The sequence below is a fragment of the Enterococcus sp. S86.2 genome (genome assembly GCF_059834485.2).
The window spans coordinates 1,953,015-2,068,357 of the sequence record NZ_CM206813.1; the positions used below are offsets into that span (position 1 = coordinate 1,953,015).

The following is a 115,343-nucleotide window of genomic DNA, read 5'->3' on the forward strand; positions in this document are numbered from 1 at the left end:
CGAATATGGTACTTTTGATTTAACCCGCATCTTACGGGTCATTCGCCCTTATGAAGGGGGGATTGCCTTTGCTATGAATGGGATGCATGCAGTCGAAGACTATATCGTCAGTCGCTATCAAATGTATGTTCAAGTTTATTTCCACCAAGTTTCCCGGAGTATGGAAGTTTTGTTGGAACACTTATTAAATCGGGCCCACGAATTATATAATGAAAATTCTGATGTATTTCAGCAACATTCCCAGTTGTTGATTCCTTTTTTAAAAGAAGACTTTACACTAGCAGATTATTTAAAATTAGACGATGGCGTTTTAATTACCTATTTTATTCAATGGGTTGACGAAGATGATGCTATTTTAAGTGATTTAGCCAATCGCTGGTTATCTAGAAAACCATTAAAATCAGCAAAATTCAAAGAAGGTCAACAAGACTTAATCACAAAACTATGTAAGCTGGTGGAAGAAGTCGGGTATAATCCGAAATACTATACTGCGATTAATTCCAGCTATGACTTACCTTATGACTTTTATCGACCAAAATCAGGGGTCCACCGCACGCAAATTGAATTGCAACAAAATGACGGTACTCTGGTAGAACTTTCAAAAGTAAGCCAATTAGTCGCAGCACTCGCTGGACAAAAAACTGGCGATCACCGCTATTATTTCCCTAAAGAAATGGTAGATCGCTCCTTGCAAAATAATTACGATCTTTTTAGCGATACGTATGCAGCATTTGCCCGCCATATCAAAAATGGCGAATTAGTCGAATAATAAGACCAAACTTGCCTCCCTTTTCTCTCACCACTAGAAAAGGGAGCTTTCTTTTAGTAGAATAGAAAGCGGATCTTGCCACTTTTTGGCAATTTAAGCAGCGGAAAGAATACAGCTATTTGTTTAGGAGGAATTTTTTTCATGAGTATTAAACTAGTCGCTATCGATATTGACGGCACCTTGTTAAACAGCGCAGGACAATTAACAACCGGTGTGAAAGCCGCTTTACAAAGCGCAAAGAAAAAAGGGGTACGAATCGTTTTATGCACTGGCCGTCCTTTACCAGGGGTAAAAGAATACTTGAATACGTTAGATTTATTAAGTGCTGACGATTATGTCATTACTTATAATGGTTCATTGGTGCAAAATGTTGCCACCCAACATACCGTCTTTTCTGCCAGCCTAACGAAAAACGATTACTTAAAAGTAAATTATATGGCACAAAAACTCGGGCTTCATTTTCACGTATCTGGTGTGGATGCAATTTTTACAGCTAATCGTGATATTAGTCCCTACACCGTTCACGAATCAACATTGGTGCACATGCCAATTAAATACCGCACTTCCGATGAAATGGTAAAAAATGAGTACGACATGATTAAAATGATGATGATTGATGAACCAGAAATTTTAGATCACGCCATTACCCAACTTCCCCTTGATTTTAAAGAACAATACAATATTGTCAAAAGTGCCCCTTTTTACTTGGAAATCTTACACAAAGGCGCCAATAAGGGAATTGCACTTGCGAAACTGGCAGAACATTTAAACATTCAACAAGCAGAAGTTATGGCTATTGGCGACAATGAAAATGATATGGCCATGTTAGAGTATGCTGGTGTCGGTGTGGCGATGCAAAATGCCGTCGATAAAACGAAAGCCGTTGCCGATTACATCACCACGGCTTCAAACGATGAAGATGGCGTCAAAGAAGCAATCGAAAAATTCAGCTAGACAAAAAAACAGTGCCCAAACAAGTCCTGATAACTTGTCTGGCGCTGTTTTTTTATAAAGTAAATATGAATTTCTCCTAAGAAAAAAAGTGATTTGCCCACTTTAGCATATTTAGATCTTATGGCTCAGAGTTGCCCGATTCCTTCAGCTTTTCTAGCTGTCTGGCTTCACGAATCAACCCTTCGGCCCAAAGCCTAAATTTGCGAAAATGAAGGAGCCATTTTAGCATATTTAGATCTTATGGCTCAGAGCTGCCCGATTCCTTCAGCTTTTCTAGCTGTCTGGCTTTTCTTTATCTATTTGCGAAACTGGGCTTCATACAATGCGCGGTAAGCTCCGCCTTTAGCCATTAATTCTTCATGGCTACCTTGTTGTAAGATACCAGCTGGACTGACTACCACAATTCTAGTTGCGTGTTTTATTGACGCTAGGCGATGGGCAATGATTAAAGTTGTCCGCCCTTTTGAAAGTGAGTTTAAAGACTCTTGAATGACTTGTTCGGTTTCTGTATCTAATGCTGATGTTGCTTCATCTAAAATCAAAATGGGTGGATTTTTTAAAAACATCCGGGCAATCGCTACCCGTTGTTTTTGACCACCAGATAATTTGACGCCCCGCTCCCCGATTTGCGTCTCAATTCCTTCAGGCATCTGGGCTAAAACACTATCCAAATGGGCCAATTTCGCTGCTGTCATAATCTCCTTATCGCTTGCGTCCAAACGCCCGTAAGCAATATTTTCTTTAATGCTGCCAGGAAATAAGAAAACATCTTGTTGCACAATGCCAATTTGACTTCGCAATGAACTCAAAGTCATATCCCGAACGTCTATCCCATCAATTTTTACCGCCCCTTCTGTTACATCGTAAAAGCGAGGTAACAAGTTACAAAGGGTCGTTTTGCCTGAACCACTTTGGCCAACAAAAGCAACTGTTTCCCCTGGCTTAATTGTCAAATTAATGTGATCTAAAACCTTGCTTGCTTCTGCGTAAGAAAAAGAAACATCCTGGTATAAAATGTCGCCTTTTAAATCCTTAACGACCCTAGCATTTTTTGAATCCACAATGCTTGGCTTTTTATCCAATTCTTCTGTCAGGCGCTTAAACCCTGCAATTCCTTTGGGGTAACTTTCAATCATCGTATTCACTTTTTCAATGGGTCTGACAAAGACATTTGCCAGTAAAATGAAACCAACAAATTGCCCATTGGTTAGCTGCCCTTGAATCACATAATAGGACCCAAAAATTAAAGTAAATAAATTAATTAAACGGATTAACAAATAATTATAGGCTGAACTAACAGCCATTACCCGATAAAATAAGATTTTTGATTGCCGATAAGCTTCACTTAAACCGCCAAAGCGTGCTGCTTCAAAATCCTCGTTGCCAAAAGATTGCGTAACGCGAATACCACTAACAGAAGCCTCCACCCCAGCGTTAAATTCACCAAGATTTTCGTAAATGCGCGTGTTGACTTTCGTCATTTTTTTATTGAAGAAAACCAAAGCGATTGTAATGAGGGGCAATAAAGCAAAAGTTGCGATTGCTAGTTTTACATGGGTGTGTAGCATCAGTAAAAACGAGCCTGCCAATGTCATAATCGTAATAAAAATATCTTCTGGACCATGATGGGCCACTTCAGAGATTTCAAATAAATCTGTCGTCAGCCGACTTATCAATTTCCCTGTCTTTTGATTGTCATAATACGCGTAAGGCTGACTTTGAAGGTGGGCAAATAATTCACGCCGCATATCTGTTTCAATATTAACCCCTAACTTATGACCAAAAAAGACAACAATATACTGCAAAATCGTATTCAAAATATAAAATAAAAATAAGGTCAAACAAGCCAACAAAATAATTCGAAATTCTTTTTGCGGCATAATTTTATCGATCACTTCATTGACGGCTACCGGAAAAGCCAACTCCAGTAACCCGGCTAAAACTGCACAACTAAAGTCCAAAATAAACAGTTTTTTATACGGACGATAATAACTAAAAAAACGTTTCAACATCTTTTTCTCCTTTTATTCCTAAAAATTCTTGCAACTTAAATTGTTGCTACCCTTTTTCTTGTAACAATTCAGACGGTAAAAATTTACACTGTCAAAAGACAACTCCGTCTATTATACCGAAAATTCCAATAAAAACACAATTCCCCCAGCTAAACAAACATCTATTTGAAAAACACAAGTAAAAAAAGCTTACGAAATCTGTATTTTCCTGCGAGAAAAATTATATTTTTATTATAGATAAAAAAACAGACTTCAGTCAGTCGGAAAAAAACTGCTAAAGCCTGTTTCTTTTTTTAATTAATTAGATTTTTTCATCCACTTTTGGACTGCCCAGCGATGACTGCCGCGCTTTAATAAAAGCATCGCTTCATCTGCTGTTACCCAAGCCAGGTCATTGGTTTTTTCTGTCGGCTCAGCGACTTTCTCCCAACTGTCGACAACGTAAAAATAACCGGGATGATAAAAATATGTATCGCGATGACTGGAATAAAAATATTCTACCGCTTCCCCTAAATACGCTCCAACTGTCACTTCAAAGCCAAGCTCTTCTAACATTTCGCGATTTATCGCTTCCACGTGGTTTTCTGTTCCTTCAATTTCGCCGCCAGGTAAAAAATAGGCGCCATTTGGGGCTTGTACCAAAATTACTTCTTGTCCTTCATTACGACTCACTACCACATAAGCGCCATAACGCGCTTTATAAGGCTTATCTGACTCCTTTTTCCCAAACACTGGTTCCATTTTGTAACCTCCACTTTTCATTTCATTCATTTTACCCAAATGCAGATACTTTCACAAGTTAAAGCGTATTTCTTATCACAGCTAAAGGCCTATGATAAGATATCTTTATCAAGGAGAAAGGACTGATTTTTTATGAAAATGGCCCATACATGTGTACGTGTCAAAGATTTAGAGGCATCTTTAGCCTTTTATAAAGGAGCTTTTGGCTTTGTTGAAAAAAGCCGCCGCGACTTTCCCGAAAATAAATTTACCTTAGTATACTTGAGCTTACCTGGGGATGATTATGAATTAGAATTGACCTATAATTATGATCACGCTGCTTATGATTTAGGTGATGGCTATGGCCACATTGCCATTGCAGTAAGCGACTTAGAAGCATTACATGAAAAACAAAAAAATGATAATTATAATGTAACCGACTTAAAAGGATTACCTGGTACTGCACCTTCTTATTATTTTGTTGTTGACCCTGACGGTTACAAAATCGAAGTTATTCGTGAAAAATAAGGATAAATAAATAAAAAAACTGTGCTAAAAGCGCAAAGGAAATAAAAGAAAAGCTACTACTGCCTTTTTTGTGTTTTACTTTGACATTGCTTTTAGTAACAGTTTTTTTAAATAAAGGACGTGGAAAAATGAAACCTGTTATTGGCATCGCCGCAAATGAACAGACCATGATAGACACTGATAGTCACTGGATTAGCTACACGCCAAAAAACTTTGTCACTGGTGTTCAAAATACTGGCGGCTTACCTTTATTGTTGCCCATCGGCACAATTTATGATGCAAAAAGCTACATACAAAAAATCGATAAATTACTTTTAGCCGGTGGCCAAGACGTATCCCCAGAAAGCTACGGTGCATTACCTCACCAAAAATTAGGTGCGACCAATCACAGACGCGATCTCTTTGAAATGGCGCTGGTAAAAGAAGCAGTCAAGGCCGGCAAACCTGTTATCGGTGTATGTCGTGGGATGCAGTTATTAAATGTCGCCTTTGGTGGGACCTTACTACAAGATTTAAGCTTAGCCAAAGAACCCCTCTTAAAACACGTACAGCTACCAACACCATTTGAACTTCCCACCCATCCTGTTGAAATTAATATGAACAGTCGTTTAGCTGAATTTTTACCGCAAAATTATCAAGTTAATTCCTTTCATCATCAGGTAATCGACGAATTAGCAGCAGAATTTGTCGTAACTGCAACGGCACCTGATGGGGTCATTGAAGGAATTGAAAGTGTCAAATCCCCGGTCATGGGTGTCCAGTGGCATCCAGAGTTGGCTTATTTCACCATCGAAAAAGAACGCGCATTTTTTGAGTATTTTGTTAATAAATTCGCCTAAAAAAAGGGGAATGAAATCCTTTTAAATAAAAAGCAGCTTATCTAATTTGTCCGCTAACTTAAGTGTTAACGAGCTAAATAGTAAGCTGCTTTTTAATTTGCCTCAACTTTAGAAGAAAAAGTAGGGGTGACGCTATTTATTAATTCTCAACTCTATTCACTTATCCGGTATGATAATTGCCTAAATTTCTTACTTCTTTTCTGCTTTCATCATACTTAAAGATTGTTTCAAGGCTGCAATAACGCCGTTTTCGTTGTAAACCAAGACATTTGATTTATACAAACCCGATGAAATCAGCATAAGAAAAACAGTAAAGACGGCTAAAATCACGACAGAAACAATCGCACTGGAAATGCTGGCTGTATCATTAGCCAGACGAACTGGCATTGCAAATGATGAAAAGAAAGGAATATAGGAACAAATTTTCAGCGCGATATTTTGTGGATCAAACATTCCGACAAATAAGGCTAAAAAGTAAGCTCCCATGGATAAATAAGTGACTGGGATAATCGCTTTTGAAGTATCTTCTGCCTTGTTGACCAAAGAACCACACAATGCCGCTAAAACGGCGTACAACAAAATCCCTAAGATTACAAAGATCGCTGAAAAAATCAAAAATGGACCAAAGAGAGATTCCAAAGATGCATCACCTAAAAATTGTTTGACGATGTCCATATCTTTGAATTTTTGATACCCAAAAATAATCATAAGCCCATAAATTAACAACTGTGTTAAAGCAACCAATAAGACCCCGGTTAATTTCCCATAAAAATGAGTTTGGGCTTTGGTACTTGATAAAATCACTTCCATAATTCGCGTTCCTTTTTCAGAAGCGATTTCTTGGGCAATAATACTAGAATACGTCACGACAAAGATAAACAAGATAATGGCCGAAACATTGGTTACAATCATCTGCAAACTGCTATGATCGTCTTCTGAGGTCATTGTACCAGACTTATCAAAGGAAACTTTTTGCGTCGTTAATTGGGCTGTTTGACTCAATGAGCCCACCTCTTGGGCTGATAGTCCCATCTTTTGGGCCCGCACATTTGACTGCATTTGCGTCAATAGCTGTTGAATCATCAGCTGTGTTGTTTGTCCTAAGGAAGATTCGGTAAAGATTTCGCCTGAAAAACTATCTCCTTTATTTGTTAAAACCAAAAAGGCATCCAGCTTTTCTTTTGCCAAGTCTTTTTCCGCTGCTTTTTTTGACGGGACGACTTTAAAATCATAGTCTTTATGATCCAATTGGGTAAAAGCTTGTCCCACAGCGGCATCCTCTGAGTAGACGCCAATGGTATTGACATCGGAACTGCCAGCTAATTGGCCAGTAAAGTAATAAAATGCGCCCATTAAAAATGGTGCCAAAATTAAAATTAAGAAACTAACTGATTTAACATTTTTCTTATAGACATCTTTAGCAATCACCCAAAACTTACTCATGATTGTCACCTGCTTTCCATTTGAAAATCTCCTCTAGGGTTGGCGGTTGTTGATTAAACATTGGAATATAGCCGTTTTGAGTCGCTCGCATAAAGATTTCTTTGCCTGCATCTGGATTGGATAATGTGATGGCTAAACTTTTATCTTCTTGGACTACGACCTCTTTTACGCCTTCAATGGCTTGAACGTCAGCTTGTGACAAGGACGACTCCAAAAACAGTTTACTCCGTCCAAAAGATTCTCTGATTTCCCGCACTTTTCCGTTTAAAACTGTTTCACCATTTTTCAACATAATCAAATGATCACAAATCTTCTCAACGTTATCCATATTATGACTTGAAAAGATGACACACGCACCTTTTTGGCGTAACTCGATGATGCCATTTTTTAATAACTCAGCATTCACTGGATCCAGCCCGCTGAAAGGCTCATCTAAAATAACCAATTTTGGTTCGTGAATTAAGGTTGCAATTAACTGTACTTTTTGTTGATTTCCTTTTGACAAGGATTTGACTTTATCGGTTTTCTTTCCCTTCACTTCAAACTTTTCCATCCATTTGTCAATTTCAGGAACAATATCTTTGCGTTTTTTCCCTCTTAGCTCCGCAAAGTAAATCAATTGCTCTTCAATGGTGACCTTGGGATAAAGTCCCCGTTCTTCTGGCAGATAACCAATAATGTCATAATCTTTACTACTAATTTTTTCACCATTCCATAAAATTTCACCTTCATCAGGAGTTAAAAAATCCAAAATCAAGCGAAAAGTGGTTGTTTTACCAGCCCCATTTTGCCCAATTAACCCCATAATCGTACCGTCTTGTATTTCAAAGGATAAATCTTTTACTGCGGTATAATCCCCGAAACTTTTTTTCAAATTTTTAACCGTTAGCATTTTTTCACTCCTCGTTTTTTTGGTCTAAATAAAGCCAGCTACGGGCAGAATTTATAATAATAAAGCCAGTGATCCCCCAAGAATTGCACCTAAGATCATTAGCACCACTGTATCTCGCACAATATTTTGCTTTTTGGCAAATTTTTCTGGTTTATTGTAGTATTTGGTTCTTTTTTGATAGAGCAGTTTTATCGTTCCCATACTCATCAACAAAACTACTGGAAAAGTGATTGCCACAAGCGTGACGGCAAAATATATTATCGGCCAATTATCAAAGCTGCCCCCAAAGAAAAAGTTGCCTGCTAAGTAAAAAAGAACGCCCAAAAGTGTAAACCACAACGATTGCAAAAACTGCTGACGCCATTCTTGTCTGATACGAGTTTGATAACTTTTTTCATCGGTAAAAATAGCAGCAGGACAATTACTGACAAAATAACAGTAACGTTTCATAAAAGTTGTGACGTGTTGCCAACCACTATGTTCGTATAAGGCAATATATTCTGCGTAATCTTCTTTTGACCCCGTAAAATAATCCACACTATAGGTAAGGTTTTGTGGCATCCCTTTTTGAAAAACCAGTATGCCCAAGCTATTCATTTTGACAAAATGCCAGCCTTGCTTGGCTTGTTTATTCAAACGTAACATCTCTTTTTCAGGATAAAAAGCTACCCCAAGACTTACTAAATACTTTTTGTCCCCAATTTGCATTTTTTACCTCCCAACTTGTCAAACCCGTTGTAAAAATCGGCGCTATAGCACCTTTAAGCTGAATTTATTTAGCTTAGTTCCCGATTTTTTGCCAATAACGCTGCCCCTGCTTCATAAAAAAGACGCCGGCGTTCAATATCTTGTTCCAAAGCTTTTCGACCTTTTGTAGTAATCTGATAAACTTTCTTACGATCAGAATTTTCTTGTAACGTGATGTAATCGGCTTTTTGTAGTTTTTTCAAATTCGTATACATGCTGGCTGGACCAATTTCCATGTAGCCATTAGTTATTTCACTGATTTCTTTCATAATGGCATAGCCATGTTGGGGTTTTAGCAATACGAGCAAAATCGCGTAAACACTATCTGACAAGGCCTCATCCATTCCTGCTCCTCCTCTATATCACAAGTTGATATATCGCTTAGTGATATAGTACGCTAGTCAAGAACCGCTGTCAATTATAAAAAAATTGTATCCCTTCTTTCATCTTTATCCTAAATCTTAACTCGTGTTTTTCTGAAGTTTGAGTAGGCCTAACTTTCTAGCTAGAATTTGTGCTGCCTTGTCATCACTTATCTTAGCGACTTCTTGTATTTGCTGACAGGCAATATATAAAAGAAGAAATTGGCGTTGATAACTGCGGTATGCTTGCAACAAAAAAAGCCACTTTTCATTTTTAAAGAATAAACGTAATTTGTAAAAGTAATAAGCCAGATAATGATTCCACGTCTTTTTTTCATAAATAGCATCAACTTCTTTTTGATAAAGGGTAACATCCAGTGGTGCAATTTTCACAAATAATTTATGGCAAACTTCAATAAAATGCAGATGCCCTAAAAAAACTTTGATATCGCCTTCTTTTTTTAGAAAAGCTTTTAAGCGTCGCGCTGTTGTCGTAGGTTTAAAGTAACCCAATTGGTTAGGACTCACGATTAGATACATTTTTTTACCTCCTTTATTTAACAACGAAAAAAAAACGGTACATGTCAAAAAAAACAGTACACGCTAAAAAAAATCACCGTTTTAAAAGCTTTTATGAAAATTGTGGCTAAATTAACGCAAGTACTTTTTTGTCTTTAAACTGAATTATGCTTGTGAAAATTTATCCGTCCTTTTGAGTTAAATAATTAAAAAATTCGGCATAAAAGTCTCCCCACGACTCTTACCCGAATTTTTTTATTTTTGTTTTATCTCTATCAAATTGCTTCTTCAACTAATTGTTGCCGTTTTTTGTGATTTCCTTTTTTATGGGCATCCCATTTTTCAACTTTTAAAGGTTGATTAAATTCTGCCAATTCTTGCTGTAATTGACGCAATTGATTCATCTTGCCAATTACTTGTTCAATTTGCTCTGGTAGACCATGGCTCCGTGTGGCAAAAGCTGTTAATTTTTCATCAACAAAATCAACAAACTCGTTTTGATCTGTTTGCTGATTAGCAACTTGTTGTGCAATTTGGGTCTGCCAATCACTTAGCTGGCTTAATTCATTTTTCACTAATTCTTCAACACGCTTTACTTCATGCAACATTAATTCAGTATGCTCCTGCAGCTCAAGTTTAAAATGATCGTATATCTCACCACGCGCCTCTTTTTCCCCTGCAAGTAAGCGGCGACTGTCATCAATCGTTTCAATACTCAGCTGATTCATCGAATGATAATGTTGTGCCAATTGTTTTTCTTGTTTATCGGCAAATTCTTCTTGTTCACGTTGCAATTTCGTAATGCGTTTTCTTTGCCCCAGTGTAATCCACAAAACCATAACTAAAACGATAATCCCCAAGCTGGCTATAAATAAAACCACTGTTTGTCCCTCAATTCCCATAATAACCTCCAATATTATTCAAAATATTCACAAAATATAAAATATTATAACTAATGTATTTTAATTTTACCAGTTAATTGTGCATTTTCTCACGAAGTTATTGAAAAAAAGTTACTTTTTCAGATTAACCAGCTAAATATAGCCGCTTTTTGTGTGTGACAGTAAAATGCTACTGCATCTCTAGGCAACAAAAAAATCACCCCTACAAGCAAAACATTAAAAATTTGCTTACTGGTAGGGAGTGATTTCCACTTTTACTTGATTATTCTTTTGGCTTTGTCTCAGCAGCTAAAGCACTTTGAATGGTTTTGGCTACAGCTTCGGGAATACCAATTGCGCGAATTTCATCAATAGAAGCATTTTGAATATTTTTTAGAGATTTGAACTCTTTTAACAATGCTTTTTTGCGCTTTGGTCCCAAGCCAGCAATATCATCTAACTTAGAAGCAAAACTCGTTTTACTTCTAAGTTGGCGGTGAAAAGTAATGGCAAAGCGATGAACTTCGTCTTGTATGCGTTGGAGCAAGAAAAACTCAGGTGAATTGCGAGCTAACGGTACCACTTCTAAGTCCTGACCAAAGAGCATCTCGCTGGTTTTATGTTTGTCATTTTTGGCAAGACCGGCAATCGGAATATCTAAACCTAATTGATTATCCAAAACTTCCCGGGCAGCATCCACTTGCCCTTTACCACCATCAATAATGATTAAATCAGGAAAAGGCAAATTCTCTTTTAAGACACGCGCATAGCGGCGATAAATGACTTCCCGCATGGAAGCATAATCATCTGGACCGGTTACAGTTTTAATCTTGTATTTACGGTATTCATTTTTGGCTGGTTTACCGTCAATGAAAACCACCATGGCAGATACTGGGTTAGTCCCCATAATATTGGAGTTATCAAAAGCTTCAATCCGCACTGGCGTTGGAATTTGCATCGCATTGCCTAAACTTTCGATTGCACCGATTGTCCGCTCTTCTTTCCGCTCAATTAAATCAAATTTTTCTTTTAAAGCAACTCCAGCATTTTTATTTGCCAATGCTACTAGTTTCTTTTTCTCTCCCCGTTTAGGTTGTAAAACTTTCGTCTGTAACAATGCTTCAACCGATGCTAAATCTATATCATCAGGGATTAAAACTTCTTTTGGAATAAAGTGTTCATTTTCTTGATAGAATTGCCCGACATACGTTAAAAAGTCGTCTTGTGCATCATTGTAGAAAGGAAAAATTGAAACATCTCGTTCAATTAGTTTTCCCTGACGGACAAAAAAGACCTGAACACACATCCAGCCTTTATCAATCGCATAACCAAAAACATCACGATCCATAAAATCAGTTTGCGTCATTTTTTGTTTCGTCATCACGGTATCAATGGCTTTAATTTGATCTCGTAATTCTGCGGCCTTTTCAAATTCTAAATTTGCTGCGGCCTCTTCCATTTCCGTTGCGATATTAGCGCGAATTTCTGTATGACCTCCACTTAAAAAGCGTTTAATTTCGGCTACCATTTCTTCATAAACTTTTGTTGGTACATCAAAAACGCAAGGAGCTAAGCATTGTCCCATGTGATAATACAGACACACTTCTTTTGGTAAAACTTTACATTTACGTAATGGAAAAAGTCGATCTAAAAGTTTTTTGGTTTCATTTGCCGCACCAACATCAGGATACGGGCCAAAATACAAAGCTTTATCCTTTAAGACTTTCCGGGTAATGAGTAACCGCGGGTAAGCTTCATTGGTAATTTTGATAAAGGGATACGTTTTATCATCTTTTAGCATGATATTATATTTGGGATCATTTTTTTTAATTAAATTAATCTCCAACAACAATGCTTCAATATTGGATTCGGTGACGATATATTCAAAATCTTCAATTTCAGATACAAGCCGTTCTGTCTTTGTATCATGACTGCCGGTAAAATAAGAGCGGACACGATTTTTTAAAATTTTGGCTTTTCCGACATAAATAATCGTACCATTTTTATCTTTCATCAGATAACAGCCAGGCTGATCGGGTAAGAGTGCTAATTTATTTTTAATCCGTTCATTCACGCGTAATTTCACCCACTTCATTTTTATCAACTTTCTTAAAATACCTACCAATTATAACATGGGCGTCAACGAAAATAAAAACTGGCGCATCTGCCATAGCCCAATAAAAACACCACAATCCTTTTTTTAAATTCTAGTAAAGCTAACTTTATTTTTAGAACCATGCTAAACAAGAATTGCTCATATAAATTGTTCACCTGCAAAAAATAAAAAAGATTTAGGAAAAGACACGATGCCTCTGCCTAAATCTTTTTTCTAATAATAAATTTTAACCGGTGTATTTCCCGGCATATTGTAATAAAACCACTTGGCATCTGCCACAGACATCCGAATACAGCCATGGGAAGCTCTGCGCCCCAATTTCATCCCTTCAATATGATTAAAGGCACTGGTAGTACCAGGATAGGCAATCGGAACCGTATGGAACAAGTAGACGCCGTGTTGATGGTATGAGCGGTAAAAGGCACCACCTGACCCTGCATACCAAAAAGATGAGCCCCGTTCGGCTTGAATTTTAAAATTACCGTAAGGTGTACTTAAATTATTCGGCCATAACCCTAAGCCTGTTGAACAAAGCATGGTATAGATCGTCTTAGAACCCGAACGAATATATACGCGCTGTTTTTTTACCGAAACATGAATATTTAAGTTTTTAACTTTTAAAGAAGGATACTTGCCGCCGGTGGTATACATGTAATAGCGATTATGAACATTGGTCGTCTCACTCGCTTTTAGCCACCCCAAAGCACCCCCAGGAAGTGTCACATAATAATATGTCCCGCCACTTGTTTTCGCTTCTTTTATCGCCTGCACCATATAGCCTTTATACGTTTTCTTTGCTGATTTTTTACTGCTATTAGGATCAGCTTGACTATAAAAATTCCCCGAATTAGCGTTCATGCGCACGTAGCGGTTAATATTTTTAGTACTATAAATCGTATGGGGATTACCGGTAAAGCCCGCATTTAAATAACCAATCCACGTGTTCCCATTGTAAATAGAGTAATACCAGGCCCCGTTAAAATGACGATACTTACATTTTACAGTATAAACTTTACCGTAATATTTAGCGGCACTGTCTTTTTTCTGCCAATTAAAGTTACGCCAAAAAGTTGCAGTTTTGGAAGTAATTTTTACTTTACGATTTTCTTTTTGGGCAATCCCCCCTGCATTATTGGCTTGTTTTGCCGCATTGGCATTCAAATAGCCCGCCCATTTATCCTTATTGTCACTTAAGCTGTAATATGTTGCCCCATTGTAATGACGATACATTCCTTTGGCAAGATACGTTTTTGTTAGCATAGCAGCTGTGGTACTTCTTTTTTTCCAGCCAAAACTACTCCATGTCGTGTAATTTTTATTGGTGATCGTCACATAGCGATTCAAGCTTTGGTACACACCTTGACTACCAGCTGCTAATTTAATATCTTTTGCTTCTATATATCCTACCCAGCTATCTTTGTTGTTCTTATTTTCATAAACTGTATAGTAGGTTTTGCCATTAAAATGCTGATAATAACCTTTAATTTTGACCGTTTTACCATAATAGGAGGTTGTATTGCCGCGAACACTATTAAAGTAAAAATTGTTCCAGCGTATTTTACCTTTTTGCATAAAGGTGCCATAACTGCTTTTGGCATAATATTTTCCTCCAGGGCTAGTATTTAGATCTAGCCCACTGCCTTTTGCAACAAAGCCTAAAAATTGATTTTGATTGTTGTATAAAGCGTAGTACTCTTTTTTGTTAACGGTGTAAATCTCGCGATATTGTAATGTTTTACCGTTAAAATTTTGATTTTTAGCTGCGGTGAAGACGTCTGGTTGGACGCTTAAATTTTTAGTAGTTACAGCAACATAGCCTGTTTTTGTCACATAGCTACCATTGTGCAGCGTTAACGCAGTTTCAGGCACCCAACCAAGTTCAGAATTATTCCCATCTGCTTGGACAATTTGGATCATTTCCCGATTTTCACTGGTTTTTGCGCGATTTGTTACTCGGTATACATTCCCCTGATAAGCAGCCAAGCCTTCCTTTTTTACAAACTGATTTTGAGAATCTAATTGATAGAAAAATTCATCTCCTGCTTTAATTTTGGCATATGTTTTTAAACTTTCTTTCTTGCCTACCAAAGTTTCAAGCACGTCAGCCTGTTTGATTTGAAGCGTATCTGCTGTCGTGGTAGTTTCTGTTGTATTTTCAAAAGTTTCGGTGGTTTGGCTCTGTGTTGCTTGTGTTGTTGAAGTTTGCGTTGTTTGTGTTGCGCTGGAAGTTGTCGCATTCGTCGCTGTTGTTGATTGACTTAACTCACTTTCCCCATTAGCAGAACTCGTATCTGTTTGTGTCTGTGTAGCAGCTGAACTTGACTCACTCGTTTGCGGTGTAGCTGTCTGCCCCCAAGCATTCAGTGGCAATGAAGTCGTTAAAATGCTTGCAACCAACAATACTTTAACCCATTTGTTTTTTTTCATTGTCTACTCCTTTATATTTAATTTTCCTTTTATCTTTACAAATCAATTATAACCGCCAGTTAAGGAAAACAGAAGTGAGAACCTGTCAGAAAAATAAATTTCCACTATTTTTTTGCCAAATGTAGGTACCATAAAGCTACTAAATTTTTCTTTTTAAAATAAAGAACATTTTCTAACTAACCACATCTTTCCATAAATCAGATGATCCTAAAAATATGAGAAAGCATTTTTCAATTCTTCAATTTATGACTGTAAGACCTTTTATTACATACGTAAAACTGCTGTAAAATAGCCACTAATGCTTTTTGTACTTGCTTTACTTTTGTTAATAGACTTCTAAGAGACAGTCTTTTAGCTTCAACTGTTGCACACTTTGCAGGGATTTTTATTATTTTGATGCGACTATGATTTACACAAAGAGGAGGTGTGACAAAAATCTTGTCACACCTCCTTTTGTGTAAATGATGTTTTAGCGTAGCCTCATTTAGAATTTATCTCTTTATTTAGTTACCAAATCAAGTGGTGAGTCGATTTTTTCATCCACTTTTTTACCAGCAAAGTGATCATATGCAGCTTGCAAGGCTAATTTACCCATCTCTTCTGGTTTTTGAGCAATTGTGGCACTCATTTTACCATCTTTAATCGCTTTTAAGCCGTCTTCTGTTCCATCAAAGCCAACAATGATAAAGTCTTTTCCCTTACTACTTGCTGCTTCTGAAGCACCTAATGCCATTTCGTCATTTTGTGCAAAGACACCTTGCAAGTCAGAGTGGGCTTGTAAAATGTTTTCCATCACTGTCAATCCTTTAGCACGGTCAAAGTTAGCAGATTGTTTGTCAGCTACATTTAATTTCCCTTTAGCGTAATCATCAAAACCTTTACCCCGTTCCCGTGTGGCAGAAGCCCCTGGTACGCCTTCTAGTTCTGCTACTTTTGCATTTTCACCTAATTTTTCAATGATAAATTGGGCTGCCATTTTACCGCCTTCTTCGTTATTTGAAGCAACAGTCGTTAATAATTTACCTCCATCACTGCTACGGTCAATCGCAATTACAGGAATGTTGGCACTATTAGCAGATTCCACAGCTGGCACAATTGCTGAAGAGTCGACCGGATTAACTAAAATAACATCAACTTTTTGTTGAATTAAATCATCAATGTCGTTACTTTGTTTTGCTGTATCGTCTTGGGCATCGACTACTTTAATTGTGGTTTTATTTTCATCAGCCAATTTTTGAACTCCGTCACGTAATGAAACAAAGAAGGGATTATTTAACGTGGAAACAGAAACTCCGACAGTTAATTCAGCCGGTTTTTTGTCATCTGTTTTACCTTCAGAACTACTTGAGCCGCCCTCTAGACCAGTTGCGCCACATCCTGCTAACATTAGTACACTTGCTGCGAATACGAAAAATTTTTTCATCATTTCTTCCTCCTCATATGAGTGAATTTCTTTTAAAGGATTAAGCTTTTTGCTCACTCCTAAAAACCATTTTTTCCATTGTGTGTTGCTTTTTTAAGGGCTTACATTTTTTAGTTATCTGGATTTATTTCTTTTTACGATCAAGTAAAACCGCAATCACAATTACGATCCCTTTAACAATCTGTTGATAAAAACTAGAAACACCTAATAGGTTCAACCCGTTGTTCAAAGTACCGATAATCAAAGCCCCGACTAAAGTACCAAAAATACGTCCTTTCCCCCCTGAAAGACTAGTTCCGCCTAAAACTACAGACGCAATTGCATCCATTTCATATGACTGACCAGCTGTCGGTTGGGCAGAATTTAAACGTGAGGTGATAATCATCCCACTAATTGAAGCCATTAAACCGGATAGCGAATAAATCAAAATTTTGATTTTATCGATTTTGACCCCCGCAACAAAAGCCGCTTTTTCATTGCCACCGATAGCATAAGTCTTACGACCAAAAGCCGTTTTGTGCAAAAGAACAAAAAGAACAATAAACATAATAAACAGTAAAACTACTGGAAAAGGAATGCCAAATAAATAGCCCCGACCTAAAAAGCTAAAGAAAAAGCTATCCCCTAAACCGGTAATAGGATTCCCTTTTGTATAAACAAGTGTTGCACCGCGATAAATCGTCATTGTTGCCAAGGTAGCAATAAAAGGTGCCATACTTCCCTTTGAAATTAATAACCCATTAATAGCTCCTAAAATCGCTCCGGTTAAAAGCCCAAGTAAAACGGCTAAAGGTGCACTCATACCATTGGCGATAAAACCGGCTGTTAATGCACTGGATAAAGCGAGTGTTGAGCCCACTGACAAATCAATTCCACCAGTCAAAATAACAAATGTCATTCCAAAAGCAATAAAACCATTGGCAGCAACCTGCCGCAATAAGTTCAACAGATTGTTGGGATTTAAGAATTCACGATTCATAACAGAAACGACAATGACCAAGACAATAAGCGCAAGTAATGGTCCTAATTTTGCAATAATACCTGCTGCATCAAAATTACTTTTTTTAGCGACGTTCTTTTTATTCTCCATTTTTATTTTCCTCCTGTTGCATAAGTCATAATTTTTTCCTGGTCAAAATCTACTTTTTGCAATTCACCATTAATCCTGCCCTCGTGAACGACCAAGATTCTGTCGCTTATTCCCATTACTTCTGGCAAGTCACTGGAAACGACGATAATTGCTACCCCGCGATCTGCTAATTCATTGATCAATTGGTAAATTTCACGTTTAGCACCCACGTCTACTCCACGGGTTGGTTCATCTAAAATCAATACTTTTGGTCCAGCACCGATCCATTTGGCTAAAACAACTTTTTGTTGATTTCCCCCAGACAGATCACCAACGATATCATCCTCAGATTGCACCTTGATTAGAAGTCGTTTAATTAATAGTTCGGCAAATTCTGCTTCTGTTTTTTTATCTATCAAGCCATTTTTTACAAAGCCGTCAATGGAAGGCAGACTAATATTATCTAACACAGAGAAGTCCAAGACTAAGCCTTCTGATTTTCTATCTTCTGTTAAAAAGCCAATACCATTTTGAATAGATTTAGCCGGGGACTCGATTTTTTTTGACTCACCTTCAATCGTGATAGTTCCTTCTTCCAAAGGATCTAAACCGAAAATTCCCCGCATAATTTCTGTACGACCAGCCCCCATTAAACCTGAGAAACCTACAATTTCACCACTTCTAACGTTAAAGGAAACATCTTTGAAAACCCCATTTGCACCGGTTAAGTGCGCTGCTGTAAAGACGACTTCTCCGATGATAGCCGTTTTTTGAGGATAATAATCTGAAATTTCGCGTCCCACCATTTTGCGAACTACTTCATTGACGTCTGTCTCACTGGTTTTTGTCGTATCAATGGAAAGACCATCTCGCATCACGGTGATTTCATCACTGATTTGGAAAATCTCTTCCATTCGGTGGGAAATATAAACGATTGCGACATCTTGTGCTTTTAATTGGTAAATAATTTTGAATAAGGCTTTGATTTCCGTATCAGAAAGGGCGGCGGTAGGTTCATCCATAATCAAAATTTTTGCATCGGTCATTAAAGATTTGGTGATTTCAATCATTTGCTGTTGCCCGACTGATAGCTCATCTAATTCTTTATCTAAATCAAGTGAAATTCCCAGCTGAGCAAAATGGTGCAAGGCGATTTCTCGCATTTTCTTTGTATCCAATAAACCAAAAGGGGTCTTTAGTTCGTTGTTCAAAAATAGGTTTTCCAATACGGTCATTTGTGGCCAAGAATTCATTTCTTGATGAATAAAACTAATCCCAAACTCTTCGGCTTCTTTAGGACTTGAAAATGTCTTTTCTTGTCCATCAATTAAAATCGTTCCAGAATCTTTTTTATGCAAACCGGTCAAGATATTCATTAGCGTTGATTTCCCTGCACCATTTTCACCCATCAAGGCGTGAATTTCACCGCTTTTTATTTCAATACTGACATCCCGTAAAACCTGATTTGTGCCAAAAGACTTTGAAATGTTTTTCATTTCAACGTACATGTTATTCCCTCCTTAAAAGATGACAGCAGACTGTAAAATAATGTTGGAATAAGGCGTTACTTCGCCAGTACGAATAACGGCTTTACTATTTTGCGTTTGCTTTTTAAATTCTGTGTGAGAAACATAGACAATTTCCACCCCTTTAGGTAGCGCTTTCAAAACTGCTTGTAATTGTTGGACATTTTGAGTTTTAATTTCCTCTGCTAAAACGACCTTTTCAATTGCCATATCTGAAAGCACCGCCAACAATACATCGTTAAAACTCGGTAGCCCAAACTTTAAAGCTAAGTCAATTTTTGCTACACCATGGGGTACCGGCAGTCCGGCATCCCCAATAGTAATTTGATCTGTGTGACCTAAATCAGCTAAAACTTTTGTAATCTCGCTATTTAAAATGCCATGTTTTTTCATATTGAGGTTGCTCCTTCATCTTTTCTAGTGTCGGCATACCACCCTGGGCACCAAAGCCTTGGACAGAAATTGCAGCAGCCAAATTGGCAAAACGCAAAGCTTCTGACATCTTCAAGCCATATAGTAAAGCAGTTGCCATCGCAGCGTTAAACGTATCTCCTGCCCCTGTTGTATCAACTGGTTGCACTTCAAAAGCCGGTACAATTTCTTCTTTTTTACCATCGTGATAAATTGCCCCCATCGCCCCGAGGGTAATCACTAACTTATTGGGATATTTTGCTAATACCTGTGAGCGACTTTGATCAGGAAAAATAATTGCCGATTCGTGCTCATTAGGAGTTAAATAAGTTATCTTTTCAAGATAGTCTTTTGCAAGGGGGCGGGCTGGTGCAGGATTTAACAAAGTTTTAATGCTATGTTCCCAACAAAAATCAATAATTGCTTCATTTGTTGCTTGGGGAATTTCATTTTGTAAGATAACTAAGTCACTATTTAACAACTGCGATGCGAATTTCTCAATATTACTAGGCTTTACCTCGTTGTTAGCAGCAGGAATGACAATAATGCTATTATCATGATCGTATAATACGATATGGGCAGAACCGCTTTCAGCATGTGTAACCCGTTCCACACAACTTACATCCACCCCATTTTCTACTAAATTATTTAAAATTGCTGTACCAAAATCATCACTGCCAACTGCACCAACCATCGCCACTTCCACACCCAAACGACTGGCAGCGACTGCTTGATTGGCACCTTTACCGCCAAATGCAGTCGCAAATTTTTCACCAAAAACAGTCTCGCCTTGATCAGGCTTAATGTTTGTAGTAACCACAAAATCTGTCGACATACTTCCTACAACCGTAATTTTCATTGTGCTTCCTTCTTTCGTAAAGTATCCCGTTTGACTAAACGAGTTGGTAAGACTAATTTTTTTTGCATCACTTTTTGTCCGTTCATTAACTGATACAACATCTCAGCACCTTTATATCCCATTTCATAAGCCGGCTGATGAATCGTCGTTAGCGGCGGTACCACCAAATTACTAATTGGAATATCATCGTAGCCGATTACTTGTAGGGCATCGGGCACTTTGATATTCCGGCGGTAAGCCTCTTGAATAAGCGCAATCGCATGAATATCACTAGGAGCAATCACAGTATCAACTTGAGGAAATTGTTCAAACACCGCTTGTGCTGTAATAATTGCATCTTCCAATAAAAAAGAAGCAGAGTTCACGATATAATAATTACTCTTTTGTTGATTTAAAACACTCAAAACTCCTTGTAGTCGTTCTTGGGAGCGATCAATTTCTTTAGGACCAGAGATGACGATAATTTCTTTTGTCTTTCTTTTTAAAACCGTTGTAGCTGCTAAAGCCCCGCCAGCCACGTCATCGGCGTGAATGGAATACTCTGAATCCTTGCCTACACGATCTAAAAACACTAGGGGATGAACACTGTCATAAAAAGCATAGTCGTTATCTACAGCAGATAATACACCAGCCACGTTATTTTGATTAAAGGCGTGTAAATAATCATTAGCGCGTTCAGGATTTTCTTGGACATTGCCTAAAATAACTTGATAACCTTTTGCCTGCAAAAAATCTTCGACACCTTTTGCCAATAATGGGAAAAAAGGATTAGAAATATCCGGTAATAATAATCCCACCAATTTTGATTTTTTTTGATAGAGAGAGCGTGCCACTTCATTGGGACGAAAATCCAAATCTTTTATGGCATTATCAATTTTTTTACGAGACTCTTCACTAACATAACCACTCCCGTTGATTGCTCTTGAAACTGTTGCGACGGATAATCCTGCTAATTTTGCGACATCACGAATCGTTGCCATTTGTTCACCATCTTCCTTGTGTAACCGTTTACACACATAATATAAACGATTTGTATTAAAAATGCAACCAGTTAATCTAATTTTTTTATGGATAAATGAAAAATAGTTAATTGACACCATTATCTGCCAGAAAAAGAACTTCATTACACTTTAAATTTTACGGCCAGTTATCTGATTGGTACAAATTTATTTTTCTACTTCCCGACCAACTAAAAAAAGGCTTCGCAAACTCGCTCAGCTTTTGCGCAATAAGACTAAAATTTTGTTCAGTCGCTCCTCAGACTTAACAAAATTTTCGCTTATTGCCGATAAAGCTAGTTTGTGAAGCCGGACATCGCTAGCGCTTTTAATTTAACGTTTTTAGATGTGAAAATTTTATACTCCCTTAAGAATTAAAAAAAGATTGGGATTAAAGCCAAGCTGGCTTTTGTCCCAATCTTAAATAATAAAACTGAATTTTACAAATGTGATGCGATTAATTGTTCTAATTGGTCTTTTGTATGCACACCAATTACTTTATCCACAACTTCGCCGTCTTTTTTTAGTAACAAAGTTGGAATACTCATTACGCCAAATTGCGCTGGTGTTTCAGGATTTTCATCCACGTCCATTTTAACGATTTTTAACTCGTCTTCATCATGGCTAGCTGCTAATTGATCTAAAATTGGCGCTTGCATGCGACAAGGACCACACCAAGTTGCCCAAAAGTCGATTAAAACTAAACCTTCATCTGTTTCACTTGCAAATGTTGCATCTGTAATTGCTTTTGACATATTATTCCCTCCGATTTTGCGTTGCGCATTTTCTCAACTGAATTTCCCCAAAGGATAACCTTAAATAAGATGTATTATCTCTCTAAAAAAGAGTATAGCACTGAAAAGTTAGGGATGATAATTTTTTGCTTACAATTGGTAAGTGTAAAAAACAGCTTTTGAAAAAGTGCGCTACACTGCATTCTTTCATATTTTTTTGAATTGGATTAATTTAAAAGTTATTTAAACTTTACTACAGTCGCACCATTTCCACCTTGATTTGGCGGTGCAAATTCAAAGCTTTTGACACTGCGATGATTTTTCAAATAATCTGTGATACCTTGCCGCAATGCACCTGTACCTTTACCATGAACAATGGTTACTTGCGGATAGCCCGCTAAAATGGCCGCATCTAAATACTGATCCACTTCATTTAATGCTTCTTCATACCGCTTACCTCTTAAATCAAGTTGGGTTGCGACATGACTACTGTTATCAGAACGGACAGTGCTAACAACACGTTGCACCGGCTCTTTTACAGGTGCGACACTTTGCAGTTCACTTTCAGGTAAGGTCATCTTCAAAATTCCCAACTGAACTTGCCAATTGTGATCGCTCATTTTTTTGATCAAGATTCCCCTTTGACCATATGAAGCAACCAGCACCTCGTCGCCAGCTTTTAATTTTTTGGCTTGCTTGGCTTTTTGTAAGACTTTATTTTTCTTCAAATGATTATCTTCTGTTTGATGCAAATTATCTAGTTTACTGCGGGCATCAATTAACTCATGTTCTTTAACTGCCCCTTGACCTGCAGCCAATTGTTTTTTACGCAAATCAGAAATAATCACTTCTGCTTCTTCTTTAGCCTCATCAACGATTTCGTTGGCTTGTTTTTTTGCTTTGGCTAATTCTTTTTCCCGCTCTTCAAAGAAATAACTATAGGCCTCTTTTAATTCTTGTTGTAATTTAGCAGCTTCATCCACGTAATGCCGTACTTCTAGATATTCTGTTTCTGTCATTTTACGACGATTTTCTAAATCGGCAATCATTTCATTTAAATCTTGACTTTCCCCATCCATAATTTGTTTAGCTGCCGCAATAACTTGCGCATCTAGACCAAGGCGTTTTGATATTTCAAAAGCATTACTACGCCCGGGCACGCCAATTAACAAACGATAGGTGGGACTCAATGTATCAACATCAAATTCCATACTCGCATTAATCGTATTGCTCCGATTGTAGCCATAAACTTTTAATTCTGGATAATGGGTAGTCGCCATGACATAAGCAGATTTTGCACCTAATGCATCTAGAATGGCAATGGCTAGCGCAGCTCCTTCTTGCGGATCTGTCCCTGCTCCTAATTCATCAAATAAAACTAAACTGTCTTTGTCTACTTTGGCTAAAATTGAAACGATATTGGTCATGTGAGAAGAAAAAGTAGACAGACTTTGCTCAATGGATTGTTCATCACCAATATCTGCAAATATCTCATGGAAAATTCCCATTTGACTGTCTTCTGCAGCGGGAATTGGTAATCCCGACTGCCCCATTAATTGCAACAACCCTAACGTTTTTAAGGTAATTGTTTTCCCACCAGTATTCGGACCCGTGATTACAACGGCTTGGAAGTCTTTACCGATCATAATATCGTTGGCAACGACAATATCTTGATTGATTAACGGGTGACGTGCTTGTTTGAAAAAGACATGATTTTCTGAACTAATGGTTGGCACGACTGCTTTTAACTCTTTTGCAAATCGCGCTTTCGCATTCATTAAGTCAAATTTGCCTAGGACAAAAGCATTGTGAAGAATCTCTTTTTGATAAGGAACCAACTCAGCTGAAAGTTCAGCTAAAATACGTTCAATCTCTTGTCGTTCATTGATTTGGTGTTGCCGTAAACGGTTGTTTGATTCAACGATTTGTTTTGGCTCAATAAAAAGCGTTTGACCAGAAGAACTTTGGTCGTGAACAACACCACCAAAAACACCGCGGTATTCTTGTTTAACGGGAATTACATAACGATCATTTCGCATCGTAATAATCGTGTCACTTAAATAGCGGGCATTATTTCCACGTAAAATCCCATCCAACTGTTCTCGAATCGTTCGTTCACTTCGCCGAATGTTATTGCGGATAATTTTTAATTCTGGTGAAGCTTCATCGGTGACATAACCATCTTCGTCAATTGCACTTTGCAAGCGTCGTGTTAGTTCTGGCATCGTTTCTAATTGGTCATTCCAATCATAAAGACGCAAAAACTCAATTTCACTATCGGCTAAATCGGCGATAAATTTTTTGACCTGTCCGGTTGTGGATAAAACCCGCGCAATTTGCGCTAATTCACTACCATTTAAGTCTGCTCCAATTTCAATTCGCTTCATTTGCGGCCGAATATTTTCAATCTTAGGAATGGGTATTCCACCGCGTAAACGCTGGACTTTTAATCCATCTGCCGTTTCATTTAACCAACTATTGATAACCGTTTCATCAGTACTTGGGATTAAATTCCCTAACTCTTCTTCCCCTTGTGCTGTTTGGAGGTATTGTGCCACCATTTGTTTCACAGAAGAAAACTCTAAGGTTTCATAGATACGTTTGTTCATTTCTTTCACCTACCTGTTAAAATGTGAAAAAAACAGGCCAGTTCAGCTGCTGCCAAACACTGCCCTGTTTTTTAAGCAAGAATACTTGTCACCCACAGATTTTTAAAAAGCCAAGACAAGATAACGGAATGTTCCACAATCATGCGGGTGGAAAAGTGATCTCGAAATATATTTTGAATTGTTGCTAAAGGAATCATCGCTAACACAAAAAGTACAAAGAAAATCACAACATAAGCTGTTAGGACATTCAACAAGCCGCCTAATACCCAATCGTAATTTTCCAATAGACGCTTAAAACGCAAATTGTTTAAAAAGACAGCAATTAAACTTGTAACTAGCCAACCAATAAACATGACTACCAAAAATGCAACTGCTGCATAATACGCCTTATCCAAATCCAAAGACTGCGTTTGGCTATAAAAAACCATTTTGGAATCTGGGGTAACAGAAGGATATGGAATGTATAGTTCCAATTTTTTTGCTAGGCCTTGGTAACTAAAACACGCCACAGCAAAAGATAAAAAATATCCTAGCGTGTATACTAATTGTAATGGCGTTCCACGGCGACCTCCAATATAAAACGCAATCACAAGTATCAGGATAATCAATAATCCAACCATCTGTTAGTCCTTTCTGTCTAGTGACGTCTTTTGTTTAATTTGTTCTTTTCTAGCTTCGTTTAAAATTTGTTGGGCGTGAACATGGTTTTTGATTTTAACATCTGTTTGCCCTTGTTCCGCCAAATATTTTCGCGCTTCGCTTTCAATTGTCTCAATTCGTTTGACGCGATTTTCCAATTCGACAATTCGAACTGTCTTCTCCCGTAGCTCTTGCACCTCTTTTTGTAGCCGCAATACTTCTGCTTGTTTGTCTACTTGGTCTGAGACTGCATTGACTGCTAATAAAATCGCAGCTTGTTCATCATTAATCTGGGGTGAAATCATCTTTATCTCACTTAGCTGTTCGTTCACAAGCTTTGTGACCAGATTCATATGCTGTGAACTCTTATTTCCAATAATCGTATAACTACGATTAGCGATCACAGCTTTATAGCGTTTGCGTTCCGCTACCATGCTCTGTCTTCCCTTCTTCATAACTTTCAGAAAACCAACTGCATTATTATAGCACTTTTACCACTAAAAGTTTTAGCGGCAAACTCCTGTATATTATAGGGTAAAAACGGTAAAATTTCCACGATTAGTTAAAATTCTCCTGTTTACCCTCTGCTTTTTTATATCTATGTTAAAATCTAATAGCAAATACAACATAAAAAAGGACGTTTTGATGAATACAATTGTTTTAAAATTAAGTAAAATTCAACTTGATCAGTTAAAAGCGCATTATGCGCCCTTTACTGTTCCCACTAAAACTCCCTATACCTTATTTGTTGCCAAAAAAAGTGGTGTCACAATCACCGGCTATACATCTGGTAAAGTAATGTTTCAAGGTACTAACGCTCAAAGTGAGGCTAGTAAATGGGATAACAAAAATGCGACAGTCGCAAGTAATACAAGTAAAAAAAATACCAGCACCTCTAATGGAAAAAATAATTTACCTACTGGTGGACTGCCAAAAGATTTTGCCAAAAAAAGTATCATCGGTAGTGATGAAGTAGGCAATGGCAGTTATTTTGGTCCTTTAGTAGTCTGTGCCGTTTATGCAGCAAGTGAAAATCTAGCATACTTAAAAGAAATTGGCGTCAAAGACTCCAAAATGTTAACTGATAAAGAAATTCGGCAACTAGCGCCTAAAATTGAAGCAGTCGTTCCTTTTCAAAAATTAATTGTCACACCAGAAAAGTATAACGAAATCCAACCAAAGTATAACGCTGTACGCATGAAAGTCGCGTTACACAATCAAGCAATTTACTTACTCCAGCAAAAAATTGCGCCTGTTAAAGAAGAAGGAATCTTAATTGATCAATTCACCTCAGAAACAAATTATCGCAAATATTTGCAGCAGGAAAAAAATCAAGTTACTAAAAATCTCTATTTTGTAACAAAAGGAGAACAATATCATCTGGCTGTCGCCGCTGCTTCTATTTTATGCCGGGCTAGTTTTTTAGCAGAGCTAGATGCGGCTTCAATGAAATTAGGTTTTGTTGTACCCTCAGGGGCTGGTAGTAAGTCTGATCAAGTGGCAGCAAAAATATTACAGCAAGGCGGCATCACGCTGTTAGCACAATACGCTAAACTGCATTTTGCCAATACGCAAAAAGCGCAAAAATTAGCACGCTATTAATACGCGAAAATAATACCCGAAAAATTCACTTCCCTTGCCACCTCAATAAAAACAACCGGGCGCACTTAGGAGTAGAAATTTTTCGGGTAGTTTAGTTACAACGTATAAAACTAGGATTTCGGACCTTTGAAAAGTTTGGAAAAATCACCTTTTTGGGTTTGAAACTTATAAAAAATATGGAACAGACCACAGGCAACCATTAACATGCCATAGTAAAAATTTCCCTGCCAAACAGCAAACGTATTTAACGTTGCAATCAGCGCCAAAATAATAACATAGCAAACAAGGACACGAAGCATAACTCCTTTAGGTTGAATTTTATTGAAATAGGCTTCCCAAGCGCTCTGATCCATGTTGCTGACTTTACTTTTGATTTGCAAATACAACAACCAAACGCCAGTACTTAAGAACAACGCACTGTAAATTCCAACCAAAATCATGACAAATAAACTTAAAATATCACTGACCATTTTAAACTTCCAATCTATAAAATATCCATTTCCAACAGCTAAAAATGTCTGCTACGATTTTAACACAGGGATTTAGAATGTCAAAAATTGTCCATTATGCTGATAATTGGGCCGCTTGCATCTGGTACATTTGATAATAAATTCCCTCTTGTTTCACTAACGTATCATGGCTGCCGCGCTCCACAATTCTCCCTTGATCTAAAACTAAAATCTCATCTGCTTCTTTAATAGTAGAAAGTCGATGGGCAATAATAAACGTCGTCCGTCCTTTTTGCAGTACTTCCATTGCTTTTTGAATAATTGCTTCTGTCTGGGTATCGACATGACTTGTCGCTTCATCTAAGATTAAAATTTTCGGATTAAATACCAAAGCCCTAGCAAAACTGATCAACTGTCTTTCACCACTGGAAAAGGCCTGCCCTTTTTCTACTACCAAATGGTGAATGCCATCTGGATATCGGGCAATTAAGTCCTGGGCTCCAACTTGTTTTAAAGCCGCTAAAACCATTTCATCACTAATACTTTTATCCCCCATATGAATATTACTGGCAATCGTGCCACTAAATAAATAGGGGTCTTGCATGACTATCGCCATAAAACGCCGCAACGATTGGCGACTATAGTCAGCAATTTTTTTGCCATCAATCAAAATACCACCACTATCTGGTTCATAAAAGCGAAAAAGTAAATTTAAAATACTAGATTTGCCCGAACCAGTATGACCAACTAATGCGACAGTTTCCCCGGGTGCTGCTGTAAAATCAATATGATGCAATACCCGTTGTGTTTTCGTATACCCAAAAGATACGTCTTTAAATGCCACTGCACCTTTTTTGATTTGAATCTCATTTTCTTCTTGGCTTTCTATTTTTTCATCGGCCAATTCAAAAATTCTTGTACCGGCCGCAAGAGATTGCTGTACACCTGCTATGGTTTGTACCATACCTTCAATGGGATCAAATAAGCGATTAATATAATCGATAAAAGCATATAAAAGCCCCGCGGAAATTGCCAACTGCCCATTTAAAAAGAAACTAGCCAGCGTTGTGATCACGAGTAAAATCGTTATATTTCGTAAAAAAGTACCCAATCCCCAAGCCGCACCTGCATCGAGTAGGAGCGCTTTTTTACCGACGTTAAACCATTTTGTAACTGTTTGACGAAACTCTTTTAACAGCTGCTTTTCTTTTTGAAAAGCTTGAATCACAGCCACGCCTTGAACAAATTCATTTAATTGACCACTGATTTGGGAAATATATTCTCGCATCGCCAAATTATATTTCGCTGCTTTTTTTGTGTAAAAGTGCTGCCACAATACTAAAACTGGCAATAAAGTTAAAAGTGCTGCCCCCAAACAGCTGTCCAATAAGAAAATCGCAATGTAGACGCCAATAATTTGAATAACATTACTTAAAAGATTACTAATAACACTCACATAAAAACTTGAACGCAAAACTTCGGTATCGTTAGTAATACGGGCCACGATCTTTCCTGCTGGTAATGTATCAAAATAGGCAACCGGCAGTTGGTGTAGCTGAGAAAACAGTTGATCCCGCATTTTCTTGACAATTTGATTGGCCATTTTTCGCAACTGTAAAATACTTACATAACGAAAAAGCGAACCTACAATATTTAACAATAAATAAAAAGCTAATAATTGAATTAATAACATGACCGGCAAATTCCCAGTGTCAAAGGCCGGTGTCATAACATTATCGATCATTCTTTTGGCAATTAAAGGCGAGATTAACTCCAAGCCTGAAGCTAGAATTAATAATAATACGCTAACGCCAAAGATTAATTTGTGGGCTTTTAAATAGCTTAAAAGCCGCTTAATTGTTTTAAACATCTTTTTACTCCTTAACAAACAACTTGAGACAAAATCCCCCCTGAGGGTTTTTTATTTTTCTTGCAACTGTTGATGATAGTATTGTTCTTGGTACCAGCCAGCTGTTTTAATCAGTTCCTGGTGCGTCCCTTTTTGAATGATGTTGCCATCTTCTAAGACAATAATTTGATCAGCAGACGTAATAGCTGACAAACGATGGGTGACAATAATGGAAGTGCGATTTTTTTGGAGCAGTTTAAGCTGGTTAATAATCGCCTGCTCCGTTTTGGCATCCACGGCTGAAAGCGCATCATCTAACAACAAAACCTCGCTGTGGCGCAAGAAGGCCCGGGCCAAAGCTAACCGCTGCTTTTGCCCGCCAGATAATGAAACACCTTTTTCTCCAATCAGTGTCTCCAATTGTAACGGCATTTTTTCAACATCTTGGGCCAATGATGCACTAGCTAAAGCTTGCCATAATTCCTCTTGTGTCGCATCTTCTTTACCAAAAAGTAAATTTTCTTTGATCGTCCGGGAAAACAACGTATGCTCTTGAGGAACTTCGGCAAATTGCTTTCTAACAGCTGCTGTATCAAAAGCTGTTAAAGGCACATTGTTTAATTGCGGAACTTGATCTGAATATGGGTAGCGATGGAGCAACTGTCGCAGCAAGGTAGTTTTGCCACTACCAGTTTTTCCCACAATCCCAACAATTTGACCTTTTTTTATCGTGAGATCAATGTGCTGTAAAACTTTATTAGAACTAGAGGGATAAGAAAAATCATAATTTTCAAAAGTGATTTTTGCAACTGCTGGCAGCATTTTGGGCCCGGCTTGTTCCAAATCATCTTGTGTTTGCAAAACTTCATTGATTCGTCGCCAAGATGCTGCCCCTTGTTGCATCACATTTACCAGATCTCCAGCAGAAATCATGGGCCAAACAATCATGGTTAAATACACTTGAAAAGAAACCATGGCACCAACTGTGATTTGCTGTTTTTGAACCATGAAGGCCCCAACACCAAAACTTGTGACAAAACTAATGGCTAAGATAATCGTAATCAAAGGACCAAAGCGAGAATCTAGTTCTGAAACGCGATTGTTTTTTTCTTTAACGACTGTCGTTTTCGCTTCAAAAGCCTGGCGCGTTTCTTCTTCTAAGCCAAAAGCCCGCACCACGCGAATGCCATCGATGATTTCTAACACTTCACTATTCAAATCAGAAACCGCATTTTGAGCTTCCGTAAAAAGACGATCGACCTTTGAACCCCATTTAAAAATATAATAGGCTAAAGTCGGCATCGGCAATAACGCAATTATGGTTAAAACTGCTGAGACTGTCGTTGCCATCATCAATAAAATAAAGCCCAAAAATAAACTCGTATTCATAAATACCATTAACCCATAACCAACAGTCATCCCCATCACTTGAACATCATCACTAGAACGAGTCATTAAATCGCCCGTGCGAAAACGTTCATAAAACGGTGCCCCCATTTTTAGAAAATGCGCCATCAATTGCTCCCGCAAACTTTTTTGCAAATCATAAGACCCGATAAACAAGTGATAGGTCCAAGTAAAGTCCGCCAAATAGCACATGATAATCGTTAACGCAAAGAGTCCACCGTATTGCAGCAATAACGCAAATGTCAGTGCCTTTTGGATAATGGCATCAATAAACAAGCGAATAATATAAGTTGGTACAACAGCTAACGCGCTGTTAATAATCATAAAGAACAAAACGACAGCGTAACGCTTTTTATGTTCTTTAATATATGCGAATAAATGCTTTAAAACGTATTTCATAATAACCTCCAAAATAAAAGCGATACGAACGTGCTCTGCTCACTCGCAATAAGACGGAAGATTGCGAAATTGTTTTTTAATTTCACAAGATTTTGGCTTATTGTCGCTGTGAGTTAGTTCGTTTAGCTAGATAAAATAAAAGAAATCCTTGCCTGTTTTTATTATAAAAGCTAGATAAAATCTTCTGGCAAGATATAGCTTTTATCATTTTTGCGCGCAAAAAAGACTCTACCCGAGTATAAAACCCAAGGCAGAGTCTGACTGTTAATTCAGCATACTATTGCATTAATTGGAAATATCATACGGGAGTAAGGAAATATTTGCGATGAATGAATGGAATTTTAGTTCGTTTAATGTAATCATCATGCTTTCTCCTTCCCAATTTTTTTGTAAACGTTACCCAAAGGATAACAGGTTACAAAAAAATGCACAAGTATTTTTTTCATAATTATTTAAATATATGCATTTTTCTGTACATTTAATCATCCTTTTACAGTAATCTTGAATAGCCAAAAAAACTATCCCCTCACTACCTTTTGGCTTAGGCTATCGTGCCAAAACGTTTTTCCAAATATTTTTCCAAATGATGTTGGCAAAAGCCAATCAAAATACATAATCCCCAATAAATTAAAGCGACTAAAATATACATCGACATATAATCAAATGTCCGACCGCCAACAATTTTGGCCTTTTGAAAAATATCAGGAATCGTAATCATAGCTGCCAGTGAAGTTCCTTTAACTAAATCCATTGCCACATTTCCTAAAGCCGGCACGGATAAGCGAAAAGCTTGCGGCAAAATAATAAGTCGGATCGTCTGCCAAAAATTCAAACCAGTAGCGTAAGCTGCATCCCATTGTCCATGCTCTACTCCTGTAATAGCGCCGCGATAAATTTCGCCGATAAAAGCACTGCTGGTTAAGCTAAAGCAGATAATCGCAGCCGTTAGCGCCGGCAGTTGATATGGCAACCCAAAATAAAGTAAGAATAGCAAAACCAGAGCTGGGACTCCCCGTAAAAAGGAGATATAAAAACGAATTGGGTTGCGTAATATCTTACTAGGTAAAAAAGACAAGACTGTAAGAATTACCCCAATTATATTTCCCAATAAAAAAGTAATCAAACTAATCCCTAACGTATAACTTAAGCCTTGCAACACAAAAGGTAATGATGCAAGCATCAAGCCAAAATCAAGCTTTGGAATATACATTAGTCTGGTGACACCGTTTCTTTAATTTCTTGTTTTGGTTTAACTGAAACGTCAGTTTGGAAATAAGTTTCAGAGATTTTTTTCAACGAGCCGTCTTTTTGCATAGCTTTTAGCGTTTCATCAACTTTTTCTTTTAAAGCCTTGTGCTCTTTAACAAACAAAAAGCCTGTATGGTTAGCGTTAAAATACACGTCCTCTAAAATTTTAACAGGAATAGCCGGTAATGCTGCAACGGACATTTTTTGTAAATAATAATCATTTAAGATAACATCAGTGCGTCCATTGGCAACGTCGGTTAGATATTGATCATTTGTCGCATTATCATAAGTTACAGGTGTTGCCCCATATTTTTCCGCAATTTTCATATAGCTCGTATTCGGTTCACCGGCGGCTTTTTTTCCTTTTAAATCAGCTAGTGAATGGATACCAGAATCATCACTTTTTCGGACAATCATGCTATCAAAAGAATATTTAATAGGCACTGATAAGGAAAATTTCTTAGCCCGCTCTTTTGATAAACCAAAGTCATTAGCCGCAAAATCTGCCTCACCGCGATTAATTGAAGAAATTTGACCGTCCACATTGTATTCCTTAAAAGTAACTTTGACGCCCAAACGTTTGGCGACTTCTTTGGCCACGTCCACATCATAACCATTTAATTCATTTTTATCGTTATAGTATGAAGAAGGAAACAACGTACCCGAAGTTGCAACGGTTAAGTTTTTTTCCTTTTCTACTTTAGCCCAACTATCATCTTTTGTTGCTGCTTTTGTATTACTATTTCCATTACCACAGGCGGCTAAAACCATCCCGCTTACTGCAATAACTGCTAATGTTGCCCATTTTTTCATCGTCTTCCCCCTGTAATGCTTATTATTTATTAATCCTAGTTTTTATTCACTAGGTTAAATACAAAGATTTACCTGCGAATGCTTTTTATTCCCCAAAGCTAGCAGCAACTATATGTTTGGTCTTGTCCAATTTAATCTTGATACGCTTTTGGTAAATGAAATTTTTTATTTACTTCAAAAATAGTGCCAATTTGAAAAAGTAAATCTTCCCGACCCTTAGCCGCCATAAATTGAATTCCTAAAGGTAGCCCTTCAGCAGTAAGATAAGTCGGCAAACTAATTGCCGGTTCCCCAGTTAAGTTAGCCAATTGGGTAAAGGGCGAAAGAGCCAAGCTTTTTTCAAACATTTCATACACAAGTGCGTCTGCTTGTGCCTCAGACAAATTTTCAGCTTGCGCTAATTTAGCAAAAATTGCTTCACTTTGTAGGCTTGCATCAATTTTCGGTGCTGGGTATGCAGTTGTCGGTGTTAAAAATAAATCGTATTGTGTAAATAATTCCTCCATGACAAAGGCTGCACGATCCCAATTTTGTAAAGTTGCCACATATTTTGCCGCCGAGGTCTTCAATCCTGCTTGGTAAATTCCCCAAGTCATTAACTCCATGTCCTCTTTTGTGACATTACGCCCAATTCCTTGTTGTATTTCAGCAAACATTGCCGCTGTTTCAGCACCATTCATTTTGTAATAATCTAAAATCAGTTGTTTGCCATCAAGTGGATAAGTGATTTCTGTGACTTCATGTCCAGCTTGCTGTAAAAATTCAACCGCATCCTTTACGGCTTTTTTTGCTTCTTTTGAAACATCACTTTTAACTGGTGAGGTTGTGGTATAGGCAACCTTCAATTTATTTTTAGATGGTTTATCTTCCCACTCTAGTTTTGGTGCTTGATAAGGGGCTGCCGGATGTTGCCCTCGCATAGCGTAGAAGAGTTTTTCTGTATCCCGCATGGAAACTGTTAATGCAAAATTAATTGCTGCTCCTTGCCAGTCACGCCATGAATCTGGGCCGGTCGGAATCGTGCCACGGGTTGGCTTTAAGCCAATCAGGCCGCTAAAAGAAGCCGGAATGCGAATCGAACCACCGCCATCACTTGCCGCTGCCAAAGGAAAAATCCCTGCGGCAACAGCCGCCGCTGCCCCACCGCTTGAACCACCAGGAGAATAGGCTAAATTCCACGGGTTACGTGTTGGACCGTAAAGTGTCGGATCGGTAATATTTTTAAACCCAAATTCTGGTGCGTTCGTTTGACCAAAAGGTGTCAGACCACTTGCAGCTAAAGATTTCACAAAATTATTTGTGTGGCTAGCTTTGGCATCTTTAAAAATTCGTGAAGCCGAGGTTTGTGCCCAGCCCGCCTTATTTTGTCCTAAAATTTTTAGTGGTACAGGCAAACCACCAAATACACCATCTTTATTGTGTTCATATTCTTTTTTGGCTGCGATAACATCAAAATCACTAACAAAAGCGTTTAATTTACCTTCTGCTGCTGCTTTTTTGGTTATCTCGGTTAAAAGCGTCTCAATCGAAATATTCCCAGCTTTTAATGCCTCCGCGTAATACGTTGCATCCTTCACGTTTATCCCTCCTGAACTTTTGCTGTTTTATTATGCCTACTTAGCTAAAGCAAGCGCTATCCTTCTTTTGTATTATTACCATACCTACTAAAATAGTACAAATAATATATATTGTAACATTCAAAATAAGTCTGTTATTTACTGACTAATCTCAACTGATACTTTTTTATTCTCCAAATCAATAGAACAGTAAATAATCCTGTTACAAAATTATCCAGCAATTTTTTACTTATGACCAAAAGGATGATTTTGGAAGCTGTCCATTAAAAAAGCTTGCAAACTTCTTCAACGCGTCAGTAATAAACGTTTTTCAAATCTCTTGAAATCTTACCTTTGCTTAAATAAGCTCTTATGAAAGCCAGACAACACGAAGGCAATCAAATCAATATTTTCTCTTTAAAAAATTTACATCGTATTCACAAAAAACACTCATTATCTGTAATTTTTTTACACCATTGTAATCAAAATAAAGGTAGATTTTTATAAGCTATGGTACGCTAGTGTTGAAAAGGACAATTATAATGAGGTGAATACAATGAACAAACTCCGCTTTCGGATTCATTTAGAATTCGGCGTCATTTTGTTGATGGCATTAGACTTACTCCAAAATTTAATTCTATACAATTACGTGGATCGCCAGACTTTTTATTACGCAAATATTCTGGTCTTCTTAGGTATTGTTTTTGGCATGATGGGGACTTCCCTTTTTGTCGTGATTGTTTCGCTGATGATGATCGCTATTGGTAGCTTTACTCTCTACTTTTTTCCAATTGTCATGAGTAATTGGCTGAAAAATTATTTTATTTTTATCGTTCCTGCCTTCACTGTTTTGGGTTATTTCATTAAGACGGATATTTTCTTACGCAAACAAGTAATAAGCAGTAGAAAAGACATGGCGACGTATTTAAAAAATACCGATGCCTTAACCCAACTTGGAACCCTCACAAAGTTCAATGAATCCTACCAACGTTTTGTAGAAACTATTGAACTACGGCCAAAACTAGATCGCTGTTTGGCAGTTTCTCTTTTTTATATTGATTATTTAGACCAATACCGCTATCAAAGTGAAACCAAGACCAATGAGTTAATTAAAATACTGGCGGACGATTTAGAAACCATTCGTTTACCAGAAGAACAACTTTTTTATGTTGGGGATGGAGCATTTGTCGTTTTAACACCTTTAGTTGGTACAGAAAATATCGATCAGTTAAGAGAATTGACGCAAATTACCAAAACGCAGCTGTCTTTAATTCCTTTTGACGGCAACCAAGATATTACCTTGCGTTCTGGTTTAATTGTCTTAGAACGTGATAGTCAGCTAACTGCTGAACAAGTTTTAAGTCGCCTAAATCGTCAAGCCGAGACCGATTTATCTGAAGAATACATTGTTTAAGGAGGATCAATATGCTGACAATTTTTTATTGGCTGGCAATTGTCGTCACCATTTTATTTTTCATTGCAACAATCTTGCTATTTATCAGTGCATTAATTATCCAATCGCGGGTTTGGAAATATTTCAAAAGGAGGAACTTGCGTGGCTAGAGGTTTAATGATTTTTACAATTGTTTCCATCTGGGTTTCAGTCTTCTTCTCACTTTTAACGATTTATGGCGCAGTAACTTTTTTACTAAAAAATTTGAAACCACCTAAACGTAAATTAGATCCACTTGTAGAGTATCCCCTTATTACGATAGTCGTTCCAGCCCACAATGAAGAAATCGTCATCAAAGATACTGTGCGGGCAATATTGAATTTGAACTATCCAAAAGAACAAATGGAAATCTTAGTCTTTGCGGATAATTGTACAGATAATACCTATGAAGAGGCCCTTAGCGTAACGAGATTACCCCAGTATGCAGACTTTAATATTGAAATTATCCAACGCAGGGGTAAAGGTGGCAAAGCAGGTGTATTAAATGACGCCTTAGCAAGAGCCAAAGGCGACTGGCTGTGCGTCTATGACGCAGATGCAATGCCAGAACGCAACGCCCTTTATTTTCTCGTAAAAAAAGGGATTGAAGATCCCAAAAATTACGCTGCCGTTTTTGGTCGCAATAAAACACGAAATTATAAACAAAATTTTTTAACCCGCTGTATCAATTTAGAAGTTGTGACATCCCAGCGCATTCAACATACAGGATTGTGGCAACTTTTTAAAATCGGGCATATCCCTGGCACCAATTTTATTATCCAAAAAAATTACGCCAGAGAAATTGGCGGCTGGGATAACGGGGCCTTGACAGAAGATACCGCATTATCATTTCGAATTATGGAACAGGGAAAATTAATTGCCTTAGCACCCCAAGCAGAAGCTTTTCAGCAAGAACCTGAGACAATCGGCGTTTACTATCGCCAAAGAAAACGTTGGGCCAAGGGAAATTATGAGGTCATCACGGGCAACTTGAAGCATCTTTTTGACAAAAGCAACTGGCGCATCAAATGGGAGGTCTTTTATTACATCAATACTTTCTTTTGGTTTAACTGTGCCATTGTTATCTCTTCTGGGATTTTCCTTGTTAATCTGGTGACGATGTTATTGAATTTTATTGGTTTTACCTTGCAAATGCCCTTTACTTTCGGGGGTGGCAATCGCCAAATAGCTGCTATTTTATTAGTAAATTGGGCAATGATGTTTGCCATTTATTTATTACAAATCAATATTGCTTTAGTTAGTCAGTACGGCCAAGCAACTACAGAAAACTTTTTGTACTCGGTTGCTTCTTATTTTACTTATTCCCAATTGTTCTTAGGCGTTTCAATTGTGGCTTTCTTTTCCTTAGTATTAGACCGCATTTTTAAACGTGATGGTACAAAATGGTATAAAACACAGCGTTTCAACGATTAATCTTTGTTAAATATTTGAAGGTGGAGGTTTGCGATGAAGAAAAAACCCTTAGTATTGTGGGGCATAGCAGCAATTTTGCTGGTATCTTATGTCGCAATTTTATTTATGGCGATTAAAGACAACCGTGCCCATATCCAACAAAAAATGTATGATGATTGGCGCGAACACTATCTAGTATCTTCCAAACAAGGAGATATAGTGAATACAGCTGCTAAAGGTAAAACGGCCCTGTCAGAAGCGCAAGGCTATGGCATGGTGATTGTAACCTTAGCCGCAGAAAAAGGTTTTGCCAAAGAAGCAGATTTTGAAAAATTATATCGCTATTACACTCATTACCAAATCAGCGAAAAAAAGCCCCTGATGCAGTGGCGGCAAGCGGAAACAAAAAAAGGTTGGGTTTCAGATAGTAAACACAATGCAACCGATGGTGATTTAGACATTGCCTATAGTCTGCTTATGGCCAGCAAGTTATGGCCCAATAGTAAACATGACTATAAAACAGCTGCCCAAAACTTATTACAGGCGATTAAAGCATACAATTATAATCCCCATACCGGCTTTCTAACTGTCGGAGATTGGGCAACTGTCGATGAAAAAGCCAGCCAAATTTTACGTCCTTCTGACATTATGCCAGGGTATTTTGATGCCTTTTATAAATTTACTGGCGATCGTTTTTGGCAACAGTTAAATGACCGCGGGATTGAATTATTGCAACAATTATCGGCGCAACACAAAACCGGTCTTATGCCAGACTTTGCCTGGATCAAAGATAACCGTGTGATCGCTGCTAAAGCAAACGAAGTTAATAACAAATATGACGGCGATTATTCCGCTAACGCTTGTCGCATTCCTTTGCGTTTAGCGCAATCTAATGATAAACGCCTGGCGCCTATCTTAAGTAAAATGTTACGCTTTTTTGAAAAAGAGAATATGGTCTTTGCTGGCTACAATTTAAAGGGCAAAGCATTAGTAGATTACCAAAATCAAAGCTTTTCTGCCCCCGTTTTAGTCGGCGCTTATCACGAAGATCCTTACAGTGGTTTAGTTACCTCACAAAAATGGGTCATCCAAGAGCCAATTCACGGTCAAAATTATTACGACGAAACGCTGAAAGTCCTTTCCGTTTTAGAAATGTATAAAAATCTCGACGTAAAATAAAAGCTGTATAAACGCGATCAGCTGAGCTGACTAACAGTAAAAGTAAAGATAATGAATTCCCTTGCGCCACTGATAGCCAGCTAGGATTTAACGAAATTACGCGCAAATAAAAAAATCCCGTACCTACAAACAAAGACGAAATTTCGTCATAACTGTTGTAGCGACGGGATTTTTAGTCATTTCTTATTAGCAGATTGCAAAGCTTTAAACAAAGTATTGAACTGCCCCTTAAAGGACATCACTTGTTCAAAAATATCTTCACCATCATTCAACATTTTTACCGTTACCCAGCCCAAAGACTCAGTGATGGCCATTGCGACTACGGCGTTGACTGCACCGCCACCGATTGTACCGACAACGGGAACAAATTTCAAAATATTTCCGACTGCACTGCGGCCAAAACTAACGACCACCAGCTCCTTTGTCATGCTTTTTCCTATTCCTTCTGACCAAGATTGGCCAAAAATTTTATGAAGTCGCGCCATCATGACTAACTGCACTGGCACTAATAAAAAAGCATCCGAAAATGGAATTGGCGACAAACCAATAATCGCCGCACTCAATGAAGCCATATGAATGATTCCATGGGATTTTTTTTGGGTTGTTTCATCCACACCCTTTAAAAACGGATCAAAAACACTGTCAAAGCGACTGCGGGTGGTCGCTAACAAGGATTCTGCCTTTACTTTAGTGCTATCAAATGTCTTCATGATAATCGCCGCAGCAGAATTTGGTAATTTTTTTACGACATCACCAAAAAAAGATTGAAATGCAGCATCATCAACTTCAGTGTCAGCTAGAACAATTTTTTCTTCCAAATCTTCCTTCTTTTTTACTTCAGCGCCATTTTGACGGCGGCGTGGAAATTTCACCATAATCGTCCCCTTCTCATTCTTTATTTCCGGCATTTCTTACCAAAAGGTAAATTACATTAGCTACTACTTTCAAAATATACTTTTTGACTGTTTTAAACAACTATTACGTTTTTAACGTAATTAAGCTTACTTTTTAATTACGCAGCTCTAACTGTTGTGCGATATTTGCCGGAAAAGAACTCTGCAAAATTTGGACAATTTCGTGGGGATTTTTCTTTGGATATTGTAGCAGCCACGTTTTGATACAACCCAATGCACCACTGACAAAATAAGAAAAGTAAAGCTCCAAATCCGCTTCGTTCTTCGTACCAAAGACAGCTGCAAAACGGGCAATAGAAGAAGGTTTGATCTCTTCTAGTAACAAATTGAAATTTTGTTCTTTGGTTTGATTTAATAAAATAATTGTCGCCAACTGTCTGTTTTCCACAAAAATGGCCAAGAGATTTTCCAACCATGTATTAAAGTCTGGCTGTTTGGCATTTAAACGCTGCAAAACATCGCTAAAAAATTCTGTTTCAATCTGGTGCATCAAATCACTGGGATCTGTGTAATATTTATAAAAGGTCCCACGATTTATATCAGCGGCTTTTGCGATTTCGGTAATCGTAATAACACTTAATTCCTTATTTTGTAAGAGTTGTAAAAATTCCTGTTGAATGATTTTTTTCGTCATTTGGCTACGGCGATTATTCTTGGTACCAACCATAATTTCCTCCTTTTTCTAAACAAATAAATGGCAGTTTGTCTATTTAATAACAAGCAAAAAAAGATTGCTGATTGTTTTGTTTCCAAACTCCTCGTATACTGACATAGTATCATTAATTAAACAAGTTGTTCAATTAAAGGAGAAAACAGCCATGAGCTTTTTAGAAGTAAAAAATGAATCGAAGCGCTACAAAATGGGAGATTCAACCATTACCGCCAATGATTCCCTCAGTTTTTCCGTTGAAAAAGGCGAGCTTGCCATTATTCTTGGTCCTAGTGGTGCAGGAAAATCTACTGTGCTAAATATTTTAGGCGGCATGGATACTCCAGATGAAGGCGAAATTTTCGTCGCTGGTAATGACATTGCCAAATATAACGACAAACAGCTTACAGCCTATCGCCGGACAGATGTGGGCTTTGTTTTCCAATTTTATAATTTAGTTCCTAATTTAACAGCCAAAGAAAATGTCGAGCTTGCAACAGAAGTTTCTAAAAAAGCACTTGATCCTATTCAAACTTTGGAAAATGTCGGCTTGCAAAACCGCCTCAATAACTTTCCGTCACAATTATCCGGCGGTGAACAGCAGCGGGTCTCCATCGCCCGTGCCCTTGCAAAAAATCCTAAATTGCTCCTCTGTGATGAACCGACAGGCGCTTTGGATTTTGAAACAGGAAAACAAGTCTTAAAACTTTTACAAAACGCGAGTCGCAAAAATGGCAATACCGTTTTAATCATCACCCACAACTCTGCGTTAGCACCAATTGGCGACCGCGTGATTCGCATTAATGACGCGAAGGTACGCTCAGTTGAAATAAACGAAAATCCAATTTCAATTGACGAAATAGTTTGGTAGGTGGCTGGTAAAATGAAAAATAAAACCTATTTAAAGGCTACATTTCGTGAAATAACAAAATCTAAAGGGCGTTTTATCGCCATTATTTTGATTATCTTTTTAGGTACGCTACTTTACGTGGGCATTAAAACGACACAACCAGTTTTAGATCACTCCGCTGACGTTTATTTAAAAGAACGCAAACTTTCGGATCTGCAAGTCGTCTCAACAGGCGGCATTACAAACGCTGATAAGGATGTCTTAGACGATATCACCGGACTTTCAATCGAGAGTGGCTATCAATTCTTTTATGCGGATGCAAAGAAAAATGAAGTCATCCAGGTCTTTTCTTACGATCAAGAAAATGACCAAAATCACTTAGAGCTCACAAGCGGCGCTCTGCCTAAAAAAGATAATGAAATTCTCTTAGATCACTTGGCAAAAAAAGAAGGTTATAAAATTGGCGATACATACACGATCAACGACCATGAGCAACTAAAAAGCACACAATTTAAAATCGTTGGTTTTGTGACCTCGCCTCTTTTTATCAGTGAAGTAGAACGGGGCTATGCCAATGTTGGCAATGGCAGTGTTTCTTATTTTGCCTATTTGCCAAAAAAACTTTTTAAAGCAGAAGTAGAAGCGGTCATGTATCTTAGCTTTGCCAATGTAAAAAAATACGAAACCTACAGTAATGCTTACAAAGAACAAATGGCAAAAAATACCGCGCTCATTGAAGACAAACTTTCTCAGCGTCCAAATGCACGCTTAAAAGAAATTCAAGCAGACGCAACAGAAAAACTTCGTCTCCAAAAAGAAAAAATTGCCACTGGTAAAAAAGAATTAGAAAACGCGCAAGAGCAACTACAACAAGCAAAAGATAAACTCGCCTTACAAGCAGCGCAAATCAGCTTGTTACCCGAACCACAAAAAACAGCCGCACAGCAAGAATTAACAACAGCACTAAAACAGCTAGCAACCAATGAAGCAACTTTGAAAAAAAATCAGTCAGAGTTAGCAACTGGAACAGCAGAAATAAAAAAAACAGAAGCTACAATCAAAAATATGAAGGAAATTGTTTATCGCTATAATGATCGCTTTGACAATGTTGGTTTCCAAGAATTTGGTAGCCTTTCTGACCGTATCGCCGCAATCGCAGACGTCTTCCCAGTCTTTTTCTTTTTCATTGCAGCCTTAATTACCTTTACCACCATGACGCGGATGGTCGAAGAAAATCGCCGTGAAATCGGGACATTAAAAGCACTAGGCTATACAAAGGCAGAAATAGCGAAAAAATATGTCATCTACTCCTTACTCGCTGCCAGTATTGGGCTAGTTTTAGGCGTTGTCAGCGGTACGAATTTCTTGCCCCGGATTATCTTTTATTTAATGAGCGACCGCTATTCCTTCAATAAAGCTTATGTCTTTTACGACTGGGACCCTATTTTAAAAGCGATTATCGCCTTTTTACTCGCTACTTTAGGTTCAGCTCTCATCGTTTTAACCAAAGAATTACGAGAAAAACCAGCTCAACTCTTACAGCCAAAAGCACCAAAGCCCGGCAAACGGATTTTTTTAGAATACATTACACCCCTTTGGTCACGTTTAAGCTTTAATCAAAAAGTTAGCTATCGCAATTTATTTCGCTATAAAGCCCGTATGCTAATGGCAATTATCGGCATTGCCGGTTGCACCGGCTTAATGCTAGCCGGCTTTGGTTTAAAAGACTCCTTGTCTTCAGTTGCTGCAAAACAATTTGGTCCAATCATTGCTTACCAAGGAATTGTCAGCCTAGAAGATGATTTACCCGCAGCAGATACTACAGCGATCACCAATGCACTAAAAAACGATGAACAAGTCACAAGTTTTATGGCTAGTCACAATGAGACCGTCGAAATACGCAAAAATAATCAGGCAACACAAAGTCTCACATTAATGGTGCCAACCGCAGCAAAAGAATTTGAAGATTATTTACACCTTCATAATAAAGACAATAAAGTAATTTCGCTGACAAATACTGGTGCTGTCATCACCAAAAAAATGGCAGAGTTTTATGACATCAAAAAAGGCGATACCCTTTACATTTACGATAGCAAGCAACAGAAACAGCAAATCAAAATCGCCGGCATCGTCCAAAACTATCTTGGTAGCTTTTTGTACATGACACGCCCTTACTATGAGAAAGTCAGCAACCAAAAATTTTCAGCCAATAGTTTATTGCTTAAAACCAACAAGATGACGACAAAAGAAGAAGATAATCTTGCCCAAGTATTATTAGATACTAAAAAAGTCGTCAACACGACTTTTATTTCCAAACAAATTGAAACGCAAAATCAGTCCATCTCCAATTTGAATGCAATCGTCTGGATTTTAGTGACACTTTCGGGATTACTGGCATTTGTCGTCTTGTATAATCTGACCAATATCAATATTTCCGAACGGGTACGAGAACTTTCCACCATTAAAGTATTAGGCTTTTTTGACAAGGAAGTAACTATGTATATCATCCGAGAGAATATCATCTTCACTATTTTGGGAATTATTGCAGGCTTTGGTGTCGGCAGGGTTTTAACCCACTTTATCTTAGATAAAGCCTCGATGGAAAATATGGTCTTTCCTTTGGTTATCAAACCCGCAGCCTATCTTTATTCTGGTGGTCTAACCATTATCTTTACCTTAATCGTCATGTTTGTAACTCACTTCAAACTAAAACATATCAATATGATTGATGCCTTGAAGTCAAATGAATAGAAAAAACTAACTTAAACCAAATTATTTTTTTAACTCAAAAACCCTTATTTTACAAACAGGAAGCTTGCTAAACGTAATATGCAAGCACCTGCTTTGCCAAAATAAGGGTTTTATTTTAAACACTATTTCAATTTTATGAATCATTGTTATTCATTCTTTACCATAGAGAGGTTTTTTAATTTCCAAATTATAAGCACTATCAAACAAATTATAATTCCCAAACTAACAATTTGATATGAGGCAACCTCATTTGTTTGCGGGTAACTACCTGAAGACACTTTAGAAACCAAAGCCCCTTCTTTTCCCTTAAAGGTCGCATCAACTTGATAAATTGCTTCTTCTGAAGAATCAGAAGTCCTCCCTAGCCAGCCATTTACTTCAATTTGATTATCCATAGGCTTTCTCCAGTATGGCTAGTTCCAATTAGTGACAGTAGTAAATTTGAGGGTCATGGTGTATTTTGGTTGTACTTGGGTAGTAGCAGTTGCAGTACCAGTATATCTGAATGTCGCCACATTCGAACTTGTATCTTTTTCGTCAGCCAACTTCATGCGTCCATCTTTATTTGCTAAATCAATCAGATGTGTAGCAGTTGTAAAATCAGTGGAAGTATCAGAGGTCGCAATGCTTGGTATAACTCCATCTCCCCCCTCGACTAGTAAATTTAAAGAATAGCTACTTGGTAATGGCAGGCTAATATTAGTAGCGTCATTTTCAAATTTTTCTAGTGATACTGACACGGGTCGTCCCGAATTATTTGTGATTTTGTAATCTGGTGACTTAATCACTGGGTCCGCAGCAGTATTATAAAAAATCGTTTTTGTCGGTACTGTCACGTTAATCCAGTTATCATCACCTTCAGGAATAGTGGCATTAGGATCTTTATTATCAGCTCCGAGTGTTCCATTTACTTCGATTTCAACTGAGTTTTGACCACTATAATTCTTCTGTAGGTCAGCTTCCGTCCCGTCCTGTGCAAACGCCGGCATTGCTGCTCCTAATACACAGCTACTTAACAGCAGTCCTGCAATCACTTTCTTTTTCATATACTCGTGCTCCTTTTTCATTTTTTATTAGTTCACCATTAAGGTTAATCCCGATGCGACTTGTCCTTGCTTTTCTTTTGTTTCTGGATCATATAAGCTAAATGTTGCGGTTGCTTTATGAACGCCTTTTGTCAATTTTTTTTCTAGTTTAGCTTGCTTAATCTCCTCTCCGGGCTTGATAGCGCCAGAAGTATAGATTAAGTCCTTACCATCATCCAAGCGTACTTCCACGTTAACAGGATAAGCATTCTTAGGCGGATTTTGAATAAACAACTCACTCATAGCAGTTTTTTCATTGACCGTAGCCTCAGATGCAATTACCATATTAAAATTACTAGCATCTACTGCAGCCTGAGCGTATTTCGCCATCTCTTCTTCTGAAATTTTCTGCGCATCCTTACCATCGGGAAGAAAATCACCACTGACAATAGAAACAGGGACTTCATCTTTGTGCGTAAAATAGCGATAGGTAATTATTCCACCAATAGCTACAAGCAATAAAAGTAAAAGCCATAAGATACGTTTCTTTGATTTATTTTCTTGTTTCGTTTCCATTTTTTATCTCCTCCTATTGCGCTGAAATCGTAAAGGTAAAGTTGTAGGCGACTTTTTTAACTTCTGAAACCGGGCCAGAATAATTTCCGGTGAGATAAACTTCCGCTTGATTCTTATCTGTCTCCCAGAATGGTTCTAGTAGTATGGCTTTGCTATCTTCAGAAATTGGCCCCTCAGTGAGTGGTCCCCAAACTAACGGATTATTTGTTTCATCTGTATAATTTGTCGCTAGGTTTAGCAATAATTTGTAAGTATCTATTTGCGCCAAAGATGTTGCTAGCTTAACGGTTGAATCTGACTCATCGGTGCGAGCAACTTTCGTCAAGTCTACTGCGATTGGAATGTTACTATTATTGATAAACTCATATTCCTCTGCATTTTCAGCTTTGCCAAATACTGTAGTAGGACTTTTGAATATCATATTTATAGGGATGTCTGTGTTGATTACTTTTGCAAGAGATAGTGGTTCAGAAGCAGTAGTCACCCATAAAGTAGTGGATGGGAATCCCGCAGTAATTTCCCCTGTGGCTCGTGCATATAGATAATAATCACCACCTGCTAGATTTTCAAAAATAGTCCTTGTATCTGTGTTTTCGGTAGTGAGAGTAACTGTTTTTCTTAGGTAGGAACTGTCAGTGGAATTAAATGCGTCTAATATTGCCTGTTGTACATCAGTAGAATTGATGTCACCATCTCCGTGAAGTGATTTTTTAGATAGCAGGTAATCAACGCTTGTTAATGTACGATCATTAGGGACAAAGCCGCCTATGTCAGCTTCAATTTGACTTTTATTTTCAGAAACCGACGCGTTCGGAGTTCCAGTAACGCCGGTAAGGGAGAGGTCTTGTTCATAAATCAAGCCTTGATTAGTTCCACTTGGATTTGAAGTCGTTATTCTCTCTGTGTGATTCAGTAAAAATGGTGATACAAGTGGGTTAACAATTCCATTATTAAGATAGTTAAGCTGGTAGTTTGTGGGTGTTTCAATTTGTGGTCTAGTTAAATTGATAGTTCCAGCCATGAAATTTTTATTTTCTATGGGGAAATCAAAAAGAATAAAGTTTGGCTCATTTGCCGTTATGTTAGTAGTTTGCATGTTAATGGGCCAATAAGCTGAAGAAAAGATGGTAGTAGTATTTTGACCAACATTTATATTTACGTCTCCACCATTAGAAATCTCATTATTACCCGTAGCGCCGGATTCTTTATTATTTGTTGGTTCAATTTTTTCAAAAGAAAAAGCAGCATTTGTTGCAATATCAATTGAGAAGTTACCACCAAAGAATAATCTTCGTTTACTTGATTTAATTGATACTACTGAATTTTCAAGTAATGAAATACTCATCGGATCATCCCAAAATAGTGCTGTACCTCCATTGGAATCATGAAAAATGGTAGTTTTACTGCCAGACTCAAACACTATATTTTGATAGCCTTCAGAAAATTCGCCACCATGTGTTTGACCATCACATATGAATGTATTCACTCCTTTAAAAATGATACTATTCCCACTTCCGCCAGCATAAAAAGGTTGCGCACCGTTTCGAACATTATAGTAAATATTTTCAATTTCAAAAGTATTGTTTCCGCTATTAAGCTGAACAAATCCGTAATAGGTATTATCAGGGTACTCGCTATTACCAATATTAATGTTTTTATAAGTCAATTTTATTTGACCCGAGGCCGTGATTTTAGAATTATTGGTGGTATCTCCTGTATACAAAATTGCATAGTGGTTGCCTGGGTCTGTTGCATCAAGACTCGGATCTTTCAGACCATTCACTACAGTATTTTTATTGTATGCTAGTGATTCACTGTTATATTTGAGGTCCGCTGTTAGCTGAATATAAAGTGCATCTGAACCTGAAGGTATCGCTTTTTTTACTGCTTCTTCTAACTCAGCAAATGTCGCAACTAAATAAGGATTTCCTTCACTTCCATCTGCCACAGCGTCAGTTGTCGCAGCAAAAGTTGTAACTTTTTTAGTTTTCTCTAAAGATGTATCAGGGGTGGTACTGTCTGATTTTGTTGTCGTCTCTGTTGTGGATTCAATTGTCGTTGTTGCATTTGTCCCATTTGTGTTTGAGAAATTTGTTTCCTTCAGAATATTGGCTGAATTAAAAGTACTTTCTTGACTGGCTGTACTCTCTAAAAGTTCTGAAGTTGCGTTGGTTGGCTCAGAAACAGCAACATTTACTGGACCATTCATGAATACAAATGTACTAATCAAAGAAGCCGACAACAGTACAATAAAAGTATTTTTCATAATTCACCAACTTCCCATTAAATTTTCTTGTTTTTTTTCAATAATTTTAAAGCCGATTACTTTTTATTAATTACACTTATTATTTTATCTAGATTCGCAAAAAAAATAAAATATTTTGAATAAAGCGCTTTTATATTTTAGCACGATTTCTGAAAAATATTCACAAAACAAAAATTTACCTTCCCTTAAGTTTTAATATAAAATAAAATTTATGAAAAAAACTTTATTCACAAATTTTTTGATGATTCAAAAAATAGTCAGTCAACTATCAAGGAAAAATTTCTTAAATTTAACGCAAAATAAATTTCGTTTTATAATCAGTGATAAGTATTTTTAAAATCGTTATTTAAAGATAAAAATAATAAAATGATTAGTTTGATAGGAAACTCTCCCACTAGCTTATTGTTGCTACGTCTTACGCTAAAATTGCGGTTTAGCTTCAAAAAAGCTATTATGCAGATGTAATATAACCTTCCCTGTTGGACAAAAAATTAAATCTATTCACACAAAAAAAGCAGTGCAAGAAATCTTGCACTGCCTGTATCGTTTTTTCTATTCAGAGGAAAAGTTAATTAAGCCCTTTGATAGCTTCAAAAGCTGAGCTATCGCCAGAAACAATTTCAAATTCTTTTCCGATAGTTACGTCATTTTCCAGTGTTGCCAGAATCACGGTTGCCACGTCTTCTCTTGGAATCGTATTTTTTTCAAGTTCTCCTGTTAGATTGTCTGCTAATTTAATTTTGCCTGTTCCAACTTCATTGGTTAAAGAACCTGGATGAATAATCGTCCAGTCTAGATTGGTACGATGTTTCAACCATTCATCGGCATAATTTTTGGCAATTGTGTAAACGGTCAAAGAAGAGTTTTCCTTAATTTCTCGGCTAATTTCTTTGCGCCCCGTTTTAAAGGTACTAACCATGACAAATCGTTTAACGCCAGCAATTTCAGCTGCTGTCATAATTTTTATTGCGCCGTCCAAATCGATCATAATCGTTTTATCTAAGCCCTTGCCACCTGCTCCAGCACTGAAAACAACAGCATCCACATCTTTCATGGCAGCTGCAAACTCTTCGATAGAATTATTGACGATATCCAATAGTACTGTTTCAATTTTCCGTTCCCTAAAAAATGGAATTTGTTCTTCATTGCGAATGACTGCTTTTTCTTGTAGAAAAGGATGTTCTTTGATCTGATTGGCAAAATGTCTTGCCACTTTCCCATTTGCACCTACTACTAAAATTTTCATCTTACTTCCTTCTTTCTTGCGTTTACAAACAGTTTGATAACAGCTTTAGCTAGAATTCAAAAATTACTGTTACCTCTTTCTACCTTCTTTTTTATTATAGCAATTTAACCTATAAATTCCTTTTCATTAGACTTTAAGCAAATTAAACGAAAGATTTTTACTAGAAAGATACGATTTTATTCGCACTTCCAGATAAAAACACAGCTTAGCCAAAGCGTTTACGAAACTGAAATGGCGTCAGCGTATATTTCGCTTTAAAACGCGTTATAAAGTAACTAACATTGTTAAAGCCTGTTGCAAAACAAATTTCGACTACATCCTGTTGGGTCTCTAACAGCATTTTTTCGCCTGATTTAGGCGATAGTCGATTACGTAATTGATTGGTGAAAGATGGGTATAGTTGTTAAACAAGTTGGTACACTTTTTCTTACTTATTGGAATTGTCTGTGCAATAGCTTGCACTGTAATTGGTTCTTGAAAATTTTTATGAACATAATCCAGTAATTGATAAATAATCGTCTCTTCCTCCTGATTCGTCAGATACTGATTTTTATCGATATTATTTAAACTACTAATTAACAACTCATAGACATCCAGATAATTAATATCATTTACATTCTTTTTAAGGCTATTCAGAATTTCTAAATTTCGCGTAGTTATAGCTAAGAATCGATAGGAAAAAGAAGATTTCTTGCTATATTCCGCAATACTTTTCTGGTAAATTTCTTTATTGATAAAATATGGAGAAAAATCAATGCAGCTATATTCTACTTTTGATGTAGCTGGGATTGCCCCATGTATTTTAGAAGTATTAATGAGAATGCCTTCGTTTTGGTGAAGTAAAAATTCTTTTCCATCGACGCTATACAGCAATGTTCCTGAATAGACCCAAACCAATTGAAATTCCTCATGCCAGTGTAAAGTTATCGCATCGTGTCTTTCCTTTATCAAGGTCCGCTGATAAATGGCAAGTGGAAGATTTTTGGTTACATGCTGTGTCGCTTATTTTTTATTATCATCAACTTGAAAATACATACTAGCTCCTTTATACCCAATACTGTTATTATCGTCCTCAAAACTGTTAGAAAACAAAGTAAATAAACATTATACTGATATACTAACAGATATTAAAAAAGGAGTGACGGACCATTTTAAAAAATCAAAAAACGATTGGGATTCTTTATGCCAGTATTGCGGCCGCATTATGGGCTATCTCAGGAATATCTGGTCAAATTCTATTTAACCAGTTTCATTTTTCCGCAACTTGGCTTGTCTCAACACGAATGTTACTTGCAGGTTTTCTTTTACTTATGATCGCCCGGATTAAAAATAAAGATGCACTGACTTGGCCTTTTAAACATCGGACTGATTTTATTTCAATACTCTCATTTTCACTTTTAGGAATGTATCTGGTGCAATTCACTTATTTCAAAACTATCGAGCTCAGTAGCGCTTCTTTTGCGACAATTGTTCAATATATCGGTCCGGTTTTCGTCATTTTCTATACAGCATTGCAGACGAAAATGCTACCGGCGAAAAAAACAATTTATCTCATCTTACTTGCTTTGTTGGGCGTCACACTAATTGCCGCCAAAGGAAAGCTAGCAAATTTAATCGCCTCACCAGCGGCCTTCCTTTGGGGAATTGGCTCGGCTATTTCATTAGCCTTTTATTCCATTCAACCGCGCCGGCTACTTGCAGAACACGGAAGCATCGCAGTTGTTGGTTGGGGAATGCTTTTAGGCGGTATCGCCGCCAACATCATCCACCCGATTTGGAACGTTGACGGAATGGTCACGTTGGCTTCTGTCCTTCAAATTTTTATTGTCATTATTTTTGGTACTGCCTGTTCATTTTTAATCTATCTATCCAGTTTGCGCTACATCTCTTCAGCTTTAGCAAGTGTTTTGACCGCTTTTGAACCTATACTTGCCACAGTCTTCTCAATTTTTATCTTTCAGCTACGATTTTCTTTACCTGAATTTATTGGATTTCTACTTGTGTTAGGCGCGATTTTATTTTTACAAAAAACACTATAATTTTTTTATAACTAAAAGAACCTTTCAATCACTAGTCAAACGTATTCAATCTCGTATTCAATTCAAAACACAAAAAAGCTGAACCCTTATCTATCAAGGGTTCAGCTAGTATTTAAAGCTTATTCTTCTTCTTCGGACATGAAGTTAAGTTCATTGATGATAATTGAAGATAGTTGATATTTCAATGATTTTTGAATAGAGCTAATCACTTTATTGATGATAAATCACCTTGATTGGTTTTCTAATCGTATTCAAAAACGTATTCAAGTTGCGTGGCGTGTTTTTAACAGGAAATAAAAGTCTATTGCATGTATCAAAATACTATGCAGACTATAAAATAAACGAACCATAAAATTTATTCCTATACAAAAATCAAATTTTATACTTTTCTTTTTCAATATATTTATCAACTTCGTCCATCACATATTCTAGTAACGTAAAAGTATCTTGAGCAATTCGTTGAATATCCCTCTCTGAAAAATCTTTTGCTGAATCAATGAAGGATTCACTTCCATGAGCTAGACTATTTCGCTTGTCTTTTACGGTTCTCATAGAACTTGCGTGCGGATTAGTCTTATCCGAATTAACAATCATTCCGTGTTCTGACATCGCTTTTTTTATAACACGCCAATCTGCATTTCCAGACAATTTGAATTGTTCAAAATCAAGAAAAATATCCTTTTCAGATATAATTTCATCAATCAGCACTTGTGAGACTGTTTTCAATTTATCCACGCTTGATACATTATCTTTAAAATGATAATTAAACCAAATTCTTTTTATCTCATCTCTAGCGTCCAAATATCGAATATTATGTTTGTTTATCTCGTCATACATATAGATTACTGAGTTTTTAATCGTAGACTCAACAAGATTGTATATCATTATGAATGAATTAGATTTCAAAATAACTAAAAAATCTTCAAAAATGTAGTTTTGTCGTTTTTTGATATTCTCTGCTAAAAAAAAAGTGTATGGACTAGTCTGATTATCGTTCATTTCATACAAAGTAGTTAAGGAATGGATAAAAAATTTTAGTTCTTTTTTTTTCTCAAAATACAGGTTTCTATCTTGCACCATAATTGCCCCTTAGCAAAGCATCTCTTATAAATTCTATACGTGCTCTTACTCTAGATTTGCTATTGCTCCCATCACTTGTCACAAGCTGATTAAATTCATCTGAGGAAAGAATGTCTTCAATTAATTCTTTAGATGGTGATAAATTAGGGTTTTTTCGTAAAGCCAAAGCTGTTCCAACCGCAAGAGATTCAAATCTCACGCGTGGAGTATCCTTTCTATTATTTCCCATAACTTTAGAAAATCCATTAGGGTAGTACTTTTTAGCAAATTTCATTACACGCTTAAATTCGTCCTCAAACGCTTTTGATGTTTTTTTATCAAAGTTATTGCCTGTTTCAACAATGTATTCATTGATAAACGTAGTTACACTGTGCACGAAATTTTGGTAGTTATTCAAATATGCAAAAAATCTGGAAACTAATTCTGTATCTTCACGCCTTTTCAATTTGTTATCAGATAAATAAACTACATCAGAAAATTCTTTACTTTGTGCTAGCTTATTGATTAACTGCATTAAAGCGTTAGTTTTATACGCTCCTCTTCTAACCTCAGCATTCTTCGCAGAATATGCTGAAGTATTCAACCTATCAAATAAATCTGTTCTTGTTTCTAATTCTGTATCTTTTCTTAATACTATTACACGTAATGATTTAGACTTTAATCTTCTTTGTTCTGATATAGGTAAATCACTAAATTTAAACCCATTCAAGGATCTTAATTTTGTCAGTTTTTTTAGGATAATAGTATCGTCTAAAAAATCTGAAAGAGTAGATATCCTCTGCACTCCATCTACAATTTCCAGTCTACCCTCAGCGGTATCAGCTAAGAAAAGCAATGGAATCGGATAACCCAATATCAAAGATTCTATAAACCTCGCTTTATATTCTTCTGGCCAGACAAATTCCCTTTGATAGTCAGGAATATAATAATCTTCATTTAAGAATTGCTCTACTATAAAGGAAATTGGAAAATCTCTTGTATCGTAATCAATCCGTTTCTGTAGTTTGTTTATTTCTTTTAAAGCGGCCTCTCTCCTTATTTCATCAAGTGCCAAAATAATTCCTCCTTTATAAACACGCAAGACTTTTTTGAATTGACACTCCAATTGCTTTTGCCAAATTTACCGGAACGGCATTCCCGATGAATACACCTAAATCCTTTATATTGATAGATTTTTTCTCATCGAAAAATTTATACTCTCTTGGGAAGGTTTGAAGTAAAGCCCCTTCTCGCAAACTGATTGCCCTATTTTGAACAGGATGACCAAAGCGACCGTTTCCATAACCATAAAATTTAGTCGTGATAGTAGGAGCTGGTTTATCCCATTCCATTCTCCCATACACAGACGTATAGGATTTTCCACTACTTTTTTTGTGGCAATTTAGTACTAGGTCTTCATCCCAATCTTTCCATGTTCCTCCCGGTTTTGACTGCTTAATTCTTTTTAGATTTACTTCTGATAATTTTACAGCCCTATGCATAGAATCCAGTCTAGAAACATCTCCAGAATCAATTTTGGGAAGACCTTCAATAAATTTTCTGACTGTTGGCATATTATCTCTATCATGAGTAGGAGGAATTAATTTAATTTCGCCTAAAGTTGAAGCTAATAATACCAATCTTTTTCTGCTTTGCGGAACACCATAATCAGTTGCATTCACAATATACCAATTTGTTTTGTATTTTAAACTCTTTAATAACTGAAGAAATTCTTCAAAAATAGGCTCTTTAGACATCTGTGGAACATTTTCCATTGTAACAATTTCTGGCTTAATATCTTTAACTAACCGTCCATAGTGAGACAACAAATCTAACTTATTTTCTGAAGCATCTATACCCTTATACCTGTAACTATAACTAGAGAATGGTTGGCAAGGTGCGCATCCTGCAAGCATTTTTATATCAGTATTTTTGGGATACAGACTCATTACCTCATCAGAATTTACTTTCTTAATATCAGCATGGATAAATTTTGCTCCATTGTTACTTTCATAAGGATACTTACATTTTTCTTCAACATCAATTCCTGCAATAACATTTATGCCTGAATCAAGCAATCCACGAGTTAGCCCACCAACACCACAAAATAAATCTACAGTAGAAATCTTCAAACAATCACCCCCCTATTTATCATTTTCTGATAAAGACTTATTTTTCATAAAATCATCACATCTCAATTTTTTTATTTTTCAGAGTCATTATATCAATAATAGCTAAAGAACAATAGATAGACGATTTAAAAATATAATTCAAAAATTTTATATGTGTTAAACGTTATCTAAAAACTAAAATACACTTGTAATACTTGAGTATACCCTAACGTTACACACCCTATTTACTATCATACCAGTATTCATTCGTGATACATAAGAGTGTAACATTAAGAATTCTATTCAAAAGACTACAAGTAGTCACCTTTAATTGCGAGTAATTTTCTTTATCCAATCCTTGTGCAACCTTGTCGTTACCCCTTGTATATCCCCCCGTACCCCGGATGTTTCGGAATATCAAAAATATGCTCAAATTCCTGATCTTCATCAGTCTCCCACTCATGATTCAACGGTTCATGCCACTCTATAAACCTTGACCATAAAATGTTTTTTCTATAAAACTCAATAGGAATTTCAAAACAGTAAAAATTGTATTTGCTAAAATCTGTAAAATTATCTTTACGAGCATACTTTAAATGGCAGGTATCTCGCCACAACCAAATTAAGTCTCGATCCAATGGTAACTGAATTCGTTTCGTATACTCTTCTTCAAGCCAATGAAGTGCACCAACTGCATTCGGATTATCAAAAAAGACAGATAATTCAGTATAGCATTTCTTTGGATAAATAAATCCTTCTGAATCAACAGATTGTAAAAAATCTACTGGTTGAACCGTGTACACTTTCATTTATTCACCACCTTTTTTTGACTACTTATAGTCATTTACCAATTTGAAATTGGCATACTTTTTCATTCAATTGAACTCAACTTTAATTGTACATGGGTTTTCTTCACTAACGGATAATATCAGGATATACTAATACTATCCTGAACAGCGAAATGAGGTAGCCAAAATGAGCAAAGTCGATGAATATATCAAAAAGAAATCCAAAAAAAGTAAAAGAATGGCAAAAAACATTTGAGTTAGAGTATAAGAAACTCTCAGATAACCTCAAAAAGGACACTTATAATCCAAATGAATCAAGTAAAGCAGATAACCAATAAAGATTACTCTCCCATGTTTAACATTGCTTCACGAATCAGTAATCGTTGACTACAAGTAGTCATTGAAGCAAATCTTCATAAGATACCTGTAGAATATCCCTAACAGCCCTCAATTGATCCAGCTTAATATGTTGCCGACCACCTTCAATCTTAACCAATGTTTCTCTTGTCATAGCGATTTTACTGAGCTGTAGTTCTCGCACCAGTTCAGTCTGTCCCATTCCCTTTTCTAATCGGATTCGTCTGATATTGCTACCGATTACATCTTATTTATCAATTAATCAATTAACTTTTCTTCCTTCAAGAATAGCACACCTTTTGGACTAAAATTAGTCCTTTTTCTTATAATCGTCTAACTAAATAAACCAAAGAAAAACCATAGAGAAGCTAGTAGAACTTCTAAATTTCTAACAGAACGTATTCAATTCAAAACACAAAAAAGCTGAACCCTTATCTACCAAGGGTTCAGCTAGCATTTAAAGCTTATTCTTCTTCTTCAGCCATGAAAGTATTGAAGACTTCTTCAATCATATCCCATTCAGCTTCAGTTTCGATTTGTTCCAATTCGCCTTCTGTGCCATCTTCATTTTCGATGTAGGCATAAGCTTGTAATTCAACGTCATCGTCTTCTGATGCACCTGCTGGGTACAATAAAACGTAATTGCGTTTGAATTCTTCTTGTCCATCAATTGTTAATAAAATTTCGTAAAGCGTTTCGTTACCTTGATCGTCTACTAACGTAATGTGTTCGTGTCCTTCGTGATCATGGTTGTGGTCGTGGTTATGTTCAGTCATCTGCTTTCCTCTTTCCTATAAAGGCGACTTTGTGTCGCTGCGATCTAAATAATTTTGCAAAATCATCACGGCGGCTAACTTATCGATAACCTTTTTCCGTTTTGCCCGTGATGTATTGGCTTGTTCTACAAGCATCCGCTCAGCTTGAACGGTGGTTAGGCGTTCATCTTGATAAAAAACTGGCAAGTGAAATAACTCTTCTAATTTTTTACCATAAGCTTGTGATGCTTCGGCTCGCGGACCAATCGTATTGTTCATGTTTTTTGGTAAGCCCACAACAAATTGCGTTACTTCGTATTGGGATACCAACTCTTTGATGCGATCAAATCCAAATTCACCATTGGCTTCATCGATGCGGATAATTTCTACCCCTTGTGCAGTCCAACCAAGTAAATCACTGACTGCAACACCAACAGTTTTTGAACCGACATCTAATCCCATTATCCGCATTACAGGCTAATCCCATGATTGCCAAGGTAATAACGAATTAAGACCTCTAAAATCTCGTCTCTTTCATGACGGCGGATTAAATTACGGGCATCACGATAACGAGGTATATAGGCCGGGTCGCCGGAAAGTAAATAACCTACGATTTGGTTGATTGGGTTGTAGCCCTTTTCTTCCAAAGCGCGATAAACAATGGCCAACGTTTCACTTACTTCTTTTTTGCGACTATCGTCAAAATCAAAACGTACTGTTTCATCTGTAAAACCCACAGTTAACACCTCTTTCTTCTAACTATTGCTACATTTCATTTTACTAAAACTTGTCTGAAACTACAAACAAAGCGTCTACATTTCCTACTCTAACAAAGGAATATGTTTTTTTTATGAAATCTGTTTCTTATTTTAACATTTTTTTCGCTAAAAAAGTGGTTAAAATGAGCGATACACGTATTGATTTTTAGGGGCTGTGATTGTACTTGTTTTCATCGTCTGTACCACTGGTAATTCCCGTTTTAAAGGTTGATAAAAATTACTCTGAATAACCCCTTCGATATGCACCCATTGGTCGTTTTTAAAAGACGATCCCGCTGGTAAATGAATACGTAGACCAAAAACCCCTGAATCGGCAACGCAGTGAATAATCCCAAAACGAAAAACAAAATCGTCTTCTTTTTGATCTTGTTTGGCATGATAAATAAAACCGTCAAAACTAATTTTGCGCCCAATAAACTCACTTGGGTAATTATAAATCAGTTCCATTATTTCTAGGTAGTTTTCTTCTGTAACGGCTAATATACCAGATTTATCATACTTTTTCATTAATTTATCCATTTGTTTTTGGTATTCAGTTTTATTGTAATACATGCTTGTATTAGGCTGTAGATATTGGGTCTGCATTTGTGGATCTCCCACAGACTCTTTACTAATCGGAAATTGGAATCCTTTAGCCTGAACAATCGTGGTATCTAAACTGACCACTGGAAAAAAAGTCCCGACAATCACCGGTAGTGCTAATAAAATATAGGCGATTACGCGTTGGTGTCTTTTTTTCAGACCGTGCTCGTGTTCTATCCCCTCTTCATGACTATGTTCTACGGAGTCTTCTTTTTTACCGTCAGCTTTCACCCACAAAACCAATTGCACCATCGCCAAGACAAAAGACAAAATCATGGACAAAATAGCCAAATAACTGTAGTGAACATTAATAAACTGATTGAGTTTACCAGAAACTTGTAAATACATCATCAACTCAAAATAACCAGCTAAAATTAAAAAGCGAATCATAAGGACACCACCAATGCATAGCCTGTTACACAGACAACAATAATTGCGACTAAACTCGCGATAAAGCGACCGCTAAAATAGCGTTTCATCATTAAAAGATTTTTAATATCCACCATCGGACCAAAGACCAAAAAGCCGACAACTGGCCCTGTACCAAACAAGCTTAATAAAGAAGAACCAATAAAAGCATCCGCTTCTGAACAAAGAGACATCGCTAAAGCTAAAAACAGCATCACAACGACTGCTAAAATTTTATTTGAACCTAAGGTCAACATAACCCCAGTTGGTAAATACGTTTGCATCGCAGCGGCAATTAGACCACCAATCATTAAGTAACGGCCAGTATCAAAAAATTCATCTACGCTATGTTCTAATACATGACCTACCTGCTGGGTAAATGTTTTCTTCGTTTGATTATGAGCACTTTTTTCATGATGATGGCTATGACTGACATTTGCCACAGCTTGTTGCAAGTTTGCGTCTTTAATAATGCTTTGTTGGTTAAAATAAGCCAACCAAACGCCAATCACCATAGCAACAATTAAACTGCCGATCACGCGTAAAAATGCATACCGCATCGAATTTCCAAAGGCAATAAAAGTAGAAAAAATGACAATTGGATTAATAATCGGTGCTGTTAGCATAAAAGCAAAGGCTGTATGATTGGGCACTCCTTTTTTAACAAACTGATTGACTATCGGCACAATCCCGCATTCACAAGAAGGAAAGAAAAAGCCCAAACCACACCCTACTGCAATTGCGGCCAATTTATTTTGTGGCAATAGGCGCTGTACCCTTTCAGGTGTTAAAAAAACGTAAAGTGCACCGGAAATAATACAGCCTAATAAAACAAAAGGTAAAGCTTCAATCACAATTGATAAAAAAATCATACTCATTTGTAAGATTGAATCAGGTAAATGACTAAACATTAAAAGACTCCTTTAGCTATTTCAATATGTAAATTTGTTGTTTCAGCAAAAAGAAAAACCCTTCATATAGGGGTCAATGCAGAAAATAATTTTTTTAGCTTGTTTTTTCGTCGCTTTAATATACGCTTTTTCGTAAAATCTCACAAGTCTGTCGCAAAAAAATTAAGCTTTCATTTACCTTTTCAAATGAAAAACAGCTGATTTGACTTTTATTGACCAAAATCTTACATTAAAGATGAAAACAACGAAAAGTAGGTGAGTGAATGATCCAAATTACAGATTTTAACAGCGGATTACAAAAATTAAACCAAGAAAAATTAGCGATTGCCTATATCTCTCAGCCTGGCTGTAGCGTTTGCGTGGCGGTAAAACCGCAACTAGAAGCTCGTTTTGCCAAAGATGTCCCAATTTACCATTTTGATGGGAGTAAATTTCCTGAAGTTGCCGGTCATTTTCAAGCTCTGACAGCACCTCTAGTCGTTTTATTAAGTCATGGCAAAGAATTAACCCGTTCAGCTCGTTTCATCGATTACCCTGCCTTGACAAAAATCATCGCAGAATTTTCTGATGAAAAACCTGATTATGCTGAACTTTTTCGCTAATAACTTTATAAACTCCCTTAGTTTCTGCGTAATCAGAGGCTATTTAAAATTTTTAGCCTTTCCTGCTAATCAAAAAAAGAAAGACCTAAGCAGATATAGCGTCACTAAAAAGTTTAACTTTTTAATGATGCTATACCTACTTGGTCTTTCTTTTTTATTTTTCGTCTTGTGAATGTAAGAAATAAATCAATGTTTGTAATTCATTAGTTAAGTCAACGTTTTGAATTAAGACGCTCTTAGGTGCGCTAAGACGAGCTGGAGTAAAGTTCAAAATACCTTTGATTCCAGCCGCAACAAGTTCATCTACGATTCCTTGTGCAAATTCTGCTGGTACCGTCAAAATGGCGATATCAATTTCTTGAATTTTAATTTGCTCGACCATGTCCCGCATTGCATAAACAGGAACCCCGTCAATGATGCGACCAGTAATTTCTTCATCTGCGTCAAAAGCTGCGCTAACGCGGATACTATTACTTTGGTGGAATTTATATTTTAATAGGGCTGTCCCTAAATTACCAACACCGACTAAAGCAACGTTAGTCATATGATCTTCGTTTAATGTTTTAGCAAAGAAATTCATCAATGCCTCCACATCATAACCATAACCTCTTTTGCCAAGCTCACCAAAATACGAAAAGTCGCGACGGATAGTGGCACTATCGACTTGTACGGCTTCGCTAAGTTCAGTTGAAGAAACCTTTTGTTTTCCAGCATTATTTAAAATCCGCAAATAGCGGTAGTATAAGGGCAAACGCTTTGCTGTTGCCTTAGGGATATGATGATCTTTCAACGTGTACGCCTCCATTTGTGAATTTTTCACGTAATTTACTGACAAATCATAACAGGACGTACCAGCAAATGCAATTTCTCTGCTCACAAATTTGTGAATTTTTATTTTTGCTTTCTCCTGTAATATACACTAGTAGGAAAATTATGATAGACTACAACTGATACGCTGAATTTTTTTGCTAATTTTTTTAGCTTTATTTTAAAATTTGTGAAAAAACAGTCAGATGACATATTTCATTCAAAGGAAGATTATCCATGATATTATTACAAGCAAATCAAATTGCCCGCCTTTTTGGCGCAGAAGTCTTATTTCGCAATATTCATTTAGAGATTGCTACAAAAGCACGCATTGGACTGGTGGGGCGTAATGGGGCCGGCAAATCCACTTTATTAAAAATCATCGCCGGCATTGAAGCCCCCGATGAAGGAACAATCGCTAAAAATAAAACTGCAACCTTAGGATATCTAGCCCAAGATACCGGCTTAACTTCTGAGGCAACAATTTGGGATGAAATGCTGACCGCTTTTGAAAAGGTCCGACAAATGGAACAGCGGATGCGAACTTTAGAAGTCAAAATTTCAGAAAGCAATCCTAGTGGTAGTGATTATGAAAGTACCTTAAAAGAGTACGATAAATTACAACACGATTTTGCTGATAGTAACGGCTACGGTTATGAAAATGAAATCCGCTCTGTTTTACACGGTTTTCAATTTGATGAAAGCTTTTATCAGCAAAAAATTAACAACCTTTCTGGTGGCCAAAAAACGCGACTGGCTTTAGCCCGCATGCTTTTGCAAAAACCAGATATTTTAATATTAGATGAACCTACTAACCACTTAGATATAGAAACGTTAAGCTGGCTAGAAAACTATTTACAAAACTATAGCGGTGCCTTACTGATTGTTTCTCACGACCGTTACTTTTTAGATAAAGTAACCAATGAAATTTACGAGTTGAGTCGTCATAAAATGACTCACTACAAAGGCAATTACAGTCGCTATTTGGATTTAAAAGCCGCACAATTAGCCAGTGAATGGAAAGCCTATGAAAAGCAACAACAAGAAATTAATAAGCTAGAAGATTTTGTTGCGCGAAATTTAGTCCGCGCCTCGACAACCAAAAGAGCCCAAAGTCGCCGCAAACAACTGGAAAAAATGGAACGGCTAGATCGACCTCAAGGTGCAGAAAAATCAGCACATTTTCTTTTCCATATTGATAAAGTGTCTGGTAATGTCGTTTTACAATTAAACGATGGGGCAATTGGCTACAGCCCCACTGATATTTTAGCCCAACCTGTGGACTTAGATATTCGCCGACAAGACGCCATTGCTTTAGTCGGACCAAACGGCATCGGCAAGTCTACGTTATTAAAATCCTTAATCGGACAGCTTCCGTTTATCCGCGGTGAAGCCCAATTAGGGGCGAATGTTTCCATTGGCTATTACGATCAAGGCCAAGCAGACTTAAATAGCAATAAAACGATTCTACAAGAATTATGGGATGAACATCCTACTACCCCAGAATTAGAAATTCGCAATGTCTTAGGGAGCTTCTTGTTTTCTGGTGAAGATGTGGATAAGCCAATTAATTTATTAAGTGGTGGTGAAAAGGCACGTGTCGCATTAGCAAAACTGGCAATGGATGAAGAAAACTTTTTAATCTTAGATGAACCTACTAACCACTTGGATATTGATAACAAAGAGGTCTTAGAAAATGCCTTGATCGACTACGAAGGAACTTTGCTTTTTGTTTCCCATGACCGTTACTTCATCAACCGAATCGCCACCAAAGTCATCGAACTGTCCCCAGAAGGCAGTCGGTTATTTTTAGGTGATTACGATTATTATCTTGAAAAGAAAAAAGAAGAAGAAGAAATTGCCGCCCTACTCGCTGCGGAAAACAATGACACACCCGTTGTTATCTCCGCTGGTAAAGAAAACTTCCAAAAAAGTAAAGAACAACAAAAACTTCTCCGCAGCCTACAACGTAAAGTAGGCGATGTGGAACAAAAGATGAGTGAGACAGACGAAATAATCGACCAACTAGAAGCCGAAATGGTAAAACCAGAAATTTTAGCTGATCATCTGCAACTACAAGAATTAAATGAAAAATTAGAGGTTGCCCGTAGTAAACAAAACGAGCTGTTAGAAAAATGGGAAGAATTAAGCCTGGAATTAGAAGAATACGAATAAAAGGTTGCCACTAAACGTGATCAGCTTTTTACAAATAAGAGCAGAATTGTTGGAAATCCTTCTTCATATTTTTGAAAACTTGTCTTAAAGTAATTTATTCATGTGAAAATTTTATACTTTCTGCCCATAAAAAATGTCTAGCACAAAAGTCAATCTGACAATTGCGCTAGACATTTTTAATTTACGGCATAATAGGCTCTAATTTTATCGCGTTTGTATTCTTTGATTATTTTTAGCGCCCGTTTACGGGTTTTAATATTGGGGCTTTTCAGCCTGCGATAGGCACTCGCCAAATCTGTTTTTTCCATCATCTTCCTCCTTATTTTTTTAAGCTTAAAAAAACTTAATTTGCTGTCTATTTCACTTCTGTAAATATCACTTTTTGACGTAACTGAGGTGAATATTTTTTTAGCGTTAAGCGTTCGGGGCTGTTACGTTTATTTTTACTCGTTAGATATAAACGTTCTTTTGTTATCGGCGACTCTAAGATAATATTTTGACGCATTTTTTAACCTCCTAGCGCTCTTCTAGATACATTTGTAGCTGCAAAGTTTCATCATAGTCAAAAACGTTGGCAGCTAATGCTTGTAACAATTCATTTTTAAAATCCAAAGTTATTTCCCAAAAACCATCAATTTGTTGGAATAAGTCTGCATCATAGTTTATAAAAATAGGATACAAAGCTAAGAAATCCTCAAAACTCAAATCTTTTTCTTCGTAAAAATCTTTAATCATGCCATTTTCCAACGCACTTTCAGTTGGCATGCCAGTTTGGGTAATCAAGCCAGCAGCCACCATATCTTTATAAATTTGACTTTTTTCAAGTAGAATCCCGTTTTTTTCCTGTTGATAATTAAAGCAGTCTTCCACTAAAGGCGGATAAATAATTTGCAAACTTCTCCCTCCTTTATTTTTCCTCTGCCACATTGCGCCCTTTGTAATATCCTTTTAAAGAAACGCGATGAGAACGTCTGTAATCTCCCGTAGCAGCATCAAAAGAAATTTCTGGTCGTTTCAAATTTTGATGGGTTCGTCTAAGCCGTTTTTTCATTTTTGATGTTTTTCGTGCAGGTACTGCCATTTTTCATTCCTCCAAATCACGTGTTTATTTCTTACCAGCTAGCCTTTTTCACGCCCGGAATTAACCCTTTGTGGGCTAATTGGCGGAAATTGATACGGGACATCCCAAATTTACGCATATACGCCCGGGGACGACCATCGATTTGATCGCGGAATTTCAAGCGATTGGGATTGGAGTCTTTTGGTAGTTTGGCTAAAGCAACGCTAAAGCAACATAGTCTTTTGCTGCTTTTAATTTCCCACGTTGCACGGCGTATTTTTCGATTAAAGCTTCTTGTCTTTTTGCTTTTGCAATTTTTGATTTTTTTGCCATTTGTCTTACCTCTTTTCGTTTTTCATTATATAAATCGTAATCGTTTCGTTTTGAACTCCATTACATTACCAACTTAAAAAAAATTTGTCAACACTTAAATAACATGAGTTTCAATTCAGATGAATCACCTATCATCTTTTGTACTGACTAAGTCGCTCATTTTATTTGAAAGTATCTTTTTTTAATGACGCTTTCAAACGACTGATAAAATTTAAGGTTTGGTAAATCAGACCCATGACCGATATCTTTTTTTAAAATTTTGCTTTAGAGTAAACCCAGTATGAATCAAAAGCGAGGTGTTTTCATGGCAAAAAAGAAATCCCGCCAACCCCAAATAATTTTTATCGGTTTTTGCATGCTTATTTTAGGTGTAATTTGGCTTTTTTTTATAAACCCTACGCAGGATACTCCATTACAAAGTGCAAGCATTAGTCAAGAGGAGTATAGTCAACAAGCCAATCATACTTTAAAAGGAAATCAGATCCCCACACCTTTGATTTTACAGACAGACGAACGTTGGGCTAATGATACCTATGGTAGTGGCGATAACAATACACTAGCCCAAAACGGCTGTGCAATTTTATCTTTGACAATGGTGCTTTCTTATTTTGAAGGAAAAGAAGCCGTCCCCCAAGATATTTTAAATTGGGCCCAAAATAATTATTTTGTTGCCGGACAAGGAACTGCTTGGCAAATTTTTAGTGATTTTGCTCATCACTACCAACTGCAATATCATGATTTAGGTACTGATTTTCAAAGTGTGCAACACTACTTGCGGCAAAAAATCCCCGTTGTCGTCTCTGTCAAACCGGGTCGTTTTACCGATGTGGGACATATTATGGTACTTGGAGCAGAAGCTGACAATCAAATTTTAGTTTTAGACCCTAATGATACGCCCGCAAAAGCAACTTACAAAGAATTATTTCATCCCCAAGATTTAACAAGTGAGGCTGTCCATTATTGGACTTTCACCAAAAGCTAGGCTTTTCTTACTGTCTTAATGAGTATAAAAAATAGCCGCTAGCAGTTTAATTGACTTGCTAGCGGCTATTATTTTAGAGCTTTTATTTTTTTAACATTTTTTCAATCCGATCTAATTGATTCTGTAATAAAATAATTTCCTTTTTCAACTCAGCCAATTCACTATCCTCTTCCACTTGTCGCATGGCTTCGTTTTTATGGCTGAAATAAGAGGTGATTGTTGAGGTCAAGATCCCGATAAAACCAATCCCTAATAGCATCAGAACTGCGGCAATCAATTTACCAGCATCAGTCGTAGGGGCAATGTCTCCATACCCAACTGTGGTAACTGTAACAATTGCATACCACAAAGCGTCTGCAAAAGAGCGATTTTCTGCAATAGAGAATAGTCCGGCTCCAATCACAATAATCCCTAAACTAATATAAAGGACATAAATAAAACCATTGGTATATAAAATACTGCGCTTATTGCGCGACAGCTTCCCAAATAGTCCGATAATTCGGGCAATACGATTAATACGGGCAATTTTGCCAAAATGCGCAAGTCCTAGTACTCCAAAAATGAAATTAAGGGGCAAAATCGCAATCAAATCAAAAATATTCTTTTTGAAAAAAGTTTTTTTAGCTGGATCAACAAGCAAACGCCCACAATAATCAATGGTAAATAAAATCCAAATCAAATAATCAACAACACGAAACGGATTTTCATTAATATTAATGACAGATGCAAAATCTAACAGCATCAAAATAATCCAAATAATGGATAAGGTTAAATTTAAAACGTGATATTCATGATTATACTCGTTCAATTTCTTTTGTAACTTTTTGAGCATTTCATCACCTCTTGTCTTTTCTATTCTAGCCATCGTTTTACTTTCTCACAAGAATTTTGTCGCTTTTTTCCATAATTTTGAAAAGTTTCTTTGTAATCGTTTCCCATTCCTCTATACTAGAAAGTAAGAAAAGGCCGTTTTATTTCGTATTTTGGTTATAAAATTTTGCTACACAGGATTCGTTTTGCTTTTTCGTAAGCCAAAAGTTCAAAAAATAAAGGAGTGATGTAGATGCGAATCGGAATTGCCAAAGAAATTAAAAATCATGAAAATCGGGTGGCACTACCCCCAAGTGGTGTCTTAGAGCTCGTGAAAGCTGGCCACACTGTCTTAGTAGAAAGGAAAGCTGGCTTGGGTTCTGGTATTGCTGATGTGGCGTATCAAAAAGTTGGTGCACTTTTGACTGATGCTGCTGAGGTTTGGAACTGCGACATGGTGATGAAAGTAAAAGAACCACAGCCAAGTGAGTATCAGTATTTTAGAGCAGGGCTAGTTTTATTTACTTATCTCCATTTAGCTGCCAATAAAGAATTAACACTTGAATTGATGAAAAGCGGTGTTACTGCGATTGCTTATGAGAATGTTCAATTAGCAGATGGTAGTCTACCACTACTTTCTCCGATGAGTGAAATTGCAGGTAGGATGGCCGCACAAATTGGGGCACAATATTTACAACGAACATTTGGTGGTAAGGGAATTTTACTTGCGGGTGTTCCAGGTGTCCGCCAAGGTAATGTCGTCATTATCGGTGGTGGCGTTTCAGGATATAACGCGGCACGTTTAGCACTTGGTTTGGGAGCACGAGTGACGATTTTAGATGTAAATATCAATCGTTTAAAAGAATTAGATGATATTTTTAACGGACAAGTTCAAACTCTAATTTCCAATGAACTGAATATTCGTAATTCGTTAAAAACAGCTGATTTAGTCATCGGTGCTGTCTTACTTCCTGGTCACAAAGCTCCAGTTTTGGTGACAGAAGAAATGGTAGCCGCAATGCCCAATGAATCTGTTATCGTTGACATTGCCATTGATCAAGGCGGAATTTTTGCTACTGGTAGTAAAGTAACCACTCACAAAGATCCGACTTATATTGCGTCAGGCGTTATTCATTACGCTGTTGCCAACATGCCTGGAGCTGTACCTCAAACTTCAACTCATGCCCTAAGCAATGCTACATTGCCTTACGCAAAATTATTAGCAACAACTAATTTAGAAGATTTATTACAATATAACGATGCCTTGTATCATGGGGTCAATACGTATAAAGGGCAATTAACCCTGCAGGCTGTTGCAGAAGATTTGGATTTACCCCATACAGAATTGTCCGCGCTAATTTAAAAAGGAAAAATTTGTTCTTTAGTTAATACGATTATTTATTAAAAAATGTTCTGTCAAAAAATAGCTAAGGAAAATAAAATGAGAAAAAGTAGGAATATTAGTCTTGCTGTTTCTTAACAAAATGATTGAACCCGCTGTTTTAGGCGAAACAGATTCTAGTGAGTACTATATAAAGATGATCATAAATGGTGCTCGCTATATCGTGTTAGCTTGTATATTTGCATCAATTGGTATCAAGTTCCTTTTTGATAAAGACTAGTTTAAAAGTAAAAAGCAAGTCTAGAAAGAAAAAAAGCGGAGGTAAAAGAGATGGCGATAGCAGGGATTTTATGTCTGATGCTGTTTGCGGTGTTGGCAGTTGGAATACGGCAGCCGGCAGTAGAACGTTTGGATGCCCAAGTGACAGAAAAAGTAGTCAGCCTGCGGCGTCCAGCTATAAATAAAGTGATGTTCTTTTTTACCCAGTTGGGGCGCTTTTCCGGCGTCGTGGTGGTGATGATTGCACTGGCGCTGATCCCTGGATTCTGGTGGAAAGTAGTCCGGCCGGCGGGAATTGCCTTAACGATTAGCTGGTGGCTAGCATTTGCCATGAAGCGGGGAATGAAACGACCACGACCAGAGGGAAAGCGACTAACCGAGGAGACAGACCATAGCTTTCCCAGTTTCCACGCTACCTGTTCGGCGGCGCTATACCTCAGCTTAGCATTGGGCAGCTGGGCTCTTTATCCGCAACTAGCCTTCTTATTGGTTGCAGCAGCCGTGACAATCGCCGGGCTGATTGGATTTTCCCGTATCTATTTGGGCGTCCATTTTCTGACAGATGTTCTAGGAGGCTGGCTCTTTGGTAGCGGAGTTACCCTATTAGTGTGGGCAGTACTGGCACATGTGTAGAAGATGCGCCAAAAAAATCACAACAGCTTTTTTATAAGCTATTTTTTTTCGATGTTTGATAGTGCTTTAGATCTATTTAAGCTATAGCGCTATTACCTTTTCAAAAATCCTTGTGCATTTTATTTGCGTTTTTAGTATAGTTTTTAGAAATACCGATAATGAGTTTTATCCCAGTAAATTTTAAAGCACCATAAAAAACGACCTTTGTAAGGTTAGTCTAAGAGCTAAACTTTACAAAGGTCGTTTTCTTACTTTTATTTTCCTTATCCACCAATTTGACTCATGTGTCGCCAAGTAGGTTGCCGCTCTTTTACTTTTTCTTGTTCATCTAATGCCATTTGATGATTTTCTGGCTTATCGTTTAAAGCCGTAACCACAGCTGCTTCAAAAGCTGCCGCGTCATCTAGTTTGTTACGCAAATTAATTTCATCTGCCCAATAAAGGCAAGATTTTAAACAACCATCTGCTGTAACTCGCAGGCGATTGCAACTTTCACAAAATTGACAACTTACAGGGTGGATTAAACCAAAAGATCCCTTTGCGCCTTTAATTTGATAATTCTCTGAAGGGCCATTACCGGACAATGTCATTTTTTCATATGCCCAACCTTCAGTCTGACAAATTGTAAAGACTTCTTTTACCCCGGCATAGCCTTGCGTCCAATTCTTTTTTTGACTGGCAATTGGCATAAATTCAATAAAGCGTACATTAACCGGCTGAGTTATCGTATAACGCAAAAAATCCCTTAATTCCGTTTGATTCTGTCCATTTATGACAACTGTATTTAGTTTAATAGCTTTAAAGCCTTGCTGACTAGCAGCAGCAATTCCTGCAAGCACTTTTTCTAATTTGCCACCCCGCGTCATCTGGTGATACTTTTTAGCATCAAAAGTATCTAAACTGATATTTAACCGATCAACCCCTGCTTTTTTTAAATCAGCAGCCATTCTTGGTAAAGCCAGCCCATTTGTCGTCACTGATAAATCTTCAATCTCGTCAATTGCCTTAATTCCTGCCGCAATTTCCAGTATATCTTTGCGTAATAAAGGCTCGCCACCCGTTAAACGCACTTTTTTGATGCCCATTTTAGCGAAGTGTTTTACTAAAGTAATAATTTCAGTAGCGCTTAAAACTTTTTCGTGGGGAAAAAATGGTAGCCCTTCTTCTGGCATACAGTATACACAACGTAAATTGCAGCGGTCCGTAATCGAAAGACGTAAATAATCATGCTGGCGGCCAAAACGATCCTGTAAAGTTTTTTCTTGTTTTTTTATAAGCATTGCATTTGTCATGTTAACCTCCACTTACAGGTGGAATTAACGCTACTTCATCTGTCTTAGTCAAAGAGATTGTTTCATCTTGCACAAAATTTTGGTTTACTGCCACGCTACAAGTTTCAATTTCAGCAGCATAATTCGGGTAAGTCTTGGCTACAATTGCCAATAAATCTTCTTTTTTTATTTCTGTTGGTAGTGCTACGCTAATTTCCGGCGCAATCGCTTCAGCCAAATAAGCAAATAATTTAATGGGTATCATTGGCTTAAACCTCCCCAGCGGACTTTATCTGTATCGTATTCTTTTTTCCAAATTGGAACATTTCTTTTCAAATGATCAATTAAGTATTCACAGCCTACAAAAGCATCTTTACGGTGGGGACAAGCCACCCCGATAAATACCGCTTCTTCGCCAATTTTCAATTCTCCTAAACGGTGAACCAAAACGACTTTTGCGCCTTTTGCTTCGACTTTAGTCGCTAAATTTAAAAGCTCTTTTTCTGCCATTTCTTCATAGGCTGTATAGCCGATCCCTTTTGTTTGGATTGCACCGGTCCACTCGCGAATGACACCCGCAAAAGTAACGATGCCACCATATCGGGGATCTTTTAATTGATTATAATAAAAGGCAACATCAATTGGTTCTGTCTGTAATTTAACAAGCGCCATAACGTTTCCTCGCTTTCTAATTTGTGAGATACTGAACGTATTGTAATGCTTTCTGATAAAAAAAGAAATAAGTGCACTCCCCAATTCCCTTTTTTTTATTCTTATGTTATGTTAACGTGAGAATTTTTGTCTTTTTAGCTACTACTATCGCTATTTTTTAAGGAGGTTGTCATGGAACGATACGATCGTCAAATCCGAGTCAAAAAAATTGGCCCCTGCGGCCAAGAAAAAATTGCCCTAGTCCACGTTTTAATCGTTGGCTGCGGAGCACTTGGCAGTTATACAGCAGAACAGCTGCTGCGCATGGGGATTAAAAAAATGACTTTACTGGATTTTGACTATGTGGAGTTAAGTAATTTACAACGGCAAACCCTTTTTACCGAAGCTGATGCCACAAATAACGTTGCCAAAGTCGAAGCTGCAAAAAATGCTTTAAGTAAAATTGATAGCAGTGCGAAGATTTTTGCTTATAAAGAAAGTTTCAGCGATTACATTTTGCAAGAAGAAAGTTGCCCTGATTTAATCTTAGATTGCTCTGATAACTATCAGGTTCGTGAAGAAATCAATAACTATTGTCACTACTATAAAATTCCTTTTGTTTTTGCTGCGCTGGCGGCCACAAGTGGTCAGGTGATGGCTATAAATCCTGTCGATGCCCCTTGTTTAGGTTGTGCATTGCCACAATTAGACGCTCTTATTCAAAAAGATTGTGATTTATTAGGCGTCATAACACCTTTAGTGCCAATGATTAGTAGTTACCAGGTCAGTCTGGCTTTAAAAATCATCACAAATCCAAAAGAAGTTATCTGGGATGAAATGCTTTATATCGATGCTTGGTCTTACCAGTTACAAAATTTTAAAGTAAAAAAACAAGCTCATTGTAAATACTGCCAAAAAACAGAATTAAAAAACGCTCCACAAAATTTTACGATAAAAAAAATGTGCGGTCAAAATGTCTTTTCCACTCAAATACCCGCAGCTACTTTCTTTCTAATTGATCACTTTTGTCAAAAACAGCAGTTGCCATTAAAGAAAAATCCATTAGCTGCTCGCTTTACTTGGGATGCCTATGAGTTCACCTTATTTCCCAACGGCCGTCTTTATTTTTATGGCTTTACCACTAGCAAGTCGATTCAACCGTATTTAGACAATCTTGTAAAAGGAGCTTTAATTGTCCATGAAAGTTAATGTAAGTATCCTTACCGTTAGCGATACCCGTAGTCTTGCAGATGATTTTTCCGGCCAGCTGATTTTTGAATTGTTAACAAAAAAGAATTTCAATCCATCCCGACATATTATCGTTAAAGATGATTGCGCTGCAATTACCCATGGGGTCGGCTCACTGGTGACTAATAGCGACGCAATTATTTTAAATGGCGGTACCGGTATCGCCAAACGTGATGTCACCTTTGAAGCCATCACACCACTTCTAGTGCAGGAAATACCGGGCTTTGGGGAATTATTTCGTTATCTTAGCTTTAAAGAAATTGGCAGCCACGCCCTTGCTTCTCGCGCTTTAGCGGGTTTTACCCAAGATGATACTTTGCTTTTTTGTTTACCTGGTTCCACGAAGGCTTGTCAGTTAGGCATGGAAAAACTCATCTTACCAGAATTAGTCCATCTATTAAAAGAGCGCCGAAAATAAGCGCTACTCATTTTTTATGATGAATAAAAAACACCCCAAATGAACCGCAACTTGTACTTTTTACGTTGCATTGTCCATTTGGGATTATTTATTTCTTCTTTAAAAAACTAAGTGTTGCTTATTGCTTGGTGTAATGCCCACTTTTACCACCAATTTTTTCTACCAAGTGACAGTCAGTAATCACCATGCTCTTATCCATTGCTTTACACATGTCGTAAACTGTTAATGCTGTAATTTGACACGCCGTTAATGCTTCCATCTCTACACCTGTCTGCCCATTTACTTTGACTGTTGCCTGAATAGTCAACGTATCAACTTCATTATCGGTAAATAATATATCCACGCCACTTAGAAGTAGCAAATGACACATCGGAATTAATTCACTCGTTTTTTTAGCTGCCATAATACCTGCTACTTGGGCAACAGCTAACACATCCCCTTTTTTTACTTGGCCTGCTTTAATCCGTTGTAACGTCTCTTGGGTCATTTTTACTGTCGCTTGTGCCGTTGCCATCCGGTAATTTACCTTTTTGTCGGTGACATCTACCATTTTTGCCCGCTCTTGTTCATTGAAATGCGTTAATTCATTGTTCATTTGTCTTTGCTCCTGTTCTTTGACCCAGTTTTCAAACCAAGTCTGGCTTTTCTCCTTAGAGGTTAAATCTATTAATTTTGCACCTCTATTTTCAGGAAAAATCGTCCCCACATAATCAAAGGGACCAAATTTTGAAAAATCAGCAACTTCATCTTGTGGACGCAACAACAATAATTTGGGATATTTTTCCCATTTGAAGCCCTCTATTAAAACCAAATCTGTTTGTGGTCGAACAAAATCATTGATTTCAGTCGCTAACAAAACTTTTTTTTCAGGCTGACGTACTTCATGCAAAAAAAAACCACCGTCTTGCTGCATTCCTACTTGATCTGCTCCCGCCTCACTAAAGCGCGCCGTATCTGTACCTGCTACATCCATTGCCACACTATGATGGGTATGTTTAAACGCGGCTGTTTTTAAGCCTAACTGTTGACTTGCTTGAATGAAATTTATCATGGTTGTGGTCTTGCCACTTTTTTTCTTGCCAATTATTTGTAAGGTAAGCACCAAACTTCTACCTCCGTTCCTGCAGTCACAACTGTATCATGGGGAATTTTAAAAAAGCAGGTTGTCAAATGCAAGTTTCCTAAGGCGCTGGATTGATCGCTGCCGACTAATGAGACCACTTTGCCGGTCGCAGTTTCTTCCCACGTTCCCCGTAAATAACGATCAAAACTATTTGGCTTTTGATAATCATGCGCCAATTTCATCTTCGTAATTTTAATTTCAGTGGAATTTCCTTGCATATTTTGCAATAAACTCTCAAATAATAAATAAAAGCCAGTAAAACAAGCTCCTGGATTACCTGAAAGTGCCATGACTAGCGTTTTTTCATAGACAAACGCCGTAGTGGGACTACCTGGTCGCATGGCAAGTTTATTAAACAATAGTTGCCCACTTTCTTTGGCCGCAACTGCTAGGAAATCAAAATCCCCCACGGAAACACCACCGGTAGTCAAAATTAGATCGGCTTTTTTAGCTAAGTCGTCTAGCTTTTCTTCAAGACTTTTTATATCATCAGCAATTTGCCCACAATAGACGACTTTTCCACCATTTTCTTTTACTAAGGCTTCCAATAAAGGCCCATTCGAATTGTAAATTTTTCCAGCAACAGGAGCATCTTTTGGCTGTAACAATTCTGTCCCGGTCGCTAGAATTGCTACTTTTGGCCGCTTATAAACCAAGCAAGTCGCAAAACCAAAGGCTGACATCAAACTAATTGCCCCCGCATTAATGAGCGTTCCTTTTGTCAGTAAAACTGTCCCTTTTTCAAATTCTTCTCCAATTGGGGTTATATTATCATTACGGCTACCTGCTTTGATCACAACTTTTCCGTCAGCTAACATATGGGTGTTTTCCAGCATAATAACTTTTGCAACTTCATCAGGAACTTTTGCTCCGGTCATAATTCGGATCGTTTCTTTTGGCTGTAATTTTTTTTTCAGTTCAGATCCGGCTGGCACTTCAGCAGCAAGTGTTAAGGTAATCGGATAATCGTGATCATCTTCAGCTAAAATACCATAGCCATCATAACCCGAACGGCGAAAAGCCGGTTGTGGAAAAGGGGCTATTATATCTTGGGCTAAAATATATCCCAACGTTTCTTCAACTTGTTTTTCTTGTGTTATTTTTTTGGGTACCACTGCTGCTAATCTTTCTTTTGCTTGTGCCAATGTAATAACATCTCGATTTAAATACATATCTTCACCTTCACTTGCGTATTTTTTCACATATAGGGAACTCCCTAGCTGTTCTGACTTCTGCCCTATGATAAACTAACGAAGAGTTTTTGGCAAAGGGGGATTTTATGACAATTGGAATTATTTTAGCCGGTGGTCACTCCAGTCGTTTTGGTAGCGATAAGGCGTTATATTTTGATGCACTTTATAAAGAGTACTGGGTTTGTTTGGCCTATCAAAAACTTGCAGCACTGACAGATACTGTTTTTATTTGCGGCAATGCTAATAATCAGCAAGCGCTAAAAAACATATTGCCAAAATCTGCGATCGTGCTGACAGACTGTCTTCCATTTATTGACTGCGGCCCCTTAAGCGCACTTTATGCGGCGGCATGTCAAAATCAGTGTGGGACTACCAGACAAGACTATTTGATCCTCGCCGTAGATTATCCTGATATTAGCCAAGATAGTTTGTCTGCGCTTCTTTCAAAACGTAATTGCTACTTACAAGATGCTAACCAGAAGAATCACTACACGGTAGCCCATTTGTCTTTTTGTAAAGATGACCTGACGTACTTTTTAACAAAAAACAAACGAATGAAAAATTTTTTAACTTATCTTTTAGCCATCCAAATTTTTGCCGATCAAAACGTGGTAAATCAAAATACATTATAGAAATGAGCGCTTAACTTGAAAAAAATCGTCTTACTTGTTCCATTATTTCTGCTAACGTTAGGTACTGCCGGCTGCACTAAAAAAGATGCTGCACAAACACCTTCTCCGCAACCAGAAGTGACCCTTCACTATTCAGCAGCAGCGAGCTTAAAAGATGCCTTAGGTGAAATTGAAAAAAATTACGAAAAGGCCAATCCCTCCATTCATTTAGATATTGATTATGGTGGTTCTGGTGCAATTCGTGAAAAAGTTGTCGCTGGCGCCCCCATTGATGGTGTTTTATTAGCAAGTAAAGCCGATACAGATAAATTAATTGAAGCTGGCAAATTGGAAGCTGAAAATAAGTTGTTAGAAAATACTTTGGTAATCGTCAAAAACAAACAAGATGATCGCAAGAAAGCCGATCTGGCAACTATTGTAGCTGATGCCAAAAAAATCGCCATCGGTAACCCAGAAACCGTTCCAGCTGGACAATATGCAAAACAAAGCTTGGAAAAAGCTGTCTTATATAATGCCGTCAAAGAGCACCTTGTTATGGCCAGTGATGTACGCCAAGTATTAGCCTATGTTGAAGCAGGCAATGCAGAGGTTGGTTTTGTCTACAAGACAGATGCCCTTACCAGTGATAAAGTTGCCGTTTTGGCAGATGTGGAAAATGATTTGCACGAAGATATTTTATACTATACTGGCGTTGTAAAAGACAGCAAAAATAAAGCGGCAGTCACAAAATTCAATACCTACTTAGGCAAATCAGAAAGTCAAACAGTTTTAGAAAAATATGGCTTTACTATGGCGCAATAAGAATAATATACCCTTACAATTGCGCGTAACTACGAGAAAAGGAGTTGAACTATTTGCTAAGCCCACTCCTGCATTCCCTGATTGTGGCGACAGTTGCGACAATTATCGCCTTTTTAATTGCATTGCCCTTTGCCTATTGGGATGTTTATTATCCTTATCGCGGCAAAAAAATTGTCGAAATTATTTTTTTACTTCCCTTGGTCTTACCCCCAACGATTGTTGGATTTTATTTATTACAGTTATTTGGCCGTTATGGCGTTTTAGGTCAGTTATTGGAACAAGTCAATTTCTCATTAATTTTCACTTTACAAGGTGCCACTTTGGCTACTGTCATCGTGATTTTACCGTTAATATTTCAAGGATTAAAAGGAGCCTTTGCGGCCGTTCCTAAAAACTTGATTGCCGTTGCCAAAACGCTGTCAGCAAATCGGCGTGAAGTCTTGTGGCGCGTTATTTTGCCCAACTGTTGGCACAGCCTGGTTGCAAGTATTATCCTAGCTTTTTGCCGGGGCTTAGGAGAATTTGGCGCTAGTTTAATGGTCGCAGGTTTCATCGAAGGTAAAACAGATACCCTTGCTACCGCCATTTATTTTGCTGTCCAACAAGGAAATCAAAACTTAGCCTATACGTTAAGTTTTATTAACGTGGTTATCGGGATTATTTTACTGCTTTTCATTCAACTACTTACCTATTATCAAAAAAGGAGCTTTTAGATGAGTTTAAAACTGCAAATTAAAACCCAACTAACTCCTAAAAATCTGACTTTTCATTATGATTTTTTTGCTCCGGTAACGGGACTTAGCGGTCCTTCCGGCGTGGGCAAAACAACTATTTTAAACGCCATTGCCGGCCTTATTACAGCCGATGATTGCAAACTTACGTTTAACGACGTAACGTGGGAAGATACCCGTAAAAACTTTTCATTACCCACCAATCAACGAAATTTAGCCTACGTGATGCAAGATGTAGCTTTATTTCCTAATTTAAATGTCACAGAGAATATTCTATTTAGTCAAAAAACAGCTGTGAAGAAAAAACAAACACCCCCTGCTAGTGACTACTTAAGCTTTTTATCTACCCGTTTGAATATCACAAGTCTTTTAAAACAGCCCATCTACAAACTTTCCGGCGGACAAAAACAGCGAGTTGCTTTGGCACGTGCCTTGTATAGTCGCCCCCAATTATTACTGTTGGATGAACCCTTTAATGGCTTAGATGATGAAATGAGGCAAGAGGCTATCACATTAACCAAAGAGCTTTTAGCAACTGAAAAAATCCCAGCCATTATCGTTAGCCACCATCGTGATGAATTAGAAGCCATGGCTGATGAAATTGTCCGGGTAAAATAAAACTTATCCTTGTATCCTATAAAAAAACTGTTATAGTAAAATTACCTTGGCAGGGGCGTTTATGCTCACAGACACAAAGAATCTTTCTTTGTGTCTTTTTTTGCACTAATTGCCAGCAAGCGAATTTGTAAAGCCAGACATTGTTAAAACTACTACTATTCTAATTTTTTTGTAAATACTCACATTTTCTTTTGCGATAAAAAAAGAGCTGGAGATTTATCACAGCTCTTATCATCTTTATTCTATTTATTCGACAACTTCAACTTCTTCAATACTTGCTTTTGTAACAGGCTTTTTAACAGTTGCCAATACAAAGTTGTGGGTAAAGTGATACACCACATACCCAATAACTAACGTGATCAAAAATAATTTTGCACCAAAAACTTGATTGAAAAAATTCCCTGGCGCTGTATGTCCCACATTGATTAAAAAACGTGCCGTATTCAATGTCGCGATTAAGCTGATGGCCATCGGGAAAGTTAGAGCAGCAAAGGTGCCATCAAATGGTCGATTCACAAAATTTGGCAGACTTTTTAAGATATATAAGAAAATCAAACAAATTAACGCATATAAAAACGTTACAAGCATCATGTTTGGTTGTGCCGTTAAGTTAAAATAGCTAACCAAACACAGGCTAGGTGGTGCTAAAAAGATAGTTTTCATTAATTCTGTTTGGCTTGCCATGCCCAATTTCAAAATACGGATAAACATGGCCGGCACCAAAATAGCAGAAATTACAAAACCATAGCCCAATAAAGCTTTTAAAATAATCGGATTTCCATAAGCTGTTCCCACCACCACTGGGACTAAAATTCCCACGTAGGTAACAAACCAAGAAGGTAAAAATGTATTAAGATTAAATTCTCTGATTACATTGCGCCAGGTGAAAAACAAAATATGAGCTGCGTGTACTACCACTGCCACATACCACATACCAATACCCAACGTTGGCAAGTAAGGATAGATATAACTGGATAAAATTGCCGTTAACATCATTACCGCAGCGTATAAACTGCCGGGGACAACTTGTGTATATTCTTTTTTAAAGGTATCAAAATGCAATACAATTTTGCTGATTGTTAAAACCCACACGATTAGTGCAAACCACATAACAAGATGGCGGATACCACTAAAACCAATGGCATTAAAAGCATTGGCTAATGTACATAAACCTACTGTGGTAGCCACCGCGCCTACCGGTAGTTTATCAGATCCTTGAATCATTTTTTTCATAACTTCACGCTCCTATCGGCTTAATAAAAAACTATTTTCACGGAAAAATCCGCTGTGTTATTTGTTAAAAAGTGAGCAAGTAATGCTAGTAGCTTAAAGGTATGCATACTACTTTTGAATGAAGCTGAAATCATGTGACGTTTCCACATTCAAATTTCCATGATCTCAGCTTCATACTCTGATAGCATCAAACTAGAAGTATTCCGCTATTTAAAAATAACCTTATTTCTACCTAATCAGATGCTAGCTCTACACTTGTCACAGCCTTAAAGTACAATGCCCACTTAAATTTTTAATCTGTACAAAAACCAAATTCAAAGTTTTCCGTCATATTAAAGAAATCCGAATAATTAATGTCAAACACAGACTTTTCCAATTTATCAATCCGAATTTGCTCTTTGACCAATTGCGTCAAAATACCGCTGTAAGATAGATCTCCTTGAATAACTGCTCCTGTAATAATTCCATCTTTATGAATAATTTTTTTATATTGACCAGGGCTTTCCCTTATTTCAACTTGGTAAGTATCATCCGCAGGAATTGGCGAGCCTAGGGACATGGTCTGGATTTTTAAGAAAGTCATAGTTGACTTACTGGCAAAAAAGTCTGTTAATACACGTTTTTGTCCCACCATATTACTTGCGGCAATAATTCCTTCTTTAACTGCTGCGGGCCAGATTGGATTTTTTCCGGATACATCACCGGCACCATAAACATTAACAACATTTGTTTCTCCTAATGGATTAAACAACATGCCAAAACGATCCGTTTCAACGGGTGTACCTTCTAAAAATTGTACATTGGAACGAACACCTGTAGCGACAATCAATAGATCACAGGGAATTGTTGTCCCATCTGATAGGGCTAATTCTTTGACCTTGCCTGTTTCATCCATTAAAACTTCTTGAACGGCGGTATTATACCGTTGTTTCACGCCATATGCTGCAAAGGCATCCTGATATCTTTGCGAAGCTTTATGGTCCAATTGAATTGGTAATAAGCGATCACCGAACTCGACTAAAGTTAAATCCTTGCCGTAATGAAGCAGACCTTCGACTGCATCAATCCCAACAAGTCCCGCCCCCATGACAACAATGTTCTCTACTTGTGGCAATTTTTCTTTAATAAAAATGGCGTCGTCTAAATTCCGCAACCCAATTACATTAGCGGCGTCTTTAATATTTTTAACCGGTGGAAAAAATGTCGAAGCACCTGTTGCAAGTAAAACTTTATCGTACACAACTTTTTTACCATCAGATAAAGTTAATACTTGTGTACTTGTATCAATTGCAGTTAAGGAAACGCCTTTTAGCCAACGAATATTATTCTTTTCAATAAAATTGGCGTCAGTAAAATTCAATTGCGAAACATCTCGTGAACCTTCCAAATAGTGATGCAATATACAACGGGAGTGAATGGCTTCGTCTTTTGAAATCAAAGTTAAATTATCATTTGGCGCTAGCTTAGCCAATGTTTTTAAAGCATTGATCCCAGCAGCAGAAGCACCAACTACAACGTATTCCATTATTTAACCTCCTCTAGTGTAATTGCCTGCATTGGACACTTTTCTACACATTGTGGTGTCTTGCTTGGATGATCCAAACACATATCACATTTCATAATAACCTTGTGCTGCAGTCGATCGGCTTTTAATACCCCATAAGGGCAAGCCATGACACACATATAACAACTCGCACATTTGTCTTTATCATATAAAACATATCCCGTTTCGTAATCTTTATACATTGCACCTGTCATGCAAGTATACACACATTCAGGTAAATCACAGTGGCGACAAAAAATGGGAGAATTCACCCCTTCATCACTGACGACAACGCGATTACGAGGATCTTCCCCGTTGTGAGCCACAGAACAAGCGGTGACACAAGTTAAACAGCTGATACATTTATTACGATCAATCTTGATTCGTTTCATTTTTTAAACAGACTCCTTTTCAACCTTGTCGATACGCACTGGCGTGGATTTATAGGACGGTTCTTTTGAATACGCGTCATAAACCGATGGCGTCAACCGATTGACTTCAATATAATGCATCGGGGCATACAATTCATTTTCATTTACAAATTGCGAAACAATAACTTCAAATTTTTCGCTGTGGCCATTCATAGAAGATACATAAACGATATCTTTATTTTTTACATTTAGATCGCTAGCTTTTTGCGGATGCATTAAAACATAAGCCATTCTTTCCACGGCATCTTGCACTTCTAAAATCTCACGGGTTCTCGTTTGTGTGTGCCACTGTCCAACCGTTCCACGCCCGGTATTTAAAAGTAATGGAAATTCATCACATAAAGCAACAGGGTTTTCAACTGGTGCTTCAAAGACAAAATTGGCCTTTTTCGTTGGCGTATAATATTGACCATCTTCATATAAACGGCGTTCATCTGGGGTATTACTTTTTTTATGTGCTGGTGTGTAGGGCCATTGCACTCCTTTAGAATTTTCTAATTCTGCGTAGGTCACACCGGTAAAATCACAGGGCATATTAGCTGAACATTTTGCCATTAAATTGAAAGCTTTCGCCGGCGTTTCCCAACCATGCAATAGATTTTCTGCCTCCATCCCCAAAGCTTGACCCATTTGATAAAAGACTTGATAATCTGTTTTTTCATTTTCACCTAAAGTTAAAGCCGGGCGCATTGGAGATAGTCTGCGCTCTGTATTAATTAGCGTACCTTCTTTTTTTGTTCCAGGTACGACTGGGAAATAAACATCCGCACTAGCTGAAGTTTTAGTGTCATCATAAATATCTTGAACGATTAATAATTCTAATTTAGACATGGCTTCTTTAAAAGTATCGCTATTGGTCCAAGAATGAATTGGATTTGTTGCGGCAACCCACAAGGCTTTGATTTCCCCGGCATTAATTTTTTCAATAATTACGTTATAAGGCAACGTCGGTTTTTCCGGTAGCCAACTTGGCTCAATTCCTAAAGCAGTTCCAACAATTTCTCTTCTTGTTTGATTATCATATTCACCACCACCATATAGGCCGGTCGTATTACTAAACAAGCGAGAACCCATGGCATTACATTGCCCTGTTAATGAATTCGCTCCGGTACCTGGACGGCCCATATTTCCTGTCATTAGTGCTAAATTGATAATTGCCTGTGCAGTCCGCACCGCTTCATACCCTTGATTAACTCCCATCGTCCACCAGAAGGAAACATTTTTACCAGCGTGAATCAATTGCGCCAATTCTTCAATTTCACTTTCAGTCAATCCGGTTTCATTTGCACGACTTAGTGGATAATCTTTTAAAAATGCTTGGTATTCCGCAAATTTTTGCGTGTGTGCTTCGATATACTTTTCATCAAGCCAGCCTTTTTCAATCAGTAAATTCGCCAAAATATACATGAGCTTTAAGTCAGCTTTTGCTTTTAGTTTATAGTGGATATCGGCTTTTTTCGCTGTTTCAGACATGCGCGGATCAATGGCGATTACTTTTTTACCGGCAATTTTATTCGCGCGAATTCTTCCCCAAAAAACTGGATGTGCAACAACTGGATTTGCACCAATTAAAATAATGGTGTCGGATAATTCCACATCCTTTAAGGTATAAGGAGGTGCGTCAAAACCAAAAGCTTGCTTGTGGGCAACCACACTTGTTGCCATACAAAGCCGCGTATTGCCATCCACATTTCCTTTTAGATACGTTCGCATTACATGACCAAATAATGCCATCTCTTCCATTGTCAATTGACCTGTACTAATTCCTGCGATACTTTCCGGACCATATTTTGCGCGGATTTCTTTTAATCTAGCGGCTGTATCTTTTAGACCATCTTCCCAAGTGACATAAGTAAAACTACCATCTTCTTGTTTTATCCTTGGTCTTGGATCTGGTTTGAATTCTTGGTGTTGGCGGTTTAACCGCAAACCTTTAATACAAGAAAAGCCATCGTTAACCGGATATCCCGGCGTAGGAATAATTTTTACTATTTCTTCATTTTCTGTGTAGAAATCTAAATTACAGGCTAGTGCACAATAATTACAGGTGGATTGTGTTTTTTTCATACTTCGTCCCCTTAATTTTTATTCGTGATATTTTTCACTTGTTAATCAAAAAAAATAATGCAGCGCGGCATATTTTCTAATTCTCTTTTATTTTATAGCAAAAAAAAACAAACTATCATTAGGGAACTCCCTAGTTAACAGACTAAAAATCCATTTATAAGGCAAATTAAATAACACCAGTTGAGAATGATTATCACTTGGAGTAAATAGATTTTTCTGCTGTTAATCTATTTTGTTGTAATAACAGTAAGGCAAGAAAAGTTGAAGGATTGGTGTATGAAACTGGCAATTTGAAAGGATCGGTAGTGTTAATACAGCCAAACCGAAGTTCTTCTTGTGAAAAATTCACACTTTCTTTATCGGAATAAAAAAAGACCGCAACAAAAGATATTACACAAATACATCCAGTCTTTGTCTAAAAAGACAATCAACAAGTGAGTATTTATGTTCTTTTGTTTCGGCCTTACTTTTTAATTTGTTTGCATTTTTTGCAGGATAGCGCGTTTGTAATCAAGAAAAGCAGGGGTTAAAGAAAAGTCGACTTCCTTATTTTCCGGACGAGAAACTGTAATAGTTTCTCGTATCACTCCTGGAGAGCCAGCCAGCAGATAAATCTCGTCAGATAAAAGAATCGCCTCGTCAATATCATGGGTAATCAGCAAGGTCGTCAATGAAAATTCTTTTTGCATCTGCAAAAACCACTGATGTAAATCGCGTTTTGTTATCGCGTCCAATGCACTAAAAGGCTCATCTAATAAAATTAACTCTCCTGAAAATAAATACGTGCGCAACAACGCAGCCCGTTGTCGCATACCACCAGATAAAGCATTGGGATAGACTTTTTCAACCCCTGACAGCCCAAATTCAGGTAAGTATGCTGCCACTTTTTTTAAGGCTGCCTTTTTCTTTACACCTTTTAAAATCAAGGGCAATGCCAGATTTTCTTCCATTGTTTTATAGGGAAGCAATAAATCTTTTTGCAACATATAAGATACTTTTCCCCTTTTACCTGTTATTTCTTCATTATTTAACTGAATACTACCTCTATCTGGCAACTCCAAGCCAGCAATCAGATTAAATAGTGTCGTTTTTCCAACACCGCTGGGTCCAAGCAAACTGACGATTTTGCCAGCAGGAACATGCAAGGAAATATCTGCAAGCACATCTTTATTCCCGTAACTTTTATTTATCCGCTCAACTGTTAGTCCCACTGTCATCACTCACTTAAATACGCATTGGTAAAACCAGTATTTTCCGGTATTTTTTTAGCAACTAATTTATTTTCTGATAACCAATCATAAAAGGCATTCCACCGTTTAGGCTCGATATAGCCCCATGATTTGGCCTCTGCCTTATATTGCTGACTGATCCAAGCTTGACTTTTTTGAACTAAATTCTTATCTAACTCTGGAACTTCTTTACATAAAATAGCGGCGGCTGCCTGCGGGTCTTTGATAGCATCTTCGTAACCTTTGCTAGCGGCGGCTAAGAATTTTTTAGCTGTTTTGGGGTTTTCTTTTAAAAACGTGTCGTTCGCAAAAATAACTGGTGTATAGTAATCAAATACAGGATTTATATCTTTGAAGTTAAAATAATCAATTGCTACATTATCAACCCCCGCTTTAATGCCTCCCCAACCATAAAAAATCCAAATGGCGTCGGCTTGTTTTTCTTTCAAAGCGAGAGGCTCATCAACAATTGTATTCGGAATTAATTTCACTTTATTAAAATCGCCGCCATTATCTTTTGCCATGACATCTTTGATCATGGCTTTTTCAATTGGTGAATCCCACGTTGCGTAGGTTTTTTTCTCCAAACCTTTAGGATGATTTATTCCTTCACCTTTTCGCGAAACGATACCTGATGTATTGTGCTGCAAAATTGTAGCCACTGTTGTGATTGGTAAAGGTTTCGCGGAAACATAATTTGCGGCCAAAGAATCTTGAGCAGAGATACCAAATTGTGCTTTGTTACTAGCGACAATCATACTAGCGTCTCCATCAGAAGGTTGGACGATGGAAACATCTAAGCCAGCCTCTTTAAAATAGCCTTTTTCTTTGGCGACATATAAGCCGGTATGATTGGTGTTTGGGGTCCAGTCTAAAACAAACGTCACTTTTTCTAGTTTTGTTTCTTTTTTACTTGCTTGTCCACTGTGACAAGCACCTAATGTTATTAACGTTGTAACCAATAAAATACCACTGATTAATTTTTTCATTTTTGCTCCTTCTTCCATGGCATCGAAATTTTTTCTAACACTAAAACAGCTCCTAAAAGTAGTAGACTTAAAGCTGAAATGAGAAAAATCACGGCAAACATTTTGTCAAAACTATAAGATTTTCTCACGCGGGTCATGTACACCCCTAGACCTTCAAAACCGCCTAGCCATTCTGATACCACAGCTCCGATTAAGGCATACGTGACTGCAATTTTTAATGCGGCAAAAAATGAACCTAAACTAGCGGGCAACTTAATATGCCAAAAAATCTGGTAAGATTTCGCCCCCATCGATTGCAATAATAAAATTTCATCCGGATCAATGGCCGCAAAGCCATTTAACAAGCTTAACGCTACCGGAAAAAAGATCGTCAAAATAATCAACACAACTTTTGGCAACATCCCAAATCCCAACCAAATAATCAATAAGGGAGCTAAAGCAACCGTTGGAATTGTTTGACTTAAAACTAGTAAAGGATAAATCGCTTGTTTCAACCAATGGATGTGATCCATAATAACTGCCAAAACAAAACCGAGTAAAACACCTGCTAAAAGTCCTAAGATGGCTTCTAACAACGTAACCTTCGCATTTGCCGCTAGCTGAGGCCAGTCTGTTAGTAAAGCTTGCAGTACCGCTTTAGGACTGGGTAACATAAATGCTGGAACAATATTTTTTACTGTGACAAACTGCCACACTGCTAAAATCATTAGTATAGTGGCAACGGGAATTAAATTAATGTTGGTGTTTATCCGTTTTTTCGGCAATGGTCAGCCCATCTCCTTTTGGCGTATACGCAATTTTTACGTAGGCAGAAACACTTGGCGCTCCCGCTTTAACAGCAATTAATTGACATTGTTTCACTAGCTCCATCAAGCCTTCATAATCTCCTTCAACGCTTGTTTCAAAAGCGCCTACTTGATAGGTATACCCTGTACTTTTGATGTAGTCGATGACTTCATCTACAATAGCGATGACTTCTTTTTTACTTTCTACTTTTGGTAAAACTTGAATTGCGATACTTGCGTCCATTTTTTTCACACTCCATTATTTTTTACCGATACGTGAACTGCATGAGCTAAATGAATTTCTTTTAAAGATTTGATTCAATAAAACAGCCACTAGCAAACTTTTTGCACTTTATTCAAACTCTAGTCTTTGAGAACAAAAAAATCTCAGTATCATAAGACGATACTGAGACAAAAGTTATATTATTCAACTGTACAAAAGTCCGTGATGACCTACTTTGCACACCAAAATAAACTCCTTACCTACGTCAGCATTATCTGAATCAGGTTAACGGGTCGAAGTCGAACTTCCTCTCAGCCATTACAGCTCCCCACATATTCGGTTGCACTTAAATTAACAAAGAAAAATAGATTGGTCAAGTTTTTTGGTAGAAAGTACTTAAATGCGATTTTATTCCCCTCCAAACAGTGAACCAAAAAAATTTTTACACGGCACATTTCCATCCTGCTAATTTCAGGTGTTACGTAAGCCAGCGAACAATATTGGGTAAAACGATGATAGTGTACAAGGTGCGACAAATTTGAATACCCGCAATTTTAGGCATGTCGCCACCTAATTCCCCCGCAATTAAGGAAATATCTGTCGCCCCAGCAGGAGAAGAAGCAAATAATGCTGACTTTAAATCTAAAATTCCTTTTTTAGATACAAGGTAACCAAACAATACATTTATCATTAAGTAGCTTCCTAATAATAAAAGTGCCGGAATAAATAAGCGACTCATTTCTTTTAAACTATCTTGTGTAAAGGTACTGCCGATGATTGTCCCAGCAAAAATTTGGGCAATGTAGCGAATATTCGTGTTTAGTTGCGCAGTATTTTTTATTATTTTCAAAATACTGGAAAAAATTAACGAAAACATTAACGCCCCCGCCGGTATATGAAGGGATAAACCAATCAATCCTCCAATACTTGCGATAATCAAAATAAGACCGTCATTGACAATAAAATCACTTGTACCAAAAGGCAGCTGTGTAACAATTTTTTTAGCCTCCGATGATTTTAAAGTATCTTCTTTTCTTTGAAAGCGATCAAGCAGCAGCTTAATCCAGTATGGAAGAATAAGCAGCATCCCGACTAAACGCACCAGTTGCATCGTTGCGACTATCTCAGCTTGTGCGCCCATATCGATACTAATCAAAGACACATCCATAATTCCTCCGGGCATACAGGAAAGCAAGGCCGTAATTAAATCAATTGAGAAAAAAGTATGAATTAAAAAACCCACAATAAACATATTCAGCGTAAATAAGGTCATCAAAAACACGATCGATTTTGCCAATTTAGGAAAATTAAGTAAGTCATTTTTCGTTACCTGTTGCCCGATATATGCACCACTAATTATTTGGGCAAAAGTTTTTAGATTATTTGGCATATACATTTGCTCAGAAAAGATTGCAAATAAAGCGACCGCCAACATGCTGCCGGTCATAAAAGGAGCGGGTAATTTTATCTTCCTTGCTATTAAACCTCCTACCATGCCGACAATCAAAGTTTCTATTATTTTTACAATCATTTATAAACCTGCTTTCTAAAAATATGTCACAATTAAAACTGTGCTTACCATTACGTTTACTTGCCAAATAAGAATAATTTCTTTTTCTCTTAGTAGCTACTTAGACAGCTTGCCTTAGATAATTTTATGGCTGCAAAAAAGGCGACTTCAAATATGGGATTTTCACTTTATAAAAAATCTTTAATCCAATTGTGTAACAGTGAGCAAAAATATATCACTTTGAATTTTACTCTTTCTTTTTTACTTTGTGGTTGGCAAATTTAAAAAGAACACGAAAAAAACAAAATAAAAAAAGGAAATATGACTTTCATTTATTTGTCATTTTATTTTCAAGCAAAACAAAAAGCTGAGCAAAAAGTCAGGTGGACGTTTTACTCAGCTTTTACTTATGCCTTAACTAAGTTTTTAACTAGCGCTTGTTTTAACAGTGGCATAAACATGGCCCCCACCACTGTTCTATTTTTAAAGTTCATGACCTTGGCATTTTTCGTATCATACCAATCAGAAAATGGAACGCGATTTGGCGTATTTTCTAAATAGTGGCGCACAGGTTGAATGATTTTTTCCATTTCTTCTTCGTTTTGGGCAAAAATTGAAATCCACATAATCCAGTCTGCCTTAGTATAATCCGCCCGTTCATCCAATGGGATACCAAATTCATTTGCTTCTGCTAAATATTTCTTAATCTCTTTTTCCATTAGTTGTGCTGGAAATAAGCCAAGCTCAAATAAGTTGTCCCAAACAATATTGTATTTCATACTCCAACTGTCTGGTCTGTCAAAAGAAAGCGGTGTATGTTCCCCATTTGCTATTGCCGTATTTTGCCAAATAGTGGCCATTTCTTTTGCACGTTTTGAATAAAGTGCCCCTTCTTTTTCATACCCTGCTGCTAGCAGTGCTTTGCCAAACATTGCAAGTGCAGTAATCGCTTTTAATGATAACTTACAATTATGTGCCAAATGTCCGGCAAAATCATCCGTGCATAGTTGATTTTCTGGATCCTGACCAAAAGTTGCTAAATAATCGGCCCAACGTAAATTCGTTTTTAAATGCTGATTAAAAAATTGATCGTCTCCATCTCGCAAATAAATTGCAGCTGCCATGGCCAACATATTGCCGCTTTCTTCTATCGGCATTTGCTGCTCATAATGGTACACATTTTGACCTACTGGTAATTGATAATAATCATAAACTGTGCCATAAGCGCCGCGATCTGGCCAACCTTCATCGCCTTGGTTGGTTATCTCTCCATATACTTGTCCTGTTGCATATGGATAACGCCCTACATCATGTGGGGCAAAATCGAACTCCCAAACTGGCAAAGCAGCAAATTTATAAACAGGACGTAGCATTCCTTTGGCTAATTCTGTTTGATAAAGTAAATAAAGCGGTAGTGAAGGATAGCTGATATCTACTGTCCCAATGCATCCATTTGAACTACATTCTTTGGACAAAAAGACAATTTCCCCTTGTTCATCACGAATTAATTTGTGGGCACAAATTGACTGTCGATAACTAAATGCGGTAATAAAGTCCAATGTTTTCCCACCAGAAGTTATGGAGGCTTGTTGAATTTTGTCATCGATTTTTTGGCAGTTTGCTAACCGTACGGGTAAATTTATTAAGTAATTTTGCAACAAGTCATACATACCGCTGTAATTTTCTTTCCATAAAGCATTACAAGCTGTGCCAAAATAATTGATCGCATGAATATCATCATAGGCCGCTAAAATGGTAGTTGCTTGGCCGGATTGAATCGGAAAATGAGCTAGTAGCATTTCACGCTGTTTTTGATACGTAATTGCAAGACTACTAGGAGCTGCTAGATACAGATAACCCCAATCAATATCAATCAGATCGCCAGTTGAATCTAATGGTGTTTGACGTCTTTTCCCCATCCAAACCATTTTCTCATCATCAGTCGTAATTTTATGCCAGTGAAGTGGCTCTTGTGTTTTATCGCGACAGATTTCTTCTGAAAATGCAAAAGTAATTGCGGCTTTTTCACCATTTTTCACGTCCGCTTTAACTGTGATCATCGTTACCGGTTCACTGATTTTTTGTAAATCCTGTAAGTCCAAATCGACCGAAAAAGTCAGCTCTAAATGAACTACTTCATTTGCAAACGTGTATTTTGTTTGGGTTGCTGTCACTTCGAGGTCTTGTTGGGCAATAGCAGGAATAAGATCATCTGCTCCCATAAAACGATACGTAGCATCCCCTATTTGAATATAGCCCCGCACAGGTTGTTCTTTACCGGTCCAACTTTGCGTGTCACAATCAGTTAAACGATCGGCTGGAGACCAAATTGAAAAATAAGGGTCGCTTAAAATCAGAGGAATTGAAGCTCCTCGGTTTACTTTTGTCATCTTCTACTAACTCCATTTCTACATCTAAAATCATTCTTTTAAACTTTTTTCATTTATTCTTAGCTTGTTGTTTGCACCATTCTTTTGCGGATGCTAGCTGGCACAGTCTCATCAAAACATTTTGAATTCGGCACCATTCCTAATTCAAAGTTAAAATCTTTTCCTTTGATTAATTCATCATGAGCAATCACACACGTTTTAAAATCCGCTTTATTTTCTGTAATACGATGGATAAATTGCTGTTGCGGATAGTTTAATGTCGTTGTAATTTTGACCTTATTTCCATTAGCCAAATGAATAATGGCTTCATCAAAGTTTGGCATCCCGATTAGATATTCACCGCTTCCTGGACAAAATGGATAAAAGCCTAATGCATTGAAAATATACCAAGAGGCCATGCTACCATTGTCTTCATCCCCAGGGTAGCCTTTAAAATCTGCAGAGAATAACCGATTGATAGCTTGTTTTAAAAGTGGCTGTGCAAAATACGGTTTGTTTATGAAGTGGAACAAGTAAGGCAAGTGGAAACTTGGTTGATTGCCCACATTAATCTGGCCAAAACCATTAACTTCCATCTCTGCCATTTCATGAATCACATGACCATAGCCTTCCACTGTATACTCTGGCGGTGTATTGGCAAGCGTTACTAAAATTTCTTCAAAAGCCGCTTTTCCACCATACAATGCGATTAAACCCGCAATATCATGATTAACAGCAAATGTTGATTGCCACGCTGAACCTTCTGTATAGTCGCCACCCCAAGAAAAAGGGCTGAAATTTTCTTTAAACTGTCCTTGGCGATCTTTTGCTACCATGAACTTATCTTCAACTGAAAATAAGTTTTGATAGCGTGTAGATTGTGTCATGAAAATTTCGGCTGTTTCATTTTCACCTAATTTTTCGGCAACTTTAGCAATACAGTAGTCACTATAGCTGTAATCCAAAGTATGGTTGACAGATTCGTGTAAATCTGACGGTACATAACCATACGTATTGTACTCGTCGGCATAAGAACGTCCTTGCCTACGATTTTTTTCTTGTTGATTTGCAGAATGCAGCATTCCATTTAAAAATTCTGGCATTAATTCGGCCGCAATATCTTTTACAGCCGCATCTGCAATAACCGCGTCAATATAATTTCCTGGCATGCCCCCAGAATCTTCAGGTGCCAACCATTTTGGCAGATAGCCACTTTCACGATAACTATTTAAGAAGCCCGCCAATATTTTTTCATATTCGTCTAATTCAATTAAAGAAAATAAGGGGTAAACACTTCTGGCTGTATCCCAAAAACCATTATTCATGTATAAATAACCTGGCTTTACTTCATCAGCATAAGCATCTCGATGAAGTGGTTGATTATTTTCATCAAACTCGTATAAGCGTTGTGGGTATAAAAAAGTACGATACAAGTTATGGTAGAAGGTTTTCACCTTTTCTTTATCTTGATCAGATACCTTAATTTTAGCCAGTTTCTCGTTCCAAAGGCTCGTTACTTGTTGCAACTGTACTGATTTTTCTGTTTGAGGCAGATTTTTTTTGGCAAATTCAGCAGAAATAAATGAAGTCCCGACACGTAATTCAATTTCTTTTGCATCGGCAAAGCAGATTTCATAAACGCCGTCTTTTTCACTAAAATGGGTGATTTCCTCACTCACTTCAATACGGAAATAAAATTTCAACGGCGTAGTACGATGAACGTGTAACTGCATAGAATAACCTTCGATTAAATGCCCTTGTGCTTTTGTAATTTTCCCATCAGTTGGAAAACTAATCATAACACCTTTGTTATTTTGCGGTGAGTCCATGGTTAGAATGGCACCATAATCAGATGGGATCAAAGTTGTATCTAATTGATTGTTAGGTTGCTTGATTTTTAAATAATTAGGATGAAAATCAGATTGCTGTGGTGCATAAGGTACTACAACCAAGCCTTTTGTATTTTTAGTAAACGGTAAAATTCGTAAAGAGCAAAAATCACCTTTTGTTCCTGCCCACATCGTAGGTTGATGTGATAGACGAAATCCGCGATAATGCATTGCTTCAGGATGAAACCACCAGTTGTCTTCATGGGTTTCAATGGCAAAATAATTCATGCCAAATGGCACACCGGTGAAGGGAAAACAGTTTCCACGGGATAACTCAAAAGAATTGCTAGTCCCATGGCGGGTGTCGATTTGATTAATATCCATCTAGAGACTCCTTTAAATTTACGTTCGTTTTTAGCGATTGGCTTGTGCAAAATCACTTAAATTAATATTTTTTTCTAACCGTTCAAATTTTTTCAACATAATAAGACTCATTCCGTAAGCAGGTAATGCAACACCGATAAAAAGAATCAAAAGCGGACTAATGGCAAATAACAAACTAACGATTATAAAAATCACCGCCATATAGATGACTTCCAAAGGACAAATCAGTAAAAACAGCATCGGCTGCAAAATCGTTTTTACGCCTCTTACATCAAAGTGAACAAAGATTGGGAAAAACATCGCGACGCCTAAAATCAAAAGCAAGCGGGTCGCTTTAATCGCAATTTCTAATAACAGATTTCCTGCGCCTGCATTAGCTAAGACGATCGTTTCACCTAAGAAGAATAATGCAATAGCGGTAAATACGGCACTAAATAGTAGACTACGGCGGAAATTCTCGCCATAATATTTTTTAAACATTTGAAACAAATGATTTTCTGATTCATAACGAATTTGTTGTCGCATACAAGCATACAGTGCAATCGTTGCTGGAATAATCCCCAGCACGACGCCACCTAAAAGCGTAAATAACAGCCACAATCCATTTAATTTCATTAAATAGTAAATTCGATTAAAAACTTCATAAATTTTATTAACCACTTTTCTTACCCCTTTATAGCTCCGACTAAAATACCTTTTTCAAAATACTTGGCAACAATTGGATAAAACAGTAACACTGGTAACGTAGAGACAATAACCACACTGTATTTCAATGTTAGTTTCAACATCATTAATTCCGCCTGAGCACTTCCTACCAATGTTTGGTTCACGTCATCACCAAATTGTCCTTGTATCAAAATTTCTCGCAAAATCAATTGTAATGGGAAGCGCGCCCGATCGCGTAAATAGATCATGGCATCAAAGTAAGAATTCCAGCGTCCTACTCCATTAAACATTGCGATGACCACAATGATTGGTGTTGAAAGTGGCAGTACGATTTTATATAAAAGCTGCAAATCATTAGCGCCATCCATATAAGCACTTTCCACTAATTCAGAAGGAATATTTTGTTGGAAATAAGTTCGCATTAAAATCATGTTGTAAACGCCCACAGCCCCCGGCAAAATCATTACCCACAACGTATTGATGATACCTAATCGTTGGTTGACCAAATACGTTGGAATTAAGCCACCGCCAAAGAACATTGTAATTGTGAAAAATAAAGTCAGCATTGAACGTCCGCGTAAATCTTTCCGGGAAAGTGGATACGCACCTAATGTTGTAACTACAACACTTACCAATGTTCCTAACCCTGTATAAATAACAGCATTTTTAAAACCGACTAAGATGTCTTTATTTTTTAAAATTTCAGTGTAGCCTTTAACATTAAATCCACGGGGCCAAAGTAATAACGGCACTTCGTAAATTTTATTAGGATTACTAAAAGAAGCATTTACTACAAAAACAATCGGGTATAACAAAATTAAAGTCAGCAATGTAATGATTACAATATTGACGATATCAAAAACTTTATCTGATTTTGTTGAGATGTATCGCATTTTTTCCATTTTGCTCGTTCCGCCTTCCTACCACAAACTATTTTCGCCAGTTTTTTGTGCGATCTTGTTGACGACAAAAAGCATGATGAAATTGACGATATTATTAAACAACCCAACTGCAGCAGAAAAACTATACTCACCGTTAATCAAACCGACTTTATATGTATAAGTCGACAATACTTCTGAAGTAGCCAGATTCGATGCATTTTGCAATAAATACGCTTTTTCAAAACCAACTGACATCACGCTACCTGTTGCTAAAATTGCAGAAATCACAATAGTTGGCATAATTGCCGGAATTGTGATATTGCGAATACATTGCATCCGTGTTGCCCCTTCAAGATACGCCGCTTCGTATTGATCTTGGGGTACACCAGACATTGCCGCTGTATAAATCAACGTTCCCCAGCCGACACCTTGCCAAATCCCAGACCAAACATAAACATGCGGAAACCACTTCGCATCACCTAAAAAATCAATTGGCTTCATGTGTAGAGAAGTTAAAATTTGATTGATGGAACCTTGTTCAGAAAAAAAGAAGGTAACCATTCCGATAACAACTACGACTGAAATAAAGTTGGGAATATATGAAACTGTTTGAACAGTCGATTTGAACCATTTCCACTTAATCTCGTTAAACATTAACGCCAAAATGATTGGCAACGGAATACCTACTAATAAACTATAAAAACTAACGCGAATTGTATTAACAATAATTTCTAAGAAGAAATAAGAATCAAAGAACCGCTGGAAATGTTTTAACCCCACCCAAGGGCTTCCCCAAATACCAAAAGCCGGTGAATAATCTTTAAAAGCAATCACAACACCATACATCGGCCAATAATTCCAAATTAGAACGAATAACACAGGAATGACCAGCATAATATATAACCACTTGTGCTTTTTCATATCGAATAACAATTTATTTAAAGCCTCCATCGGTACAACGAATAACGCATTAAGCCATTTATGCTTTTTCATATCGAATAATAATTTTTCTACCATCTATTATTCTTCCTTTCTCCTTGTTTTATTAAACTGTTCAGCGCAGCATCTTAATCCTAAGCTGATTGGTTCAATAAAACATTTTGTCATAAAGAACCAGGCTTAAAGCTTCTTGTAGTATTTTGCTTTAAGCCTGGACAAAAGTTTTATCTATTCTTTGTCATAACGTTCATATTGCGTACGGCGAATTTCAAGTAATTTATCTGAGCCGATTTTTTTCAGCTGTTTCACATATTTATCCCAATCATTTGTAAAGTTCCATTCACCTGTCACAAACTTCACCCGAGATTGTTCAACATAGTTGTTCATATCTGTCATGATTGTTGATAGCTGACCAGACTCTTCTGGTGTTGGCATTACTGGTGATAACATTTTTTCTGGCATAACTTCTTCATTAAAATCGTCGTATTGAATTGGTTCCAACCCTTGTGCAATATCGCGGTTGGCTTGATCTGGATTTAAATATGGGTAGCCACCACCGTAAACATTATCTAGATATTGGTATGCGCCTAATTGTGCCCCTTTATCGTAATTCAAAATCTTATCCACATAGACGTTTTTATCCCCAACTTTATGGTAAGTAACGTCCTCTTCGCCTAAATAGCCAAAGTCAGATCCTTCTTGACTGTACCAGTAATCTGTCCATTCTAATAATTTGCCTGGATCTTTACAGTCTTTGGTAATAACTAAACCTGAAGTTCCCACTGGTCCGTTAATAACGAGACTTTTATCTCCTTCAGGCCCTGCGATAATATTAATTGGTGTATATTTATCTTGAACGGAACCTCCGATAAATTCTGGGCTCACCCAAGTCCAAAGACCAACTGTATTATTGGCTGCATCTGCACGCCATTTATCACCATCAGCACCCGCAAAAGAATTCTTAGACATTAAACCATTTTGGTAAAGGTCTGCTTCATATTTCCAAACATCTTTCATCCGATCGCTGTTTAATGTTAATTGCATTGAACCATCTTTTTCATAATAAACTGAAGACTCGATCCCTGTTCTTCCGCCTGTTCCCATACCGTAAGCGGCCATCAATAGTTTTTCAAAACTATTTGGTAGTTCACCGCTATTCATGTACCAACCTTGTTCGTCAGCTTTGCCATTACCATTTGGATCTTTTGTAACAAATTGTGTTAACACTTCTTTTAATTCTTCTGTTGTACGTGGTTTTTCAAGGCCTAATTTATCCAACCATTCTTGGTTAATATAGTATCTAAATGTTAAGCCCATGATTTGTGGATCAATCGACAATTCTGGTAGGAAATAAATATGACCGTCTGGTGCAGTAATACTTTTACGAATTTCAGGGTGTTCTTCCATTAATTTATTAAAGTTTGGTGCATGCTTTTCAATTAAATCTTCAATTGGCTGAAACATTCCTTGCCCGCCATATTTTACTAACTCATCAGATGTCCAATAAACTTGGTAAAAGGCATCAGGTAATTTTGATTCTGATAAAAGTAAATTTTTCTTTTCATTAATATCTTTTGTTTCCTGCCAAGTAATTGGCACACCAGTCTTTTTCTCATACTCTTTCCACATCCAAAGATCCTTATTTTTTGGATGATCAGCACTGTGATCTGGACTTAATAACGTGAACCCTTTACTATCACCTGCTTTATCCTCTGAGCTTGCATTTCCAGAACCGCAAGCGCTAAGTGATAATAATGCAACCGCTGACAATGTTAATCCCAATAAAGATGTCTTCCATTTCTTCATATCTATTCCTCCAAAAATAAATAAAATTGCTAGCTTCTCTTACAAGAAACTGCGAATTAATGCCCTGTTTAAAAATTATTCTCTATTTTCATCTCGCTAAAATTAATGCGACGCTCATTGATTTCTTTAACTTTTGTCAAATCCACTTTGTCTTTACGATCTGCTGTTAACAACCCATTTACTTCCTGTTCAACATCTGTTAGCTGGGTGTAACAAAAACCTGTAATATACGGAATACTTTGGATTGCTGCATGAATTTTTTCAAAGCGTTCCATGAATTCGGTTTCATTTTTGACTTGATTACCATAACCCCACTGATCTTCACTATCGGCAGTAAATGCAATACCGCCAAATTCGCTAATCATGATAGGTTGTCCCTTATATGAAAAGCCCTTAGCAAAGGCGAACCAGCCGTCATTAAATTGGATTTCATTATTAATAATTTTTTCTTTATTTGAATAACCATGGGTCGCAAAATCTTGTTGATCGGAATAACGTTTAGCAAATGCTAAGCCAGTTTCTTCATAATCGTGTAAGGTTAAAATATCTGAAATCGTATGTTCCCATCCATCATTTGTAATAACAGGACGATTGGGATCAATTGCTTTTGTCAAATGGTAAATTCCTTCGGTGAAATGTTGTGGACGCGCATGTTCATTAACACCTTTTATTCCCCAACTTTCATTAAAAGGTACCCAAGTAATAACTGCTGGGTGATTGTAGTGTTGCTTCACAATTTCTAACCATTCTTTTGTAAACTGTGCAATCGCAATATCATTAAAGACATAAGTCGATGGCATCTCTGCCCAGACAAGAATTCCTTTTTCATCACACAGATATAAAAAGCGCTCATCTTCAATTTTTTGATGTTTGCGTAATCCGTTATAGCCCATTGCACTTATTTTTTCTAAATCTTTTTCCAACGCTGCAACTGATGGTGGCGTAATACCTGATTCAGGCCAATAGCCCTGATCTAGAATCAAGCGTTGGTATAATTGACGATTATTCAGTAAAATTTGTCCATTTTCGATGCTAAGTTTTCGCATACCGAAATAGCTGTATACTTCATCTAATAACTCGCCAGTTTGCGTGTATAAACGCACAGTTAAATCATATAAGTTAGGTGTATGTGGGCTCCAACGCTGTGTACCTGAGTCTGCATTTTCTTTGACTCGGGTATCTAAGGTAAAGTTGCTCCCATTGTGATGAAATAATCCCTTATGATAACTTATTAATTCACCTTTAAAACTTGCCTCGGCTTCGATGTAGTAACTTTTACTTTCTGGCAAAACAGTGGCGTCTTTTAATTCCACTTCTACTTTTAATAAATCTAAATCCAATTCTGGTGTGAGTTTTAAATAATTTATCCGCTGCTCACCGGCTTCTTCTAACCAAACTGATTTCCAAATGCCAGTTGTTTGAACGTACCAGCATCCGAAATTATCTTTTAGCCAGCGCTGCTTTCCTCTTGGCTGTTCACAAGAAAGTGAATCTTCAACGCGTAATGTAATCGTATTTGTCCCTTTGGTTAAATAAGGTTGCAAATCAAAAGAAAATCGCTCGTAACCACCCTTATGTGTTCCAAGTAAATGTCCATTTAGCCAAACCTGCGTTTGAAAATCCACACCTTCGAAATAAAGGACCTGATTTTCATCATTATCATTTTCAAACGTGCGTTGGTACCAAACAATCTTGTGGTGAGACGTATCGTGTATACCACTCAATTCCGTCTCATATGTAAACGGAACCAAAATTTTATATGCTGCAGGTAATACTTTGAACCAATTTTCTATTAGGCCGATATTGTTATCATCAAAGGCAAAATCCCATTTTCCATCTAAACTTTGCCATTTCTTTCTTATCAGCTGTGGTCGCGGATGTTCTTTCCTGTTTAACATGCTTACCTCCAAAAATTCTTTGGTCTATTTTCAAAAAACATTATTGACCTTTTGGTTAACAAAGACTTATAATAACATTACTATTTAACTTATCGGTCAACACACAAAATAATAACAGCGTTTTCATAGAGCGTCAATGCCGTTCTATCAACCTTAACTATTTTAACCAATTAGTAAAACAACTTATAAAATTACAATTATTACTAGAGTTATACTTAACGAAAAAGTAAAGGAGCCTTTCTATGATTATTGATACATCGACAAAATCACTCCCCGTTTTACAAGCCTTAGCAAACGAAACGCGACTGGGAATTGTAAATCAACTAGCGACTGGCGAAATGAATATTGGTGAAATTGCCAAAGCCCTCGCCATTTCAAATGCCATCACAACGCGGCACGTCCAACAATTAGAAGATGCTGGCGTTGTAAAGACGCGTCGTTGTCCAGGTAAATTTGGTTTGCAAAAAATCGTTGCCTTAGCGATTGATCAAATTGGCATTGAGTTTCCGGAAAAAATTTTTCCAGAATATCGACACTACCATGCTGACGTAAAAGTGGGACATTTTACCGACTACCACGCGGAGCCAACTTGTGGTCTAGCCTCAGAAGAAGGGCATATCGGTATGGCCGATCAGCCTCGTTCTTTTCTTGATAGTCAACGCGTCAACGCACAATTAGTTTGGACCGGAAAAGGTTTTTTAGAATATAAAATTCCTAACCTCGTTCAAGTTGATGATCACCTTGAATTATTAGATATTAGTTTTGAAATCGCATCTGAATTTCCGATTTCTAATAATACTTGGCCAAGTGACATTACGTATTATATCAACGGAAAGAAATTGGGCAGCGACACTGTCCGAGGCAATTATGCCGATGTTCGTGGGCGCCTAACTCCAACTTGGTGGCCCGATACTTGTAGTCAATATGGTGAATTAAAACATATCCGGATTAATCAATATGACACAAGTATTGATGGCGTTCCTACGACAGATTTAAATATTAATGACTTAGCACTTAAAGGAACCGATTATTTTACATTGCGCATTGCTTCAGAAGAAAATATGGAGCATGTAGGCGGTTTAACCCTCTTTGGTGAAAAGTGGGGCAACCACGAACAAAGTATAAAAGTTTTAACCTATGTAAGTTAACCTGAAGCATATGCCGGCTGATAATAACAAAGAAACGTTATTTTTAGATAATGCAAATACGGATATTATCTTTCGTAAAATCGTTTTATGATAACATAAAAAAATTTTTTCACTGAAATTTTAAAGGAAAAAGCTTTTCTTAATCAAACTCTCCACTATTTTAAAATGATATATACCATTTAACAAATTATTTTTTTCTTTCTATTTTGTTATTTAAAATTCACTAAAGAAGCGACCAGTTAAAAGCTAGCCTAATGATCTAGCTTTTAACTGGTCGCTTCTAAGGTTACTTATTATTTTCGATACATCTTAAGTTCCAAGAATAAGTCGTTATAAATTCCCAAATATTCTTTGCCTAAATCTTGATAGACTTCTAAATGGTCTAACATTTGATCGGTAGGATAAAATTGTTTGTCTCTGGTAATAGATTTAGGTAAAAGCTTCATAGCTTCTTTATTGGGAGTGGCATAGCCAATGTATTCGGCATTTTGTGCAGCATTTTCTGGGCGTAACATAAAGTTAATAAAATCATAAGCGCCTGCTTTATTTTTGGCAGTTTTAGGAATTACGATATTGTCAAACCATAAGTTAGAACCTTCTGCTGGAATAACATAATGAAGATGTGGATTTTCCGCCATCATATCAGCAGCTTCACCAGAAAAGGTCACTGCTACCATACTTTCTTCATTGGCCATATAAATTTTAATTTCATCGGCCACAATGGCTTTGATATTAGGCGTTAAGCCTTTTAATTTTTCAACTGCTTCATTAAGCTGTTGATTGTTTTTACTGTTTAAAGAATACCCTAAGCTATTCAAACCTAAGCCGATGACTTCTCTAGCACCATCAATCATCATAATGTTATCACGAAATTTATCATTCCATAAATCCCGCCAATATTTTAAATCATCTGCCTTAACAAACTTATCATTATAAACAATTCCCAAAGTGCCCCAAAAATAAGGAATGGAATATTTATTATTGGGATCAAAACTTTGATTTAAAAAATCTTCATGAATATTATTCAAGCCTTTTATTTTACTATGATCTAGCGGTAAAACAAGGTTCTCTTGAATCATTTTTTGGATCATGTATTCACTTGGAATCGTGATGTCATAAGCTGTTCCCCCTTGTTGAATCTTGGTGAACATGGCTTCATTTGAATCAAAAGTTTCATAATTTACTTTATAACCAGTTTCTTTTTCAAATTTTTTCAACAAATCCGGATCAATATAATCGCCCCAGTTGTAAATATTTAATACTTTGGCTCCAGCCATGCCACTGGCGTGTTCCAAACGATTAACGGCAAAAAGTAAAACTAAAATGACAGCGATAATTCCAATAAAAAGTGACTGTAGTTTTTTCATCGTAGTTCTGGCACCTCCACTTTCTTGCGGCGGTTTTTGCCTTTTTTGGAATGATTGTCTTTGCTGATAAAGTAATACCCGATAACTAAGACCATTGAAAAAATAAAGACTAAAGTGCTTAAAGCGTTGATTTCAAGGCTAATCCCCTGTCTTGCCCGTGAATAAATCTCCACAGAAAGCGTGGTAAAGCCATTACCTGTGACAAAGAAAGTTACTGCAAAATCATCTAATGAATAGGTAAAGGCCATAAAATATCCGGCGATAATTCCTGGGGATAAATAAGGTAGAATAATATTTTGCATGACTTGGATATTATTAGCTCCCAAATCCCTTGCAGCATCTACCATCGAATCATTCATCTCTTTGAGTTTTGGTAACACCATCAACACGACAATTGGGATAGAAAACGCAATATGAGATAGCAACACGCTGAAAAAGCCTAAACTAAAACTTTTAAAAATATTGCCTAGTAACGTAAACAAAATCAAAAAACTGGCACCAATAATAACATCTGGTGAAACTAATAAAATATTATTTGCGCTTAAAAAGGCATTGCGCCAACGTCTTTTTTTGGTGTAATAGATGCCTAATGCACCAAAAGTACCGATTAAAGTTGCCAGTAGCGCTGATAAAAACGCCAACATAAACGTGTTGAGAACAATAATAATCAAGCGTGTATCTGCAAACACAGCCTGATAGTGCTGCAAACTAAAACCGGTAAAACTATTCATGGTTTCCCCAGCATTAAAGGAGTAAAAAATCAGATAAAAGATGGGAATGTACAAAATGATAAAAACGAGAATCAAATAAAGATTCGACCAACGGAATTTTTTCATTTTTTCACGCCTCCTTTACGCTTTTCTCCGGTTAAGCTCATGACGATAAACATCGCAATAATCAAAATCACGCCAATAGTTGAACCCATCCCCCAGTTTTGTGTAACAAGGAAATGTTGTTCAATGGCAGTCCCTAGCGTGATTACACGATTGCCACCAATCAAACGCGTTAACATGAATAATGAAAGTGACGGAATAAAGACAGCTTGCACGCCACTTTTTACCCCGTTCATGGAAAGGGGCAAAATAACACGGCGGAAGGTCTCAAAACTATTAGCTCCTAAGTCGCGACTAGCAAAAACCAACGATGGATTGATTTCTTCTAAAGCGTTAAAAATCGGTAAAATCATAAATGGCAATTCAATATACGTTGCAACCACTAAAAAACTAAAATCTGTAAATAAAATTTGTTCAGGTCCAATACCAAACAACCCGAGGAAATTGTTAATACCACCGTGGACACCAAAAATCCCGATAAAAGCATAGGCTTTTAATAATAAATTAATCCAAGTGGGTAGAATAATTAACAACAACCAGAGATCTTTATGTTGCAACTTGGTCAGAAAATATGCAGTCGGATAACTAATTAATAAGGTGAAAAGCGTGATTAAAAAGGCATACCATACTGAATTTAAGGTCATGGTTAAATACTTACCAGAACCGAGGTAGGTCTCATAATTAACTAAAGAAAAATTGCCGTTCATATCAAAAAAAGACTGATAAATAATTAATAAAACGGGTGCAATGACAAAAAGCAACAGCCAGATATAATACGGTACGGAGTAAAAACGTCGTAATTTAGTCATTGTCTTTCCTCCTATTCATCGTAACTTTCTAAACGGGCATCAAAATCAGCTTCTGATTCATTAAAGCGCATAACGTGGATATCTTCTGGTTCAAAATACAGTCCAATTTGACTACCTTCGACAGCTTTTTTCGTAGAATGAACCATCCACTCATTTTCTTGTTCATCGTAACAGATGATCTCATAATGCACGCCCCGGAATAATTGCGTATCGACTTTAACAATCAACTTGCCTTTTTCCACGGAAGTTAATGACAAATCTTCTGGACGTAAAACGACTTCTACTGGTTCATTAGGTCGCATCCCACTATCGACACATTCAAATTTTTTGCCGACAAATTCCACCAGATTATCCTCAATCATCGTTCCTGACACAATATTACTTTCACCGACAAAATCGGCAACAAAATGGTTAATCGGTTCATCGTAAATATCAACTGGGGTTCCACTTTGCACGATTTTACCGCGATTCATAACAAAAATTTCATCACTCATGGCTAACGCTTCTTCTTGATCATGGGTGACAAAGATAAAAGTGATTCCTAAGCGTTGCTGCAATTCCCGCAATTCATACTGCATATCTGTCCGCAACTTCAAATCCAAAGCAGACAATGGTTCATCTAATAATAAAACTTTTGGTTCATTGACAATCGCTCTTGCGATGGCTACCCGTTGCCTTTGACCGCCAGACATTTCACGAATTTCTCGTTTTTCATATCCTTTTAGTTGTACCAGACGCAAAGCTTCCATGACCCGTTTTTCAATTTGATCTTTGGAAACCTTTTTTATTTTTAGTCCAAAAGCCACATTATCAAAAACATTCATATGTGGAAATAAAGCATAATCTTGAAAAACTGTATTCACTTGGCGTTGATTCGCCGGAACATCATTAATTTTTTGGCCGTCAAAGAAAATATCTCCTTCAGTGGCATCTAAAAAGCCGGCAATAATCCGTAAAATTGTTGTTTTACCACAACCAGAAGGCCCTAAAAGGGTATAAAACTTGCCCTCCTCGATCTCAAAACTGACATTTTTTAATACCGTATCTTCATCGTCGTAACGTTTCGTCACATTTTTAAATGAGATGATGGATTTAGCCACTTTTTCTCCCCCTTTTACACTACAAAATTTTTGGTCATACTCATTAAGAATACTGATAAATTGACAAAAAACAAGACCTAATTAAATCATAGCAAAAACTTGCCAAAATGTATTATAATAACTATCCGCTAACAAGTGCTATTTCGGATTTTATGGGTCGAAAAAGTTTGATTTTTTTCATTACGATAAGTATTTTTTCATCGCTGAAAATTCCTTTAATCTAACCGAGAAAAACTAAAACTAGAAATCAGCTTACTTATGGTATGATAATAAAAATGACGAAGCCCAATTCCGTAACGATTCTTTATATGTATATGTATTTTTTTTATTCGTTATAGTACATCTTTTTACTAGAATACGGCTCGTTTAGCTACGCTAGAAAAAAACCGGAGGCAAATTATGACAGAAAAATTTCAAGCATTTGTCGTTAACGAAAAAGACGGACAAGTTGACGCTACTTTAGTCCAACAAGATTTCACTACCCTCAACACTGAGGGTGTCATTGTTAAAGTTGCATACTCTTCCTTAAATTTTAAAGATGCTTTAGCAACACAAGCTAAAACTGGCGTTGTCCGAAGTTATCCCTTAACTTTAGGAATTGATTTAGCCGGAACTGTAGTTACAAGCAATGATAGTCGCTTTGTAAAAGGAGATGAAGTTCTTGCAACTGGTTATGGCTTAGGTGTATCTGCTCCTGGTGGTTTAAGCCACTATCAAAGTATCCCTGGCGACTGGTTGGTTCCTCTACCAGCGGGTTTATCTTTAAAAGAAAGTATGGTATACGGCACAGCGGGTTTTACCGCTGCACTCGCAGTAGAAAAAATCAGGCAAAATATCGCTAAAAATAAGCAAGTACTTGTGACGGGAGCTTCTGGTGGTGTCGGTAGTATTGCAATTGCACTATTACACAAGTTAGGCTACGAAAAAATTGTCGCTGTCAGCAGAAAAGATGCTGCAACAGATTGGTTGAAAACTATCGGTGCAACCGAAATTATCACGCCTGATGCCTTAATCCCAGAAAAAATACGTCCTTTAGCCAAACAACAATTTTCCGGTATCATCGATACAGTCGGTGGTGACCTTTTGGCTGCCCTTTTGCCACAACTTGACTATGAAGGTGTAGCAGCTTTGTGCGGCAACGCTTCAGGTATTAAACTGAACACGACGGTTCTACCTTTTATTTTACGTGGCATTAAAGTCTTTGGTATCGATTCAGTCAACCAACCCATGCCTATGCGACAAAAAATTTGGAACTTATTGGCTACCGATTGGAAAATTACTTCACAGTTGAAAGTTCAAGAAGCACCTCTTTACGATGTGGGAGCTATTACACAATCCTTGTTAGCTGGCAAGCACGAAGGCCGCAGTATTATTTCGATGTAAAAGGAGTTTATTATGCGCATTTTGATTACCGCTGGTGGTACATCTGAAAAAATTGACGATGTCCGCTCGATTTCAAACCATTCAAGTGGTCGTTTGGGTGTTGCAATTGCCAACGCGTTTAACGCTGAGGTGACCACCATCGACTACGTCACAACGAAAAATGCACAAAAGCCTGAAGGTGACCTAATTACGCTGCATTTTATTAATGACACAAAAGAGTTAGCAGACACGCTAACAAATTTATTAACAACACATTCCTATGATGCGGTTATTCACAGCATGGCCGTTAGTGATTTCACCCCTGCGACAAGTTTGTCTGAAGAGCAACTACAAACTGCTTTAACTGGATTACTCGCAAAAAATAATGGGGAAAATATCTCGGCTGCGGTTTTAAAAAAATGGTTGGCAGAACTTGAATCCGATGCACACCAGGATAAGAAAATTTCTTCGGATACGGATCATTTGTTCTTAATTTTAAAGAAAAATCCTAAAGTAATTCACTTAATTAAAAAATTGCAGCCAGAAACACTATTAGTTGGCTTTAAGTTGCTGGTTGACGTTAGCTTTAATGCCTTATTTGATGTAGCGATGAAAAGTATCCAAAAAAATAGTGCCGACTTTATCTTAGCTAACGATTTAACAGAAGTTGGTCCAAATGAACATCATGGTTATTTAATCGCCAAAGATGGCAGCTACACAGAAGCTGCTACAAAAAAAGAAATTGCACAGTTAATAAAACAAGCGATTACTACTGCAAGGAAAAATAAATAAAAGGAGCAAACTATTATGCGTCAAAAACATATCTTACTGGGCGTCTCTGCCAGCATATCTGCATACAAAGCTGCCGATTTAACCAATGAATTAACCAAACGCGGTTATGCCGTCGATGTTTTGATGACTCAAAACAGCACTAAATTTATTACGCCCCTCACGTTACAAACCTTATCAAAACGCCCGGTTCACACTGACGTTATGGTGGAACAGCGCGCGGATTTAGTCAATCATATTGCGCTTGCTAAGCGGGCGGATTTATTATTAATTGCACCAGCTACAGCAAATATTATTGGTAAACTTGCCAGCGGAATCGCAGATGACATGGTGACGACTGTAGCCATGGCCCTTGAAGTTAAAGTACCTAAATTAATTGCACCGGCAATGAATACTTACATGTATCAAAATCCAGTAACACAAAAAAATCTTGTCACATTAAAAGAGTTCGGGTATAAAGAAATAGAGCCCCGGGAAGCTTTACTAGCCTGTGGCGATTTTGGTCGCGGAGCTTTGGCAACCAATGAAACTATTGTCAAAGCTGTAGAAGCAACACTAAGCCAAAGGAGTTTATAATGAAAAACAGCAAAACTTTTGATCTTGTTTTAACTGCACTTTTTTTAGGCATCATGATTTTAATGAGCCTAGTACCCTTTTTAGGTTTTATTCCCATTGGTCCTTTAAATGCCACAATTTTACATGTGCCGGTTATTATCGGTTCCATTATTTTAGGACCGCGTTTGGGAGCTTTCCTTGGTTTTTCAATGGGCCTTATGAGTATCTATAATGCCACGACCAGACCTAATCCACTATCTTTTGTTTTCTCCCCTTTTATTAACGTGATTGGAACCAATCATGGGGATTGGAAAGCTTTGATTGTCGCTATTGTTCCTAGAATTTTAATCGGGGTTGTCCCATTTTTTGTTTATAAATATGGACGTCGCCTTTTAAAAAATAAAGCCGATAGCGTTGCTTTATTTATAGCTGGTGTTAGTGGCGGACTGACCAATACTTTGTTGGTAATGAACTTCATTTATTTTCTCTTCCAAGAAAGCTATGGGACGTATGTTGGACAAAGCGGGCAAAGTCCTAACTTTTTATATGGTGCCATTTTAACTGTCATTTTCACACAGGGAATTCCAGAGTCAATTGTAGCCGGTGTCGTGACCGCAGCAGTTTGTGCCATTTTGTTACGCTTAACGAAGAAAAACCGTACCGAAATGTATTAACGAACTGATTTTTTTAGCACGTCCTTACTCATGAGAACTACTTAGCAAATTTTTACTTATTACGACAAAAAAACTGGGCAAAAAGTTAGTTAACTTTTTGCCCAGTTTTTTTGCTATTTTTCTTCACCAATAATGCGGACTTCTGTTTCCAAAGTCACGTCAAATTTTTCTTTGATTGTTTTTTGTATATATGCAATTAATTCCACATAGTCTGTTGCAGTGGCATTATCAATATTCACGATAAAGCCAGCGTGCTTTTCAGAAATTTGGGCCCCGCCCCATTTCAATCCTTGCAGACCAGCATCTTGAATTAATTTACCGGTAAAATGTCCGGCAGGTCGTTTAAAGACGCTTCCACAAGATGGATATTCCAACGGTTGCTTTGCCTGACGTAAAGCGGTCAATTCATCCATTCTTGCTTTAATTTCATCGTGATTTCCTTTTTTTAATTGGAAACGAGCATTCAAAATGATTGCACCTAAATCTTGTACGGCACTGTGACGATAGGAAAAATTCATCTCATTATGATCCAACGTCTTGATGATACCATCAGCAAACAAAACATCACAGCTTAAAAAGACATCCTTGATTTCTCCGTCGTAGGCACCGGCATTCATGAATACCGCCCCACCAATACTCCCAGGAATTCCACTAGCAAATTCAAAACCAGCCAAATCTTCTTTTAGAGCAGCATAAGTCGTATCGATTAACTTTGCACCAGCTTGTGCTTCTACCACAGTATCTGTGACAGAAACTTTTGTCATCTGACTCAGCATTATGACTAAACCGCGAATGCCCCCGTCTCTAACAATTAAATTACTGGCATTGCCTAATACTAGCCAAGGAATATCCTCATTACGGCAATAATCTACCAAAGCTTTCGTTTCTTCCGTGCTTTTAGGAAACGCTAAAACATCAGCCGGTCCACCAGTTTTGGTAAACGTATAATTCATTAAAGGTTCATCTAGTAAAATACTAATTTCAGGAAAAGCTTGTTTAAATGCGTCTTTCATGAAAAATTTTCCTCTCTTTTAAAAACATCCCACTCATTTTAGCACGCAAAGGCATTTCTTGCCACCTAAGCTTCCTAATTAATTGCCATAGGTTGCTAAAAGTTCTGCACATAATTGGTGGCTCAAGAGAATCTTTTCTTGCGATAGGGGCTGTTTTTCTTTAACAGCAGTTAAAAATTGGGTTACGAGTGCTTCAAAGCCACGCTTAAATAACGTTGTTTGCCAATCATCACCACTTAACTGCAGCGTTCCTTGTTGTTTTAACTCGGTTAAGTTTGTTAAGTTTTCTAAAATCAATGTTTTACTTGGGCTCGTAACCTCATAACGTTCATAGTTTGCGCCACTTTTTAAATCCATGGTTAGCGTTGCACTCGTTGTTTCACTGGCTAGCAACATGGTAACATATTCTAAATTATTCTGACTCACTTGTAAATTACCATAAACCAACCGCGGTGTTCCTGGCATTAAATAAACGGCTGTATCTACCAAATGTAAAAATAAATCATAAACTAAAAATTCCGGCGTGCCACTTCCGGCCAAACGATTTTTTTGCAAGTGGAGCTGTCGTTTTTCAGGTAAATCTTTTAGCAGGTTTACAAGTGGTGCATAGCGCCGATTAAATCCTAACATTAAAATCAAATTTTTAGCTGCTGCTAGCCGATAGAGTTCTTCTGTTTGTCGATAGTTTTCTGTTAATGGTTTATCGACAAAGACATGAATCCCGTTTTCTAAACACGTTTTCACTAAGTCGTAATGACTTTTAGTGGCACTATGAATCAAACAAGCTGTTATATTTTGAGCTAGTAATTGCTCCAAACTTTGATAAACATGCTGAAAACCAAAACGCGCTTGTAACTCTTCTCTAACCTTTTTATTGCGGGTTGCAAAATAAAATGTCGCTTCGTCTTGTTTTTTTAAATAAGTTGGCAAATAAGCTTTCTGGGCAATATTGCCAATTCCAATGACACCAATTTTCATTAAAACACTTCCTTTAGTGGCCTTTCCTTTCATCTTACACCATTTTTCGCTAAAATAAATAAGAATGTTTATTTGATAAGGAGGAAAAATTTTGAAATTAGTCTCTTGGAATGTTAACGGCTTACGAGCTGTGATGAAAAAGAATTTTATGGATGTTATCGCAGAATTAGATGCAGATTTTTTCTGTTTACAAGAAACCAAGTTACAAGCAGGACAAATTGAAATGGACTTAACCAATTATTATGAATATTGGAATTATGCTGAGAAAAAAGGGTATTCTGGTACAGCTATTTTTGCAAAAAAAGAAGCGTTAAATGTCAGTTATGGAATCGGCATTGATCACCATGATTTAGAAGGACGGGTTATTACGTTAGAATATCCCGAGTTTTACTTGGTAGATTGTTATACCCCCAACTCACAAAACGAATTAAAACGGCTTGATTATCGCATGACGTGGGAAGATGATTTTCGTAACTATTTAGTAAAATTGAATAAAACAAAACCTGTCATTTTATGTGGTGATTTAAACGTCGCCCATGAAAATATCGATTTAAAAAATTGGAAAACCAATCATAAAAATGCTGGCTTTACCAATGAAGAACGTGGCAAATTCACAGAGCTTTTAAACGCTGGTTTTATTGACAGCTTCCGCTACTTTTATCCTGAGCTTGAGGGTGTTTATTCTTGGTGGAGCTATCGTTTTAACGCCCGTAAAAATAATGCAGGTTGGCGTATCGACTATTTTGTAGTCTCCAAAGATCTAAAAGACAAAATGACTGATGCCAAAATTCATACTGAAATTTTTGGTAGTGACCACTGTCCAGTTGAATTGGATTTAAATTTTTAATTTGTTTTAAAAAGGCGACCAGGCGTTTGCTATTTTCGCCTTTTTTGTGCTACATTACACGAAGAAAGGGCGGGTAATATGAACTTTATTGCAATGGATTTTGAAACAGCCAATCACGAAAAACACAGTGCTTGTTCTTTGGCATTAGTCATGGTGCGCAACAGTAAAATCGTAGGGGAATACTATTCCTTAATTAAACCAGAAACACCTTTTTTCTGGCGCAATATTCAAATTCACGGGATTCATCCTGAAGATGTTGCAAATGCCCCCAAATTTCCCACCGTTTGGGAAGAAATTTCCCAATATTACAATCAAAACAGCCTGATTGTGGCCCACAACGCGCCTTTTGACAATGGCGTATTAGCCGGATGCTTAGATTATTACGGCTTAGAAAAACAACCTTATTTATCTTTATGCACAGCACGTTCTAGTCGTAAATTGTATCCGGAATTTCCCAATCATCGTTTAAATACCATGTGTGAAATGTTGGACATTACCTTAGAAAATCATCACGACGCTTTAGAAGACAGTCGCGCTTGTGCTGAGATTTTATTACGACAAGAAGCACAATTTGGCACCGATCCTTTAAAAAAAATGGTTACAATCAAATAGACGTGACGTTTTCTTTGCAGCAACAAGCTGCCTGAAAACGTCACGCCTTTTTATTACTTTCAGCATCTGATTTACAAAATATCAATCAATCAAGCGTGCCATCAAATAAGCAGAAACAAATTCATTTTGTGGTGTTAAAAAGCTTCTTTGCAACTTTCCTTCAACTACAAAACCGTATTTTTGATAAAGATGATAGGCTCTTTGGTTACGAGTTTGAACAGTTAACTCTAAACGGCGAATGATACCAGAATCTTCAGCCCACCATATAATTTCTTCCATCATCGCAGCACCTAAGCCCATGCCCCAAAATTCTTTTAAAATTGAAATTCCTACCTCACCAATATGGGCGATTCGGGGGTTTTCTTCTGCCATAACAGAAGCAGCGCCAATAATTTTTTCTCCTGCCAATGCCACGAGGGATAAATTATTTGGACTCTCTAAAAAAGCTGCTAATTGTCTGGCTAGTTGCTCTTTGGTTAAGGAAAGTCCCTTTTCGTCCATAATCAAAAAATCTGTTTGACTGCCAATTTCCTTCATCACCTGTAAAAGCTGGGCTGCATCGTTTGGTTGTGTAGGGCGAATAATTACATCTACATCTGTCATTATTTTGTCTCCCAGTTTTGTAAAATTCGGTTTAAAAATGCTTCGCTCTGATTCCCTACTGCTTTAAATTCTACTTGACGCGCAAACTGATCGGCGTCAATTTTCGTTAATATTATTTCCAAATAATCTACCGGTAAAGCATCCCCTAGTAATTGGCCCCATTCGACAATCGATAAGCCACTTCCTTCAAAATATTCTTCCAAGCCCAGTTCATCGGCTTCTTGGCCTACACGATAAACATCCATGTGATAAAGAGGTAACCGTCCATCTTCATATTCTCGAATAATCGTATAAGTCGGACTTTTTACCATTCGATTTATTCCCATGCCTTGTGCAATTCCTTTGGTAATCGTGGTTTTTCCTGCTCCTAATTCTCCTGTCAAAATAATGACATCCCCAGCAATTGCACTAGCACCAATAACCTTACCTAATTTTTCTGTTGCTAAAAGATCTGTTAAAGCAATCATGATTGCTCCTCCTAACCAATAAATATCTTAATTTTAAAATATAAGCTTTGCTTAGTATAACTGGCTAAAAGTTAGATTGCAAAAGCAATGCAAAAAATTGCTAACCATAACAAAAGGACAATATAAGTAAAATTACCTCAATACCAACTATCAAAAATATATTTTAAAGGTTACGCTCCATATTTAAGTTCTCTTTCTTATTGTCCCACAAACTGCTTTTTTCGCAGGTGTTAAAAAAAGAAGTTAGAAAAGTCAATTTAACTTTTCTAACCTCTTTTATGAATCAATTTTTATTTTGCAGTATTTAATGTTTGGGCAGCAGTGATAATTGATAATTTATAAACATCTTCTTCATTGGCGCCACGAGATAAGTCTGACACAGGTTTATTTAAACCTTGCAAAATTGGTCCAATCGCTTCAAAGTTACCGAAACGTTGCGCAATTTTGTAGCCAATGTTGCCAGATTGTAATTCAGGGAAAACAAAGACTGTAGCTTTACCTGCAACATCTGAATCTGGTGCTTTTAATTGACCAACTGCAGAAACATAAGCCGCATCAAATTGTAATTCACCATCTAAAATGATATCTGGTGCCATTTCTTTTGCGATTTTTGTTGCTTCCACCACTTTATCTACTTCTGGAGCTTTAGCTGAACCTTTTGTTGAAAAGCTTAATAATGCAACTTTTGGATCGATATCAAATAATTCTGCAGTTTCAGCGGATGCTACTGCAATTTCAGCTAATTCTTGTGAAGATGGGTTAACATTGATGGCACAATCTGAGAATAAATATTTTTCTTGGTCGCGACCACGAACCATTAAGAAAGCTCCACTTGTCCGGCTGACACCTGGTTTCGTTTTAATGATTTGCAATGCTGGACGCACAGTATCCCCGGTTGAATGAATCGCACCAGAAACCATACCGTCAGTTACGCCCATGTAAGTTAACATTGTTCCAAAGTAGTTCACATCTTTTAAAATTTCTTCAGCTTGTTCTTTGGTTGCTTTACCTTTACGACGTTCAACAAAGGCTGCTACCATTTTGTCCCAATCAGGATAATCGTCAGGATCTAGGATTTCAAATTGATCAATTGTGATACCACGAGCAGCGGCAGCTTTTGCCACTTCTTCTTTGTTACCAATTAAAACAGGCGTAATTAATTCTTCTGCTTTCAAACGTGCTGCTGCGCCTAAAATACGTGAATCAGTTGCTTCTGGAAAAGCAATTTTAATGCCACGACGTACAATTTTAAATTTTAAACTATCAAATAATTCCACCGGAATTACCTCCTGTATTTTTTGTCCTTCTCATCATACACTATTCACAAAAAAAAGAACAGTTCTTTTTGCTGTTACAGTAAAAAGGCACCGTTCTTTGTTCTTAATTTCACATAGTTGCTCTTTTATTATATAACAGCAACCGCTTTATTATTACACTGTATTATACAGCATTGGGATCTTTTGGCAACTGCCAATTAATCGGTGCTTCGCCAAACTTGACTAAAGCATCATTGGCCTTTGAGAAAGGTCGAGAGCCAAAAAAACCACGATGAGCTGATAAAGGACTTGGATGGGGGGACGCAATAACAACGTGACGTGTTTGATCGATCATTTTAATTTTTTCTTGCGCACCTTTTCCCCACAAAATAAAAACGACTGGTTTTTGCCGCTCGTTTAATTTTTCGATAATTTTATCCGTCAGTTGTTCCCACCCTTTGCCGCGATGGGAATAAGCTTGGCCTGCTCGTACCGTTAAAACTGTGTTTAATAGTAAAACGCCTTGTTTGGCCCAGCTGGTTAAATACCCATGATTTACTGGCGTCACATTTAAATCACTCTGCAATTCTTTATAAATATTTTGCAAAGACGGTGGTATTTTAACCCCTGGCTGCACGGAAAATGATAACCCGTGGGCCTGGTTTTCTCCGTGATATGGATCTTGTCCCAAAATCACCACCTTGACATCTTCATAAGGTGTTAGCTCTAATGCTTCAAAAATATGATACATATTTGGATAAATTTTCTGAGTTTGATATTCTTGTTTCAAAAATTTTCGCAACTGCAGGTAATAAGGTTGCGAAAATTCCGGTGCTAGAATCTCTTGCCAACTATTATGAATAATTGCTTTCATTACTGCCTCCTAAATTCATTGATAAAGCTGCAACAACTTAGAGTAAATACTGCCACTGCCTTTATTATTAGACTTTAAACCACTCAAAGTTATTGTAGCGCAATTGTTAGGGATTGTCTTTGAAACCGCCACATTTCCCTGTAAATCTGTGTTAAACTAAAGACAAGTAATTTATAAGTAAAAAATTCTAACGCAATCTTTGCGTCAGATTTTTTAAAGGATGGTGCCGATTTTTTTATGATTAAATTAATTGCCTCTGACATGGACGGAACTTTATTAAATTCCCGTATGCAGATTTCAGTTGAAAATATTGCGGCGATTAAATATGCCAACGAACACGGAATTGAATTTATGGTGGCAACTGGCCGCAACCGCGAAGAAGCTCTGCCCGCACTAGAACAAGCCGGTATTAAGTGTGCCATGATTAACTTAAATGGTGCGCAAGTTTTTGATGCCAAGGGCAACTCTTTATTTACGGTTCCGATTGCTCTACAAACGGTGGCAGAAACACTAGATCTTTTGCGAGCAGCAGATATTTATTACGAAGTAGCTACAAATGAAGGTCTATATTCTGAAAGCCAAGCGCGGCGGATTGAGAATTTCTCTGAACACATGGCCGAAATGATGCCCCATTTAACTCACAAAATGGCAATTGCTATGACTTCTGCTCAACTAGAATTTTTACCTGTACAATATGTTACAGATATTAAAGACTTATTAGGAAAACCAGATTTTGAAGTTTTAAAAATTATTTGTTTCCATAAAGACGGTCCCGCAGTCTTAGGTCCAGTTGCAAAAAAATTAGATGAAAATGAACAACTCCACGTTACCTCTTCTGGTCAAAATAATATTGAAATTAATCATCGCGATGCGCAAAAAGGGATTGCCGTGGCCCATGTTGCAAAAGAGCGGAATATCCCTTTAGACCAAGTGATGACAATTGGCGATAATATGAACGACCTAAGTATGATTCAAATGGCTGGCGTGAGTTTTGCTATGGGAAATGCTAAGATCGAATTAAAAGAAGCTGCCAAATACTTAACCGAAACCAATATCGATTCTGGGGTTGGCAAAGCCATTATGCGAGCAATCGACGAGGATTTGGCGTAAACTTAATTTGATACGATAAATTTTTAGCTACTTTTTGAAGGAGGCGCTAGAATGTCTGAATTTTTCATTCAAGACAAACAGTTGAGTTCCATCACCCGAACCATTGTCAAAGACGAAAAAGGAAAATCTTTGTTTTTATTAGTGGGTCGTTGGGGAACAAAAGGTGATGCCCTCTCTCTTTATAAAATGAATGGTGAACTTGTGGCCAGCATCAAACAAATTAGTTTTACCTTTGGTACCCGTTTTGAAATTTATAAAAATTTTGAAAAAGTGGGGACCTTACAAAAGATTTTTCGTTGGCCGGGGGATTTTTATTACATTCAACAACTCCATTGGACAGTACAAGGTAATATTTATCAACATCAATATAGCATTCGTCATTTTAATCATCTGATAATGCGAATGGATAAAGCCACGTTGTTTTCTGGTGATTATTATGTCCTTGATGTGAGAAACGATGAAGATGCGCCTGTTTGCATTTGTATTGCGGCCATTATGGATTACTGGCTGTATAATCGGAGTAAAACCCAAAAGTTTGATTATCGCCTAACACCAAATTGTTAAAAAAGGAATGTACAACAGCTACGCTGTTAGACATTCCTTTTTTAACTCTTTTCATTTTCTTTGTGATACTTATCTTTTGAAAAATTAGGACAGTTGTCTATTTTTGAAGTAAAAGATACAACACCTTAGCATTTAATCAACATCTGCTAGTTGCTTTACCACCTGACAAGGAGAACCATAGGCCAAAACATTAGCCGGAATATCTTTTGTTACAAGGCTACCTGCTCCGATGACACTGTTTTGGCCAATAGTCACACCCGGTAAAACAATTGTGCCGGCTCCAAGCCAAACATTTTTTTTAATAATAACGGGTAAATTAAACTGCGCTTTTTGTAAACGGAGTTCCGGTCTTAAAGGATGCGTTCCCGTACACAATGTAACATTTGGCCCAATCATTACATCATCTTGAATTTCAATTTTTGTATCATCCACTAAAGATAAGCCAAAATTAGCATAGACATTTTCACCAATAGAGGTATTTTTTCCCCAATTTGCAGCTAATGGTGGTTCAATATATGATCCTTTACCAAAATTGGCCAGCAGTTGGTGTAAAATAGCTGTCCTCTCTTGTTGCTTACTAGGTAAAGTATGGTTAAATTGAAATAACAAATCACGATATAAAGCCTGCTCTTTTTGTAATTCTGGTGTTTCAAAATAAATCTCACCTGTCTGCATTTTCCTGCTTAAAATGGAATCCATCACGATTTTCCACCTCCACTTAACGCCTTACGCAAGAAAGGCTTTTTCTTATATAAAAAGATTCCCGCCAAAATTGCCAACAATAAAATGCTTAGTAATTGAAATGGAGCAAATAAATTTTTTGTTCCCGAAATAAACTGTAATGCACTCAAACCAAAGGGTGCAATAAAATTGCCTAAGTTACAACCAATTAAAATAATTGATGTCGCTGCTGTCATTTTTGTAGGTGTAGCATATAGATTTAAGGAATTGTAGATAAACGGAAAAATTAGACTACCGGGAATTCCGCTGATAAAGTAGCC

The 115,343-nt window shown here is 37.3% G+C and carries 118 protein-coding genes, 1 pseudogene and 1 riboswitch (2 of these 120 cut by a window edge); of the genes and pseudogenes, 33 read left to right on the top strand and 86 right to left on the bottom strand.

Features of this window, described 5'->3' with window-relative positions; genetic code table 11:
• Positions 1–769: the 3' portion of an HD domain-containing protein gene (locus tag AC6R0T_RS09215; protein WP_277988653.1), read on the top strand. 590 nt of this gene lie to the left of the window's left edge; 769 of the gene's 1,359 nt are visible here — the last part of the coding sequence; the start codon falls outside the window, past its left edge; the stop codon is at positions 767–769.
• Positions 770–910: 141 nt separating this feature from the next.
• On the top strand, positions 911–1,723 hold the full coding sequence (gene yidA, locus AC6R0T_RS09220) for a sugar-phosphatase (protein ID WP_206905089.1): 813 nt from the start codon (positions 911–913) through the stop codon (positions 1,721–1,723).
• Positions 1,724–2,019: 296 nt separating this feature from the next.
• Here the strand turns inward: yidA and AC6R0T_RS09225 are convergent, their stop codons facing one another.
• Positions 2,020–3,735 (bottom strand): ABC transporter ATP-binding protein, encoded by a 1,716-nt coding sequence (locus tag AC6R0T_RS09225; protein ID WP_206905091.1) that lies wholly within the window; start codon positions 3,733–3,735, stop codon positions 2,020–2,022.
• Positions 3,736–4,032: 297 nt separating this feature from the next.
• Positions 4,033–4,476 (bottom strand): NUDIX hydrolase, encoded by a 444-nt coding sequence (locus tag AC6R0T_RS09230; RefSeq protein WP_303754659.1) that lies wholly within the window; start codon positions 4,474–4,476, stop codon positions 4,033–4,035.
• A gap of 132 nt (positions 4,477–4,608) precedes the next feature.
• Between AC6R0T_RS09230 and gloA the strand changes: the two genes are divergently transcribed.
• Both gloA and AC6R0T_RS09240 read left to right on the top strand, forming a co-directional pair.
• Complete coding sequence (gloA, locus tag AC6R0T_RS09235; protein ID WP_206905105.1) at positions 4,609–4,983, top strand: lactoylglutathione lyase; 375 nt, start codon at positions 4,609–4,611, stop codon at positions 4,981–4,983.
• A gap of 128 nt (positions 4,984–5,111) precedes the next feature.
• On the top strand, positions 5,112–5,822 hold the full coding sequence (locus AC6R0T_RS09240; RefSeq protein WP_303754658.1) for a gamma-glutamyl-gamma-aminobutyrate hydrolase family protein: 711 nt from the start codon (positions 5,112–5,114) through the stop codon (positions 5,820–5,822).
• Between the two features lie 189 nt (positions 5,823–6,011).
• Here the strand turns inward: AC6R0T_RS09240 and AC6R0T_RS09245 are convergent, their stop codons facing one another.
• The 18 genes from AC6R0T_RS09245 to AC6R0T_RS09330 form a co-directional block, all read right to left on the bottom strand.
• The gene (locus tag AC6R0T_RS09245; RefSeq protein WP_303754657.1) at positions 6,012–7,265 is read right to left on the bottom strand and encodes an ABC transporter permease; all 1,254 of its coding nucleotides are present in this window, start codon (positions 7,263–7,265) and stop codon (positions 6,012–6,014) included.
• On the bottom strand, positions 7,258–8,157 hold the full coding sequence (locus AC6R0T_RS09250) for an ABC transporter ATP-binding protein (protein WP_206905114.1): 900 nt from the start codon (positions 8,155–8,157) through the stop codon (positions 7,258–7,260). The genes AC6R0T_RS09245 and AC6R0T_RS09250 overlap by 8 nt, the downstream gene beginning before the upstream one ends.
• A 51-nt stretch (positions 8,158–8,208) precedes the next feature.
• Entirely contained in the window at positions 8,209–8,865 is a 657-nt protein-coding gene (locus AC6R0T_RS09255; protein WP_303754656.1) for a DUF2812 domain-containing protein, read from the bottom strand.
• A 68-nt stretch (positions 8,866–8,933) separates the two neighbouring features.
• A complete protein-coding gene (locus AC6R0T_RS09260) occupies positions 8,934–9,248 on the bottom strand; it encodes a PadR family transcriptional regulator (RefSeq protein WP_282462274.1) in 315 nt (104 codons plus the stop codon).
• Between the two features lie 117 nt (positions 9,249–9,365).
• Complete coding sequence (locus tag AC6R0T_RS09265) at positions 9,366–9,806, bottom strand: hypothetical protein (protein ID WP_303754655.1); 441 nt, start codon at positions 9,804–9,806, stop codon at positions 9,366–9,368.
• A gap of 254 nt (positions 9,807–10,060) precedes the next feature.
• Positions 10,061–10,687, bottom strand: coding sequence for a hypothetical protein (locus AC6R0T_RS09270; protein WP_303754654.1), 627 nt, complete (start codon positions 10,685–10,687; stop codon positions 10,061–10,063).
• A 262-nt stretch (positions 10,688–10,949) separates the two neighbouring features.
• Positions 10,950–12,740: an excinuclease ABC subunit UvrC gene (uvrC, locus tag AC6R0T_RS09275; protein ID WP_282462562.1), complete on the bottom strand. Its 1,791-nt coding sequence runs from the start codon at positions 12,738–12,740 to the stop codon at positions 10,950–10,952.
• 255 nt (positions 12,741–12,995) lie between these two features.
• Positions 12,996–15,209: a L,D-transpeptidase family protein gene (locus AC6R0T_RS09280; protein ID WP_303754653.1), complete on the bottom strand. Its 2,214-nt coding sequence runs from the start codon at positions 15,207–15,209 to the stop codon at positions 12,996–12,998.
• Positions 15,210–15,708: 499 nt separating this feature from the next.
• Positions 15,709–16,635 (bottom strand): D-ribose ABC transporter substrate-binding protein, encoded by a 927-nt coding sequence (locus tag AC6R0T_RS09285; RefSeq protein ID WP_282462270.1) that lies wholly within the window; start codon positions 16,633–16,635, stop codon positions 15,709–15,711.
• A gap of 121 nt (positions 16,636–16,756) precedes the next feature.
• Positions 16,757–17,722, bottom strand: coding sequence for an ABC transporter permease (locus AC6R0T_RS09290; RefSeq protein ID WP_206905147.1), 966 nt, complete (start codon positions 17,720–17,722; stop codon positions 16,757–16,759).
• A 2-nt stretch (positions 17,723–17,724) separates the two neighbouring features.
• Positions 17,725–19,209 carry a sugar ABC transporter ATP-binding protein gene (locus AC6R0T_RS09295; RefSeq protein ID WP_206905150.1) on the bottom strand — a complete coding sequence of 495 codons (1,485 nt, stop codon included), beginning with the start codon at positions 19,207–19,209 and terminating at the stop codon, positions 17,725–17,727.
• 12 nt (positions 19,210–19,221) lie between these two features.
• Complete coding sequence (gene rbsD, locus AC6R0T_RS09300; RefSeq protein WP_303754652.1) at positions 19,222–19,620, bottom strand: D-ribose pyranase; 399 nt, start codon at positions 19,618–19,620, stop codon at positions 19,222–19,224.
• Positions 19,595–20,497: a ribokinase gene (gene rbsK, locus AC6R0T_RS09305; RefSeq protein WP_303754651.1), complete on the bottom strand. Its 903-nt coding sequence runs from the start codon at positions 20,495–20,497 to the stop codon at positions 19,595–19,597. Before rbsK ends, rbsD begins: the two co-directional genes overlap by 26 nt.
• Positions 20,494–21,513, bottom strand: a complete 1,020-nt coding sequence (locus tag AC6R0T_RS09310) for a LacI family DNA-binding transcriptional regulator (protein WP_230709232.1) — start codon at positions 21,511–21,513, stop codon at positions 20,494–20,496. The genes rbsK and AC6R0T_RS09310 overlap by 4 nt, the downstream gene beginning before the upstream one ends.
• A 422-nt stretch (positions 21,514–21,935) precedes the next feature.
• Complete coding sequence (gene trxA, locus AC6R0T_RS09315) at positions 21,936–22,250, bottom strand: thioredoxin (protein ID WP_206905164.1); 315 nt, start codon at positions 22,248–22,250, stop codon at positions 21,936–21,938.
• Positions 22,251–22,468: 218 nt separating this feature from the next.
• Positions 22,469–24,838 (bottom strand): endonuclease MutS2, encoded by a 2,370-nt coding sequence (locus AC6R0T_RS09320; RefSeq protein ID WP_303754650.1) that lies wholly within the window; start codon positions 24,836–24,838, stop codon positions 22,469–22,471.
• A gap of 71 nt (positions 24,839–24,909) precedes the next feature.
• Positions 24,910–25,458, bottom strand: a complete 549-nt coding sequence (locus AC6R0T_RS09325; protein WP_303754649.1) for a CvpA family protein — start codon at positions 25,456–25,458, stop codon at positions 24,910–24,912.
• 3 nt (positions 25,459–25,461) lie between these two features.
• Entirely contained in the window at positions 25,462–25,911 is a 450-nt protein-coding gene (locus tag AC6R0T_RS09330; protein ID WP_303754648.1) for a cell division protein ZapA, read from the bottom strand.
• 211 nt (positions 25,912–26,122) lie between these two features.
• On the opposite strand from AC6R0T_RS09330, the gene rnhC reads away from it, so the two are divergent.
• Positions 26,123–27,079, top strand: coding sequence for a ribonuclease HIII (gene rnhC, locus AC6R0T_RS09335; RefSeq protein WP_303754647.1), 957 nt, complete (start codon positions 26,123–26,125; stop codon positions 27,077–27,079).
• Positions 27,080–27,189: 110 nt separating this feature from the next.
• Here rnhC and AC6R0T_RS09340 read toward each other — a convergent pair whose 3' ends face one another.
• The 6 genes from AC6R0T_RS09340 to AC6R0T_RS09365 form a co-directional block, all read right to left on the bottom strand.
• Positions 27,190–27,549: a hypothetical protein gene (locus tag AC6R0T_RS09340; RefSeq protein ID WP_206905173.1), complete on the bottom strand. Its 360-nt coding sequence runs from the start codon at positions 27,547–27,549 to the stop codon at positions 27,190–27,192.
• A 94-nt stretch (positions 27,550–27,643) separates the two neighbouring features.
• Positions 27,644–29,398 carry an ABC transporter ATP-binding protein gene (locus tag AC6R0T_RS09345; protein WP_303754646.1) on the bottom strand — a complete coding sequence of 585 codons (1,755 nt, stop codon included), beginning with the start codon at positions 29,396–29,398 and terminating at the stop codon, positions 27,644–27,646.
• A 51-nt stretch (positions 29,399–29,449) separates the two neighbouring features.
• On the bottom strand, positions 29,450–31,183 hold the full coding sequence (locus tag AC6R0T_RS09350; RefSeq protein ID WP_303754645.1) for an ABC transporter ATP-binding protein: 1,734 nt from the start codon (positions 31,181–31,183) through the stop codon (positions 29,450–29,452).
• Between the two features lie 541 nt (positions 31,184–31,724).
• Positions 31,725–32,393 (bottom strand): amino acid ABC transporter permease, encoded by a 669-nt coding sequence (locus tag AC6R0T_RS09355; RefSeq protein ID WP_303754644.1) that lies wholly within the window; start codon positions 32,391–32,393, stop codon positions 31,725–31,727.
• Entirely contained in the window at positions 32,393–33,244 is an 852-nt protein-coding gene (locus AC6R0T_RS09360) for a transporter substrate-binding domain-containing protein (protein ID WP_282462260.1), read from the bottom strand. The genes AC6R0T_RS09355 and AC6R0T_RS09360 overlap by 1 nt, the downstream gene beginning before the upstream one ends.
• Before the next feature lie 131 nt (positions 33,245–33,375).
• Positions 33,376–34,821: an amidase gene (locus tag AC6R0T_RS09365; RefSeq protein WP_303754643.1), complete on the bottom strand. Its 1,446-nt coding sequence runs from the start codon at positions 34,819–34,821 to the stop codon at positions 33,376–33,378.
• A gap of 535 nt (positions 34,822–35,356) precedes the next feature.
• Between AC6R0T_RS09365 and AC6R0T_RS09370 the strand changes: the two genes are divergently transcribed.
• The 4 genes from AC6R0T_RS09370 to AC6R0T_RS09385 are packed head-to-tail and all read left to right on the top strand — an operon-like array spanning position 35,357 to position 38,824.
• On the top strand, positions 35,357–36,214 hold the full coding sequence (locus AC6R0T_RS09370; protein WP_303754642.1) for a hypothetical protein: 858 nt from the start codon (positions 35,357–35,359) through the stop codon (positions 36,212–36,214).
• Between the two features lie 11 nt (positions 36,215–36,225).
• On the top strand, positions 36,226–36,363 hold the full coding sequence (locus AC6R0T_RS09375) for a hypothetical protein (RefSeq protein WP_206905189.1): 138 nt from the start codon (positions 36,226–36,228) through the stop codon (positions 36,361–36,363).
• Entirely contained in the window at positions 36,356–37,666 is a 1,311-nt protein-coding gene (locus tag AC6R0T_RS09380; protein ID WP_303754641.1) for a glycosyltransferase family 2 protein, read from the top strand. The genes AC6R0T_RS09375 and AC6R0T_RS09380 overlap by 8 nt, the downstream gene beginning before the upstream one ends.
• A 33-nt stretch (positions 37,667–37,699) precedes the next feature.
• A complete protein-coding gene (locus AC6R0T_RS09385; protein WP_206905195.1) occupies positions 37,700–38,824 on the top strand; it encodes a family 8 glycosyl hydrolase in 1,125 nt (374 codons plus the stop codon).
• A 176-nt stretch (positions 38,825–39,000) separates the two neighbouring features.
• Here the strand turns inward: AC6R0T_RS09385 and AC6R0T_RS09390 are convergent, their stop codons facing one another.
• Positions 39,001–39,699: a YcjF family protein gene (locus tag AC6R0T_RS09390; protein WP_303754640.1), complete on the bottom strand. Its 699-nt coding sequence runs from the start codon at positions 39,697–39,699 to the stop codon at positions 39,001–39,003.
• Positions 39,700–39,832: 133 nt separating this feature from the next.
• On the bottom strand, positions 39,833–40,405 hold the full coding sequence (locus tag AC6R0T_RS09395) for a TetR/AcrR family transcriptional regulator (protein ID WP_303754639.1): 573 nt from the start codon (positions 40,403–40,405) through the stop codon (positions 39,833–39,835).
• Positions 40,406–40,556: 151 nt separating this feature from the next.
• Here AC6R0T_RS09395 and AC6R0T_RS09400 point away from each other — a divergent pair, with 151 nt between their 5' ends.
• Both AC6R0T_RS09400 and AC6R0T_RS09405 read left to right on the top strand, forming a co-directional pair.
• On the top strand, positions 40,557–41,258 hold the full coding sequence (locus AC6R0T_RS09400; RefSeq protein WP_206905204.1) for an ABC transporter ATP-binding protein: 702 nt from the start codon (positions 40,557–40,559) through the stop codon (positions 41,256–41,258).
• A 12-nt stretch (positions 41,259–41,270) separates the two neighbouring features.
• Entirely contained in the window at positions 41,271–43,988 is a 2,718-nt protein-coding gene (locus tag AC6R0T_RS09405) for an FtsX-like permease family protein (RefSeq protein ID WP_303754638.1), read from the top strand.
• A gap of 146 nt (positions 43,989–44,134) precedes the next feature.
• On the opposite strand, the gene AC6R0T_RS09410 is transcribed toward AC6R0T_RS09405, so the two are convergent.
• From AC6R0T_RS09410 to AC6R0T_RS09440, 7 genes are all read right to left on the bottom strand, one after another.
• Positions 44,135–44,383 carry a hypothetical protein gene (locus AC6R0T_RS09410; RefSeq protein WP_303754637.1) on the bottom strand — a complete coding sequence of 83 codons (249 nt, stop codon included), beginning with the start codon at positions 44,381–44,383 and terminating at the stop codon, positions 44,135–44,137.
• A gap of 18 nt (positions 44,384–44,401) precedes the next feature.
• Positions 44,402–45,034: a hypothetical protein gene (locus tag AC6R0T_RS09415; RefSeq protein ID WP_303754636.1), complete on the bottom strand. Its 633-nt coding sequence runs from the start codon at positions 45,032–45,034 to the stop codon at positions 44,402–44,404.
• 27 nt (positions 45,035–45,061) lie between these two features.
• A complete protein-coding gene (locus AC6R0T_RS09420; RefSeq protein WP_303754635.1) occupies positions 45,062–45,589 on the bottom strand; it encodes a hypothetical protein in 528 nt (175 codons plus the stop codon).
• A gap of 13 nt (positions 45,590–45,602) precedes the next feature.
• On the bottom strand, positions 45,603–47,798 hold the full coding sequence (locus AC6R0T_RS09425; RefSeq protein WP_526159288.1) for a hypothetical protein: 2,196 nt from the start codon (positions 47,796–47,798) through the stop codon (positions 45,603–45,605).
• A gap of 625 nt (positions 47,799–48,423) precedes the next feature.
• The gene (locus AC6R0T_RS09430; protein WP_303754633.1) at positions 48,424–49,101 is read right to left on the bottom strand and encodes an SDR family oxidoreductase; all 678 of its coding nucleotides are present in this window, start codon (positions 49,099–49,101) and stop codon (positions 48,424–48,426) included.
• A 205-nt stretch (positions 49,102–49,306) separates the two neighbouring features.
• Positions 49,307–49,441: a helix-turn-helix domain-containing protein gene (locus tag AC6R0T_RS09435; protein ID WP_369598793.1), complete on the bottom strand. Its 135-nt coding sequence runs from the start codon at positions 49,439–49,441 to the stop codon at positions 49,307–49,309.
• Positions 49,432–50,052 (bottom strand): AraC family ligand binding domain-containing protein, encoded by a 621-nt coding sequence (locus AC6R0T_RS09440; protein ID WP_303754632.1) that lies wholly within the window; start codon positions 50,050–50,052, stop codon positions 49,432–49,434. Before AC6R0T_RS09440 ends, AC6R0T_RS09435 begins: the two co-directional genes overlap by 10 nt.
• A 197-nt stretch (positions 50,053–50,249) precedes the next feature.
• Here AC6R0T_RS09440 and AC6R0T_RS09445 point away from each other — a divergent pair, with 197 nt between their 5' ends.
• On the top strand, positions 50,250–51,140 hold the full coding sequence (locus AC6R0T_RS09445; RefSeq protein ID WP_303754762.1) for a DMT family transporter: 891 nt from the start codon (positions 50,250–50,252) through the stop codon (positions 51,138–51,140).
• Between the two features lie 372 nt (positions 51,141–51,512).
• On the opposite strand, the gene AC6R0T_RS09450 is transcribed toward AC6R0T_RS09445, so the two are convergent.
• The 4 genes from AC6R0T_RS09450 to AC6R0T_RS09465 all read right to left on the bottom strand — a co-directional run bounded on the left by AC6R0T_RS09450 (position 51,513) and on the right by AC6R0T_RS09465 (position 55,119).
• Positions 51,513–52,217 carry an MAE_28990/MAE_18760 family HEPN-like nuclease gene (locus tag AC6R0T_RS09450; RefSeq protein ID WP_303754631.1) on the bottom strand — a complete coding sequence of 235 codons (705 nt, stop codon included), beginning with the start codon at positions 52,215–52,217 and terminating at the stop codon, positions 51,513–51,515.
• A complete protein-coding gene (locus AC6R0T_RS09455) occupies positions 52,207–53,274 on the bottom strand; it encodes a DUF262 domain-containing protein (protein ID WP_303754630.1) in 1,068 nt (355 codons plus the stop codon). The genes AC6R0T_RS09450 and AC6R0T_RS09455 overlap by 11 nt, the downstream gene beginning before the upstream one ends.
• Positions 53,275–53,287: 13 nt before the next feature.
• Positions 53,288–54,331, bottom strand: a complete 1,044-nt coding sequence (locus tag AC6R0T_RS09460) for a DNA cytosine methyltransferase (RefSeq protein WP_303754629.1) — start codon at positions 54,329–54,331, stop codon at positions 53,288–53,290.
• A 353-nt stretch (positions 54,332–54,684) separates the two neighbouring features.
• Positions 54,685–55,119 carry a DUF3841 domain-containing protein gene (locus AC6R0T_RS09465; RefSeq protein ID WP_303754628.1) on the bottom strand — a complete coding sequence of 145 codons (435 nt, stop codon included), beginning with the start codon at positions 55,117–55,119 and terminating at the stop codon, positions 54,685–54,687.
• A 179-nt stretch (positions 55,120–55,298) separates the two neighbouring features.
• Between AC6R0T_RS09465 and AC6R0T_RS09470 the strand changes: the two genes are divergently transcribed.
• A complete protein-coding gene (locus AC6R0T_RS09470) occupies positions 55,299–55,436 on the top strand; it encodes a hypothetical protein (protein WP_303754627.1) in 138 nt (45 codons plus the stop codon).
• Between the two features lie 59 nt (positions 55,437–55,495).
• Here AC6R0T_RS09470 and AC6R0T_RS09475 read toward each other — a convergent pair whose 3' ends face one another.
• From AC6R0T_RS09475 to AC6R0T_RS09500, 6 genes are all read right to left on the bottom strand, one after another.
• The gene (locus AC6R0T_RS09475) at positions 55,496–55,696 is read right to left on the bottom strand and encodes a helix-turn-helix transcriptional regulator (protein ID WP_500559754.1); all 201 of its coding nucleotides are present in this window, start codon (positions 55,694–55,696) and stop codon (positions 55,496–55,498) included.
• 223 nt (positions 55,697–55,919) lie between these two features.
• Positions 55,920–56,231, bottom strand: coding sequence for a DUF1292 domain-containing protein (locus AC6R0T_RS09480; RefSeq protein WP_016171405.1), 312 nt, complete (start codon positions 56,229–56,231; stop codon positions 55,920–55,922).
• A gap of 15 nt (positions 56,232–56,246) precedes the next feature.
• Entirely contained in the window at positions 56,247–56,681 is a 435-nt protein-coding gene (gene ruvX, locus AC6R0T_RS09485) for a Holliday junction resolvase RuvX (protein WP_303754626.1), read from the bottom strand.
• Positions 56,681–56,947, bottom strand: a complete 267-nt coding sequence (locus AC6R0T_RS09490; protein WP_016171403.1) for an IreB family regulatory phosphoprotein — start codon at positions 56,945–56,947, stop codon at positions 56,681–56,683. Before AC6R0T_RS09490 ends, ruvX begins: the two co-directional genes overlap by 1 nt.
• Positions 56,948–57,106: 159 nt before the next feature.
• The gene (locus AC6R0T_RS09495) at positions 57,107–57,961 is read right to left on the bottom strand and encodes a TIGR03943 family putative permease subunit (RefSeq protein ID WP_303754625.1); all 855 of its coding nucleotides are present in this window, start codon (positions 57,959–57,961) and stop codon (positions 57,107–57,109) included.
• Positions 57,958–58,890: a permease gene (locus tag AC6R0T_RS09500; protein ID WP_303754624.1), complete on the bottom strand. Its 933-nt coding sequence runs from the start codon at positions 58,888–58,890 to the stop codon at positions 57,958–57,960. Before AC6R0T_RS09500 ends, AC6R0T_RS09495 begins: the two co-directional genes overlap by 4 nt.
• 263 nt (positions 58,891–59,153) lie before the next feature.
• Between AC6R0T_RS09500 and AC6R0T_RS09505 the strand changes: the two genes are divergently transcribed.
• Positions 59,154–59,492: a thioredoxin family protein gene (locus AC6R0T_RS09505; RefSeq protein ID WP_303754623.1), complete on the top strand. Its 339-nt coding sequence runs from the start codon at positions 59,154–59,156 to the stop codon at positions 59,490–59,492.
• Between the two features lie 154 nt (positions 59,493–59,646).
• On the opposite strand, the gene AC6R0T_RS09510 is transcribed toward AC6R0T_RS09505, so the two are convergent.
• Entirely contained in the window at positions 59,647–60,282 is a 636-nt protein-coding gene (locus AC6R0T_RS09510) for a redox-sensing transcriptional repressor Rex (RefSeq protein WP_206905243.1), read from the bottom strand.
• A 254-nt stretch (positions 60,283–60,536) separates the two neighbouring features.
• On the opposite strand from AC6R0T_RS09510, the gene AC6R0T_RS09515 reads away from it, so the two are divergent.
• Positions 60,537–62,474 (top strand): ABC-F family ATP-binding cassette domain-containing protein, encoded by a 1,938-nt coding sequence (locus AC6R0T_RS09515; RefSeq protein WP_206905245.1) that lies wholly within the window; start codon positions 60,537–60,539, stop codon positions 62,472–62,474.
• 176 nt (positions 62,475–62,650) lie between these two features.
• Here the strand turns inward: AC6R0T_RS09515 and AC6R0T_RS09520 are convergent, their stop codons facing one another.
• From AC6R0T_RS09520 to rpsN, 5 genes are read right to left on the bottom strand one after another with little or no spacing between them, the layout of a single operon-like run.
• Positions 62,651–62,782: a putative metal homeostasis protein gene (locus tag AC6R0T_RS09520; RefSeq protein WP_206905247.1), complete on the bottom strand. Its 132-nt coding sequence runs from the start codon at positions 62,780–62,782 to the stop codon at positions 62,651–62,653.
• A 47-nt stretch (positions 62,783–62,829) separates the two neighbouring features.
• Complete coding sequence (rpmG, locus tag AC6R0T_RS09525) at positions 62,830–62,979, bottom strand: 50S ribosomal protein L33 (RefSeq protein WP_206905249.1); 150 nt, start codon at positions 62,977–62,979, stop codon at positions 62,830–62,832.
• Positions 62,980–62,990: 11 nt separating this feature from the next.
• Positions 62,991–63,368 carry a hypothetical protein gene (locus AC6R0T_RS09530; RefSeq protein WP_206905251.1) on the bottom strand — a complete coding sequence of 126 codons (378 nt, stop codon included), beginning with the start codon at positions 63,366–63,368 and terminating at the stop codon, positions 62,991–62,993.
• Positions 63,369–63,381: 13 nt separating this feature from the next.
• Positions 63,382–63,555: a 50S ribosomal protein L32 gene (gene rpmF, locus AC6R0T_RS09535; RefSeq protein WP_206905253.1), complete on the bottom strand. Its 174-nt coding sequence runs from the start codon at positions 63,553–63,555 to the stop codon at positions 63,382–63,384.
• 31 nt (positions 63,556–63,586) lie between these two features.
• The gene (rpsN, locus tag AC6R0T_RS09540) at positions 63,587–63,790 is read right to left on the bottom strand and encodes a 30S ribosomal protein S14 (RefSeq protein ID WP_369598795.1); all 204 of its coding nucleotides are present in this window, start codon (positions 63,788–63,790) and stop codon (positions 63,587–63,589) included.
• A gap of 357 nt (positions 63,791–64,147) precedes the next feature.
• On the opposite strand from rpsN, the gene AC6R0T_RS09545 reads away from it, so the two are divergent.
• Positions 64,148–64,849, top strand: coding sequence for a C39 family peptidase (locus tag AC6R0T_RS09545; RefSeq protein ID WP_526159295.1), 702 nt, complete (start codon positions 64,148–64,150; stop codon positions 64,847–64,849).
• Between the two features lie 82 nt (positions 64,850–64,931).
• Here the strand turns inward: AC6R0T_RS09545 and AC6R0T_RS09550 are convergent, their stop codons facing one another.
• On the bottom strand, positions 64,932–65,714 hold the full coding sequence (locus AC6R0T_RS09550; RefSeq protein WP_242595885.1) for a potassium channel family protein: 783 nt from the start codon (positions 65,712–65,714) through the stop codon (positions 64,932–64,934).
• A 198-nt stretch (positions 65,715–65,912) separates the two neighbouring features.
• On the opposite strand from AC6R0T_RS09550, the gene ald reads away from it, so the two are divergent.
• Positions 65,913–67,022 carry an alanine dehydrogenase gene (gene ald, locus AC6R0T_RS09555; RefSeq protein WP_303754621.1) on the top strand — a complete coding sequence of 370 codons (1,110 nt, stop codon included), beginning with the start codon at positions 65,913–65,915 and terminating at the stop codon, positions 67,020–67,022.
• A gap of 309 nt (positions 67,023–67,331) precedes the next feature.
• Positions 67,332–67,913 (top strand): phosphatase PAP2 family protein, encoded by a 582-nt coding sequence (locus AC6R0T_RS09560; RefSeq protein ID WP_303754620.1) that lies wholly within the window; start codon positions 67,332–67,334, stop codon positions 67,911–67,913.
• Between the two features lie 263 nt (positions 67,914–68,176).
• Here AC6R0T_RS09560 and moaA read toward each other — a convergent pair whose 3' ends face one another.
• The 3 genes from moaA to AC6R0T_RS09575 are packed head-to-tail and all read right to left on the bottom strand — an operon-like array spanning position 68,177 to position 69,856.
• A complete protein-coding gene (gene moaA / locus AC6R0T_RS09565) occupies positions 68,177–69,205 on the bottom strand; it encodes a GTP 3',8-cyclase MoaA (protein ID WP_303754619.1) in 1,029 nt (342 codons plus the stop codon).
• Position 69,206: 1 nt separating this feature from the next.
• On the bottom strand, positions 69,207–69,449 hold the full coding sequence (locus AC6R0T_RS09570) for a MoaD/ThiS family protein (RefSeq protein ID WP_206905263.1): 243 nt from the start codon (positions 69,447–69,449) through the stop codon (positions 69,207–69,209).
• The gene (locus AC6R0T_RS09575) at positions 69,446–69,856 is read right to left on the bottom strand and encodes a molybdenum cofactor biosynthesis protein MoaE (protein WP_206905265.1); all 411 of its coding nucleotides are present in this window, start codon (positions 69,854–69,856) and stop codon (positions 69,446–69,448) included. The genes AC6R0T_RS09570 and AC6R0T_RS09575 overlap by 4 nt, the downstream gene beginning before the upstream one ends.
• A 171-nt stretch (positions 69,857–70,027) precedes the next feature.
• On the opposite strand from AC6R0T_RS09575, the gene AC6R0T_RS09580 reads away from it, so the two are divergent.
• Together AC6R0T_RS09580 and AC6R0T_RS09585 are read left to right on the top strand one after the other, a co-directional pair.
• On the top strand, positions 70,028–71,044 hold the full coding sequence (locus AC6R0T_RS09580; RefSeq protein ID WP_303754618.1) for a HesA/MoeB/ThiF family protein: 1,017 nt from the start codon (positions 70,028–70,030) through the stop codon (positions 71,042–71,044).
• The gene (locus AC6R0T_RS09585; RefSeq protein WP_303754617.1) at positions 71,034–71,501 is read left to right on the top strand and encodes a MogA/MoaB family molybdenum cofactor biosynthesis protein; all 468 of its coding nucleotides are present in this window, start codon (positions 71,034–71,036) and stop codon (positions 71,499–71,501) included. The genes AC6R0T_RS09580 and AC6R0T_RS09585 overlap by 11 nt, the downstream gene beginning before the upstream one ends.
• Before the next feature lie 118 nt (positions 71,502–71,619).
• On the opposite strand, the gene moaC is transcribed toward AC6R0T_RS09585, so the two are convergent.
• The 3 genes and pseudogenes from moaC to AC6R0T_RS09600 form a co-directional block, all read right to left on the bottom strand.
• Positions 71,620–72,096 carry a cyclic pyranopterin monophosphate synthase MoaC gene (gene moaC / locus AC6R0T_RS09590; RefSeq protein WP_303754761.1) on the bottom strand — a complete coding sequence of 159 codons (477 nt, stop codon included), beginning with the start codon at positions 72,094–72,096 and terminating at the stop codon, positions 71,620–71,622.
• A 204-nt stretch (positions 72,097–72,300) separates the two neighbouring features.
• Positions 72,301–72,552: pseudogene (locus tag AC6R0T_RS09595) on the bottom strand (molybdopterin-guanine dinucleotide biosynthesis protein B); the annotation flags it as partial.
• Positions 72,553–72,584: 32 nt separating this feature from the next.
• Positions 72,585–73,826 carry a molybdopterin molybdotransferase MoeA gene (locus AC6R0T_RS09600; RefSeq protein ID WP_303754616.1) on the bottom strand — a complete coding sequence of 414 codons (1,242 nt, stop codon included), beginning with the start codon at positions 73,824–73,826 and terminating at the stop codon, positions 72,585–72,587.
• Positions 73,827–73,903: 77 nt separating this feature from the next.
• Between AC6R0T_RS09600 and AC6R0T_RS09605 the strand changes: the two genes are divergently transcribed.
• The 4 genes from AC6R0T_RS09605 (at position 73,904) to AC6R0T_RS09620 (ending at position 76,599) form a co-directional block, all read left to right on the top strand.
• Positions 73,904–74,449, top strand: coding sequence for an NTP transferase domain-containing protein (locus AC6R0T_RS09605; protein WP_303754615.1), 546 nt, complete (start codon positions 73,904–73,906; stop codon positions 74,447–74,449).
• Positions 74,450–74,464: 15 nt separating this feature from the next.
• Positions 74,465–75,250: a molybdate ABC transporter substrate-binding protein gene (gene modA, locus AC6R0T_RS09610; protein WP_303754614.1), complete on the top strand. Its 786-nt coding sequence runs from the start codon at positions 74,465–74,467 to the stop codon at positions 75,248–75,250.
• An 83-nt stretch (positions 75,251–75,333) separates the two neighbouring features.
• The gene (gene modB, locus AC6R0T_RS09615) at positions 75,334–75,963 is read left to right on the top strand and encodes a molybdate ABC transporter permease subunit (RefSeq protein WP_526159299.1); all 630 of its coding nucleotides are present in this window, start codon (positions 75,334–75,336) and stop codon (positions 75,961–75,963) included.
• Entirely contained in the window at positions 75,964–76,599 is a 636-nt protein-coding gene (locus AC6R0T_RS09620; protein ID WP_206905308.1) for an ATP-binding cassette domain-containing protein, read from the top strand.
• Between the two features lie 246 nt (positions 76,600–76,845).
• Here AC6R0T_RS09620 and AC6R0T_RS09625 read toward each other — a convergent pair whose 3' ends face one another.
• The 16 genes from AC6R0T_RS09625 to AC6R0T_RS09700 form a co-directional block, all read right to left on the bottom strand.
• Complete coding sequence (locus tag AC6R0T_RS09625) at positions 76,846–77,832, bottom strand: TDT family transporter (protein WP_303754613.1); 987 nt, start codon at positions 77,830–77,832, stop codon at positions 76,846–76,848.
• A gap of 292 nt (positions 77,833–78,124) precedes the next feature.
• Entirely contained in the window at positions 78,125–79,357 is a 1,233-nt protein-coding gene (locus AC6R0T_RS09630) for an NAD(P)/FAD-dependent oxidoreductase (RefSeq protein WP_303754612.1), read from the bottom strand.
• Positions 79,357–79,767, bottom strand: coding sequence for a 4Fe-4S dicluster domain-containing protein (locus AC6R0T_RS09635; RefSeq protein ID WP_206905375.1), 411 nt, complete (start codon positions 79,765–79,767; stop codon positions 79,357–79,359). Before AC6R0T_RS09635 ends, AC6R0T_RS09630 begins: the two co-directional genes overlap by 1 nt.
• 3 nt (positions 79,768–79,770) lie before the next feature.
• Positions 79,771–81,873, bottom strand: a complete 2,103-nt coding sequence (locus AC6R0T_RS09640) for a molybdopterin oxidoreductase family protein (protein ID WP_303754611.1) — start codon at positions 81,871–81,873, stop codon at positions 79,771–79,773.
• Positions 81,874–82,343: 470 nt separating this feature from the next.
• On the bottom strand, positions 82,344–83,090 hold the full coding sequence (locus tag AC6R0T_RS09645) for an ABC transporter ATP-binding protein (RefSeq protein WP_303754760.1): 747 nt from the start codon (positions 83,088–83,090) through the stop codon (positions 82,344–82,346).
• On the bottom strand, positions 83,090–84,091 hold the full coding sequence (locus AC6R0T_RS09650; RefSeq protein WP_303754610.1) for an ABC transporter substrate-binding protein: 1,002 nt from the start codon (positions 84,089–84,091) through the stop codon (positions 83,090–83,092). The genes AC6R0T_RS09645 and AC6R0T_RS09650 overlap by 1 nt, the downstream gene beginning before the upstream one ends.
• Complete coding sequence (locus AC6R0T_RS09655; protein WP_303754609.1) at positions 84,088–84,855, bottom strand: ABC transporter permease; 768 nt, start codon at positions 84,853–84,855, stop codon at positions 84,088–84,090. Before AC6R0T_RS09655 ends, AC6R0T_RS09650 begins: the two co-directional genes overlap by 4 nt.
• Positions 84,824–85,120, bottom strand: a complete 297-nt coding sequence (locus tag AC6R0T_RS09660) for a thiamine-binding protein (RefSeq protein ID WP_206902518.1) — start codon at positions 85,118–85,120, stop codon at positions 84,824–84,826. Before AC6R0T_RS09660 ends, AC6R0T_RS09655 begins: the two co-directional genes overlap by 32 nt.
• A 219-nt stretch (positions 85,121–85,339) precedes the next feature.
• Positions 85,340–85,440: riboswitch (TPP riboswitch) on the bottom strand.
• 137 nt (positions 85,441–85,577) lie between these two features.
• On the bottom strand, positions 85,578–86,627 hold the full coding sequence (locus tag AC6R0T_RS09665; RefSeq protein WP_526159889.1) for an AbrB family protein: 1,050 nt from the start codon (positions 86,625–86,627) through the stop codon (positions 85,578–85,580).
• 389 nt (positions 86,628–87,016) lie between these two features.
• Positions 87,017–88,999, bottom strand: a complete 1,983-nt coding sequence (locus tag AC6R0T_RS09670; RefSeq protein WP_303754608.1) for a glutaminase domain-containing protein — start codon at positions 88,997–88,999, stop codon at positions 87,017–87,019.
• Positions 89,000–89,058: 59 nt separating this feature from the next.
• Positions 89,059–91,191: a GH92 family glycosyl hydrolase gene (locus AC6R0T_RS09675; RefSeq protein WP_303754607.1), complete on the bottom strand. Its 2,133-nt coding sequence runs from the start codon at positions 91,189–91,191 to the stop codon at positions 89,059–89,061.
• A gap of 30 nt (positions 91,192–91,221) precedes the next feature.
• Positions 91,222–91,851: a YesL family protein gene (locus AC6R0T_RS09680; protein ID WP_303754606.1), complete on the bottom strand. Its 630-nt coding sequence runs from the start codon at positions 91,849–91,851 to the stop codon at positions 91,222–91,224.
• A gap of 5 nt (positions 91,852–91,856) precedes the next feature.
• Positions 91,857–92,759, bottom strand: a complete 903-nt coding sequence (locus tag AC6R0T_RS09685; RefSeq protein WP_206902514.1) for a carbohydrate ABC transporter permease — start codon at positions 92,757–92,759, stop codon at positions 91,857–91,859.
• An 18-nt stretch (positions 92,760–92,777) separates the two neighbouring features.
• Entirely contained in the window at positions 92,778–93,755 is a 978-nt protein-coding gene (locus tag AC6R0T_RS09690; RefSeq protein WP_303754605.1) for an ABC transporter permease, read from the bottom strand.
• Between the two features lie 150 nt (positions 93,756–93,905).
• Positions 93,906–95,483, bottom strand: a complete 1,578-nt coding sequence (locus AC6R0T_RS09695; RefSeq protein ID WP_206902512.1) for a type 2 periplasmic-binding domain-containing protein — start codon at positions 95,481–95,483, stop codon at positions 93,906–93,908.
• Positions 95,484–95,551: 68 nt separating this feature from the next.
• On the bottom strand, positions 95,552–97,381 hold the full coding sequence (locus tag AC6R0T_RS09700) for a sugar-binding domain-containing protein (protein ID WP_303754604.1): 1,830 nt from the start codon (positions 97,379–97,381) through the stop codon (positions 95,552–95,554).
• 242 nt (positions 97,382–97,623) lie between these two features.
• On the opposite strand from AC6R0T_RS09700, the gene AC6R0T_RS09705 reads away from it, so the two are divergent.
• Positions 97,624–98,529, top strand: coding sequence for an ArsR/SmtB family transcription factor (locus AC6R0T_RS09705; RefSeq protein WP_303754603.1), 906 nt, complete (start codon positions 97,624–97,626; stop codon positions 98,527–98,529).
• A gap of 293 nt (positions 98,530–98,822) precedes the next feature.
• On the opposite strand, the gene AC6R0T_RS09710 is transcribed toward AC6R0T_RS09705, so the two are convergent.
• From AC6R0T_RS09710 to AC6R0T_RS09725, 4 genes are read right to left on the bottom strand one after another with little or no spacing between them, the layout of a single operon-like run.
• Positions 98,823–99,896, bottom strand: a complete 1,074-nt coding sequence (locus tag AC6R0T_RS09710) for an ABC transporter substrate-binding protein (RefSeq protein WP_206902509.1) — start codon at positions 99,894–99,896, stop codon at positions 98,823–98,825.
• The gene (locus tag AC6R0T_RS09715) at positions 99,893–100,732 is read right to left on the bottom strand and encodes an ABC transporter permease (RefSeq protein WP_303754602.1); all 840 of its coding nucleotides are present in this window, start codon (positions 100,730–100,732) and stop codon (positions 99,893–99,895) included. The genes AC6R0T_RS09710 and AC6R0T_RS09715 overlap by 4 nt, the downstream gene beginning before the upstream one ends.
• Positions 100,729–101,538 (bottom strand): ABC transporter permease, encoded by an 810-nt coding sequence (locus tag AC6R0T_RS09720; RefSeq protein WP_206902507.1) that lies wholly within the window; start codon positions 101,536–101,538, stop codon positions 100,729–100,731. Before AC6R0T_RS09720 ends, AC6R0T_RS09715 begins: the two co-directional genes overlap by 4 nt.
• Before the next feature lie 11 nt (positions 101,539–101,549).
• A complete protein-coding gene (locus tag AC6R0T_RS09725) occupies positions 101,550–102,638 on the bottom strand; it encodes an ABC transporter ATP-binding protein (RefSeq protein ID WP_206902506.1) in 1,089 nt (362 codons plus the stop codon).
• Positions 102,639–103,037: 399 nt separating this feature from the next.
• Between AC6R0T_RS09725 and AC6R0T_RS09730 the strand changes: the two genes are divergently transcribed.
• The 4 genes from AC6R0T_RS09730 to AC6R0T_RS09745 are packed head-to-tail and all read left to right on the top strand — an operon-like array spanning position 103,038 to position 106,018.
• Complete coding sequence (locus tag AC6R0T_RS09730; protein ID WP_303754601.1) at positions 103,038–104,021, top strand: YhdH/YhfP family quinone oxidoreductase; 984 nt, start codon at positions 103,038–103,040, stop codon at positions 104,019–104,021.
• Between the two features lie 12 nt (positions 104,022–104,033).
• Complete coding sequence (gene coaB, locus AC6R0T_RS09735) at positions 104,034–104,792, top strand: phosphopantothenate--cysteine ligase (RefSeq protein WP_303754600.1); 759 nt, start codon at positions 104,034–104,036, stop codon at positions 104,790–104,792.
• A 15-nt stretch (positions 104,793–104,807) separates the two neighbouring features.
• On the top strand, positions 104,808–105,365 hold the full coding sequence (gene coaC / locus AC6R0T_RS09740) for a phosphopantothenoylcysteine decarboxylase (RefSeq protein WP_230709332.1): 558 nt from the start codon (positions 104,808–104,810) through the stop codon (positions 105,363–105,365).
• Complete coding sequence (locus AC6R0T_RS09745) at positions 105,365–106,018, top strand: ECF transporter S component (protein WP_206902502.1); 654 nt, start codon at positions 105,365–105,367, stop codon at positions 106,016–106,018. Before coaC ends, AC6R0T_RS09745 begins: the two co-directional genes overlap by 1 nt.
• A gap of 113 nt (positions 106,019–106,131) precedes the next feature.
• Here AC6R0T_RS09745 and murB read toward each other — a convergent pair whose 3' ends face one another.
• Together murB and AC6R0T_RS09755 are read right to left on the bottom strand one after the other, a co-directional pair.
• Positions 106,132–107,031: a UDP-N-acetylmuramate dehydrogenase gene (murB, locus tag AC6R0T_RS09750; protein WP_303754599.1), complete on the bottom strand. Its 900-nt coding sequence runs from the start codon at positions 107,029–107,031 to the stop codon at positions 106,132–106,134.
• 78 nt (positions 107,032–107,109) lie between these two features.
• Positions 107,110–108,009 carry a Gfo/Idh/MocA family protein gene (locus AC6R0T_RS09755; protein WP_303754598.1) on the bottom strand — a complete coding sequence of 300 codons (900 nt, stop codon included), beginning with the start codon at positions 108,007–108,009 and terminating at the stop codon, positions 107,110–107,112.
• Positions 108,010–108,100: 91 nt separating this feature from the next.
• On the opposite strand from AC6R0T_RS09755, the gene AC6R0T_RS09760 reads away from it, so the two are divergent.
• Positions 108,101–108,856 (top strand): exodeoxyribonuclease III, encoded by a 756-nt coding sequence (locus tag AC6R0T_RS09760; RefSeq protein WP_303754597.1) that lies wholly within the window; start codon positions 108,101–108,103, stop codon positions 108,854–108,856.
• A gap of 78 nt (positions 108,857–108,934) precedes the next feature.
• Positions 108,935–109,468, top strand: a complete 534-nt coding sequence (locus tag AC6R0T_RS09765; protein ID WP_206902499.1) for a 3'-5' exonuclease — start codon at positions 108,935–108,937, stop codon at positions 109,466–109,468.
• 81 nt (positions 109,469–109,549) lie between these two features.
• On the opposite strand, the gene AC6R0T_RS09770 is transcribed toward AC6R0T_RS09765, so the two are convergent.
• The 4 genes from AC6R0T_RS09770 to AC6R0T_RS09785 all read right to left on the bottom strand — a co-directional run bounded on the left by AC6R0T_RS09770 (position 109,550) and on the right by AC6R0T_RS09785 (position 112,668).
• Positions 109,550–110,071 carry a GNAT family N-acetyltransferase gene (locus AC6R0T_RS09770; RefSeq protein ID WP_206902498.1) on the bottom strand — a complete coding sequence of 174 codons (522 nt, stop codon included), beginning with the start codon at positions 110,069–110,071 and terminating at the stop codon, positions 109,550–109,552.
• A complete protein-coding gene (gene tsaE, locus AC6R0T_RS09775; RefSeq protein WP_206902497.1) occupies positions 110,071–110,538 on the bottom strand; it encodes a tRNA (adenosine(37)-N6)-threonylcarbamoyltransferase complex ATPase subunit type 1 TsaE in 468 nt (155 codons plus the stop codon). The genes AC6R0T_RS09770 and tsaE overlap by 1 nt, the downstream gene beginning before the upstream one ends.
• Before the next feature lie 290 nt (positions 110,539–110,828).
• The gene (gene pta / locus AC6R0T_RS09780; RefSeq protein WP_206902496.1) at positions 110,829–111,815 is read right to left on the bottom strand and encodes a phosphate acetyltransferase; all 987 of its coding nucleotides are present in this window, start codon (positions 111,813–111,815) and stop codon (positions 110,829–110,831) included.
• 163 nt (positions 111,816–111,978) lie between these two features.
• Positions 111,979–112,668, bottom strand: a complete 690-nt coding sequence (locus tag AC6R0T_RS09785; RefSeq protein ID WP_230709342.1) for a uracil-DNA glycosylase — start codon at positions 112,666–112,668, stop codon at positions 111,979–111,981.
• A gap of 237 nt (positions 112,669–112,905) precedes the next feature.
• Here AC6R0T_RS09785 and AC6R0T_RS09790 point away from each other — a divergent pair, with 237 nt between their 5' ends.
• The gene (locus AC6R0T_RS09790; protein ID WP_303754596.1) at positions 112,906–113,778 is read left to right on the top strand and encodes a Cof-type HAD-IIB family hydrolase; all 873 of its coding nucleotides are present in this window, start codon (positions 112,906–112,908) and stop codon (positions 113,776–113,778) included.
• Positions 113,779–113,829: 51 nt separating this feature from the next.
• Entirely contained in the window at positions 113,830–114,342 is a 513-nt protein-coding gene (locus AC6R0T_RS09795) for an LURP-one-related/scramblase family protein (RefSeq protein ID WP_206902493.1), read from the top strand.
• Positions 114,343–114,474: 132 nt separating this feature from the next.
• Here AC6R0T_RS09795 and AC6R0T_RS09800 read toward each other — a convergent pair whose 3' ends face one another.
• Both AC6R0T_RS09800 and AC6R0T_RS09805 read right to left on the bottom strand, forming a co-directional pair.
• Entirely contained in the window at positions 114,475–115,041 is a 567-nt protein-coding gene (locus AC6R0T_RS09800; RefSeq protein WP_303754759.1) for a sugar O-acetyltransferase, read from the bottom strand.
• Positions 115,041–115,343, bottom strand: the final stretch of a protein-coding gene (locus AC6R0T_RS09805; protein ID WP_206902491.1) for an MFS transporter. The gene runs 885 nt beyond the window's last position; the window shows 303 of its 1,188 coding nt (coding positions 886–1,188); its start codon lies beyond the right edge, outside the window; its stop codon occupies positions 115,041–115,043. The genes AC6R0T_RS09800 and AC6R0T_RS09805 overlap by 1 nt, the downstream gene beginning before the upstream one ends.

Excerpts from the sequence above, each read along its gene's own strand:
- AC6R0T_RS09700 (WP_303754604.1), bottom strand. The coding sequence starts at position 97,381 with ATGTTAAACAGGAAAGAACATCCGCGACCACAGCTGATAAGAAAGAAA.
- AC6R0T_RS09500 (WP_303754624.1), bottom strand. The coding sequence starts at position 58,890 with ATGTTTAGTCATTTACCTGATTCAATCTTACAAATGAGTATGATTTTT.
- AC6R0T_RS09580 (WP_303754618.1), top strand. The coding sequence starts at position 70,028 with ATGGAACGATACGATCGTCAAATCCGAGTCAAAAAAATTGGCCCCTGC.
- AC6R0T_RS09505 (WP_303754623.1), top strand. The coding sequence starts at position 59,154 with ATGATCCAAATTACAGATTTTAACAGCGGATTACAAAAATTAAACCAA.
- AC6R0T_RS09720 (WP_206902507.1), bottom strand. The coding sequence starts at position 101,538 with ATGACTAAATTACGACGTTTTTACTCCGTACCGTATTATATCTGGCTG.
- AC6R0T_RS09570 (WP_206905263.1), bottom strand. The coding sequence starts at position 69,449 with ATGATACCCATTAAATTATTTGCTTATTTGGCTGAAGCGATTGCGCCG.
- AC6R0T_RS09550 (WP_242595885.1), bottom strand. The coding sequence starts at position 65,714 with ATGGCTAGAATAGAAAAGACAAGAGGTGATGAAATGCTCAAAAAGTTA.
- AC6R0T_RS09255 (WP_303754656.1), bottom strand. The coding sequence starts at position 8,865 with ATGCAAATTGGGGACAAAAAGTATTTAGTAAGTCTTGGGGTAGCTTTT.
- AC6R0T_RS09795 (WP_206902493.1), top strand. The coding sequence starts at position 113,830 with ATGTCTGAATTTTTCATTCAAGACAAACAGTTGAGTTCCATCACCCGA.
- AC6R0T_RS09400 (WP_206905204.1), top strand. The coding sequence starts at position 40,557 with ATGAGCTTTTTAGAAGTAAAAAATGAATCGAAGCGCTACAAAATGGGA.
- ruvX (WP_303754626.1), bottom strand. The coding sequence starts at position 56,681 with ATGCGGATAATGGGATTAGATGTCGGTTCAAAAACTGTTGGTGTTGCA.
- AC6R0T_RS09360 (WP_282462260.1), bottom strand. The coding sequence starts at position 33,244 with ATGAAAAAATGGGCAACATTAGCAGTTATTGCAGTAAGCGGGATGGTT.
- AC6R0T_RS09395 (WP_303754639.1), bottom strand. The coding sequence starts at position 40,405 with ATGGTTGGTACCAAGAATAATCGCCGTAGCCAAATGACGAAAAAAATC.
- AC6R0T_RS09745 (WP_206902502.1), top strand. The coding sequence starts at position 105,365 with ATGAAAAACAGCAAAACTTTTGATCTTGTTTTAACTGCACTTTTTTTA.
- AC6R0T_RS09545 (WP_526159295.1), top strand. The coding sequence starts at position 64,148 with ATGAATCAAAAGCGAGGTGTTTTCATGGCAAAAAAGAAATCCCGCCAA.
- AC6R0T_RS09405 (WP_303754638.1), top strand. The coding sequence starts at position 41,271 with ATGAAAAATAAAACCTATTTAAAGGCTACATTTCGTGAAATAACAAAA.
- AC6R0T_RS09765 (WP_206902499.1), top strand. The coding sequence starts at position 108,935 with ATGAACTTTATTGCAATGGATTTTGAAACAGCCAATCACGAAAAACAC.
- AC6R0T_RS09250 (WP_206905114.1), bottom strand. The coding sequence starts at position 8,157 with ATGCTAACGGTTAAAAATTTGAAAAAAAGTTTCGGGGATTATACCGCA.
- AC6R0T_RS09705 (WP_303754603.1), top strand. The coding sequence starts at position 97,624 with ATGATTATTGATACATCGACAAAATCACTCCCCGTTTTACAAGCCTTA.
- yidA (WP_206905089.1), top strand. The coding sequence starts at position 911 with ATGAGTATTAAACTAGTCGCTATCGATATTGACGGCACCTTGTTAAAC.
- coaC (WP_230709332.1), top strand. The coding sequence starts at position 104,808 with ATGCGTCAAAAACATATCTTACTGGGCGTCTCTGCCAGCATATCTGCA.
- AC6R0T_RS09435 (WP_369598793.1), bottom strand. The coding sequence starts at position 49,441 with ATGCTGTTAGAGACCCAACAGGATGTAGTCGAAATTTGTTTTGCAACA.
- AC6R0T_RS09695 (WP_206902512.1), bottom strand. The coding sequence starts at position 95,483 with ATGAAGAAATGGAAGACATCTTTATTGGGATTAACATTGTCAGCGGTT.
- rpmF (WP_206905253.1), bottom strand. The coding sequence starts at position 63,555 with ATGGCAGTACCTGCACGAAAAACATCAAAAATGAAAAAACGGCTTAGA.
- rbsD (WP_303754652.1), bottom strand. The coding sequence starts at position 19,620 with ATGAAAAAACATGGCATTTTAAATAGCGAGATTACAAAAGTTTTAGCT.
- AC6R0T_RS09800 (WP_303754759.1), bottom strand. The coding sequence starts at position 115,041 with ATGGATTCCATTTTAAGCAGGAAAATGCAGACAGGTGAGATTTATTTT.
- AC6R0T_RS09265 (WP_303754655.1), bottom strand. The coding sequence starts at position 9,806 with ATGTATCTAATCGTGAGTCCTAACCAATTGGGTTACTTTAAACCTACG.
- AC6R0T_RS09330 (WP_303754648.1), bottom strand. The coding sequence starts at position 25,911 with ATGGTAGCGGAACGCAAACGCTATAAAGCTGTGATCGCTAATCGTAGT.
- moaA (WP_303754619.1), bottom strand. The coding sequence starts at position 69,205 with ATGACAAATGCAATGCTTATAAAAAAACAAGAAAAAACTTTACAGGAT.
- AC6R0T_RS09385 (WP_206905195.1), top strand. The coding sequence starts at position 37,700 with ATGAAGAAAAAACCCTTAGTATTGTGGGGCATAGCAGCAATTTTGCTG.
- AC6R0T_RS09290 (WP_206905147.1), bottom strand. The coding sequence starts at position 17,722 with ATGGAGAATAAAAAGAACGTCGCTAAAAAAAGTAATTTTGATGCAGCA.
- tsaE (WP_206902497.1), bottom strand. The coding sequence starts at position 110,538 with ATGATTGCTTTAACAGATCTTTTAGCAACAGAAAAATTAGGTAAGGTT.
- coaB (WP_303754600.1), top strand. The coding sequence starts at position 104,034 with ATGCGCATTTTGATTACCGCTGGTGGTACATCTGAAAAAATTGACGAT.
- AC6R0T_RS09245 (WP_303754657.1), bottom strand. The coding sequence starts at position 7,265 with ATGAGTAAGTTTTGGGTGATTGCTAAAGATGTCTATAAGAAAAATGTT.
- AC6R0T_RS09520 (WP_206905247.1), bottom strand. The coding sequence starts at position 62,782 with ATGGAAAAAACAGATTTGGCGAGTGCCTATCGCAGGCTGAAAAGCCCC.
- AC6R0T_RS09715 (WP_303754602.1), bottom strand. The coding sequence starts at position 100,732 with ATGAAAAAATTCCGTTGGTCGAATCTTTATTTGATTCTCGTTTTTATC.
- AC6R0T_RS09640 (WP_303754611.1), bottom strand. The coding sequence starts at position 81,873 with ATGAAAAAAACACAATCCACCTGTAATTATTGTGCACTAGCCTGTAAT.
- trxA (WP_206905164.1), bottom strand. The coding sequence starts at position 22,250 with ATGTCAAAAGCAATTACAGATGCAACATTTGCAAGTGAAACAGATGAA.
- AC6R0T_RS09430 (WP_303754633.1), bottom strand. The coding sequence starts at position 49,101 with ATGAAAATTTTAGTAGTAGGTGCAAATGGGAAAGTGGCAAGACATTTT.
- AC6R0T_RS09225 (WP_206905091.1), bottom strand. The coding sequence starts at position 3,735 with ATGTTGAAACGTTTTTTTAGTTATTATCGTCCGTATAAAAAACTGTTT.
- AC6R0T_RS09260 (WP_282462274.1), bottom strand. The coding sequence starts at position 9,248 with ATGGATGAGGCCTTGTCAGATAGTGTTTACGCGATTTTGCTCGTATTG.
- AC6R0T_RS09710 (WP_206902509.1), bottom strand. The coding sequence starts at position 99,896 with ATGAAAAAACTACAGTCACTTTTTATTGGAATTATCGCTGTCATTTTA.
- AC6R0T_RS09495 (WP_303754625.1), bottom strand. The coding sequence starts at position 57,961 with ATGATTCGCTTTTTAATTTTAGCTGGTTATTTTGAGTTGATGATGTAT.
- AC6R0T_RS09675 (WP_303754607.1), bottom strand. The coding sequence starts at position 91,191 with ATGGATATTAATCAAATCGACACCCGCCATGGGACTAGCAATTCTTTT.
- AC6R0T_RS09770 (WP_206902498.1), bottom strand. The coding sequence starts at position 110,071 with ATGACAGATGTAGATGTAATTATTCGCCCTACACAACCAAACGATGCA.
- AC6R0T_RS09285 (WP_282462270.1), bottom strand. The coding sequence starts at position 16,635 with ATGATGAAAAAATTTTTCGTATTCGCAGCAAGTGTACTAATGTTAGCA.
- AC6R0T_RS09585 (WP_303754617.1), top strand. The coding sequence starts at position 71,034 with ATGAAAGTTAATGTAAGTATCCTTACCGTTAGCGATACCCGTAGTCTT.
- AC6R0T_RS09645 (WP_303754760.1), bottom strand. The coding sequence starts at position 83,090 with ATGACAGTGGGACTAACAGTTGAGCGGATAAATAAAAGTTACGGGAAT.
- AC6R0T_RS09280 (WP_303754653.1), bottom strand. The coding sequence starts at position 15,209 with ATGAAAAAAAACAAATGGGTTAAAGTATTGTTGGTTGCAAGCATTTTA.
- AC6R0T_RS09685 (WP_206902514.1), bottom strand. The coding sequence starts at position 92,759 with ATGGAAAAAATGCGATACATCTCAACAAAATCAGATAAAGTTTTTGAT.
- AC6R0T_RS09240 (WP_303754658.1), top strand. The coding sequence starts at position 5,112 with ATGAAACCTGTTATTGGCATCGCCGCAAATGAACAGACCATGATAGAC.
- AC6R0T_RS09635 (WP_206905375.1), bottom strand. The coding sequence starts at position 79,767 with ATGAAACGAATCAAGATTGATCGTAATAAATGTATCAGCTGTTTAACT.
- AC6R0T_RS09420 (WP_303754635.1), bottom strand. The coding sequence starts at position 45,589 with ATGGAAACGAAACAAGAAAATAAATCAAAGAAACGTATCTTATGGCTT.
- AC6R0T_RS09350 (WP_303754645.1), bottom strand. The coding sequence starts at position 31,183 with ATGAAATACGTTTTAAAGCATTTATTCGCATATATTAAAGAACATAAA.
- moaC (WP_303754761.1), bottom strand. The coding sequence starts at position 72,096 with ATGAACAATGAATTAACGCATTTCAATGAACAAGAGCGGGCAAAAATG.
- murB (WP_303754599.1), bottom strand. The coding sequence starts at position 107,031 with ATGAAAGACGCATTTAAACAAGCTTTTCCTGAAATTAGTATTTTACTA.
- AC6R0T_RS09625 (WP_303754613.1), bottom strand. The coding sequence starts at position 77,832 with ATGAAAAAAATGATTCAAGGATCTGATAAACTACCGGTAGGCGCGGTG.
- AC6R0T_RS09345 (WP_303754646.1), bottom strand. The coding sequence starts at position 29,398 with ATGTTTAAAACAATTAAGCGGCTTTTAAGCTATTTAAAAGCCCACAAA.
- AC6R0T_RS09560 (WP_303754620.1), top strand. The coding sequence starts at position 67,332 with ATGGCGATAGCAGGGATTTTATGTCTGATGCTGTTTGCGGTGTTGGCA.
- AC6R0T_RS09230 (WP_303754659.1), bottom strand. The coding sequence starts at position 4,476 with ATGGAACCAGTGTTTGGGAAAAAGGAGTCAGATAAGCCTTATAAAGCG.
- AC6R0T_RS09340 (WP_206905173.1), bottom strand. The coding sequence starts at position 27,549 with ATGGTCAGTGATATTTTAAGTTTATTTGTCATGATTTTGGTTGGAATT.
- AC6R0T_RS09410 (WP_303754637.1), bottom strand. The coding sequence starts at position 44,383 with ATGGATAATCAAATTGAAGTAAATGGCTGGCTAGGGAGGACTTCTGAT.
- AC6R0T_RS09390 (WP_303754640.1), bottom strand. The coding sequence starts at position 39,699 with ATGGTGAAATTTCCACGCCGCCGTCAAAATGGCGCTGAAGTAAAAAAG.
- AC6R0T_RS09325 (WP_303754649.1), bottom strand. The coding sequence starts at position 25,458 with ATGGTTGGATTATTGATTATCCTGATACTTGTGATTGCGTTTTATATT.
- gloA (WP_206905105.1), top strand. The coding sequence starts at position 4,609 with ATGAAAATGGCCCATACATGTGTACGTGTCAAAGATTTAGAGGCATCT.
- AC6R0T_RS09790 (WP_303754596.1), top strand. The coding sequence starts at position 112,906 with ATGATTAAATTAATTGCCTCTGACATGGACGGAACTTTATTAAATTCC.
- AC6R0T_RS09755 (WP_303754598.1), bottom strand. The coding sequence starts at position 108,009 with ATGAAAATTGGTGTCATTGGAATTGGCAATATTGCCCAGAAAGCTTAT.
- AC6R0T_RS09425 (WP_526159288.1), bottom strand. The coding sequence starts at position 47,798 with ATGAATGGTCCAGTAAATGTTGCTGTTTCTGAGCCAACCAACGCAACT.
- AC6R0T_RS09370 (WP_303754642.1), top strand. The coding sequence starts at position 35,357 with ATGAACAAACTCCGCTTTCGGATTCATTTAGAATTCGGCGTCATTTTG.
- AC6R0T_RS09785 (WP_230709342.1), bottom strand. The coding sequence starts at position 112,668 with ATGAAAGCAATTATTCATAATAGTTGGCAAGAGATTCTAGCACCGGAA.
- rnhC (WP_303754647.1), top strand. The coding sequence starts at position 26,123 with ATGAATACAATTGTTTTAAAATTAAGTAAAATTCAACTTGATCAGTTA.
- AC6R0T_RS09295 (WP_206905150.1), bottom strand. The coding sequence starts at position 19,209 with ATGTACGTTGAAATGAAAAACATTTCAAAGTCTTTTGGCACAAATCAG.
- AC6R0T_RS09690 (WP_303754605.1), bottom strand. The coding sequence starts at position 93,755 with ATGGTAGAAAAATTATTATTCGATATGAAAAAGCATAAATGGCTTAAT.
- AC6R0T_RS09470 (WP_303754627.1), top strand. The coding sequence starts at position 55,299 with ATGAATATATCAAAAAGAAATCCAAAAAAAGTAAAAGAATGGCAAAAA.
- AC6R0T_RS09515 (WP_206905245.1), top strand. The coding sequence starts at position 60,537 with ATGATATTATTACAAGCAAATCAAATTGCCCGCCTTTTTGGCGCAGAA.
- rpmG (WP_206905249.1), bottom strand. The coding sequence starts at position 62,979 with ATGCGTCAAAATATTATCTTAGAGTCGCCGATAACAAAAGAACGTTTA.
- AC6R0T_RS09465 (WP_303754628.1), bottom strand. The coding sequence starts at position 55,119 with ATGAAAGTGTACACGGTTCAACCAGTAGATTTTTTACAATCTGTTGAT.
- AC6R0T_RS09320 (WP_303754650.1), bottom strand. The coding sequence starts at position 24,838 with ATGAACAAACGTATCTATGAAACCTTAGAGTTTTCTTCTGTGAAACAA.
- AC6R0T_RS09630 (WP_303754612.1), bottom strand. The coding sequence starts at position 79,357 with ATGGAATACGTTGTAGTTGGTGCTTCTGCTGCTGGGATCAATGCTTTA.
- AC6R0T_RS09650 (WP_303754610.1), bottom strand. The coding sequence starts at position 84,091 with ATGAAAAAATTAATCAGTGGTATTTTATTGGTTACAACGTTAATAACA.
- ald (WP_303754621.1), top strand. The coding sequence starts at position 65,913 with ATGCGAATCGGAATTGCCAAAGAAATTAAAAATCATGAAAATCGGGTG.
- AC6R0T_RS09355 (WP_303754644.1), bottom strand. The coding sequence starts at position 32,393 with ATGTATATTCCAAAGCTTGATTTTGGCTTGATGCTTGCATCATTACCT.
- AC6R0T_RS09480 (WP_016171405.1), bottom strand. The coding sequence starts at position 56,231 with ATGACTGAACATAACCACGACCACAACCATGATCACGAAGGACACGAA.
- AC6R0T_RS09375 (WP_206905189.1), top strand. The coding sequence starts at position 36,226 with ATGCTGACAATTTTTTATTGGCTGGCAATTGTCGTCACCATTTTATTT.
- AC6R0T_RS09270 (WP_303754654.1), bottom strand. The coding sequence starts at position 10,687 with ATGGGAATTGAGGGACAAACAGTGGTTTTATTTATAGCCAGCTTGGGG.
- AC6R0T_RS09620 (WP_206905308.1), top strand. The coding sequence starts at position 75,964 with ATGAGTTTAAAACTGCAAATTAAAACCCAACTAACTCCTAAAAATCTG.
- rbsK (WP_303754651.1), bottom strand. The coding sequence starts at position 20,497 with ATGAAAATTACGGTTGTAGGAAGTATGTCGACAGATTTTGTGGTTACT.
- AC6R0T_RS09605 (WP_303754615.1), top strand. The coding sequence starts at position 73,904 with ATGACAATTGGAATTATTTTAGCCGGTGGTCACTCCAGTCGTTTTGGT.
- AC6R0T_RS09660 (WP_206902518.1), bottom strand. The coding sequence starts at position 85,120 with ATGGACGCAAGTATCGCAATTCAAGTTTTACCAAAAGTAGAAAGTAAA.
- AC6R0T_RS09730 (WP_303754601.1), top strand. The coding sequence starts at position 103,038 with ATGACAGAAAAATTTCAAGCATTTGTCGTTAACGAAAAAGACGGACAA.
- AC6R0T_RS09670 (WP_303754608.1), bottom strand. The coding sequence starts at position 88,999 with ATGACAAAAGTAAACCGAGGAGCTTCAATTCCTCTGATTTTAAGCGAC.
- AC6R0T_RS09575 (WP_206905265.1), bottom strand. The coding sequence starts at position 69,856 with ATGGCGCTTGTTAAATTACAGACAGAACCAATTGATGTTGCCTTTTAT.
- AC6R0T_RS09415 (WP_303754636.1), bottom strand. The coding sequence starts at position 45,034 with ATGAAAAAGAAAGTGATTGCAGGACTGCTGTTAAGTAGCTGTGTATTA.